This window comes from Cupriavidus basilensis, assembly GCF_008801925.2.
In the GTDB taxonomy this organism is placed as follows: Bacteria; Pseudomonadota; Gammaproteobacteria; order Burkholderiales; family Burkholderiaceae; genus Cupriavidus; species Cupriavidus basilensis.
On sequence record NZ_CP062806.1, the window covers coordinates 112,634 to 227,976 of the forward strand.

Consider the following 115,343-nt stretch of genomic DNA (forward strand, 5'->3'; position numbering starts at 1 on the left):
CTGATAGGGCTACCTTCGGCGGGTAGTTCACCAGCAGATGGACGTGGTCGTGCTCGCCGTTGAACTCTACCAACTCGGCCTCGAAATCCTTGCATACCCTGGCCAGGATGGCCTGCCTTGCGTCAAGGTGCTCCTTCTTGAACACGTTGCGCCGATATTTGGTCACGAAGACCAAGTGTACGTGCAGGGCAAAGACGCAGTGCCGTCCGTGCCGTAAATCCGTATCAGTCTTGCGTGGACGCGCCATCTTCTTCTCTTGCCGAATTTGGAAGACCAAGCGTACTATCCGGGAATGGAAACCGTAAAGACACTGAAGCTGCGCATCAAGGACAAGCACGCGAAGGCGATGCTTGCGATGGCGCGCGACGTGAACACGGTTGGAATTTCTGCAATGAAACCCAGTATCGCAGCCTGAAGCGTTACTGCAATCGCCCGAAGGTCTGGCTGTCAGGGTTCGACCTTCAGAAACTCACGGCGGGCTTCAGCAAATGCGAAGGCGTGCGCGTCGATTCCCGAACGGTTCAAGAAACGTGCAAGGAATTCGCGACGCGGCTTAAGGATTCTCTGCAAAACGTGTCAGCGAGTGGCGCTTCCCCTACGTTGCACTAGTCAGGAGGAAGCTGCCATGAAGCAAGGAGAATTGGGATTGAACCTGTCGACAAAGCGCACGCGTAAGCGCGAGTTCTTGGATGAGATGAGTCAGGTGGTCCCCTGGGCAGACCTGGTTGCCCTGATCGAACCCCATTGCCCCAAGAAGAAGACCGGACGCCCACCATTTCCGGTCGGGACGATGTTGCGCGTTCACTTCCTGCAGCAGTGGTTCGGCCTGTCAGATCCGGCCATGGAAGAAGCGCTTCATGATGTGCCGCTCTATCGCGAGTTCGCTGGCCTGGACGGCGCCATGGCGCGGTTGCCAGACGAAAGCACGATCTTGAGATTTCGTCACTTGCTGGAGCGGCACGACTTGGCTGCCCAGATATTGACGGTCGTGAACGGGATGCTGGCAGGCAAAGGCCTGATGTTGAAAGCGGGAACGGTGGTCGATGCCACATTGATCAGTGCACCGACCTCGACGAAGAACAGCAGTGGAGAGCGTGATCCTGAGATGCACTCCACGCGTAAGGGCAAGCAGTATTACTTCGGCATGAAGGCGCATATTGGCGTGGATGCGGATTCCGGACTGGTGCACACCGTGATCGGCACGGCTGCCCATGTGAGTGAGATCAGCCAAGCACACAGCTTGCTGCATGGCAATGAAACAGATGTCTTTGGCGATGCCGGCTTCGTTGGCGTGCACAAGCGGCCCGAGGCTGCACCGGGGGTGAGGTGGCACGTGAGCATGCTGCCCGGCAAGCGCCGCAGACTCGATCTCAGCGATCGTGCTCAAGCGATGCTCAATGAGATCGAATCGATCAAAGCGAAGATCCGGGGGAAGGTGGAACATCCATTCCGGGTGCTGAAGCAGCAGTTCGGCATGGCCAAGGTCCGTTACCGAGGTCTCGCGAAGAACACGGCACAACTGAAGACGCTGTTTGCACTAAGCAATCTCTGGATGGCTCGCAGAGCGCTGCTTGCGTACGGCGTGTGACGCCGATTGAGGGGCCGAATGGCCTCCCAACCGGGTAGAGAACGGGATTGCGCTGACGCAACCAGCCGGAGAGCCGCGGAGATCCAAACCGCGACGGTGTCGATAAGACGCCCGGGTCACGAAACTGAGTTTTTCAGGCGATCCTTAAACAGTTCAGGCGCCAGAAACTCAATTGGCGCGTGAGCAACCGCAAGTCGCCGAAGTATTCGCTCGGATGGGTTCCGTTCAAGGGCGAAGGCATCAAGTACAAGAACGGGCAACTGCACTTCAATGGTCTTCAGATCGGTCTGTGGGACTCGTATGGCCTGTCGAAGTATGAGCTTGGCGCGGGCAGCTTCAACGAGGACTCGCGCGGGCGTTGGTACGTCAACATCGCTGTCAAGGTGGAGGTCGAAGAAAAACGCGTGCCGGATGGCTCGGACGTGATCGGCATCGATCTTGGTCTGAAGACCTTGGCGACGTACAGCGACGGTGAGAAGTTCGAGCCTAAGCGCTTCTATCGCGAGTCTGAGCAAGCGCTCGGCATCGCTCAACGAGCGAACAAGAAGCGCCGCGTGAAGGCAATCCACGCCAAGATCGCAAACCAGCGCAAGGACGCCATCCATAAGGAAACATCGGCGCTGGTCAAAAAGACATGCGGGCATCTTCGTAGGCAACGTGAACGCGAAAGCGCTGGCAAAAACGCGTATGGCGAAGTCCGTACACGACGCCGCATGGACCGCGTTCCGGACACAACTCAAGTACAAGGCCATCAGGCAATGTGTGGTGTTCGCAGAGGTCAACGAAGCGTTTTCAACCCAAACGTGCTCGTGCTGCGGAGTCATATCCGCGAGCAGTAGGGCCGGCCTTGGAATAAGGCAGTGGACGTGCTGTTCGTGCGGGTCGGTCCACGACCGCGACACGAACGCGGCCCGGAACATTGCCCGCCTGGGACTTCAGGCGCTCGCTGGAGGAATCTCCGGGGTTTAGCCCGGAGAGGAAGTCAATCCGGAATCACGGTCGGCACATGTGTGGCCGGCATTGCGGCTGGGCCGGGACCCGTTGGCGGAGCATTTCCGCATCCGATCATGCGAAAAACCGGCGCAAAATGGACTCTTGCAAATAGATTATTTCAACGAAAGGACCCGTCGTCGGTTGGCTATTTCTCAGTAAGCCCTTTGGCGTGCAGCCAGGCTCGCCAGGCCTGATCCTCAATTTCATACGAGCCACGGGATTCCTTCCACACGATCTCCCTCTCGCGCAGTGCATCAATGGCGTTCTGCACCGTGCCAGCGCTGACCGAAACATCGCTGGCCACCAGTGCTTTGTAAGCCGTCATTGCGTTCTCGCCAAACGGCGAAAACTGCCCAGTTTTGGCACTCATCACCCGCACTACGGCTTGCTGCAAAGGCGTTAGGGATTCGTAGTCGCTTTCGACGTCCTGCCAAACCCGATCCTGGACTAGATGTGCATCATTCCGAAGCTGCTCACTAAGGTTCTGGGAGTTCTGCGCGAGCGCTATCTCACCGATCAGGCTGCGGAGCAATTCGGGACGATGCCCGAGCATTTCGAAGGCCTCGTAGACCGCGGCTGGGTCCAACTGATTATCGGCGGCGAGCGCACGGTTTACGCTCGCTGTGTATTCGTCAGTGAACTCACGATCCAGCAGGGGGAAGGGCGTCACGCGTGAGCCGTAGAACGGCATCCTCGCGTTCATCACAAGGTGAGCGAGTTTGTCGCGGCTGGAGCCCGTGAACGCGAGCATCAGATTCGGAGCCGCCCCGGACAGGTTCATAGCATCACGAGCGGCCTTCAGGCCAAACATGGCCTCCAGCCCCGGCGCGGTGGTGAGAGCGTGCTGCGCCTCATCCACGATCAGAAGGACCGGCTTCCTGGCTGTCTCGTGCAGCGCCTCGAGCGCCTGTGTCAGCGTGACCCCCGATGGTAGGCCTGTGACAGACAGGTCCAAACCGAGCGTCCCCAAGACGGTAACCTTTGTCAGCCCGATCGCTTTTGCCGCCTTCGTAACCAAGCCGTCATAGTCGGCAATGCGATGCTTGATCGCGTCGGCGATTAGCTCGGCGGGGTCATGGGCTTTGTTCGACCACAGGTCGACATAGACGGTCGTCCAGCCACGGTGTTCGGCGGCGGGGATGAGGTCTTCCCGCAGGAACGTAGACTTGCCCACGCGCCGTTGCGCAGCAAGAAATAGGCCCGAGCGCGCGTCCAACAGGCCCTCACCGGACAGGGCGGAGCAAAAGCTCGCCGCTAGCGCCGGGCGGCGGAATGTGTACCTTGCAGAGGCGGCGGAGGCTCTCATAAGTGCTCTATGATGCAATTATCGTAATTTATTTTCGCACGATAAATTATCGTTTGCAAATAAATAACGATAAATGCTGAAAAAGACACTCGCAGAATTGCGTTCGAGCGCCGGTAGCGTTCGACGGCCCGGCCATTCAGATATCACAACGTTTCGCTTAGGCCCTCTGTTCGAGGGGCGGCAAACTCGTTTGAACGAATGGGGAATGGTGCGGCAACTTGCTACACAGATGTGCTTGGCACCGCACGCGCGGTACCGACTCATTGCAACCGACTCTACTGCCAACCTCTGAAAACCTCGTGCTTCACGAAATGGGTACTAGATAGCTATCAGATACGCAAACTAGACCTTACGATCTCTATTCTTGATAAGAGAGACTATCAAGAAACGGGAAAAGTGATCCGTTTGTTATATTGTGTCGCATGAGCCGTGTAGTAGACTCGTCACCTCCAAACGGGGGATGTGGCCGATGGCTCGCCGCTGCTACGGTCGCGCGCAAGACGCCGCCGACGAGGCGCCCATCGCCTCCGGCTCAATAGGGCAAGTCGGCCCCTCTCTATATCAATGCGTTTTTGGGTCCATGTTCCCACACGCTCTCGCTGGCGCGACGCTGCTGGCCTCGCCTTGCTGGCCGCCGCGCTGCTTGCCGCTTGCGGTTCCGACGACAATTCCCAAATACTGACCGCCACGCCGGTGGCGCCGCGCCTGGTGATCGACACCGGCAGCGCCGCGCAGGTGACCGGCGGCACGCTGACGCTCAAGGCGACGCTGCTCGCGGCCGACGGCGGCGAGATCAAGGGCGCCAGCTTTGCCTGGGCGTCGTCCGACCCGACCATCGTCACCGTAGTGTCCGCCTCCGACAAGGCGCTGGCCGACGGCAGCCGGATCACAAGCGTCACGCACCTGTTGGTGCAGGCCGCGCCCGCTAGATCGTACACCCTCGTACTGACGCCGGCGACCGTGGTCGTGCGACGCTCAGTTGGTGTCGAAGGGGCAGGGGATCTGACCAACTGTTCGTGGACGAGCGACGAAGCGAGCTTCGTGGCGACGCCGGCCGCCGACGGTCATAGCGGCCAGGTGACGAGTCCCGCCTCGGCCTATGCCCCCGGCGCGGCCGTGCTGACCGCCTGTGCCGACGCTCCGGCGGGTGGCCGCCTGTGCGCCAATGCCGCACATCAGCGGCTACCTCTTGCGGCTACCTCTTGCGGCTGCCGACCTGCCACGCCGTGCCAACTTCATCACTGCAAGGAGGGGGCAATGTGCCGATAAGTCACAAGATGGCCATCGGCCATGTGTCGTCTCCATTAACCACTGGGAAATACTGCAGGCCTTTCACCGTCTACTACCCATTTGTGGGATGTTTGGGATTTGTGAACGAGACCCATGCTCGGCAGCAATAGCTGAGCCGGGACCTAAAATCATCTCAGGAATACGTGCTTTGAAAAGCATAATCAAGGTCGCAACAGTGATGTTCGTCACCCTTCCGGCGCAGGCTCATGCCGACGAATCTACGATGGAGAAGGTCGCTCGCACGAAGGCCGTCACGATTGGCTTTGCGAAGTCTAGCCCGCCACCGTCCTATGTTGACGACAAAGGGAATGCCGCTGGTTACATGGTTGCCCTTTGCAAGCGGCTTGCGCAGGCAATGCAGAGCAAGCTGGAACTCAAGAAGCTAGCGGTCAAAACGGTTCTCCAGACTCGCAGCCCGGGCCTGGTAGATGGCGAGACGGATCTCTATTGCGGTGCAATGGTCCAGTCGGCAGCGGCCCGCAAGGCGCTTACATTTTTGTATGTTACTTACGTTTCTGAGACCCGTTTCGTCACGCCCAGAGACTTAGGGGTGAGATTCGCTGTAGACCTGAATGGGAAAACCGTTGCGGTCGCAAGCAAGGACGACGCAAGACTTATCGAACGTTTTAACAAGGTCTATTCGGTGAACCTCCAGTCGTCCTCCTCCGAAACTCTGCCGGACGCGTTCCAGAAGCTTGCCGAGGGCCAAGCCGTGGGCATCTTGGCCGACGACTATTCACTGGCCAATCTGATTGCGCGATCTTCACAGCCGGACGGCTACGCGTACACCGGTGAAGCCATATTCCGCACGCCGATAGCGATTGCCATGCGCCAAGACGGCGAACTCGAAGCTTTCGGGAACCAGACGCTAGGCCAGATGATGGCTTCCGGTGTGATTGCTCAGATCTACTCGCGATGGTTCGAGAGCAAGATCCCGTCCGTTAAGGCGTCCATCAACTTGCCCGCAAGCGACGCCACAAAGGCGGCTTGGGCGCGACCCAATGACGACGGGCCAGCAGCGTACCGCGCGAGCCTGACGGACGGCCCGTTTAAGGGGTAATCGTCCTTTTGCAGCAGATTGATACGGTCAGGCTTAAAAAGACCTTATAGAACAATGACTTAGTAGTTTTCGTTTCGCGCTGCACCGTCCTTTCTTTGCGGATTGGTACGCGGTTAGCAGGCGCTGTCTCGCCAAAGTATGACTGGCCAGCCTGCGAAGCCTCCTGTCGGATTGTTGCGCCACGGCCTTGGATCAGCGCGTCAATGTAGCGCTCGACACCGAAGCTGAGAATCCCCCGGAAGTTGATGTGCCCGGAATGCCCCGGCCCCATGCGGCGCAGCCAAGCGTCCTCGATGTTCGTGCCCCCCTTGCGAAGTCGCTCGACGACATCGTTCATGCGGTTCGTATTGCTCTCCACGATTAACCTGCTGTACGGCAAGGGGCTGGCAGCCGAGCTTCAGGTCCGGCAGATCTAGGGCGCGCTCGCCCAGGTTCGCGCGTCGAGGCGGGCAGCCTGTTTGGCAGTGGTGCAACTGCTCGGCATCGAGCAGGCATTGGAACACGTGGGTCAAATTTCGATGAAAACTACGTACGGCAGTGGGTCAGTTTTTCGCGCACATCAACTACGTGAGGGCGCGACGGAACGCCTCTCCATATGCGGCAAGGTTAGGTCCTCTAGGTCTCGTTGCTCGCAGTTTGCGCGAATTGGATAGGAGCAGGACGGACGCCGGTCATAGAATGCGCATCGATTCATTCGACGCGCACTCTATTTTGATACAGTTATGAAATTAACCCTTCCCCTCTTCATGTTTTCCTTGACTCTACTGTCTGCGCAAACTGCGCTGGCCGGTCCCGATTGGGATGTCATTTACCGTGCTCGGCTGTCTGCCGCAAAGAGCCACCCGACCACCTCCCTCCAGGACGCACAGAAACCTGAGGTGGGCGCGTCCGCACCTGTCGCGATCAAGGCTAGCTCTGTGGAACACCCTCGATCACACTAACAGCCAGAGGCAGGGATGCATGCCCGATCTCGACAGGCGTCCGCCGGCTCAGACTGTCGACCAAGTTGGGATTCGGATCGGGGCCGAACTGCTGGAGGCGCTTGCGCGATTGGCGAAAGGCTGGCTGGCGTTTGGACGCGATTGCACGAGCTACTGCTGGTGAAATTAAGCGAGGTCGGCGAGTTCGAATTCTCCCAAGCAACCGTCGATTCGTCGTCGGTGCGAGCCGTAGGGGCAGGCGAAAAACTGGTCCGAACCCCACGGATCGCTCGCGACCAGGTTCCAAGCATCACATCCTCGTCGATGCAAATGGCGTCCCCATCAGTGCAATCCTAACCGGGGCGAACCGCAACGACGTCACCCAATTGCTGCCGCTCGTCGACGCGATCCCGCCAATTCGCGGCGTGCGCGGTCGCCCGCTTCAAAAGCCCAAAGTCATCTACGCAGACCGTGGCTACGACTCCGAGCCGCATCGTCAGCGGCTTCACGAGCGCGGCCTCAAACCGGTGCTCGCCAAGCGCCGGACAGAACACGGCAGTGGCTTGGGCAAATTCCGGTGGGTTGTCGAACGTACTCATGCGTGGCTTCACAACTTTCGTCGTCTTCGCATTCGCTTCGAACGTCGAGCCGACATTCACGAAGCGTTCTTCAAACTCGGCCGCTCTCTCGTCTGCTGGAACATCTTCAGGCGCGCTGAGCCGTTAGTCTCTAAGGAGTTCATTGCCTAGGGAACCAAGGCGCCGCTTCCCGGCGGAAAATTTGGGTGGCTTGCTCATGGGTTCCCCTGTTTCAAAACTTGAATCCTTCACTAAAACCTGGAACGATCCTCGCCTACGACTTTAGGGCTTTGACACACAACCGATTGGTGCATGAAGCCGATAGCCTGCTGTTTCTTGGGTACGGCTTTGGCGATCTGCATTTGAATGCTGCCTTCTCCGAGGTACGGGTCCGGCGCCGCCCCATCGTTGTGGTGGATTGGGCCAATGACGATCAAGACCCGCTTCCGTTCCGACAAGACGATTGGTCCTGCACCATGTTTGGGACCCCTTGCCCGGAGATGCGCACGACATGTGTTCAGCCGGCCATTCGGCGCCAGCCGGTCTGTGCGACCTCCGAGTGACGCACGATCTTGAGGTCTCTAACATGCATGCTCGAGGCCTGCCGGCATCCCTTGAAGATCTTGGAGCACCTTCGGTAGCGACGCTGGCAGTCGACTGTCATAACCCGCATGGCCATGCCCGCAGAACGGGCGTTGCCATGCGACGGCCAATCATCGGCATCGGGCCCAAAAAGAATGTGCCGCTCCGGGCGCACGGTGCACCGTTCAAGACAAAGCGCAACCGGCGATCAGAGGGCGCTCAGGGCCTCGGCAATGTTGCCAAAGAGCCAATGACACAGAAGCCCAAATGGATCGGTCGCGGCTCGCCAAGTGGGCCACAAAATTCCCGCTGGGCCGTGATGTGATCGACCGCGAAGTTAGACCGCTTCCGCTTGCATCAGATAGCACGGCGATCAGCCGTCGAGATGACGCATGGCAGCGAGCCGTCGTTGCAAACTAATTCAAAGCAGTTCGAATGCAGGCGCGGTTGGCTTCGGTCAACAGCGACGCCCGGGTCATGGCGAACGTTTCAGCCTATCGATGGACCTCCCTGGCGACCGAGAAGCCAGATGCAGGAGCTTTACACCATAAAAGCGGCACCGGACTATCGTATCGACAGTGGTACGCGTCATGCCACGAACTTCGTTCCCGGACTTTGAGTGCGGAAGGCGATCCCGGCTGGGATTAGAACGTGCCCGCGGGGGCCGTCGAACCGTGGCTGCGGTGCCATTGTTCCTGACAGATTACAGTTAGCTCGTGGGTCGAATTTCGCAGCCGATCGGTTTGATGATGGCATCGCGGCTCTCCGCTATCGCCTGGGCCTAAATGAGTCGCAACAGCCGCCGCGACTTCTGAGATCCAAGGGGACGCACCAATTGCAAGCGACTACGGCCTCAGTTATGTTTCCAAGCACGTGGTGGGAGGTGGTTCTGGCGATATGGTCTCGGCTCCTGGCGCGAGATCGCTTTCGAACTATCCGTTTTCGGCAAACTATCTTCGCTACCCTACAAAGAGGAACGGAAATTGCTGGTTGCGACTTGTTAGATCGCAGGTTGCGATGGGATCATAAAAGGTGCTTCAAATGCATAATATGGTAGACATTCCGGCGGAGAAGGCCTCTTATACATGGGGCTATCACCACACTGATGACGTAGAAGAGCATGCCAGTCACTTCCATCTTTGGGACGCGCGAATCGACCAACTTTCAAGCGGGAAATTCGTAGGGGAGGTCATGAGCTTGCAGATTGATGGGATGCATATGATGCGTGACCGCGCTAACCAATCTGTCAGTAAGAAGGGGCCCGGTGCACGTGGCAGGATCACATTCAGTCTGTCTTTAAAGGGCGCGGATGCTTTCCAGTGCGCCGGGCGACGCATTGACGATGCAAGCCATCTCATTGCCGAAAGCAGCCAGCATCCGGAGATACAGGCGCCAAAGCATTCAGACGTCCTCTACGTCGATCTCGATGAGGCGGAGCTATCCCAGGCGGTTGAACGTCAGGATAGGAGGTTCAAGGTGGAGGGCTTGCCGAAGTGCTATCGGAAATCCCAACCCGGAGATCCCGAAGGCCTCGCACAGCTTGCTCGAGGGCTGCTTGACAGCAAAATGCTGGGAAGCCCCATTTTGAATCATGCAGGTCTGCTCAGTGGCGTGCGCGATGCTGTGCTTCTTAACATTCTCGACCTCCTAGATGCGGATGTTGACTGCCCTCCACTCACCCCTACGACCAGGAAAAAAATGGTGGATCGGGCGCGAGCCTATGCGGAGGCGCCTCGCGATTCCCCACTTTCAATTCTTGAGCTGTGTAACTTTGTCGGCACGAGCCGGAGAAAGCTGCAATATTCATTTCAGGAAATTGTAGGTATTAACCCGGTAGCCTATCTCCGTACTATTCGACTTAATGCTGTGCATCGCGCACTTATTCAAAGCACCCCTTCGTGTTCGGTGCAAGATGTTGCCCTTAACTGGGGATTTATGCACCTAAGTCGATTTGCCATTGACTACGCAAATCTTTTTGGTGAAAAACCATCGGAAACATTGCGACGAGTACGCGGCTGTCTCGACAAGAACATTGCTAAAAATGGATAACGTTCATTGCAAGAAATCCGCCACCATTTGTGTTGCTTCGTTCAACACAATATTGGGGATTTGCGATGAGATTAATTTTTGTACTTTGCGTTTTCTACGTAGCGGCGCTCTTCACACCGGTGAGTGCGATAGCGACAGAAAATGGGTTGCCAACAACTGCATTTGGGGTATATGACTTTGGGGCGGGCTTCCTACCAGAAGCTACGCCTGTGGGTACAGTAGGACTGCGAGTTTCTCACTATACCACGACTACATTAAAAGACGCCCAGGGGAACACCAAAAATAGCGATATATCAGCCGACGCGACGTCTTTTGGTTTTTTCTATTTGAGGATGACGGAAACTGAGATCCTCGGTGCGAAGTATGGATTTGCCGCCATCGTGCCATTGATGAGGATGAGTGGACATTTAAACGTTTTTTACGGAGACAAAACGGTATTTTCCGAGAGAACGGATATTTTTCGCGTGGCCGATATGCAGGTTATACCGGTGCTACTCAAATGGAATCCGAGCAAGAATCTCGCCGTCAACGCACAAATGCAAATTCAAGCGCCAACTGGTGACTATGACAAAAACAGAGTGTTAAACATTGGCCTGAATCATTGGGCATTCTCTCCGATCTTTAATTTCAGCTACATTAGCGATGGAGGCCTAGAGGTTTCTTCGAGTTTTCAAATGGACTTCAGCACCAGAAATAAGGATACCGGCTATAGAAACGGTGTCGAATATCGCCACGAATTTGCCGTTGGCCAGCATTTTGGCCCATGGACTGCCGGCGTTGGTGGCTATTACTACACTCAACTGAGTAACGATAGTTCGCCAAGCCTGACGGACGGAAATCGCGCAAAAGTGATGGCGCTAGGCCCCGCACTAAGCTTCTATGCACCGGGCTTGCCGCCCGTTTTTATACATGCGTACAAAGAGTTCGGCGCGCGTAACCGTACCGAGGGCTATCAGATTTCCATGCGCGTTTCCTACAGCTTCTAGACAGTCACCAAATTGGGGGGGGCAATATCTTGTTGCCGTCGGAACTGAGCTGGCACCGGTATCCCGCCAGCACGCGAACGATCACGCGCAGCGTCTTGACTCAGTTCTCATCATAGAAGATCGCGGTAGGAATACCCATTGCTGAGCACCCCCCGCACAGATCCCTTGTCGACGAGATTCGCCATATACGACGCCGGTTGCACCGGTGGATGAGGCCCTGGCGCGCAAGCGTGAACTGGTCATTCTTCCCCAGTAAGGCGAAGTTGGTGTATCAGCCGTTGGGCGTGGTCGGCGTAATAGGCGCATGGAACTACCCGGCGTTGCTGACGCTATCGCCATTGGTAAACGCGTTGGCTGCAGGCAACCGGGTCATCGTTAAACCAAGCGAACTGGCACCCGCCACAGCGGAGGTCATTTGCGGGATGCTCACACAATGCTTCAGGGACGATCGTGTCGACGTCGTGACCGGAGGTGCTGAGCTCGCTGCCGAATTTGCTGCAATTCCCTTCGACCACATTCTCTTCACCGGATCAACACGGGTGGGAACTTTGAGCTTCCCCCGAAAATTCGCCTTCCAGTAGGTCGTGTGTAAACTCGACCCAAAGGAAGGAAAGAAAAGATGTTCATGACCATGCATGAAGGACCCGAGAATCGCATGGTCTCTGTCCTTGGTGGAGAAACTCGCAAGCGCCAGACCAAAATGATCCTCCAGGGCTGCCTCGCGGCTGGCCAAGTTTGGTTGTACCCACCAATTAGATACCGGAACCGGCCCCCAAAGTCATCACCGATACCTCTGCTTGAACGCTTTGCGCTTAACGCGGCGATTCGACGGCTTGCTTCAGGCGGGCCCAGCCCTCCTCGATGACTTCGAGGGAGGTGGCGAACGAGAAGCGGAGGTACGGGGACAGTCCGTAAGCCGTGCCGTCGAGCACTGCCACGCCGGCCTTGTTCAGAAAGAACATCACGACATCCAGGTCGGTCTCGAGAATCTTTCCGGTCTCGGTTTGCTTGCCAAGAAGCCCTTTGACGGACGCGTAGACATAGAAGGCGCCCGCGGACTGGGTGCACGCTATGCCGGGGTGATCGTGCTTTCGCTGCAAAATGATACGCTGGCGGCCAAAATCCGCTTCGAAATCAGGAATTTGCACACACCGACTTTTCCACGAAAATCTCTTTGCGCAACTCATTGATACAGAAGGGTTTTCTTGCTGAAACCGTGTCAATCAGCGCCGAAAGTACCATCACCCCTTTAAGGTGCAAGCGCCGCCACCCGTGGCGCAGCAACAGACCTACACAACGCCAGCGCCCCCGACGACGAGCCGGCCGAGAATTCCAGTGGGAAAGTCAATGGACTGCTGGGCGTGCTCGGCGCCGTGGCCAAAGGAATGGCGGGTGCGGGTACTAAGAACTCGGCAAACCTGGCGATGGTTGGGAATGCGCTGCAAGGCAATTCGTCAAGCACGATCCAGGGCTCGGGATCCGCCGTATTATCCAACCGCTCCACCGCGCAGGTCGCCGCTCGGAACCCAGCCGCTGCGACTCGGCAAGCGGGCTACGGCGGCCCTGCGGGCACGTCCAACGCCAACTTATCGACCAACGGCCTACGAAGCAATAGGAAAACACAGGGAAAACCAGCGGGAAACGGATCGGGAAAAAAGGGAAACACGCAGGAAAAGACGGAAACAGCAGGAAAACAGTGGACATCGTGAGGGATCGCGGAACGGGATCGCCCGCTTGGCATGTCGTGTTTCGAAGCATGAATCAGCGTCCTATACTGCTTACAATAATAACGAGGCGCGCCATGAACTCTCTCTTCTCACTCCCTCGCCTCGCACTGCTCTGCGCAGCCTTCGGCGTGCTGGGCGGCTGCTCGACCTTCGCGCCGATGCAGACCGGGCAAGCCGCGATCGGTCAGCCAGAATCCGCCGTGCAGGCCAGGCTCGGCAAGCCTGCCGAGCAGTATCCAACGGCTGATGGCGGCACCCGATGGCTATATCCGACCGGGCCGTTGGGCCAGTACACATACGCCGCGGATTTCGATGCGACTGGAAACTTGCGCTCTTTCCGGCAGATTCTGACGTCGACGGACTTCGCCCGCATCCAGCTTGGGCAATCGACGCAGGACTATGTACTGCGCACCTTCGGCAAGCCGGAGGCGATGACCTATTACCCGCTGAGCGATCGCAACGTATGGACGTATCGCTTCCGTGAAGCCGGCTGGTGGCCGTCGCTGATGAACGTTGCATTCGACCGTGACAACATCGCGCGGGTCACACAGGTCGTGCACGATCCGCTGTATGCGCCGTACGACTGAGGTCAGCGGTTAGCGGGCGGCGCCGGCCGCGTCCGGCACGCTCCCGGCGGCGTTGCCTTCGCGGCGTGTGGTCGATTCACGCACGATCAGGCGCGGCTCCAGCATCGCGTAGCCGTCGTCGGCATTGCCGTCGAGCACGTTCAGGAGCTTCTGCATCGCGAGCTCACCCATCCGCTCGCTCTGCAGGTCCATCGTCGTCAGCGCGGGTGACGCGTACTCGCCATAAGGCACGTTGTCGAAGCCGACGACGGAGACGTCCTCGGGCAGCCGGCATCCCAGCGCGCGTGCTTCTTTCATGAAGCCCAGCGCGATCAGGTCGTTGTAGCAGACCACCGCATCCGGACGGTTCGGCCCGAGCATGATGGCCGAGCAGGCCCGCTCGCCAGCCTGCGCCGATGGCGCGTGCGCGTCATGGACCTCGATGGGCAAGCCCGCTTCCTGCAGGCAGGTCGTGACGCCGCGCAGCCGCTCCGCGTTCCAGCGTGACTGGCCGAAACCCAGATAGGCGATGCGCCGGTGACCTTCGTTGAGCAGATGGCGGGCGGCCATGTAGGCCGCGAGGTAGCTGTCTGACCCGACGCTCGGGAAAGGCAGGTGCCGCGAGCGCCCGAACAGCACGACGGGCTTGTTCAGCTCCAGCATCCATTGCGCTGATTCTTCCTGCATCCGCGAGGTAACGATCAGGCCGTCCACCCGTTGGGAAAGGGCCTCGATGAGCTGCCTTTCGCGCGCCTGGTTCTCCTCCGTATCGACCAGCAGCAGCGTGTAGTCCTGCTGTAGCGCGATCCGGTTCGCGCCCTTGACGATGTTCGTGAAGTGGGGATTGCGGATATCGAGCACGGCAAGCCCGATGGCGCGGGTCTTGCCGGTGATCATCGACCGGGCCAGCGGATTGGAGCGGTATCCAAGCTGTTCGATCGCCGCCTTCAGCTTGGCCTCGACCGGCGCGGAGAAACGCTGGGTCCCATTCATGAATTTTGAAACGGTGGCGACCGAGACCCCCGCGGCTGCCGCAACGTCGCGAATGGTAGGAGAGTTTGTCTTCATCTATGAACTTGTGGTGCGCTTCGCGCGTGCGGCTACCGGTACTGGCGGCCACCGATGAATGGGGTCCGAACGAGCCTAGAGTTGCGAAATTATATGGTGGAAATCGTTTTCTTACCCGGATTCCGAGCGGAGGCGTCAGGCAAGCTCCAGTCGCATCGAGAGCCTGACGCGTTGTCCGGGCGGCACGGCGTTGGCCGTAGGGTCCAGCTGGCCCGCCAGGTGAGTGCACGGCTCCACACACAGGAACGACTCGCCGGCCCGGTGATGCACGACGACATGGCCGGCTTCCGGGCTCGATATCCCGACGTGGCGCCGGGTGCCCGGATAGTCGATCCGTGCTTGCGCCTGATCCGTCTCGCAGAACCACGTGAAGGTGTCGCGCGGCGGCACATGGCGGCGCAGCGCAAAGCGCAACGGGCCATCCAGCCGCCGTTGCAGCACGGGCAGGCCTTCCGACGCTGGGTTCCCATGCCAGATGCTGTCGGCCATCACGGTGGCCTCCGCGCCCTGGCCGATTGCAAAGTACGGATGGAAGCCCAGACCCGCCGGCATAGGCCGCGTCGACAGGTTGGTCACTTGCAGGACCATGTCGAGCCCGCCTGCATCGACGTTGTAGCGCAGATCCGCCCGCCACGTCCACGGCCACGCCTCGCTCTGTCCGACTACCAGGGACATGTGGCAATGCGTGGCGCTAGACTGCTCGATCGACCATGCCTTGCGGTGTCCCCATCCATGCAGCCAGGCGGGGGAGCCCGGCGGGGCGATGTCCAAACCACCACCATCCCATTTGAGCCGATTACCCCTGAACTTGTTGGTGAATGGGAGCATCGGAAAGCAGCCCGCACGCCGCCATTGCGCGGGATCGAAACGATCCGTGTCGAGCGGCACGAGATAGTCGAACGCGCCGTCCGCCGATGCGCGACGCAGGCGGCCGATCCGGCCACCGAGCGTCGGGTACAAGTCGACTGCGATAGCGCCGGCCGAAAGCGTCACGGGCGCCATCAGGGCCGGCAGTGCGCGTTCAGGCGACATTGCAGCCGGCCATGAGTTCGAGTGCGCGCACCATCGCCGAGTGATCCCACTTCGATAAAGCCAATCTTTGCCATAGTTGTATGCAGGGGATGATCAGTAGCGTGGTTTGACGCGCGTCCAGTCGGACCGGAACTTGCGCATCTGCGAGACATCGTCGCGATTGGTGATGCCGGAGCGCAGGTACTGCTCATGCAGTGCGGCCAGCGCGTCGCGATCGAGTTCGACGCCGAGGCCCGGCGCATCAGTCACGGTGACGCAGCCATCGACGATCGGAATCTTGCCGCCGCGAATCACTTCATCTTCCTGCCAGGGGTAGTGCGTGTCGCAGGCGTAGGTCAGGTTCGGCACCGCTGCGGCCAGGTGCGACATCGCCATCAGGCTGATGCCCACGTGCGAGTTCGAATGCATCGACAGGCCCAGGCCGAACGTGTCGCACATGGTCGCAAGCATCTGCGTTGCGCGCAGTCCGCCCCAGTAGTGGTGATCGGACAGCACGATCTGCGCGCCGTTGAGAGCGATGTTGCGGCGGAACTCCTTCATGTCGGTGACGACCATGTTGGTCGCCAGCGGCAGACCGGTCACGCGGTGCAGCTCGGACATGCCTTCCAGGCCCGGCGTCGGGTCCTCGTAGTACTCCAGATCGCCCTGCAGGCGCTTGGCCACGCGGATGGCCGTGTCGAGCGACCAGTTCGCATTCGGATCGATCCGCAGCGGATGGTTCGGGAACGCGCGCTTCAGCGCCTTCAGGCATTCCGCCTCCAGATCGGGATCGAGCGCGCCGGCCTTCAGCTTGATGCTGCCAAAGCCATAGCGGTCGATCATCGTGCGTGCCTGCGCCACGATCCCCTCCGCGTCCAGCGCCGGGCCCCAGGTGTCGGGTCGGTACGACGGATCGATGTCGCTGGCGAACTTGAAGAACAGGTAGGCGGAGAAGGGCACCTTGCGCCGTACCGCACCGCCGAGCAGCGCATGCACCGGCAGGTCGAGCGAGCGGGCTTGCAGGTCCAGGAACGCCACTTCGAACGCGCCGAACACTTTGTGCTCGGACTTGCTCGCCTGCGAGCCGGGCGCAACGTCGAGCTGCACGCCCTCGACGGGGGATGGGCCCACCGACAGCACGCGCTGCCTGAGCCCGTTCAGGTCGAACGGGCTCAGGCCGGCCAGCCGGTCCTTGACACGCAGCAGCCCGTCCAGCACGGGTTTGTCGCCATAGGTTTCACCCAGGCCGACCAGGCCATTGTCTGTTTCCACCTCGATGATTGAGCGCAATGCAAAGGGTTCGTGCACACCGCTGGCATTCAGGAGCGGCGGATCGCTGATGGCGATGGGGGTGACGCGGACGGCAGCAATCTTCATTCGTGGTTCCTTTCAAGGCGATATCGCTATGTCGTTATGCCGGCGTGCCTGCCGCCCCCTCCAGGAGCGCCGAGGCAAAGCCGGTTTGGTGGGATTCCGGTGCGCGTCCGCTCATCTGCTCTGCAGAACCAGCGGCGGTATTGAGGAACCATAAGGATAACGTTTTCCTATGCTAAGGCAAACTTGCATAAACCGCAAATCCCTTGTTTGAAAGATCATATATCGGCACTTTTTAAGTTCTGAATTTGTTAAAAAACGGCTTAATAATCAATGTATTGTCGAGGAAATTCGGCCGCCTGGAGATTGGCGAATCACAATCCATGACCATGCCTCCTGACGTACAATATTTGCTCCCATTGCCATAGGGTTTTCACTGGCGAGCATTTCTAGGAAAACGATTGACTTAGTCGGAGGCGGTGCATATAGTTAGGAAAACGTTTTCTCTTACCGGCATCCCAGCTCCCTTTTTCATATGCAGACCGAGTTCGATTTCCAAGACAAGTTGGTCGTAGTGACAGGCGCAAGCGGTGCCATCGGCGCCGCGATCGCGAAGCAGTTCCATCGCGCTGGCGCCCATGTGATCGCCACCGGCCGCAACCGGGAGGCGCTGGCTTCCCTGTGCGACGCGTTGGGTGACCGGTGCGAAGTCATTCAGGGGGACCTTGCCGACCAGGCGCATCTGGACGAGATCCTCGCCACCGCCGAACGGTTGGGCGGCGTCGATGTGCTGATCAACAACGCCGGGATGACGCTGACGAAGAAGCCCACGGACGAAACGAGCCTGGCCGATTTCGACCAGATCCTGTCGGTCAACCTCCGCGCGATGTATGCGCTGAGCCTGAGTGTGATTCGCGGCTGGGTCGCGCGTGAGCACAAGGGCGTGATGGTGAACGTCTCGTCGCCCGGCGCGCAGCGCGCCCACCGCAACAACGCGATCTATGACATCAGCAAGGGCGGCATCGACGCACTGACACGCTGCCTGGCGGTCGATTTCGGCAAGTACGGGATTCGCGTCAATGCCATCGCGCCGGCGCAGATTCCGCATTCGCATACGCCGAATGTGAATCCGGCGGCGGCGCATGGCCTGCCGTTGCCACGCCACGGACGTCCGGACGAGGCCGCCCTGCCGGTGCTGTTCCTGGCATCGAGCGCGGCGTCGTTCATCACCGGCCACGTATTGCCCGTAGACGGCGGCTTGCTGGCCCAGTTGCGCGTGCCGGCAGCCTGAGAGACGAAGCAACAGAACCTGCAGCAAGCGCCGAGGCCGGCATGCCGGCACCGCGCCGATAAGAAATAAAGGAGACAGACATGGGAAGGACGGAACACAACATGACGAAGCGACAGACGTTCGGCACGCGCGTACTGCCGGCCGTCGCGGCCTGCGCCGCGCTGACGGCCATCGTGCCGGCCGCGCACGCGGAAACACTGCGCGTCTGGACGCGTTCGAACGTCGATGCTCGTGCGACCTACGACAACATCGCGGCCGCATTCACGAAGAAGACCGGCATCAAGGTCGAGTACTTCAACGCCATGACCGACTACGAGCAGCGTCTGTCGCGTGCGATCGCGGGCAACGACTTGCCCGACGTGATCATCAACGACACGTCGTCGCTCGGACTGATGATGAAGTCGGGTGTCGCGCAGGAGATCGACCGCGCCAGCCTGCCCGGTGCAAACGAAATCCAGGACCGCGCATGGGACGGCGCACGCGGCTACAACGGCAAGTACTACGGCGTGCCCGTGTCGGTGCAGTCGTTCGTGTTCCTGATCCGCAAGGACTGGCGCGACAAGCTCGGTCTGCCGGTGCCGAAGTCGTGGGAAGACATCGCCGCTCTCGCGAAGGCCTTCACCACGAAGCAGCCTGCCGGCCCCGGCAAGCAGGTCTACGGTTTTGCCTTCCCGGGATCCGCCACACGCGGCTACACCACCTGGTTCATGAGCAGCTTCCTCTGGCAGGCCGGCGGCGACTTCATTCGTCCGGTATCGGGCGGCAAGTTCCGCGGCTCGCTCGACGAACCAGCCGCGGTGAAGACCGTTGGCTACTTCCGGCAGATGATGTGCACGGACAAGGTGATGCAGCCCGGCGCGATCAACGCCACCACGGCTGACGCCATCGCGAGCTTCCGCTCCGGCCAGACTGGCATCTTCTTCACGGGCCCGTATCACATCGCCGTGGCCGACCAGGAACCGGGCCGCGACAAGATCGAAGTCGTCGCCGCGCCTCCGGGTCCCGCTGGCAAGTCCGACTCGCTCGGCGAGGGCGAACTGGCCTACGTGACGCGCGCCGCCAACAAGCAGGCGGCGCTTTCCTTCATCGCGTTCCTGACATCAGGCGAAGGCCAGCGCATGGGCATGAATCCGGGCGGCTTCCCGGTGGTCCGCCTGCCGGTCAACAAGACGGTCAATTCTGGCCAGGTCTACAAGGACCAGCGCTGGGTGACCGTGGAAAACGTCTATCAGAAGGACGCCCACTACGTACCCGCGATTCCCGACTGGATGAGCATGCGCCAGCTTACCGCCGAAGGTCTGAACCGCATCCTGGCCAATTGCTCCAGCGACGTGGATGGCGGCCTCAAGGACCTGAACAAGCGGGTCAATCAGGAACTGGCACGTCAGCGCGTACTGGCCAACTGATTTGCGCGGCCAAGCATTCCGAGGTACCACAATGAGAAGTCAGAATTCCAGCCTGCGGCGGGCATGCGTGCCGTGGCTCTTCCTGCTGCCCGCGCTCGCGCTCTTCGTCCTGTTCAAGTTCGTGCCGATGGCGCGCGGGCTCGAAATGAGCTTCTACCAGGTCAACTTCGGCTCGGACTGGGAGTGGGTGGGACTGGAGAATTTCCAGCGCGCCTTTGCCGATAGCGACCTGCACACGGCTGTGATCCAGACCGCCTTGTATGTGTCGGTGTCGGTGATCGTGTCGGCCGTCATCGCCTTCGCGCTGGCACTGGCCCTTGAAGGCCCTGCCCGTCACCTGCGCATCATCCGCACGGCGATGTTTCTGCCCGCGGTAACCAGCGCGGCCGTGGTGGCGCAGATCTGGCAGATCATGCTGTCCCCGGCGCCAGATGGCATCGGTAACACGATCCTCGGCTTCCTTGGTGTGGGACACGCGGGCTTCTTCTCGGACCCGAACCAGGCGCTCGGCTCGCTGATCGTCATGCAGATCTGGAAAACCGTGCCGTACGACATGATGATTTTCGTCGCGGGCCTGACCGGCGTGAACCGCGAGCTGTATGACGCAGCGGCAGTGGACGGTGCACGCTGGCACCACCGGCTCTGGTACGTGACGCTGCCCGCCATGCGCCACACGGTGGTGATCGTCGGCGTGCTGGGCTTCATCCGCGGCGTGCGCGTGTTCACCGAGGTGTACTCCAGCACGGGCGGCGGCCCCGGCGGCTCCACCGAAGTGGTGATGACCTATGTCTACAAGGCCGGCTTCGTGCAGTTCGACTATGGCTATGCATCGGCCGTGTCCTGCCTGCTGTTCCTCTTCACCGCGGTGACCACCGTGACCTATCTGACCCTGCGTCAACGGAGCAATCGCCATGGAGCTTAACCAGAGCCTGCGCCAGAAGAGCGTGACGGGCGCCGTGAGCGCGCCCCGGTTCAACATCGCCAGGATCACGGCAGTCGCGGGGCGATGGATTCTTTACGCGGCGATCGTGCTGGTGTTCGCCGGCCCGTTCTGGGCGATGCTCGCCACCGCGTTCAGCGCGGAAACCGTGCAGCCGGGGCGCATGGTGGCGTGGCCGTCGCACCCGTCGCTCAAGCATCTGGTTTACGCTTGGGACAACGCTGGTGCCTGGCGCTACCTCCTGAACTCGTGCGTGGTGGTGGCCGGCGGGCTGGTCCTGCAGATGTCGGTCAGCGCGCTGGCTGCCTATGCGCTGGCCCGCAAGAAGTTTGTCGGCGCGGGCCTGGTGAGCCTGCTGTTCCTGTCGACCATGATGCTGCCCGAGGAAGTGATCGCGATCCCGCTGTATCTGGTGCTGGGCAAGCTGCCGGTGCTTCACGCCAGCCTGCTGAACTCCTATCTCGGCATGATCCTGCCGGTGGCAGGCTGGGCGTTCTCGATCTTCGTGCTCACTGAGTTCATGAAGGCGATTCCGATGGAGCTCGAAGAGGCGGCGCGCATCGACGGCGCCAGCGAATGGCAGATCTTCTGGCGGGTCGTGCTGCCGCTCGTGAAGCCGGCGCTCGGCACTACCGGCATCTTCGGCTTCCTGATGATCTGGGACCAGTACCTGCTGCCGCTCATCGTCGTGAATCGCGAATCGCTCTACACGCTTCCGGTGATTCTCGCGACGTTGCGCACCGACGAGCACATCTCTCCCAATGTGTTCATTGCGGTCACGCTCCTGGCGATGATTCCCAGCGTGCTGCTGTACCTCGGCCTTCAGAAGCAGTTCCAGCGCGGGTTGACCGCCGGCGCGGTGAAAGGCTGACCACGAAAACAAGAATCGGATATCAGGAGTGAGGCATATGGCTTCCGTATCGTTGCGCGGCGTCGACAAGGCATTCGGCGACCAGCACATCATCAGGAACGTATCGGTGGACATCCCGGACGGCGAGTTCTGCGTGCTCGTTGGTCCGAGCGGTTCGGGCAAGTCCACGTTGCTACGCATCATCGCCGGCCTCGAGGACGTCACCGGCGGCAGCGTCCACATCGGCGGACGCGATGTGACGCGACTGCAGCCGAAGGATCGCGACATCGCCATGGTGTTCCAGAGCTACGCGCTGTACCCGCAGCTCACTGTGCGCGAGAACATGGGCTTCAGTCTAAAACTGGCCAAGCGCCCGAAGGCCGAGATCGTACGCATCGTCAACGAGATCGCCCGTTCGCTGGCACTGGAGCCGCTGCTCGACCGCTATCCGCGCCAGCTGTCCGGGGGGCAGCGCCAGCGCGTCGCAATGGGCCGCGCCATCGTCAGGCAGCCATCGGTGTTCCTGTTCGACGAACCGCTGTCGAACCTCGACGCCGCGCTGCGTCACCACGTTCGCGGCGAGATCCGCGAGATGTACGAGCGCCTGCGCACGACCTGCGTCTACGTGACCCACGACCAGGTCGAGGCCATGACGCTGGCCGACCGCATCGTGGTCCTGCGCGACGGCAAGGTGGAGCAGGTGGGCACGCCCGTCGAGCTCTATGACAGGCCGGTGAACCGCTTCGTCGCCCAGTTCATCGGCGCGCCGGCGATCAACTTCTTCGCCGGCGTGGCAAAAGTTTGCGCTGGCCGGACGACGATCCGCTGCGCTGACGGCATCGAATTCGCGCTGCCAGGCCATCAGACGGTCGAGGACGGCCAGTCAGTGGAGTGCGGCGTGCGCCCGGAACACATCTGCGTGGGCGCGCCCGACCATTCGCGCACCGACGTGGTCTCCATGGGCGCCAGGGTGAAGACCGGGGAGTTCTACGGGGCCGACACGCTCCTGTCGTGCGACACGCCGGTCGGCATGCTCGCCACCACCGGACGCGACCGCACCGCCTACGGTGCGCGCCAGGGTGCACAGGTTCTTCTGCAGATTCCGTCGGCAAATGTGCATCTGTTCGATCGACGTACGGGGCTGCGCGTCAACTGACGACGCGGCTCCGGCATCGGCGGTACGGCGTGACCGAACACGCCGCGATAACTAGAAGTGCTACATGAGATGGAGGAGGAATTGAACGTGAAGAAGACTGTGTTGTGTGCAGCTGCGCTGATGTGCATGGCGGCGCAGGCCAACGCGCAAAGCTCGGTGACGTTGTACGGAGTGATCGACGGCACTATCGACTACATGCGCGCCAACAGCGCCAACAAGGCGGGCGGCAATGTTCCGGGCGTCGTCAGGGAGGACAGCAACAGCTCGCTGTGGGGCCTGCGCGGCAAGGAGGACCTGGGGCGAGGTCTGTCGGCCATCTTCCAGATCGAATACGGGTTCAACGTGGACACCGGCTCGGGCCCTAGCGCCCGCGACCAGTTCATTGGCCTGAGCAGTGACGTGGCGGGCACGATCCAGCTCGGCAACATCACGACGCCGATGCGCGGTCTGGGCGGAAAGACCAACTTCATTCCCGGCAGCACGTCGATCGCCAACAACATCGGCATCATGACGACGCTGAATGGCTCGCAGACCAACCTGAACGCGCGCCTGGCCAACTCGATCATGTACACGACGCCCGTGTACGGCAGCTTCAGCGCGCAGGCCGTGATTTCGCCGGGCGAGGGCAGCCAAGCACCGACCAACTCGAGCCTGGACAACAAGACGACCCCGGTGGGCCCGAACCTGCAGGGCATGTACGCGTACGGCTTTGGCGCACAATACGCGCAGAACCGGCTCTATGCGGCCTACGCGTACGAGTCACGCCGCGGCCAGGCGCTGCTCGGCGCGGGCTCCGGCCTGTCCGGCGCGGCAAGTGCCGGCATGGGTGTGGCGGCCGCAGGCTATTCGAATGACTGGGAGCACCGCGTCGCCGTGCGATATGAGGCAAGCCTTATCTCGGCTGGCTCCACGAGCTTCGCGCTTGGCTGGGATCGACTGGGCTCTACCGGTACCTTCGGCGCAGGTAAGGCTGCCGGAAACGGCGAAACCTATCGCGACTCGTACAGCGTCTCGGTCATGCAGAAGGTGGGCGTGCAGGAATTCATCCTGAACTATGCGTTCGCGCGTCCCCTGCATTGCTCGGGCGCGGCTATCAGCGGCCAGTGTTCCGCCGCACAGGCATCGCACACGGGTGCACAGCAGTTGGTCTTCGCGTACCACTACTGGCTCTCGCCGCGCACGATGCTGCAGGCTTACGTCAGCCGTATTCACAACAGTTCGTTCGGTACGTACGACTATGACGTGAATCCGGTGACGACCGCCGTGGCGAACCGCGCACCGGGCGCATCGCCGATTGGCGGCGGCATCGGCATCCGCCATTCGTTCTAACTACGGATAAGGGGCATTCCATGCAAGCCAACCGGTTCAAGGCGCAGTTGCTGGCGCGCAAGCAGCAAATCGGCATCTGGAGCATGCTTGCCTCCAGCAATGTGGTGGAAGTCCTCACGCAGAGCAGCTACGACTGGATTCTGCTTGACACGGAGCATGCCCCCAACGAAGTACCGATGGTGCTGGAGCGGTTGCGCACGGCCGCGCAATCATCGGTGTCCGCTATCGTATGTCCCAGCACGAACGATGCGGTGCAGATCAAGCGCCTGCTCGATATCGGCGCTCAGACGCTGCTGATTCCGATGGTGGACACCGCGGCCGACGCCAGCGTTCTGGTGGCCGCGGTGCACTACCCGCCGCGCGGCGGCGTATCCATGGCCACGCGCGCGAATCGCTACGGGCGGGATGAAGACTATGTCTGGCGCGCGAACGACGAGATCTGCCTGCTGGTGCAGATCGAAACGCCTACAGTGCTGGCCAACCTTGAGCGCATCGCCGAGGTCGACGGTGTTGACGCGATTTTCATCGGTCCGTCCGATCTGGCTGCGACGCTGGGCCACATCGGCGACGTGCGCCACAGGGAAGTTCAGGCCGCGATCGAGGATGCGCGACTGAGGGCGGAGCGAATCGGCAAGCCGATCGGCATCCTGATGACCGATCCGGTGCTTGCCGCACGCTATGTGGAGCAGGGTTTCGACTACGTCGCCGTGGCGACGGATATTGGTTTGCTGCGCGCCGGGGCCGAAGCACGGCTGAAGGATGCGCGCGGCGTAGTAAAGCAAGGCTGAGGTGATGATGTCAGAACGATCGATGAACCACGATGTAAAACCAGGCAAGCCGTTCCGCCGCCTGTTGCTAACCGGCGCTGCCGGCAACCTTGGCCGTCAGCTGCGCGGAGCGCTGGCGGCATGGGCGGAAGTCGTCCGCGTCAGCGATATCGCGCCGCTCGGTGAACTTGCCGAGCACGAGGAAGGGGTCGTTGCGGATCTGGCCGATCGCGATGCGGTGTACTGCATGCTGGAAGGTGTGGACGCCGTGATCCATCTTGGCGGTATCTCGGTGGAAGCACCGTTCGATGCACTGCTGGAGAGCAACATCAGGGGGCTGTACAACCTCTACTCGGCAGCGCAGAAACATGGCGTGAAGCGGGTACTGTATGCCAGCTCGAATCATGCGGTGGGCTTCCACCCGGTCACCGAAGTGGTGGACATCGATGCGCCGCTGCGGCCTGACTGCCTGTACGGCGTCACCAAGTGCTTTGGCGAGGCCCTGTCGCGCTACTACTACGACCGCTTCGGTCTCGAAACTGTATGCCTGCGCATCGGCTCGTCGTTCGAGGCGCCGAAGAACCCGCGCATGCTGGCGACTTACCTGAGTTATCGCGACTTCATCGAACTGGTGCGTTGCTCGCTGTTCACCAATCGCGTCGGGCATGCAATCGTCTATGGCGTGTCAGACAACCGCGTCAAGTGGATCGACAACACGAAGGCGGCATTCCTCGGATTCAGGCCGCGGGACAGTTCGATCGATTTCGAGCATCTGTTCCCGGCTTCCGCACCGGGCGCGGATTACGCCGATCCTACGCAACGCTTCCAGGGCGGCCCGTTCGTCCTGGCCGGACCGATGGAATCGGACGACTGATCATGTCAATGACTTGCAAGGTGGAGCGCATGGGCACCGCCGGACAGCCGCCGGCGGGCGTCGGCGAAAGTCCAGTCTGGCGCGCCGCCGAAGGTGCGCTGTACTGGGTCGATATCCCAGCGCGGAAGATCGTTCGCCAGCACGCCGAGTCCGGCACGTGCACCGAGTGGCTACTGCCGGAGAAGGTGGCATGCATTGCGTTCGATCGCAACGGCACGGCACTGGCCGGCATGGAGAGCGGCCTGTTCGCCGTGAGCCTGTTGGCATCGGCCACGGTCTCGGTGCGCAAGCTCGCCGCGCCGGCGTTCGCCGTGGAGGACATGCGTTTCAACGACGGAGGGTGTGATCGCCAGGGCCGGTTCTGGGCGGGCACGATGGTGCAGGACATGGCCGCCGCGAATCCGGCCGGCAGACTCTATCGCTTCGATGCGCAAGGCGTGCTGTCCGAGCCGATGGTCGATCAGCTCATCGTGCAGAACGGTCTGGCCTGGTCGCCGGATGGCCGCACCATGTACCTGTCCGATTCGCACCCGTCACGCCGGCTGATCTGGGCGTTCGACTACGACACCGAAGCCGGTGTGCCACGCAATCGGCGCGTCTTTGCAGACCTCCATCATCATGCGGGCCGCCCCGATGGCGCGACGGTGGATGCCGATGGCTGCTACTGGATCTGCGCCAACGATGCCGGCCTGCTGTTGCGCTTCACGCCGGCAGGCAAGCTCGATCGCAGCATTGCGGTGCCTGCGAAGAAGCCTGCCATGTGCGCGTTTGGTGGCGATGACCTGGGCACGCTGTTTGTCACATCGATCCGTCCGCCTGCGGACGCCAGCGAGCACGATGGCCACGTCTTCGCGCTGCGTCCGGGCGTGTGCGGCTTGCCCGAATCCGAGTACGCGGGGGTGCTGTGAGCTACGGTCGTGACTCCGGCGGGCGCCGCCGTTTGCTGCGCGGGCTCGTCGCCACGCCGGCCTTGTTGCTGATGGGCATGCACAAGGCCACGGCGAAGACGTCGGCGACGACGTTCGCATTGACGCCGCCGGTGCTCGCCGCGTCGCTGGCGGCGCACACCCCCGCCGATGTCGCCCGCCAACTAGCCGCCGATGCCGAGGCTCAACTGACGCGCGGCATGAACGTGCGCGCGTTGGTGCACACCCAGGGGTTGCTGCCTCATGAAGGCGAACGCGATGCGAGCCTGCTGGCCCAGAAAGACTGGCGGCAGACGCTGACGCAGGCGCTGGCGTTTCGGGTGAGCGGCGTCGCCGCGTATGGCGACAAGGCTGCTGCGTACATCGAAGCCTGGCTGCCGGCCTATCGGTCATCCGCCAATCCAGTCGACGAAACCGATCTGACGCGCTTCCTGTTCGGGCTGGATCTGGTGCGCGACCGTCTGCACCCGTCAGCCGCGGCACTGGTGCAGCCATTCGCCGAGGATCTGGCGCGGGCCTATCTCGATCCAGACCGTCGCGTAGGCGACGACTCGACGTTGCTGAACAACTGGCACAGCCACCGCGTGAAGCTGGCCACTGCCGGGGCATACCTGAGCGGAAAACCTGCGTTGATTGCCGAGGCACGGCGCGCATTCGTAGCCCACGTGGCCAGCAATGTACGCGACGACGGCAGTACATATGATTTCGCCCAGCGCGACGCCATGCACTATGTTGTCTATACCCTTGAGCCGCTGCTGATGGCGGCGTCGATGGCCAGGGCGCACGGCCAAGACTGGTATGGCGCCCAGGAGATCGCCGGCCGCCTGCCCATGGCGCTGCAGTGGCTGGGGCCGTACGCGCGAGGCGAGCGCGAGCATGAGGAGTTCGTGCGCAGCAGCGTCAAGTTCGATGCAAGACGGGCCGCCGCGAAGGTGAAGGGATATTCGGGGCTGTGGGAGCCCGCCGAGGCGGCGGACCTGTACTGGATTGCCGCCCATCTGGATGTGCTGTTCGCCCCGATGGTGGCCAGGTTCCAGGCCCGGCCGACCACTCGGGCGCTATTTGCAGGGTAGGAAGAAGGACATGCTATTGAAGGTCAAGGGAATCCGGTGGTGGATGATCGGCCTGCTTACGCTCGGCACGGTCATGAACTACCTGGCGCGCAGTTCGCTGAGCGTGGCGGCGCCCACCGTCATGCAGGCATTGCAGATCGACACGCATCACTACGGCTGGATCACGGGCGCATTCCTGCTCATGTATCCGATCGGCGCGCCGCTGACCGGCTACCTGATGGATCGTGTCGGGTTGCGCATCGGTTTTCTGATCTGCGGCGTGGCATGGTCGCTCATCTGCATGGCGCACGGCTTCGTGAGCGGCTGGATTGGTCTGGTGGTGCTGCGCGGCTTGCTGGGGCTGGCCGAGTCGGCATTCATTCCGGCCGGCATGCGTGCCACCGCATACTGGTTCCCGGCGCGCGAACGCGGCTTTGCCGCGGGCGTGTTCAACCTTGGCGCCTCGCTCGGGGCGATTGTCGCGCCGCCGCTGATCGCGTGGTCCATCTTCCACTTCAGCTGGGAGGCCGCCTTTTTCATCGCCGGTGGCCTGAGTCTGGGCTGGGCCCTGCTATGGCTGCTGTTCTACCAGCACCCGGATCGCCACAAGGCGCTGACGAAGGAAGAAGCCGCGTACATCGCCGATGGCCAGGATACGCAGCCTGAGCCGGAGGAGCACGAACGCACGTCGATCAAGAGCATCCTGAAGCAGCGCAATTTCTGGGGCATTGCGCTACCCCGCTTCTTTGCCGATCCAGTATGGGGCACGCTCAACTACTGGATGCCGCTGTACCTCTATCAGACACGCGGCTTCGATCTGAAAGCCATTGCGCTTACCGCGTGGCTGCCTTTCGTGGCGGCCGATCTCGGCTGCATGATGGGTGGCACGGTGTCGGCCTGGCTGCACAAGCGGTTCGGCACGCCATTCGTCAACGGCAAGCGCATTACGTACACGCTGGGCGCGCTGATGATGATTGGCATGGCCGGTGTCGGATATGTGGAGAATCCGGCCACAGCGATTTTCCTGCTGTGCCTGGGCGGATTCGCGCATCAGACGTTATCGATCAGCGTGATCTCGCTCTCTGCGGACCTGTTTCCGCGCCGACAGGTGGCCACCGTCACCGGCATGGCCAGCTTTGTCGCCGGACTGGGCAATCTCTGCTTTACGCTGACGATTGGTGCATTGGTCACCGTGATCGGCTACTCACCGTTCTTCGTCGCACTCGCCTGCGGCGACCTGATCGGCATGGCCCTGCTCTGGACGCTGGTGAAACCCGGCGCGCTGACACAGACGCGTCAGGCCACGACCGCGGCCCAGACCTGAAGCGCCACTGGAACTTCCCGATATGGACTCGGCTTCGTACTCGCTGGCGAATCGGGCGTCCAAGCGATCGCGGGCGATACGGATGGTGTCGACGGCCTGGAGGAAATCGCCGGGGCGCTGCTGGCACTGGACACGCTCGCCCGTGCGCGGGCCAGCGGCATCCACCCGATTGCCGCGCTCGAAAACAACGACGGCCACGGGGAGCGGCGAGACTTCGGTGACCGTGCGTGGCAATGGCCGTGGCGGACGCAATGTGGAGTTCCTGCTTGCTTCGGCGCGCTGGGCTATTCCGTGGTCACCGGTCCCACGCTGACCAACGTCAACGATTCTCGCGCGGTGCTGGTGGTCGGCGCAGACGCCACTTGAATCTCTCCGCTCAGTAAGCAATCACCTGTTTAACCGGTCACGGCGGTTTGCAGGCGAATCTAAGCGGTGACCATATTCATGTCTGGGCGTCAAGCATCTGCTCCTAGTCCGTCTCAGTCGAACACTTTACGTTGGACCCTGTATGTCTCTGACCGGATCCTAAGCATCTGTTCAAGGAAGCAATGGCGGGCGACAGCTTCTGGCCCGACAAGCGACATATGAAATCGGAGTTTGGCAGGCCATAGACCCTTAGCGGCCAAACCGCAACTTATATCGACGGCTGCATTCTGGCCCATACCGGTAAGCCTGTAGCTCGACTGCCTAGCCGGGGAGATCGCCGCGGATGTCAGCGAACGCTTTGTCCCGCGCCGAGGCCCAGCCGCATCGGCATTGGCGTCGTGCGAGTCGCGATTGCGACAGCCTTTTCCTCCGAATAGAAGTTTCGCAAGCTCTCGATGCCCTCGCGCCCGATACCCGATTCTTTGTAGCCGCCGAAAGGCATGCGCAGGTCCAGGACCATTGGCGAGTTCACCATCAGCGTGCCTGCGCGCAGACGCTGAGCCGCAGCCATGCTTTCGTCCAGCCGGTTGCTCCAGAGATAAGCCGCCAGGCCGTACCGTGTGCGGTTCGCGATGGCGAGGGCTTCGTCGAAGGTGTCGTAGACCATGAAGGTGGCTACCGGGCCGAAGATCTCCTCCTGGCAGGCGCGGGCATCTGCCGAGTGAGCCAGCAGTACGGTGGGCTCGATGTAGTAGCCTGGCCGTTCGATAGCGTGTCCCCCAGACAGGACCGTCATGTCGGAAGCGGGAGCGATGCTGTCCAGCACGCGCCGGAAATGGGCCTCGTACGCGACTGGTCCCATCTCCGTCCGGGGATCCAGCGGATCGCCGACGCGGATCTGCCGGGCGCGCGCGACGAACCGTTCGATGAAGACGTCGGCGATATTGCGCTGAACCAGGATGCGGGACCCGGCGAAGCACATTTGGCCGGCGTTGGCGAAGATGCCGAGTAGGGTGCCTTCGAGCGCGAGATCGAGGTCCGCGCTGTCCGAGACGATGCTCGCCGACTTTCCGCCGAGTTCGAGGTCGCAGCGCTTGAGGTTGGCACCCGTAGCCGCAGCGATTGCGCGCCCCGCCTGGCCGCCGCCGGAGCGGCAGTGCGTGCTGCGTGACGAGGAACATGCCGCGCAGGCAGCAGTCGTTGATGGCGTCCCACTCGGCGGTGGGCAAATCCTTGACCAGGATCTGTTCGCCGGTATAGCCGGCCAGGTTGACCAGCGTGTCGAGGCCTTGCCACTCAGTCCGCAGTGTGCCGAACGCGGCCGCGACGGAAGCCTCGTCGCTGACATCACACGGCAGTGCCAGCACGCCTTCAGGCAGCATGCAGTCGTCGATCGATCGCTGCAGGTCCAGGACCGCGACGCGCAGGCCGTGGTCGGATGCGGCATTGACCAATGCCTGGCCCATGCCTCCGCAGCCGCCAACGACGGCAATGCGACTCTTGGGGGGCGGAAGAAAGCTCAATGGAATAGCCATGGTAGGCTCCGGTCAGACGGCGTAGGGATTGATCGGCTTGCGGTAGCGATGCAGCAGGAACGCTGATATCACCGCGACGACGCAGAACAACGAGGGATACCAGGCCGCCCAGCCGGAATTGGCGCGCACCAGCATGGCCAAAAAAAGGGGGGTCGTACCACCGATCACCGCCGCGGCGAGGTTGTAGGTCACGGCGATGCCGGTGTAGCGCAATTGCGCCGGAAAGCTGCGGATCAGCAGGACAAACGACAGGCTGACCGTGCCGGAGATGAACCCCACGATGGCGTACCGGAGGGGCAGCGCCTCCGGCGAAATGTCACCGTACATCCATAGCAATCCGGCGATCAGGGAGAAGGCGCCGACCGTAAATGTTCTGCGCAGTCCGAAGTAGTCGCAGAGCCAGCCGGCCGCCACGTCTCCGGCAATCAACGCGAGTGCCGCATAGAATTGCGCGCGATAGACTAGGGCAGGCTCGAACTGTCGGCTCGTGATGAAGTAGCCGGCGGGGAACAGGTGCACGCCTGCCGTGACCACCGCGGTCATGCACGAGATGATCACGCAGAGCACGATCTCCGGCCGATGCCGTTCCATCAGGCCGCGCATCGGCACCTGGCGCGACAGTTCGTTGCGCGCGCGCATCTGCAGGAAGACCGGTGTCTCATGAGCATAGCGGCGCAACTGTGCGGACGCGAGACCGAGGATGCCGCCCACGATGAACGGGATGCGCCAGCCGTAGTCGGACATGGCCGCCTTGCCCAGCCATGCCGTCAGGCCCGCGACCGAGCCGGACCCCAGCACCGCGCCCACGCCGAGGCTGGCGGACAGGATGCCGCAGCAGAGCCCGAGACGCCGCTCCGGCACGTGCTCCGAGACGAAGCACAGCGCGCCGGGAAGCTCGCCGCCGATGGACAGTCCCTGCACCATGCGGCACAGGAGCAACAGCAGCGGTGCCCCGATGCCGATCTGCGCGTAGCCGGGCAGGCAGCCGATGGCGATGGTCGGGACGGCAAGCAGGATGAGCGTGAACGCAAACATCCGCTTGCGGCCGATGAAGTCGCCGACGTTGGCGAGGATGACGCCGCCAACCGGCCGGATCAGGTAGCCGGCCGCGAAGATGCCAAGCGTTTGCACCTGCCGCAGCCATGCGGGCATATCCGCGGGGAAGAAATGCTGGCCGATGATCGGCGCGAGGTAGATGAATATGATGAATTCATAGAATTCGAAAATGCCGCCCAGCGTGGCGATCCCAAGCACCTTGACCTGTGCGAGTGTCATGGTGGTGGGTTCGCGACTGCCCGCTGGAACGACGCCGGGATCGAGCGCCGCATCGGCGCGAGTTTCTGCCATGGTTTGTCTCCCTGTTGTCGGAGGCTCTTGACGGGTACGGGCATCGGCCCGCACCGGCTTCAGAACAGGTGCTTGATGCCCAGGTACGCCATGCGCACGCGCGCGCCCGCGTCGGCTGGCGAGAGTTGCGAGGAGCCGTTCAGTCCGCCCAGCCAGAAGTTGTATCGGCCGTTGCGGTCATTGCGCAGTTCCACCAGCGTGGCATCGAGCGTGGTGCGTCGGCTCATCTTGTACTGGTAGCTGATCGACAGCATCTTCGCGCCGGTGTCATCCACCGTGCTACCCCCTGCGTGCATCGAGAAGGCCTGTCCGTAGGTCAAGGACAGCAGATGCGGGCCGAAGTCGTAGTTGATGGGAATGGAGAACGCGTAGCGCTGCTGGCTCACGTTGGTGGTGCGGTCGGTGACCCGATTGCGGTCGACCACGGCGCCGAAGCGCAGGCCCTGCCACGTGTAGCCGATGGCAAATCGGTCGGCGGTCTGGTCCAGTGCGCCGACTGTCTGCGCCGGGAGCGTGCCCTGGCTGTCGCGCACCATGTGGAAGTACCCCAGCTTCAGCGCGCCGAGCGTATAGGTCGGGCCGAGGTACCACGTGTGGTTGCGGCCATTGCCTGGGGCCTCGGCATCGAACGAATACGTGGCGATGCCCGACAGCCCGTGGAAGTCGGGCGCCTCGTAGCGGATGGTGTTGTTGAGGAAGTTGCCGGCGAAGTAGGCGCCGTTGATGGTGCCAAGGACGTTCAGCGAGTTGGCCGCGTTGGGTGCGGCGTCAAAGGCGCCATGCGTGTCGTTGACGAACCAGTGGTGACTGAAGTACACGGACTGGCGCCCGAGCTGGAGCCGCCCGAAGTCGCTGTGGTCCAGCCCCACGTAGAACGCCCGCCCCGCGCCCTGCGCACCCGTATCGGCGGCGAAGTCCCACTCGAGGTGGAAGATTGCCCTCAGCTTGTCGTCGAGGCGCTCCTTGCCGTCGAAGAAGAAGAAGCTCGTGTTGTTGGTCAGCCGATAGTCGCGTGCGGCGGTAGCGCCCAGACGTCCGGAACCGCTGACCTGCGACGCATCCAGGCCGAGCTTTATCTGCCCGCCCAGAAGGAAGGTCATGCCGGGCGCCTGCTCCATGTTCTGGGCATACGCAACAATGGGCGCAAAGGCTAGGCTGGCCGTGAGGGCGCCTGCGGAGGCAAGAACTCTTGTCTTCATTGTGTTGTCTCTCTCTTTTCTTTTCGGTCTTGTACGGCGCATTCTGTGCGCGCCGGAATGCCGGCCCGCCATGGAATGACGGACCTGACTTCTCGCTGCCCAGGCGGTCAGGGTTGGCGGTTCTCCCCGTGGATGCGGTCGCCTTCCACCCAGCAGGCATGCGTGCCGATCGACATGCGCTCCGGCAACATGATCCGCGCGAGCGGTCCGCGGTCGATATTGGCGGCGTCGAGGATCAAGATTTCGGAGGTGTCGGCGTTCATGTCGGCCACCATGCTGATGACGTAGCCGTCGTCCTCCGCCACGGCACCGACCCGCCGCGCCATCTGCGGCTCGCTGCCGAAGCGGCCGGCACCATACTCGTGGCGGGCCGTGGCGCCCGATTGCAGGTCGAACCGCTTGAGGCCGCTGAACAGCCATTCGCCGGGCTGGTAGAGCACGTTGTAGCTGTAGCGGTAAGGCTGCCCCATGTAGTCGTTGCTGCAGACTGGGAACTCGGTCACTTCGTCGTCCAGATACTGCTCCGTGGTCTGGCCCGTGTGCAGGTTGAAGCGCCAGCGGTGCATGTGCGTCTTGTTGCGGTGCTTGTCGAGGTTGGCCTTGATGCGGTCGTAGATATTGCCGGCGGCGTTGACGGGGACGGGCTTGTGGTCGGGCATGATGCAGCCATCCATCACGACCTCGTCGCCATCCTCGTAGCAATTGGTGAGGTGCAGCACATAGCAGGGCGTACCCTCGAACCAGCGGATTTGCGAGTTGTTGCCGTGGCGGGGAATGATGCCGAAGCGTGCCGGCAGGTCGCGATTGAAGACGAGCTGGTGCTTGCCTTCCTTCAGGCCCTGGGGATCGAAGAATAGCGGCAGGTCGTGCAGGATGGTGTAGTTCTGCGTGATGCCCAGATCGTGCGGCCAGCGCGGACCGGGCAGCTCGATTGGAACGTAGTGCACGAGCTGGTTGTTGCGGTCGACTACGCCATAGTGCATGTACGGCCAGCGTTCCGGATAGTTGAAGAACATCATCTCGCCGGTGCGCGGATCGACCTTGTAGTGGGAGCTGACGCCATCCGGCACGCGGCGGGCCCAGTTTGCGTCTGGGCCGAGCGTGTCGAGGCTGAGCGGGTCGAGGCGCCACGGCTCGCTGCCCTGCGACATGCTTGCGAGCAGCTTGCCGGCGTGCGCGATGACGTCGGTGCCGGCGTTGTCCTTCATCGCGCCCATTGCGCCCCAGCCGCGATAGGTACCGAGGTCGGGCTGCAGCAGGCCCGGCCACAGCGAATGACCGGCCGCCCGTTCGGCGAGGAAGCCGGTGGTGCGGATGAAGCGGTTGCGATAGGTGGCACGCCCGTTCTCGAAGTGGATGGCATGCAGCATGCCGTCGCCGTCGAATGGGTGGTAGACCCCCATCGGCGCATGCACCTGATTATGGGTATTGCGCACGAAGATGCCGTGCAGGTCGCGCGGGATCTCGCCGATGACGCGCAGCGAATCTGTGTCGGCGGTGTATTCGCGACGGTTCGGCGTGAAAGGACCGAGCAAGAACGGGTTGTCGGTGTCCTGGTCGGCGGTGACGTCGTAGTGATGGATGGTTTCAAGCATTTGCTTTCTCCAATTATTGACTGAGGCAACGATTCGGGCGGAATGGCGCCATCTGGGCGAGACGCCGGGGAAGGTCAGTCCAGCGTCACCGCGCCCGACTGGACGAGCGGCCGGAAGCGCGCCTGGTCCTGCGCGATCGCCTTGCCCATGGCAAGCGCGCCGGCTTCGGCGGGGGCGTATCCCATCGTGGTGAAGGCCTGGCGCAAGGCGGGCGCCTGCAAGGCGGCGCGGAAGACGCTGTCGAACCTTGCGGTGACGTCGGCCGGCAAGTTGCGCGGGCCGACGTAGCCGATCCAGCCCCTGCTCACATAGTCGACGCCCTGTTCGCGGAAGGTTGGGACGTCCGGCAGCGCAGGCACGCGGCGCGGCGCGTCGACCGCGATCGGCACCAGCTTGCCGGCGTCGATGAAAGCCTTGGCCGAGTTCGTGGCCAGCATGAACTGGACATGGCCGGCCGCCACGTCGCTCATTGCGGGGCTTTCGCCCTTGTAGGCCACGTGTGTGGTGTCGATGCCGAGCTTTTGCGCCAGCAGTGCGGCGCCGAAATGGAAGCTGGTGCCGTTGCCGGCCGACGCATAGGTCATGCCGGCGTGGCTGCGGCCGTACTGGATGAACTCCGGCAGCGTCCGAACCTTCAGGCGAGGGTCGACGACCAGCACTGTGTAGGTCTCGCAGGCGAGCGAGATCGGCTGGAAGTCCTGGGGTCCGATGCCGAAGCGCGCATCTGCCAGCGGCAGCAGCACCATCGTGGCGGGGACGGCGAGCCCGATCGTGTAGCCATCGGGCGCGGCGCGCCTGACCATCTCCAGCCCGATCTTGCCGCTGGCACCGGGACGGTTTTCGATGACGACGGGCTGGCCAAGACGGTCGCCGACTTCTCGCGCGACGGCGCGGGAGATCGTGTCGGCCACGCCGCCGGCGGGATATGGCACGACGAGGGTGATCGGGCGCTCGGGCCAAGTGGCTTGAGCGTGGGTGGGGACAAGGGCGACGGTGCAAGTCACGAGGGCGGTCAGGCGTCGCAGGGCGTACAGACTCATGGGAAATCTCTCTTGGGAAATCGGTCAGCTCGTGGATCCCCGTGGTGTGCGGGGACATGCTGGGGCGGTTCCTCGATATTCAGGTCGACGATTTTCAGCCGCTGCGCACGGGGCACCGTCGATCCATGCCGACAAGATGGCCGCCAGCTGGACGGGTTGCTCCAGTGGAACCAGATGCCCCGCGGGCTCGATCACGTGCAACGGCCCTTGCCCAGCGGCCGCTCTCAGCGCCGCGATCGCCTGCGGCGGGTAGAGAGGGTCGGCGCTGCCGGCCACCCACAGCAGCGGCAGGTCGTCGTGCAGCAGCGTGCTTCGGTCGGGACGCATCAGGCTGGCGAGCGAATGGGCGACGAATGTCGATGCGCCATAGGCGGCCACCATCTCGCGGCGAATGCACAGCAGGTCGACGTCGTCCCGGTGAGCCGGGTGGAATGCGGCGATGCCCTGCTTGATCGCGCGCTCCACATAGTCGCCCGATCCGGCGGCCATGATGGCGGCGCGGCGGCCGAAGTTCTGCGCTGGCGTATCGGCCTGCGGCGTGGTGCAAAGCATCGCCAGGCCCAGCACGCGTTCGGGCGCCCGCGCGAGCATGGCCATTGCGACATACCCACCGAACGAGAATCCGGCCAGCCAGAAGCGCGCAGGTAACTGGGCCAGCAACGCCTCGGCGATGGCGTCGACGTCGGGCAAGGCCGGGAGCGTCGGCGCATGCGCCCGGATGTGCGCCGGCAGGGCGTCGAGCACGCCACGCCAGACGGCCGGCGTGTTGTTGAGCCCATGCAGCAGGACGAGATCGGCTGCGTCGACTGCGGCGTTCGCGGGAACGTTCATGACAGCCGGCGGACGCGAAGGTCGAGGAAGTCGAACAGCGCGGTATTGAATACCTCCGGCTGTTCCGCCCACGCGTAATGCGCGGCGCCGGGCACGCAGACGAACTCGCCGCCGACGTTCTGCGCCAGCTTGCGCATCTCCTCCGGGCGTCCCACGTTGTCGTACTCACCGGCGATAGCAAGGACCGGCATCCCGAGTTGCCTGAGGTGCTCCAGCGTCGGCTGCCCCTCATAGTCGACGATGGCGTTGATCGCGGCGACGAAGGTCTCGCTACGCGTTTGCATCGCCACCTCGAGCACCAGGTCCACGAGCGGCCCCGAGGACCCGGGGGCGAGCATGGTGCGCAGCAGCGGCTCTGCGGCTGCCGAAAGCGTTTCGCCTCGCGCAAGCGGCGCGACCCGCTCTTCCAGGAAGACGCGCTGGTCTTCCTTCGACTTGGCCGAGAACGAGCCAACCGTGGCCGAGATCACCAGGCCTTGCACGCGCTCCCTGCCGAGCTTGACGGCCGCCAGCGGCGCGATGATGCCGCCCATGCTGTGACCGATCAGAACATTCCTGGCGGCGCCTGTCGCGCGGACCAACGCGGCGCAGGCGTCGGCCGCCGTCTCGATTGAGTAAGGCGACGGCAGCGGGCTGAGGCCGTAGCCGGGCGCATCCCATGCGACAACCCGATAGCCGCGGGCGACGAGCGTCGCGATCTCATGGCGATAGTACTGGCGGGAACCATAGGCGCCATGAAGCAGGAACAGGGTCAGTTCGCCGTCGCCGGCGATTTCATGGTCGGGTATGCGGTCGGGCATGGGGGCGTCTCCTGAGAATGTTATTGCACGTCAATCATTGCCTGCTACAACGAATTGTAGTGAGCAATCATTGATATAGGCAAATGTTTTTGTGGGATAATCGGCCCGGTCAGGGTTTTCCATAGCGCAGCCCACGCAAGAGAGAAACAATGCCAACAAACAAGAGCCTCGACCTTCGATCGTGGCATTCCACCGTGCTGGGCCGCCTTGCGCGCGCGTATCACGCCTCGACCAACGGCTTCGAGCGGTATACCGGCATGCCCAGCACGCGCTGGCGCCTGCTGTTTCTCATCTACAGCAAGGGCGACTGTACGCAGAAGGATCTGACGCGGCAGATCGGTGTGGACGCCGGCGCAATTACGCGCCAGATCAAGCAGCTCGACTTGGAGGGGCTGGTCAAGCGCAATGCGCATCCCGAGGACAACCGCCTCACCGTCGTCAGGCTGACCGAGACCGGCGCCGCGGAAGTGGAGCGCGTTCTCGCCCGGCGTGCCGTGTTTCTGCAGGTCATGATGAAAGGCGCTTCCGCCGATGAAATCGATGCCTTCCTGATCATGCTGGATCGCATCGCCGACAACCTGGATCAGCCGGACGTCCTCCATATTCTCGACAAGACGTAGGACGTCTCCTCCGAAGCCGGAGGAGAGGCATGCAGGAACACGCTGCGCAACCGCCTGTTGCCCAGGCATGTGCCGGGACGGGAAGGCCCGGCGCATGGCACCTCCGATGGCGCGGCTCAGAACTGGTGCTTGATCCCCGCGTAGACCATCCGCGCGCGTGCGCCGGCGTCGGCGGGCGCCAGTTGCGAGCCGCCGCCGATGCCACCGAGCCAGAAGTTGTAGCGGCCATTGCGCTCGTTGCGCAGTTCGACGTAAGAGACGTCCAGCGTCGTGCGCTTGCTCATGCTGTATTGATAGCTCAGCGAGAGCATCTTCGCGCCGGTGTCGTCGAGTGTCCTGCCGTCCTGGTGGACGGAGAACGCCTGGCCCCAGGTCAACTGGACGAGATGCGGGCCAAAGCTGTAGCCGAGCGGCACTGCGTAGGCGAAGCGGTACTGCCGCGAGTCAGACGTCGTGTTCTTGACCTGGTTGCGGTCGACCACGACGCCGAGGCGCAGGCCATTCCACGTGTACCCGATGGCGAGCTTGTCGCCCATCTGGTCGAGACTGCCGACGGTTTGCAGCGGCAGCGTTCCCTGACTGCTGCGCTGCATGTGGAAATAGCCAGCCTTGAAGCCACCGTTCGTGTATGTGGGACTGAGGTACCACGTATGGTTGCGGCCGTTGCCGGGCTGCTCGGCGTCGAACGAATACGAGGCCATGCCCGAAAATCCGCCGAGATTTGGCAACTCGTAGCGCACCGTGTTGTTCAGGTAGTTGCCGGCGAAGTACGCGCCGTTGATGGTGCCCAGCACGTTGAGCGAATTCGCGGCGTTGGGCGCGGCATCGAAGGCGCCATGGGTATCGTTGATGAACCAGTGGTGGCTGAAGTAGACCGTCTGGCGGCCAAGCTGCAGGCGCCCGAAGCGTTCCTCGTCGAATCCGACATAGAAGGCGCGACCGGAACCCTGCACGCCGGTGTCGGCCGCAAAGTCCCATTCGAGGTGATACAGCGCCTTGAGTCCGGGCGCCAACTGCTCCTTCCCGTCGATGAACCAGAAGCTGGTGTTGTTGGATTCCCGATAGGCATGGGCGGCCGTACCGCCGGGCTGGGCGGCGCCGCTGATCGAGGTCATGTCGAGGCCGAGCTTCAGTTGGCCGCCGATCTGCATGGAGCCTTGGGCGGTGGCGATCGCGGGCGCGCCGCAAAGCGCTGCCAGCGCCGCGGCACGGGTCAGTTTGAACATACATGTCTCCGTCTTTTCCAGGTGAAATCCGCCGGGCCTCTGCGGGCCCTGGCTTGAGGGGTGCGTGATGCAGGGCGATGCGGCGCGCGCCGCTCGCCTGCGTGCTACCGCTGCAGGGCCGTTTCGAAGCCGGCTTCGAACCCGGGCAGCATGGCAGGGGTGGCCCAGAATGCATGGGCGCCAGTGGGTACCTGCTGCGGTAGCACGATCCGCGCCACCGGCCCCTTCGTGATGTCCCGCGCGTCGAAGATCGCGCACTCCCCCTTGCCGGTGTTGACGTTCGTGAGGAAGGTGACGAGGTAGCCGTCGTCCTCCTCCGTGGCGCCGCGGCGTTGGGCGAAAGGCGCCTCGCTCAGGTAGCAGCCCGGTGGCAGCATGTACGTCTGGGTCTTGCCGGTGACGAAATCGTATTTCTTCAACCCATTGAGCAGCCAGAAGCCCTTGGTCGGGATCGCGTTGTAGCTGTAGCGATAGGAGCGCCCGTTGTGCAGGCCATTGACCATCGGGAATTCCGTCACCTGGTCGTCGAGATCTTCTTCGCGCGTTTCGCCGGTGCGCAGGTTGAAGCGCCAGCGATGCATGCGCGCCTTCTGTGCGTGCAGGTCGAGCATGGCTTTCAGGCGTGCGTAGCCTTCGGATGGCAGACCGGACAAGTCGGGAATGGGGTTGCTTTGGATGCAGCCGTCCATCACGATCTCGTCGCCGTCCTCGTACGTGTTGGACAGGTGCAGCACGTAGCAGGGCTCGGCCTCGAACCAGCGCACGTCGGCATTGGTGCCGAAGCGGGGGATGACGCCGAAGCGCGCCGGCACGTCGCGCCAGAAACTGAGCCGGTGCGATCCCTGGCGCAGGCGATCGGGGTCAAAGAAAAGCGGCAAGTCATGCAGCACGCAGTAGTTCTCGGTCATGCCGAGGTCGTGCGGCCAGCGCGGGCCGGGCAGTTCGATGGGCTCGTAATGGATGAGATTGTTGTCGCGATCGATCACGCCGTAGTTCATATACGGCGGCGTTTCGCCGAAGTTGAAGAACGTCATATGGCCGGTGTGCTCGTCCACCTTGAAGTGCGAGCAGATGCCGAGTGGAAACAGCGTGCGTGCCCAGTTCGGCTCGACTCCGGTAGTTTCCAGGCTGAGCGGATCGAGTCGGTACGGCTCCGAGCATTGCGACATGGCCACGAGGATCTTGCCGCCGTGGACGATGATGTCGGTCCCGGCGTTGTCCTTCATCGCGCCGATCGAGCCCCAGCCGCGCAATGCCGCCCGGCGCGGCTCGATGATGCCAGGCCACAGGGACTTGCCCGCGGCCTGCTCGGCGAGGAAGCCGATGGTGCGGACCCAGCGGTTGCGGTACTGGACCTTGCCCCCGTGGAAAGCCATGGCGTGAATCATGCCGTCGCCGTCGTAGGGGTGGTAGCGGCCGATCGACTCGTGCACTGGGTTATGGCCGTTGCGCACGTAGAGGCCGCTCAGGTCGCGCGGGATCTCGCCGATGATCTCGAGGTCGGGCGAGGTGGCGGTCCACTCGGTATCCACTGGGCGCCAGGCGTCGTTGAGGTAAGGGTTCTCGTTCGGCCAGACGATGGTGGGCTTGGCCTGGAATGCGATGTTCTTCATGGCGAGATGGGGTTAGGCGCGCACGCGGCGCTGGAGGAAATCGAGCAGGTGGCGGTTGAAGACTTCGGGCCTTTCGGCCCAGGCGAAATGGCCGACGTCGGTCATGCAGACGAATTCTCCCCGGGGGAGCTTGCCGGCGAGCTTCTCCATCACAGCGGGCGGGGCGGCGGAAAGGTCGTGCTCGCCGGCGATGCACAGTACGGGCACCTGCATGCGCGGGAGAATGTGGCGGCCGTCGAAGCGCGAGATGGCATGGATGGCGGCGCGGAAGGTTTCCGGCCGCATGTTCGAGACCACTTCGATGACGCGCTCGACCCCCGGACCCGATGCGCCCGGGGCCATCATCCTGCGCAGCATGCCGGGGCCGAATTCGGCGATGGACTTTCCGGCATCCAGCGGCGCCACGCGATCGCTGACGAACTTCTGCTGCCATTCGCCTTCGGTCTTGCCGAAGGCCGCGCTGGTTGCGGAGAGCACGAGTCCGTGGACACGCTCGCGGCGCAGGTCGAAGGCAGCCTGGGCGATCATGCCGCCCATGCTGTGGCCAAGCAGCACGTTGCGGCTACCGCCCACCGCGTCAATCAGGCGGGCGAGGGCGGCGGCCGCGACGTCGACGTCGAAGGGGTCGGGAAGCGGGCTCATGCCATAGCCGGGGGCGTCCCATGCCACCACGCGGTAGCCATTCGCCACGAGGGCGGCGGTCTGGTCGCGCCAGTAGGCCTTCGCGCCGAAGGCGCCGTGGAGCAGGAAGACGGTCACGTCGCCGTCGCCGGTGACGCTGTAGTCGGGGAGTCTTGGCTCTGTCATAGTGGGGTGCGTGGAGAAAAGGTGGTCAGGTAGTTAGGGCGTGACGTCCGCACCTTGCCGCGCCAGTTCGCGCAGCGGCGCCTTGAGGATCTTGCCGGCGGGATTGCGGGGCAGTTCGGGCAGCACGAGCAGGCGCTGCGGCAGCTTGTAGATGGCGACCTGCCGCACATGCAGCAGGTAGTCGCACAGCGCTTCCAGGCTCGGCGGCTCGCTCGCGGCATCAGACGCGGGAACGATCACGGCGCACACCTTTTCTCCGAGCCTGTCGTCCGGATAGCCGACCACGGCCACGCAGTCGATCTCGGGATGGCCGATCAGCAGGGACTCCAGCTCCTCGGCGGAAATGTTGGTTCCCCCGCGCACGATGATGTCCTTGGCCCGCCCGACGAACTCCAGGTACTGTCCCCGTTCGCCGGCGATGCGAAACAGGTCGCCGGTCCGGTAGAAGCCGCTTTCCGTGAACGTGCGCGAGGTGATCTCCGGCATGCGGAAGTAGCCCGAGAACACGCCGGGGCCGCGAAAGCACAGTTCGCCGGTCTGGCCCGGCGTTTCGATCATCTCGCCGGTGGCCGGGTCGATCAGCTGGGTCTCGACGTATGCTGCCGAGCCTTGCGTTGAGACGCACTGGGTCACGCCATAGCGAGGGAAGTAGCGGCCGCGCTCAGCAGGGTCGGGCAGGTCCCGGGCGGTCGCAGCCAGCGAGGCGCCTTCGCTGGAACCATAGAAATTCAGAATCTCTACGCCGTGGCGGTCCAGGAAGGTACGCACGACCCACTCCGAAAGCGCGGCCGAACCGGAGCTGATGTGGCGCAGGCAGGAGAGATCGACGTCGCCCAGCATGGATTCATGCTTCAGGAGCTCGTGCAACACGGCCGGCGGGCCACTCGTGAATTCAATCCGCTCATCCTGGATCTGGCGCAGGAAGATCTCCAGCGACATTGGCTGGTGCAGGACCAGGCGGGCAGCGCGATCCAGCCAGGTGATCAGGCTTCCGGAGATCCCGCCCATCGTGCTGAGCAGGCGGGGCGAGAGGATACGGCAGCCCGGCTGCAGGCCCGCGGCATCGGTCATCAGTCGGCGCGACACTAGCCACTGGTTGTGCGTGCGCGGGACCGCCTTGGGCCGGGATTCGGTGCCGGATGTCCAGATGATCGTGGCGACGTCGTTCGCGTCCACGGGATGAAGCGTTTCGTGGCGGGCGAGCCGGGCGAGGTCTGCGGGCTGGCGCAGGGCGGCATCGAGGCTCACCATGCCGGCCGGCACGTCGTCGCCGAACAGCAGGACGTCCCGCAGCGTGGGATGCTCGTCCGCCAGCACGGCGGCCACGGAGGCGTGGCAGGTCTTGCCGAGCCGGCGCACGCCGAGATAAGCGCGTGCGCTGACGTGGCTGACGATGTGGCGCAGCTCGTGCTCGCGATACTGCATCGGCACGGGCGAAACGATGATGCCGAGCTGCCAGCAGGCGAGGTAGACGAGGGGAAACTCGTGCGTCGTCGGCAACTGGGCGATGATAACTTCGTCGCGGCGCAGGCCGGCGTCAAGCAGCACGGACGCTAGGCGGGCGACCTTGTCGGCCACTTCGCGCCACGTCAGCCGGACGGGCGTACCATCGGTGAAGTCCTGGCGGTTGGGCGGGTCGACCAGAGCGACGGCGTCAGGTGATAGCGCCGCCGCCTGGCGGAAGACGTCGAAGAGCGTTTCTCGGCCCCACCAGCCTGCGCGCGTGTACCGGTCGATATCTTGTCTGGAGGTGATGATCATGGTGCGGGGATCCCTCGGGTCACAGTTGGCCGGCGCGCGCACGGGCGGCCCAGGGGTCGGTGTTCAGACGGGCCACCGCGTGGCGGAACTCGGCGCGCAGGCGTGCGATGACGGCGGCGGCGGACTCGACGGCGCGGATCTGTCCGACGCCGTGCCCGGCCGACCACAGGTCCTTCCACGCCTTGGCATCTTCCTCGCGGTTGCTGAGGTCGAAGCGGTCGCGCGGCTTCAGGTTGTCGGGATTGAGTCCGGCGGCGACGAGGCTCGGCCGCAGCTTGTTTGCCCACGCACCGGTGATGGCGTTCGTGCATATGATGTCGGGGAAGGCGCAGTCCACCACCATCTGCTTGTAGGCCTGCACGGCATGACTCTCGTCGGTTGCGATGAAGCGCGTGCCCATGTAGCCGAAATCCGCACCCATCGCCTGCACGGCGCGCAGGGAAGCGCCGTCGCTCATGCCGCCGCCGACGACGATGTAGCCGTCGAAGAATTCCCGTACTGCGCTGACGAAGGCGGGCGCGGACATCGGTCCCGTATGTCCACCGGCACCCGAACAGACCAGCACCAGGCCATCCACGCCGCTGGCAGCGGCCTTGCGGGCGTACTCGGGCGTGTTGACGTCGGCGAAGACCAGACCGCCGTAGCTGTGCACGGCCTCGACCACCGCGCGCGGACCGCCCAGCGCGGTGATCACCAGCGGCGCCTTGTGCCGGACACAGAGCTCGAGGTCGGGCTGGAGCCGCCTATTGGACGTATGCGCGACCAGGTTGACGGCCCACGGCGCGCACCGCTGGCCGCTCGACAGGCGGGCGTTGCGCGCCCGGCCGATCTGGCCGAGCCAGTCGTCGAGGATCTCGGGCGTCCGGGCGTTGAGGGAAGGCAAGGCGCCAATTGCTCCATTGGCGCAGGCGGCCGTGACCAGTTCGACAGAAGACACCAGAAACATCGGGGCGACGATGAGGGGAAGGTCGAGATGCTCGAACAGTGAAGAGGAGGGGGCGGTTGTTGTCATGGGAAACCGGTGGCGATATTAGACTTCAATATATGAACTTACTCGGTGAAAAAGAAGCCGCATGAGCGGCAAGGGGCTAGGCGGTAAGGGCGTTTCATCCTCCGACGGCCCCATCCCCTGTTGAACAGGCTGGTGTATACTTCAATATGTGAACCAATATAGGACGCGATAGCGACAGTGGTCAAGAGCTGTCGAAATCAGGGTCTTCCCCATGTGCGACGCGCGCCGGCCTGCGTGCATGACGGCTGGTTACAATCTCCTTTTCATTCCCACCTGACTTCATGGCCCCTGCTGAACACCGCCAGATACCGAACAGCTCTGTTGTCCGCGCCCTTTCTATCGTCGGCGATGGATGGGTGCTGCGCCTGCTGCGCGAAGCCTTCCGCGGTGTGCGCCGCTTCTCCGATTTTCATGAACGGCTCGGCATCCCGAAGGCCGTGCTGTCCAAGCGGCTGACCCATCTCGTCGAATCGGGTATGTTCTCGCTGTATGAGTACCAGTCGGTGCCTCTGCGCCACGAGTACCGACTGACCGAGATGGGGCTGGATTTCTGGCGCGTGCTGCTGACCATGTGGGACTGGGAGATCCGCTGGGACCCTGATCCTGGCGACATGCGCCTCAGGCTGACGCACCTCGATTGCGGACACGAGAGCCGTCCCGTCTCGTCCTGCAGCCATTGCACGCAGCCGCTACAACTGGCCGATATCTCCCGTCGGCCGGGTCCGGGGCAGGGAAGCGAAACGATGTTGCCCCCGCGCTCGCGACGGCGCATGAACGCCGGTAGCGCGAAGAGCCCTGGAGAACCGACGCTGCGCTCGCAGATCATCCGGACGGTGGGCGACCGTTGGACGCCGATGGTGATGGGTTGTATCTTCCGGGGTAACAGGCGATTCAACGAACTCGAGGCAGAGCTGCGCATCCCGCCGTACATCCTGGGCCAGCGGCTGAATGAACTGCTTGAACTGGAACTGATCGAGCGTCGCCGCTACCAGGAAGCGCCGCCACGCGACGAATTCCTGCTCACCGCCAAGGGACTCGCCCAGCACCACTACACCCTCCAACTGATGCGCTGGGGCGACCGCTGGCTTGCCGGCGACAAGGGGCTGCCGCAGCTCATGATCCACAACCTCTGCGGACATGTCTTCCACGCCGACCTGCGGTGCAGTCACTGCGGCGAGGTCCTCGAACGCGAACGCGTCCGGCTCCTTTAGGGAAAACACGCAAACCAATTTCCTTTACATCGTCCTATATGGTTCGTATATTGAAGTCATTGGACTTAAGGACGACAGCGAAGGAGCGAGATTGGATGCCTTTATCGTGGATGCCGTGCGATCCCCGCGCGGCCAGGCACGCGCCGGCGGCGCGTTGGCCGGCGTCAAGCCGGTGCATCTGTTGGCGCAGGTGTACGAGGCGGTGGCAGCACGCGCCGGGGTCGACACCGGTGCGGTCGAGGATGCGATGATCGGCTGCGTCTCACAGACCGGCGAGCAAGGCTCGAACATCGGCAAGATTGCCGCCCTGTATGCGGGATGGAGCCCCGCGATGCCGGCGGCGACCATCAACCGGTTCTGCAGCTCGGGACTTTCGGCCGTCGGGCTGGCCGCGCTCCAGGCCGCCGCGTCGGATGGCCTGGCGGTCGGCGGCGGGGTGGAGATGATGTCGCGCGTACCGATGTTCAGCGACAACGGTGCATGGCGCAACGACCCCGAGATCGCCGAGGCCACGCATTTCATGTCGCCCGGGATCGGCGCGGACCTGGTGGCAACGCGCCACGGCATCAGCCGCGAGGCTTGCGACGCCTACGCGGCACTGTCGCAGCAGCGCGCCGCGTCGGCCAGGGAAACGGGCCGTTTCGCAGCGTCGCTGGTTCCCGTGCGTGACATGGCGGGGACTGTCGTGCTCGCGCAGGACGAGACGATCCGGGCTGGCACGACCGTCGGGACGCTTGCCGCCATGCAGCCCGCTTTCGCTGCCGAGGGCGACGCCGGCGGCGACGCGATGCTGTTGCGGCATTTTCCGGACCTCGATGCCGTGCAACACGTTCACCATGCCGGCAACTCTCCCTGCATGGCCGACGGTGCCGCACTGGTCCTGCTCGCCTCGCGCCAGGCCCTCCAACGCCACGGGCTGCGCGCCCGCGCCCGGATCCTGGCGGTGGCGGACGCCTGCGTTCCCTTCGTACAGACCGGCGCGGTGGAAGCCACGAGGAAGGTGCTAGACCGAGCCGGCCTGACGCTGTCGGATATCGATCTCTTCGAGGTGCGGGATTCGTTCGCGGCAGTTACGCTGCACTACGTGCGGACGCTCGGCATTGACATGGAGCGCTTCAACGTGAACGGCAGCTCGATCGCGCTCGGCCATCCCATGGGCGCCACCGGAGCGATGCTGGTCGGCGCGGCGCTGGATGAACTGGAACGCATCGACGGTAGGCGCGCAGTCGTGGCAATTCCCGGCGCTGCCGGCGTTGCCGTGGCCATGATCATCGAACGGGCACAGTGAGGCCGCGCACGTCGTCCGACATATCGCCCAGTAGGTTCATTTGTTGAAGTAAATGCCGTTCGGGATACATGATGCGCGCCCGCCGGCCGATAGAATTAAGACGCATCCGGTGGAGACAACAATGAAGCACCTCCCTTTCCGCCTGCGCCTCGTGGCGCTGGGCCTGTCGGCCGTCGCCGCCCTCGGCGCGCCTGCTTCCTCTCAGGCCGAGCCGCCATGGCCCGCCCGGCCCATTGCGGTGATCGTGCCGTTCCCGCCCGGACCGGTGGATGTCAACGTGCGCATTCTGACCACGAAGGTCTCGGCCATCCTGGGCCAGCCACTGGTGCTGGAGAACCGTCCCGGCGCCGGCCAGCGCATCGGCGGCGCGGCATTGACAAGGGCGCCGCGCGATGGCTACACGATCGGTGTCGTCACTCAGGCAGGACTGGTCGTCGCGCTGGTGCTGGACGCGACGACCCAATACGATGTCCACAAGGATTTCACCTATCTGACGATGGGCTATGAATCGCCTTTCGTGATCACCGCGCCGGCGTCGAGCGGCATTCGGACGTTGGGTCAACTTGTCGACCAGGCCAAGGCGAAACCGGGCATCGTGAAGTTCGGCTCGACCGGCGCCGGCACCGCCTTCCACATTTGGACCGAGGCATTCAACGGGGCGGCCGGCATCCAGCTGCTGCACGTGCCCTACAAGGGCGAGTCGCCCCTGCTGCAGGATCTCGCGGGCGGCCAAGTCGACATGGCCTTTTCCTCGCCGACCATGCGCAACCTTGTCGACGCCGGCAAGTTGGTGGCGCTCGCCACGACGGGTGAGAGGCGGGCCTCACTGTTCCCCGGCGTGCCCACCGTGCGCGAGCAGGGCATTCCCTATACCGCCGTGTCGTGGCTCGGATTCGGCGCGCCCGCGGGCATTCCGGATGCCGTGCGCGACCGGCTGGTGACGGCCTTCCACCAGGCCATGCGCGACCCGCAGGTACAGGCCACGTTCAAGGCCAACGGCCTGCAACTCCTGCCGACGAGTCCAGAGGCATTCCGTAAGCAGGTGGCCAGTGAAATATCGCGCATGAAGGAACTGGTCGCCGCGCAAGGCATCAGGCTGGACTGATCGACTCGCCGGCCCATTTGGCCGGCCCTTCTCTACCCGTCGTCGCCAGCGCGCGACCATGTACGGAGCACACCCATGAGCCAACCCACTACGCTGGCCAGCATCCAACCGGCCAGCGCGTCGGCCCCCGGCCGGCTCAATGCCGACCACTACCGCGTGCTTGGCCTGTCCACCCTGGGCGGCGCGCTCGAGTTCTACGAGTTCATCATCTTCATCTTCCTGGCGCCGATGCTGAGCGCCGTGATGTTCCCCGCCGAAGTGCCGGCCTGGCTGCGCCAGCTCCAGACGCTGGGCATCTTCGCCGCCGGCTACTTGGTCCGGCCGCTCGGCGGACTCGTACTGTCCATGCTGGGCGACAAACTCGGGCGCAAGCGCATGTTCGGCGTGACGCTGATCCTCATGGCCGCGCCCACGCTCTGCATCGGCCTGCTGCCGACCTACGCGCAGGCCGGCGCGGTAGCACCGCTGCTCTTGCTGCTGTGCCGGTTGTGCCAGGGGATCGCAATGGGCGGCGAGTTTCCGACCGCGGTGACTTTCATCGCGGAGCACGTGCCGGAGCGCCGCCTGGGATTGTCCATCGGCACGCTGGGAGCCGCGTTCACCCTCGGCACCATCCTCGGCATCTTCGCGGTGATGGCGACGGGCGCCATGTTCGACAAGTCCCAGATGGCAAGCATCGGCTGGCGCCTGCCCTTCATCGTGGGAGGCGTGTTCGGCTTGCTCTCGTCCTGGTTGCGGCGGCATGTGAAGGAAACGCCGGTGTTCGAGGAGATGCGCCGGCGCAAGGATGCGTCCGAAGCCATGCCCTTGCGCACGCTGTTCCGCCGCCAGCCGCGCGAGGTCCTGATCTGCCTCGCGGCAAGCGCCACCACAGCCGGCGTGCTGTCCGCCGCGCTGCTCTTCCCGGTGACCTACCTGCAGGTGGAGCTGGGATTCTCGCGCGACGTGGTGCATCACGCCCAACTATGGATGACGCTATCGCTGCTGGCCGGCACGCTGGTAGGCGGCGCGCTGCTCGACCGCTTTGGCTGGGTGCCCGTGATCACACTGTTCGGACTGGCGACTGCAGCCGGCATCGGCTGGACCTTCGCCGCGCCCGATCCGCACACCCTACGCTACGGCTGGGCCATGGTGGGCTTCGGCGCCGGCTTCACCACCATGATGCACAACATCCTTGTGCGCAGCTTCACGCCGGAAGTTCGCGTGACCGGCATTGCCCTGACCTACAACCTGTCGCAGGCGGTGGTGGGCGGGCTGCTGCCGGTGCTGATGGGTTCGGTGGTGCATTTCTGGCCGATGGGCCTGGTCTGGATTCCGGTTTCCTTCATTGCTCTCGCCATTCTCGTGACGCCGCTGTCGTTGCGATACCGCAAGCCCATGCACGTGGCGCAGGGGGCCTGAGCACGTTCTGACTTTCTGACCTTCTGACCTTTCCAAGGAGATGCTGATGGATGGATTCACCTTGCTTCCGCCACCCGGTACACGCGTGGCCGTGGTGGGCGGTTGCGGCGGTATCGGCCGCGCAGTGGTGGCGCGCGCCGTGGAGATCGGCCTGCGCGTGGTAGTGCTCGACCTGCCGCGTTCGATGGCGTTGTTCCCGCCACCGGAAGGCGCGCTGGCGGTGGCCTGCGATGCAATGGACGAAGCCAGCATGGGCGCCGCCTTCGACACCGTCGCGCGCGAGTTCGACGGCCTAGATGCGGTCATCAACCTGGTGGGCTTCACCAAGGAGCGCATGCGCCTGTCCGACGTGCCGCTCGCCGAATGGGACGAGATCACCCGCGGCACACTCACAAGCGCCTTCCTCGTCAGCCGCGCGGCATTGCCTCTGCTGCGGGCGGCCGGCGGCGGATCGATGGTCCATACGGCGTCGACGTTCGGCGTTGCCGTGTCGCTGCCAGGCTACGGTCCCTATGCAGCATCCAAGGCCGGCGTGATGAACCTGGTGCGTGCCCTCGCCACCGAATGCGGGCCCGAGATCCGCGTCAATGCCGTCGCGCCGGGACTGGTGCAGACCGCTTTCCTGCAAGGCGGTACCGGCCGCCCCGAGAAGAACGAGCGGATTGATGCGGACGCCGTGACACGCATGCTGCCCATGCGCCGCATCGCGCAGCCCGCCGACATGGTGGGGACCTACCTGTTCCTGATCGGGCCTGGCTCGGTCTACATCACGTCGCAAACCATCCATGTCAACGGAGGCCTGTGGTCATGAGCTTTCCCATTCCAGCCGAGGTCACCAGCTTTATCGACGGCGAGTTCGTCGCACTTGGTGCCGGCACCCGGCTGCCGGTCGTCAATCCCGCCGACGAGCAGCAGATCAGCCTGTTGCACGAAGCCGACGCCGGCGAAGTGGGTCGCGCGGTGGCGGCGGCGCGCAACGCCTTCGCACACGGTCCGTGGCCGCGCATGGCGCCCGGGGCGCGCAAGGCTGTGTTCGCGCGCATCATCGAACTGGTGGAGCGTAATCTCGACGAACTGGCGTGGCTCGAAACCGCCAACACCGGCCAGACGCTGCAGTACGCCCGCCGGTATCAGTTGCCGCGCATCCTGGGCAGCTTCGGCTTCTACGCCGAATGGCTGGGCCAAGCCACCGAACTCGCTACCAAGGACGGCGACGCCACGCTGCGCTACGTGCTGCGCGAGCCGCTGGGCGTGGTGGCGCTGATCTCGCCGTCGAATGCGCCAACCGCGCTCGCGTCGACAAAGATCGCGGCGGCACTGGCCTTCGGCAACACTTGCGTCGTCAAGACGTCGGAGTACACCCCCCTGGCGCTGGCCCGGCTGATGTCGCTGTTGACCGACGCCGGTGTACCGCCCGGGGTGGTCAACCTGGTCAATGGACGGGGTCACGTGACAGGCAACGCGCTGGTGCGGCATCCGGACGTGCGCGCCATCTCCTTCACCGGCGGCACGGCTACGGCGCGCCAAATTGCGGCAGCGGCGGGCGAGGCGCTCAAGCGCGTCGACCTCGAACTGGGCGGCAAGTCGGCCAACATTGTCATGCCGAGCGCTGACCTCGACTTGGCCGTCGATGCGGCGCTTCTCGGCATCTACACCAACAACGGGCAGCAATGCTTCGCGGGCTCGCGCATCGTGCTGCACCGGGACATCGCCGACGCGTTCATCGGTCGCTTTGTCGATCGCGCGGAACGCATTCGCGTGGGACATCCGCTCGACGCGTCCAGCGAGAACGGGCCGCTGGCGTTCCGCGGCAGCTACGAGCGCGTGGAGTCCTATGTCGACATCGCACGCAGCGAGGGCTGCAAGGTGCTGGCGGGCGGCACCCGCGAGCCGGGCTTCGATCGCGGCTATTACTTCCGTCCGACCGCCGTGCTGGCTCCATCCAATGCCGCGCGCGTTTGCCAGGAGGAGATCTTCGGGCCGTTCGCGTCGCTGCTGGTGGTGGATTCGCTCGACAAAGCCGTCGCTGTTGCCAACCACTCGCGCTACGGACTGGTGTCGTACCTGTGGACAGGCGAACTGGGCGAAGCGATGGATGCGACCCAACGCATCCAGGCCGGCAACGTCCTGGTCAATACGCCAATGCTGTCGCTCGACCCGCGACTTCCCTTCGGCGGCTACAAGGAGTCCGGCGTCGGCAGGGAAGGGGCGCTGCCGAGCCGGCATTTCTATACTGAGGAGAAGACGGTGACAATAGCTCTGACCCCGCCGGCATTGCCGAAGCTGGGTCTCTAGCCTCCGGCACGGTTGCGGCGAATCCCACTCCTACAGACGCTTTCGTATGCCTCATTATTGCGACTCCCCACAGTTGCCGATGATGTGGCACGGGATCGGGTGGTGCGCCGCCGCTCTGTTGGCTAAAGCGGCCCTTGGGGTGTCTGTGCCCTCGGGCAGGTGATCGGCGCTTTGTGGCCGATCTTTGCCGTTGTCGGGGGCCGGTGGCACACGCTGTCCCTTCGGCTCCATTGCCGGTGACAAATATACTTCACGGCCCGCAACCGCTTATGCAGTAGGGGCTCGAGTGCTGGCCGGCGATGAACTTTCGTGTACGGCCGTCTTCAGACCTTGGCCCATAGTTGCGCTGAGCCATCCGAACGGCAGCTCCGCCAGACAACGGACTTTCGCGCTGCGACCGCGAACGTTGCGTTGTCGGCCGTAAGCCATCCCACGCCGTATCAATACCAACTTTCCTCCACGCTCGCGCTGATTGTCCATCCTCTGCCATTCAGAAGAGATTAGTGGGCGCCCGCGCCAACCGTTCATCATCTTCCAGTACTCACATACGCTGGAAATCCGCCTTGCGGGCGAGTCGTTTCAACGCGCGTTTGGGTTGCGCGATCAGGAAACAGTGAGAACTGCTTTCAGCTCGAGAAAAGCCTCGAGCCAAAACGTGCCGTACTCGCGGTTAATACCAGATTGCTTGAAGCCCCCGAATGGCGCGGCCGGTTCGTGTGCCAGCGTGTTGACCAGTACTCGACCCGCTTCGATTCTCCGTGCGAGCTCGCGCGCACGCTGGTCATCCGCCGAAAACACATACGCTTGCAAGCCGTAATTGGTGTCGTTGGTCGCAGTTTCACTCAGACGCCCTTCGGTGCGAACGCCCGCCTTCAACGATAATGGCCATTCGAGCGTCGCAAACTTCATGGATTGTGTCTGGCGGGACCGAAGAGTCTGCGCCACGGGCCGAGGCGCCGGCTAAAGCTTGAGCGCGATCCGACAGAACAATAGACTGACAATGATCACAGGACACGTCTTTATTGCTACCAGCCTTGACGGCTATATCGCCCGACCCGATGGGGACATCGACTGGCTTCTGAACCGAGATGAGCCGACAGAAGACCATGGCTATCCGACCTTCATCGCCGACAAAGACGCGATCATTATGGGCCGAGGCTGCTACGAAAAAGTCCTCACGCTGGGCGAATGGGCTTACGACAAGCCCGTTCTGGTGCTGTCCCGGCAATTGGCTGGGAAGCCCGTGCCGGAGAGGCTGCAGGGAAAGGTGCGGTTCTCAGATAGCACGCCCACGGATGCGATGAGGCAACTGGAGGCTGAGGGCGCGCGTCGCGTGTACGTCGATGGCGGTCAGTTGCTTCAGTCGTTTCTGCGCGACGGATTGATTGCCGATTTGGTGGTCACCACCGTGCCAGTGTTGATCGGGGCTGGCAGACCATTGTTCGGCGCCCTGCCGCGTGACGTCAGTCTGGCGCTCGAATCAAGCCGGCACTTTCCGTCCGGCCTAGTGCAGTCGACCTATCGCGTGCTGTACTAATTTGTGAAGATGCGATGATGAGGCTTGTACATCTGGCGCCGTGATCGCCACTATCTCGGTAGACGAGGCCTTGTGCGTTGCTTCAACCCATTCTAAAGCAGGTCAGCGTGGCGAGTCCCCGCCGGAAATGGCGGCTTCTCGGCCATTGCGACCGTTCGGGCACGATCAACGTGCCGGCTGCGCGTTGAATCTCGATGTGGATTACCTCGGGCGTCGCCGGCGCTGGCGTCTCGCATCGGTCTGCATCAGCGAGTTGCCCGGCTGCGGGCGAGGGCAGCACCTGCAGCGGTACAAACGCGCCGCCGTTCTGCAGCGTTGCCGGCATCTGGCGCTGACGGTCTTCGCGCATCCATCGGTGCACCATGTTGGGGTCCACGCCGTGGCTGAGTGCCACTCCAGCCACCGATGCGTCCTCCTGTCGGATCTGCTCGAGCACCGTCATCTTGAATTTGGCGCTGTACTCGCGCCTGCGCGGCCGCGCAACTGTCGACACTTTATCGATCGTCTCCACGATCTCCTTCGTGGGGAAGATGCAGGATCGCTTCGATCAACTCAAGGTGGGAACGTAGGGCGCTTACGTAGTTGGCGTCGATACGGGCGCGAACAGCGTTCACGGGCCCCTGAGAACGGTCTTCATCCCCATTTTTTGGGCGCAAAGTAGGGAGGCGTTTAAATTGATCCACTGTGGATCGCCCTAGTTTTCTTGACCGACCGAGAACTCTAGGTAGAGGTTGGATCAAATTAAACATCTCCCTCCCGCTCAGGCCGTGCTGGGCCATCCGGCTGCGGACATCTACCTCTCAATCATCGGATTCAATCGCATCGCAGCAATGAACGACAGCAGGTTAGTGAGCATGATGTCCAACCCCATCAATCGTCCCATCGCTTGGTCGAGATTGGCCGACCTTGTGAAGGCTGCAAGCAACTCTTGCATGGCAGCGCGCCAGTTTAATACCCACTTTTCGACGTCTGCCGCGGGGAGGAGGATCTTGCCAATGCCTAGAGTCATTATCGCGGCTACCTTCTTGGGAAGACTCTCGTACATCCCCGCTTTGCTCGCATCGGAGGTCCAAGAACAGTGCATGATGTAGGTCGAGTCTTCCTCGTCCGGCTTGCTTTCGCTTCCGATGATGACAAGCACATCGTTTTCGATGTCATCTAGCAGAGATAGGATTGAGCGGTCGCGCGCATCCGACCACTCCGCAATCATGTCAACGATCTCTGCGATATAGTTGAGCCGAGACTGAAGAGCTGCGAGATGCGAGTCCGACAGCGCCATGGCCGGGGACCGGAGATATGCAATTAGCTCTGCGGGTGTGGGCAAAGTCGACATAGCAGCGTGCTTTAGTAAAGGATGGGGATTTCCATGTTCGCGGCGCGCTCCCATTCGGGGGAGCTCCAGCGGCCAGGCAACACAATAGAGTTTGACCTTCCGAATCGCTTTCTGCAGTGCGATCTGCTTGTCAGTAACCGATTTTCGACGTTTCGGGTCGGAACCTTTTGTACCACCGCTCAGGTACTGGGGCAGTCGCTTCGCGGTGAGGTTGTGGTACGCGCTTTGCAGCCTATCTGGGCGGCCATATCCGCGGCCTCCCTCCTCGCGACTGACAGCGAACCCGTGAAGACGACAATTTCGCCGAGCAGAGGTCCCTCCGGATTGCCGTCCATGTGCACCCTGCCGCCGGCGCCCCGCTGGTTCAACGGACGCTTCACCCGTTCAATCCATCCTGCGAGATCGAGTCCAGTCTCGGCGATCGCACGAACAAGAATCAGGCCCGCCGCCTTTGCGTCCTCCGCCGCGTCATGGTGGGCGAATCCGATGTCGAACCTTTCGGCCAGCGACGCGAGCCCATATCCACGCTGTGCAACGTCTGGCCAGGCACTTCGAGCGACGCAGGGCGTATCCAGCCAGCAGCAATAGGGAATGGGCATCCCATGGCGCGCCGACGCCTTAGCCACAAAGCTCCTGTCAAACTCGGTGTGCGTGGCGACCACATGACCACCGATCTTGCGAGCCAGTTCCGGGAAAATGGTCTTGAAGTTTGGCGAGCCTTTGACCTTCCGCTCGTCGATGCCATGAACGGACACGTTCATGTCGTCGAACCAGTCCTCAGGATCGACGAGAGTTGACCATGCCTCTACAGGGGAACCGTTCTCAAACAGAACTAACCCAATCTGGCAGATGCTGGACAGGTCGGGGTTCGCGGTTTCCACGTCCAGCGCCACGAATCTCATGCCAATGCCCCCTTTACAGTAGTGACACTGGATCAGCCTATGAAACTTTGATCGTGCGCACGTCGGCCAGATGAGTGAGCTAGGCGAACTACGACCTTTGGCCGAGGCGCACGGGTGGCCGACATGACTACGGAACGGCGGGTCAGGCGAGAAAAGTGACCTGAGCGGAGAGATTGAGATCCGGCACGGCGCTGCTCCACTGGTCATAGGCGGCCACCCACTGCAATCCTTAGCAGATATGCACCCAGCAAGATGCGCAGCCATACTTCGCTAGCGATTCCTGCACGAGCGGCCGCATCGCATCTTCACCACGCAGACTATCTCGGATCTTTGCGAAGTATTCGGTGCGATCCTGGATCAAGTGTTGATACGCGCTCTGGATTGCCTCATTGATCACGGGGTCAGCATGCAAAGCCGGCGCAGCGATCGGCTCGATATGAATCGTGGGCATCTCCTTATGCTCGAGGCGCATTTCTATGCGGTCGTAGGACTCCTGAAATTGCTTGCGATGTTCCTCGCTTTGCGCACAGAACGCCTCGACCTTCAGTCTGCGCTGCGCCGTTTGGACGGCGATGCCGATCACGGTCTTCTCTGACTCAAACTGTGCGCGAGCGTGCTCAGTCGCCGCCTGGACGGCCGATGCACGTTCCACATAATCAGTCACATCGGAGATAGCCTTACCTGCTGAGGAGAACATCGACTTCAGGGAGGTGCGGGGTGCTTGCTGGTCGGCTATCTCTTGACTAGCTTGCGCTTTACGGAGGCTGTTCAGTCCCGCTTGCACGCTTCGGATCGCTTGCTGTGGACTGGCGAATACGACCCTCGCCGGAATCCGCACGACTTGGTAGCCCTTCGCAACAAGAACGGCATCTCGGTCACCGTCTCGCTCAATCGCCTCCTGCGACGAATGATAGGCCGCCCCATCTACCTCGATGACCAGCTTCCCGTTCGCTACGAAGTCAGCTCGGTACGGCGGAATCTTGACCTGCAAATCGAGCGTGACTCCGGGCCCCTTCAATACACCCTTGTCCGGAACGAGAGCGAATGCAGTGATCATGGCCTCCAGAAAGGCTGTTTCCGCCGGCGATTCGCAGACAGGCGTGAAATAGCTCTTCCAGTTCGGATCATCGGGCCCGGCCGTGTGCCGAAGGACGTACCAGGCGTTGGGATCGGGTTCCGACGCCTTCGGGCCAGTCAGGTCTTGCCACAGTGTCCACGCCACAAAGGCCGCAAGTAGCAAGAGAAATGGGAAGGCAATTCCCCCCAGCAAGAGTACGGGAATGAGGACTGCGCGGACTACTATGGTGTTGTTCTTCATGAAGAAAGCGCTGAAAACGTTCGTTGCGGGGTGCGCCGAGCATAGCCGAACGGCCGAACTTCGCCCACCCCTCGGAAAGGCGGACGAAGATGTCGTGCGCGCGGCGGAAGGCGACCGATATCCATGCGTCGCCACAGAAGTGGTAAGAGATCGCCCCTTGGGCGTTGCTGATGGAGCGCTTGGCGATCCGCCTGGCGAAGATGGACTCCACCTCGCGTTCGGCGATCGCGTGCGCTTTGAATATGGCATGGACGTGCTTGGCCAACGTCGCCCGTCGCCGCGGCCGGGGCCGCCTTCAGCGAGCGGGACAAGAACTCGCGCGTGAGATCGGCGTTCGGTGTAGCTGCCGAAGCAACAGTGGAGGCGGGTGACCGTTGAACTCCGATTCTGTTGAAAAACTCGGCATCACGGAACGTCGGCACCTATCCTTGAGATCATCGTTCGACGAGGGTTTCGCCATGATGGGTCAACAAGTTGGATCGCAGGATAGGTCTTCTACTCGTTCAACCTTGATGACCATGTGCCCCGTAGCCACCTCTTGCGTGGCATTGATCGGTTCTTCGATCTTGGCGATCTTCGCCAACACCTCGCGCCTTACTACAGCCACACCGGGCGCCCCTCGATTGATCCCGAGTTGATGGTTCGCATGCTCATCGTGGGCTACTGCTTTGGCATTCGGTCAGAGCGCCGCCTCTGCGAAGAGATTCATCTGAACCTGGCTTATCGCTGGTTCTGTCGGCTTGGTCTCGAAGATCCAATTCCCGATCACTCAACGTTCTCCAAGAATCGCCATGGCCGCTTCCGCGAAAGCGGCGCGCTGCGTCACGTGTTCGAGATGGTCCTTCGCCGTTGTATGGCGGAAGGGCTGGTTCAAGGCGAAGGCTTTGCTGTCGACGCGAGCATCATCAAGGCAGACGCAAATCGCTCCCGAGGCGTGGCGGGAACGGAGATCATCGATTGGAACCAAGGCGAAGGCCCTAGCCGCGCCGTTCGCGAATACCTTGCTGCGCTGATGAGGTCAATAAAATCAAGGACGACGCAGCGTCCGAGGCAGAGCCTACGATCCCGCCGAAGAGCATCTCGTTGACTGATCCGGCATCGCGCTGGACCGCGGCACCCGGTGGCCCTGCCTTCTTTGCTTACTCGACCAACTACCTGATCGACCTGCACGCGGGAATCATCCTGGACGTCGAGGCCACCCCCGCGCATCGAACCGCAGAGGTGGAGTCAACGAAGACGATGATCAACAGAGTCGAAGAACGCTTTGCTCTTAAACCTCAGCGTCTTGCCGGCGATACCGCCTATGGGACCGCGCCAATGCTCGGGTGGATGGTCGAAGAGAAAGCGATCGCACCTCATGTTCCAGTTTGGGACAAGACCCGTCGCGACGATGGCACGTTTCCGAGAGAGGACTTCCGTTGGGACGAGCAAGCCAATGAGTACCGCTGCCCTGGAGACAAGGCTCTGCGCAGCGATTGGCGTGCATATACGAACCCACGCACTCACATCACGAAGGCCGACACCGTCATCTATCGATCCAGCCAGCATGACTGTGGTGGGTGCGTGATGAAGAATCAATGCTGCCCAAACATGCCATTCCGCAAGATCGCACGCAGCGTCCACGAGAACGCGCGTGACGCGGCACGGAAGCTCTCGGCGACACCGGAGTTCAAGCGGTCGCGCAGGGAGCGAAAGAAGGTCGAAATGCTATTTGCTCATCTAAAACGAATCCTGAAACTGGATCGCTTGCGGCTACGAGGGCTAACTGGGGCACAGGACGAGTTCCTACTAGCAGCAACAGCGCAAAATCTGCGACGAATGGCAAAGCGGCTGATGCCGTTCGGTGAAGATATGAATGCGATAGCGGCTTAGCCGCGATGCACTAGGTCGGAAGACCCTCGAAGCTCGGGCGCCGCAGATCAACGCGAGCCCCACCGGGAGCGAACGCCTATCCCGATCGATATCCAAACCGAGTTTTTCAACAGAATCAATCCACAGCAGACGTTCGGGCGGCACGCCCCAGCTGGCCAATGCGAGTGCCTGTGGCGTTTGCGGCGGCTGAATCAGGGCGATAGGCCGCTTACAGACCTCCGCCAGCGCGGGGCGCAATAGGCGCAATTCCCCCACACCCGGCTGGCGAACCAAAAGCTCGATCAGCGATGCCGTCGGCCAGCCGCCACCCGGCAGCTCGGCCGTCAGCACCGGATAGCCGGTGCTGACGGTGCGACCGTTCACCCGGGCGAGCTGGGAGGCTTTCCATAGGGCGGGATGGATGGATTCTGGATTGGGCGTCGGCATGGCTGTGGGATGAGTCCATGCGACCCAGTTTACTGTATATACATACAGTGGTCACGAATTTCTTTTATGGACATAAAAGTGCTTTAAGGGACGCTTTTCTGGAAACCGGCATTAGCTGGACTGGCGAGCCAGTCCCGCCGACGCTGAGCCAAGGACCCGACGGTCGGCACACAGGTTCACCCTCTGCTGACTAAAGCAGTGAGTGGGTCAAGATATTGGAGAGGCGGCCGTCAATACGGGGTAACTCCATTTCCTGTCTCCGCCATGCGCTACATACCGATCCAAGACCAGCACCTCGCTATCCTAGCCAGCGACCGCGATGGCTGGCCGGCACGGGTGGAAGGAAGATTTGACGTCGAAGGTCTCATCTGGCATCGCAAGATCGATAGAAAGGCCCGCACCGGGGGCTACCACACTTGGCCCGCCGCCGCGACCGAGACCGCCTGACTGCCGCCAGCGTCGCCGACCGGCCAGGTACGGTCAATCGACAGGGAGGGCTAGATCGTCGACAATCGGACCGACCGCTTGGCTATCGAAGGAATAAACGAATGGCGAATGATGACCGCACCAAAGTAATTCCTAGGAGAACGCCGGAATCAGCTGCCATGTCAGCAGACATCAAACGAGCGATGGCGATCACCGCCACTCTCAACCGGTTGACATTCAACGATGCGGATGCAGTCCGTGCCTTGTTCAGCGATCTCATCGGTAAGAAGGTGGACGACAGCTTTTTATTGATACCACCGTTCTACACGACCGGCGGGGTTGATATCAGTATCGGGCGCAATGTCTTCGTAAATCAGAATTGCACTTTCTATGACCTTGGCGGACTCGACATTGCCGATGATGTGATGATTGGGCCGAACGTGAGCATCATCACATCTGGCCATCCCATTGAACCTTCCAAGCGGCATAACGGCGTAATCGCAAGGCCCATCGCGATTGAGAGAAACGTCTGGATCGCAGCCGGCGCGACCATTATTGGCGGCGTAACCGTAGGCGAGAACTCGGTTGTCGCAGCAGGATCGGTAGTCACCAAGGACGTCCCCCCGAATACTCTTGTCGGTGGAAATCCGGCGAGGGTTATTCGTTCGATTGCTGAATAAGGGAACATCTGTAAGGGAGCGGCTACTCGCCGAAGCCGGGCTATGAAAGTCCGCTCTGGAGAAAGGCGACTGTCCCTTGTGGGTCCTTCGCAGAGGGGGCAGCGTCGAGGTTTTACTCGGGGGCGTCTCCGAAGACCCGGATGGCCAGGTCGTGCTCGAATTTGGTCGACCAAGAATCACGAGACCCTGCTGCATAGTGCATCAGAGTGCCTGTCTCAGGTCTCAGTACGCTGACCAGGCGAACCTGTTTCTCGGTCATGTCCCAGACGCTGAAGTCTGCCGCGATGAATCCGTATCGACGGCAAGCGCTGGTAAAGGCATCGCGCTCCGCGGTAGGAAACGCCTCAAGGGTTGCCATGACAAATTCCCCAATCGACTAGCCAGCCAGCTTGCGGATGGCCGTACCAATTTGTTGCACCTTTCTAGTATCGGCGTACTCCGCCCACGGATCGACGTAGCCGGCGGCGTCCACGCGCTGCAGGGCGGTCCGGATCGTCCAATGATCGCCCGCTGTCAGTTCCTCCAGTTCCTGCCAGGATACCGGCACCGAAACCCCGAGACCTGGCCGTGCGCGCGCAGAGAATGCGGACACCGTCGTCGCACCTTGGCCGTTGCGCAGGTAGTCGATGTAGACCTTACCCACGCGATTGCGCGACCCGCTCTTAGAAACGAAACGCTGCGGAATAGTCTGGGCGATATGAAGAACGACATCTTGCGAGAACGTCTTCACCGTGGACCACTGCAGTTTGGGCGCAATGGGCACAACGACATGCAGGCCTTTGCCACCGCTGGTCTTGAGAAAGCTCACCAGGCCAAGCTCATCCAGCATTGTCTTTGTCAGCATAGCGGCGTCAAGCATGTGCCGCCACGGCACGCCATCACCGGGGTCCAGATCGAAAATGACGCGATCCGGCTTGTCGATGGCACGCTTGGTCGCATTCCACGTATGGAACTCGATCACGTTCAGCTGCGCAGCAGCGACGATGGCCGTCTGGCTGGCGATTTCCAAGAGCGGCGGGTACCCGGCCCATAGGCTGGCATCGAGGACGTTGATCCCAGGGATCTTGATGGTCTCGGCGTGCTTCTGGAAGAACAGCTCGCCGTCGATGCCCGTTGGCCCGCGTACCAAGGACACAGGGCGCCCGCGCAGATGAGGCAGCAGGTGCGGCGCGATGGCTTCGTAGAACCCGACCAGGTCGCCTTTCGTCAGCCCGGTCGTTGGATCAATCACCCGATCCGCGTTGGATACCTTGACCGAGCGCGCTGGCCGAGGCCGGAGCTGTTCCACATCGACAGGCCGCTCCCTTGTCACGTTGCCCGCGGCCTTGTCAGCACGCAAGGCATGGAAGACGGGATGCCGGATTCGCCCTTCTTTGGTCCACTCGGCGAACGAGATCTCGGCCACCAGCTTCGGCTTGACCCATCGGGCGACTACGCGCGGTGGTAGCTTTCCCAACGGGCAGACTGGCACTTCCAGTTCCGTCAGCATGGCGAGCAACTTGGTCAGCATGCGCGAATCCAGACCGCTGCCAACGCTGCCCGCGTAGTGCAGTTTCCCGGTTTCGTCGTGTAGGCCAAGCAGGAGCGCGCCGAGGCCTTGTCGGCTACCCTTCGGGGCCGTGAATCCGCAGATGACGAATTCTTGCCGCTGTTTGCATTTGAGCTTGATCCAGCTGGGCGCTCGGGCGGAGACATAGGGCGCGTCGACGCGCTTGCCAATCAGACCTTCAAGGCCCATCTGGCACGCTGCGGCAAGAAGGTCGTCAGGGGTGCCCTCAAAGGCCTCGCTGTACCTGACTCGTGTCGCGGCTGGCACGGCTATCACCGCTTTGAGGAGCGCCCTGCGCTCGGCCAACGGAACCAGTCGTAGGTCGTGGCCTTGGAAGAAGGGGAAGTCAAAGACGAAGTACAGGATGTCCTCCACCTTCGAACTATCAAAAGCATTCTGCAGCGCTTGGAAGTCCGTGGTGCCGTTGGCGCTGAGTATCACGATCTCCCCATCCAACCAGGCGGAGCCGAGGCCAAGAGCGCGTATCTCCGCCGCAAGCGATTTGAGGCGCGATGTCCAGTCATGGCCATTCCTCGTGAAGAGACGGACGTCATCGCCGTCGATCCTTGCCAACAACCGAATGCCGTCGAACTTGATCTCATAGGCCCATTGCTTGGCGTTGCGCGGCACCGTTGAAGTGAGCGTTGCCAGTTGCGGGGCCAACGCAAGCGGAAGGGGGGCAGGGCGTGCTGCAGCGGGTAGTACCTGTCGGCCCTGGCCCGGGCGCGAGCGACGCTGCTTTGGCACGGCAGTCTTTGCGTTGCCGCCGGCAGCCGATTTGCTGTTGCCCTGGGCCAGTACGCTGTCCGGCAGGGCTTCGGTGACGTCGTACTCTGCGGCAGAGCGCGCGAACGCGTCCCGCTCCTTGATTAAGAGCCACGGATCCTGACGCTCGTCGCCGCGACCGCGCATCCTGACCAAGGTCCAATGGCCATGTAGCTTCTCACCTTGCAACTCGAACTTCAGCTTGCCGCTTTGGTAGCCGGCCACCGGATCGCCGACCGGCATCCATGTCCCTCGATCCCAAACGATGACCGTGCCGGCCCCGTATTCCTTGGGCGGGATCACGCCTTCGAAGCTCGCATAATCCAGCGGGTGATCCTCGACGTGCACGGCCATCCGCTTCTCTGTGGGATCCAAGCTGGGTCCCTTGGGGACCGCCCAACTCTTGAGGGTACCCTCCAGCTCGAGACGAAAGTCGTAGTGGAGCCGGCGAGCCGCATGCTTCTGCACGACAAAGCCCAGTGCGCCGCTGGCGGCGCCCGCAGCGGACACCTGGCCGATCGGCTCCGTCGTCGCAGCGAAATCACGCTTCTGACGGTATCGCTCCAGGGTTCGCGCGTTGGAAGAGGCCGACTTAGCCATGGACTGAGTTCACAGACCGGGCGGCGCGGGCTTTACGCTTTCACGCCGCGGGGATCCTCCCCGTAGCTGTTGCGCATGCGGATCTGCCCGTCTCGCCCATGGACCAGCAACTCGACCGTGTCCTGCTTTGCCTCTGCCGTGCCGGCCGCGATGGCGTCCTCCAGGTCGTCATGCGCGGAAGAGGGCTCGTGGGCGCCCTCGCGCAGGACATGCCATTGATCGCCGTGTGGAACGACGTGCACATTCTTGTTCGCCATGATCGTCTTCGCTTCCTCGTCTTCTGTAATCGCAGTATTTCCCCGACCCATGGAAGCGGCAATAGGCCTATGTCCGACACGTGGTATGGCACTGGCCGCCATGCAGGTCCGACAGAAATTACATGCACATGTTTCTCCAGGAAGTGCTCGCCTATCCGCAAAGTGACAGTGGAGCGCCGCCGATTCGGCGGGCACGATCTAAGCTAGATCGGTGTACTCCCCACCTGTACGGTGATCGCCATGGCTGCCCGTTCCATCGCTTCCCTCTCTCTCAGCTTCGGCCTCGTGTCGATCCCCGTGAAGATCTTCAGTGCCACGGAAAGCAACTCGGGGGTCGGCTTCAATCTGCTGCACAAAGGCTGCGGTTCCCGGCTCAAGCAGCAGTATGTGTGCATCCGAGAGGATGTGGTGGTCGAGCGCTCCGAGATGGTCAAGGGCTACGAGTTCGAGCCGGATCACTATGCTGTGTTTGAGTCGGACGAACTGAAGGCGTTGGAAGAGGAGGCGAAGCACACGATCGATATCGTCTCGTTCATGCCGGCCGGAGCCGTCGACCCCATCTATTTCGACAAGGCCTACTACCTGGGCCCGGACAAGCGCGGTGGCAAGCCATACAACCTGTTGGCCGAAGCCTTGCGTAAGACCGGGACCTGTGCGCTCGCGCAGTGGGTCTGGAAAGGCAAGCAGTACATGGTGCAGGTGCGGGCGAACGACGAGGGCTTGGTGCTCCAGCAACTGCTCTACGCTGACGAAGTCCGATCGATGCTGGATCTGCACGTGGAGAAAGCCGAGATTCAGCCAGCCGAGCTGGCTTTGGCTAAACAGCTGATCGAACAAAACTCGGTGGACGGGTACGACCCCACGGCCTACAAGGATGAGGAGAAAGACCGCATCTTGGCAGCGATCGACAAGAAGATCGCGGGCAAAAAGATCACCGTGAGCGAAGAGCGGCGGGAACCACGGGAGGGCGCCGAAGTGATCGACCTGATGGAGGCCCTGCGCGCAAGCATGGCCCGGGGAAAACAGGGCGGAACGAAGGCCGCGCCCACAGCGGCTGCAGCGCAGGGCAAGAGCAAAAAGACTGGGAAGCGTGCCACTGCGGCACCGGCGCCAGCTCCGGCCAAGCGAGCCTCATCGGCGAAAAAGTGACAGGCCAATGCCGACGTACACCCTGAAGGACGCCGAAACGATGCTGGGCATCCCGCGCTCGGTGGCCACCAGGTTGGTCACCGAGGGAATCATCACGCCCACACGCGGGCCGCGCCGCCAACTCCTGTTCACGTTTCAGGACATGGTACTTCTCCGGACAGCCAATTCATTGCATGGCGCCAAGATCCCAACGCGGCTGATTATCCGCGCGCTGGCGAGGGTGAAGGCCTCTCGTGGAACTGGCCAGCCGCTGACCGGTGTGCGGATACGTGCGATGGGCAACGAGGTGGCGACAAAAGACGAGGGGAGGGGATGGCAGGCCGTGTCGGGTCAGATGCTGATGGACTTTGAGCCTGGAGAGCCGGGCGCGGCAGTCGTGGAGTCTCTGCACGATGCGCGGGCGCCGGCGGCCGAGGCACAAGATTGGTTTCTCGTCGGCGCCGAACTGGAAACGGAGAAGCCGATCGAAGCCGAGGCAGCATACCGTCGGGCGCTGGAGGCCGAACCCACGTTTCTTGATCCCTACCTCAACCTGGGCTGCATGCTGTGCGACACCGGCCGGTTTGGCGACGCAGTGGAACTGTATCGTTTAGGAATCTCACATCTGCCGTACGAACCGCTGCTCCACTTCAATCTCGGCGTCGCCCTGGAGGATATGAGCCGAACAGGGGAGGCGCTCTCAAGCTACGAGCGGTGCATCACGCTTGCACCGGACTTTGCTGATGCCCACTTCAACGCAGCCAGAATTTACGAAACGATTGGCAACGAGACGCGAGCAATCCGGCATTTCAACACCTATCGCAGGCTACAACGCTAGCTGAAATTGAACTCTTTTCGTGAAGGTCTATGGAATCGAGTACTGGAACCCAGGTGCCAGAGGTTTTGCGAAGGGAAGGGGCGTTGTTCTCGACGTTCGTCGTGGGGCTTGGATATGGGCGGAGCTCACTTACCCGTGGCGGCCCTGGTGGGGTAACCCGTGTCTCGGAGTATGCACTATATGCGTATCCCTTTCGCGCCTGATGCTACTTGTCGTTCCCGCCAAATATCCTAAAATGCTTGCGCGCAGAAATAGCGCGGCGCCCGTCAGCGGGGTCTCGCCAGTATCGATAGTTATGTTTTGGAAACATGACAAGATCTGGAGGCAATTATGTACCGACATGAGCGCACCTTGGTGGTGTTCTATCCGCTAGCCACTGGTAAGTGGGTGTTCGCAGAATTGAACGGGTCAAGCGTCATTCACTTTGGGCCTTTCGATTCGAGAAAGGTCGTTGAAGAGCTTCTTCTTAACATGTATCCGGAAACGCCGTCGGTGGAGTTGTCGACGCAGCGCGCAATGCTCGACGACGACGCAGTATCAATCCTGGGGTACGCTGCAGCACGGCAGGTAGTTGGTCATGAGGAGACTGGCGAGTAGCCGAGCGCTGTCCGCTAGGCCACCGTCGAGCGGCTCTTCACGCCCCCGGAGCGCAAGCAGGATTTTTTGGGCAGAAAGCCATGGGTTTCTGTTGCACAGTGACCATCACTGCAAGCGCGTCAAGAGCGGCCGTTCTGAAAATAAACATGGCGCGCCGTAGCTTTTGCCAATGGCCGCAGAAGCCTCAACAGTATGACTGGGTAGGGCCGGAGGATGAGGGGAGATCACGACCAAGCCGTGTTCCCGCGTCTGGCGGCATACACAAACGCTGGACCCTGCGAGCCGCTATACCAAGCGCTCCGCATCGCTCGAAGCCCCCATGGCTGGACAAGTCGTTTCGGTGCATTTTTCGCTCTAGGCAAAACCGCCGGTTTTGCTGGCACGGACTTCCCTCAAAGATCAAGATCGGGGGGCAATCTGATCTTGATTTTGATTCGCCCCCAGAACGCACGGCATGGGGTGACTCCTCTCGAAGCTGCCAAGCGAGTCGTCGCTCCACTTCTACCCGCCGGCGTTGGAGGATCAGGAACGGCACGGGTAGCACTCACCTAGCTATGAGCGCTGCACCCGGTTGGCGTCGGATTTTACCGCCGCACATGGCAATTCGGCCGGAAGGTACTTGGAAACACTATGCGAGCTATCCAGTACCTTAATGAGATTGCAACATTAAGGGAGGGTTGCGTCCGTTCCGCTGGGGAACAGTCCACCAGGGTTCCCTCGGCGAGCTGCACCAACTGTGCGGAGATCTAGAGTCTGCCGCTGCTTTTCGGAGGCGCGCCGGAGCAAAGTGGCTAATCATCACAGGTCCGCAGCAGCAGGGCCACCGGCAGCATTTGCAGCACTTCCGCCAATGGCAGACTGCCTTCGCGCACATCCAGCGGGCGGCTGGTCAGTACATCCACCCAATGGCCGTTCTCCCCATGCCCGGCCTGCAGCGCGGTGTCTCGCCATTGCGCGGGCGCCAGCATCGGCCGGTCGAGCGCGACTAGTTGCGCGGCCAGCCGTGTACCGACTACCAGTGTCTGCACCTGCCCATCGCGGCGCCCGAATGCGAGCGCATGTTCCGCCAGCGGCCCTGCCAACGTGACCGGCAAATAGTCGCCACACGAAAACAAACCTGCGTGGGTGCGCCGCGCGGCCAGTATGCTGCGGATAAGTTGCAGCTTGAGGCGACCGTCCTGCCAGTTGGCAAGCCATTCGGGCCAGCCAGACGCGTCAGCCAACCGGGCGCGCAGAGATGCGAAATCCACCGGGCGCCGGTTGTCGGGGTCGACCAGGCTGAGATCCCAACCCTCGGTGCCCTGGTAGCGGTCGGGCACGCCGGGCGCAGTCAGTTGCACCAGAGTCTGCGTTAGGCTGTTGATGGCACCCGGCACGGCAATGCGGCGGGCAAAGCGCGCAATCTGGTCCAGCACGCTTCCGCCGGAAGACTCGGACCCCAGCGCGTTCAGGAAGGCGGCGCAGCCATGTTCGTAGTCAATGTCCGGGCTGGTCCAGTTGCCGTGACGCTTGGCCTCGCGGATCGATTTCACTTGCCAAGCTTGCACGCGGGCCAGCAACGACGCTACGCCTTGCGCGTCGTCCGACACGAGTCCAGCTGGCCAGACGCCGACTAGCGTCTGGTACAGCATCAGGCGGTCCCCGCCATCGGGGCTGCGCGGCAATCGTGCCAGCAACGGCCGGCACTGCGATTCCCACAGGCCCACGGCCTCCGACCACTCGCCCGGCAGCTCGCTTAGCACTGCCAAGCGCATGCGCGCATCCTCGCCGCGCTTGTGGTCGTGGGTGGCGGTCGCCAGCATGGCGTTTGGCCAGACCTGCGCGCGCTGTGCCATGCGGGCATGGAAATCCTCCTGGGATAGCGCCAGGGTAGCCGGATTGCTGCCTACGTCGTTGCGCGAGAGCAAACGCCCGTAGCGATAAAACACAGTGTCTTCCGTGGCCTTGGCAGCCAGTGGCGTCATCAATTGCTGCACGCGCGTGCGCGCCTCGCGCAGCCCCATGCTGTCGCCGGCCGGGTCGGACAGCCACGACACCAAGCGCGCCAGCGCCGGCAGGTCATTGGCGGCCAGCGTGGCACGAGCGGTGTCGGCGGCTTGCTGCAGCACTGCCTTGTCCTCGCGGGGCCGAACGCGCTCATTCAAGTAGGTGCGATACACGGACAGCGGCGCCAGCAAAGCCGCCAGCGCGCGGCGCAGGCTGGCCAGCGTCAGGTCGCGACTGGCGGGCTCGCTGCGGGCGCAGGCATGCAGGCAGCGGCAGGCGCCGTCGTACTCGGTAACGAGGTGATGGTTCAGAAGATGCCCGCGTGCCGATGCCACCTGCGCTTCGAAGCTGCGCGTCTCGCCGCTCATGTCCTCCCAGAGCGCCGTGAGGGCGCCGGCGCCGTCGCCGTCGTGCAGCACGGCGGCCACTTCATTCATGAAGTCGTAGCCGGTGGTGCCGTCCACCAGCCAGTCAGCGCGCAACGTCTCATGTTCCGCCAGGATCTTCTCGACAACCAGCCACGGACATGCGATCGCGCGCGCCGCCGGCCGCTCGGGCGCAAGCGCGACGAGGTGAGCACGCAGCCGCTGGCAGTAGGCGGCGGGATCGGCCAGGCCGTCCACGTGGTCCACCCGCACGCCGTCGATCCAGCCGTCGCGAAACAACTGGAACACCAGCCCGTGGACGGCCTCGAACACCGGCACTTGTTCCACCCGCAAGCCCACCAGATCGCTGACCTCGAAAAAGCGCCGCCAGTTCAGCTCGTCGGCGGCGGTGGCCCACCACGCCAGCCGGTAATGCTGCTGTTCCAGCAGTTCATGCAGGCGGACGCGGCCCGTTGCTTCGCGCCCGTCGAGCAGGGCCGGCAGGCTCGCAGCCGTGGCCGGGTCGAAGGTATCGTCCGCCAGCGGCAGCGCGTGTTCGCCGCAGCACACGACCGGCTGGCCGGCCTGGGCATCGAAATGCAGCGTCAACTCGCCGCCGCACAACGCTTCCCAGTACGGCTTGGCCAGAATGGGCAGCAGCACACGTCCGTGCAGGTCCGGGTCGGGAGAATGCCAATCGATATCGAAATGATGGGCATAGGCGCTTCGTGCGCCGCGCGCCAGCACGTCACGCCACCAGGGATTGTGGTTGGGGCTGGCGGCCATGTGGTTGGGCACGATGTCCAGCACCAGCCCTAGGCCGTGCTCGCGGGCGCGCTCGGCGAAGCGTTGGAAGCCGGCCTCCCCGCCTAGCTCGGGATTGATGGCGCGGAAATCGGTGACGTCGTAGCCGTGGGTCGAACCCGGGCGCGCGCAGAATATTGGCGAGAGATAGAGATGGCTGACGCCGAGCGCCGCGTAGTAGTCCACCTGCGCGGCGGCGTGCTCGAAGGTGAAGCCAGCGTGCAGTTGCAGGCGGGCCGTGGCGCGCGGCGGCAGGCGAGGCTGGGCCATTCAGCGTCTCTCCTTTGGTTTGCCGGGATGCGGGCAGGTAGGGGCCTCGCTATCGCTTTCCTTGTCGGTTTCGCCTGCGCGGACCAGCGCAGCAATGCGCTGGCGCACTGGCGAGTCGCCGAACAGGGTGCGCACGTCGGCGTCAAGCCGGCGTTGCCAGTTGGGGTGGCCCGACACCGTGCCGGGCAAGTTGGGTTGTTCGCCGATGCCCAGCAGGTCTTCCACCGGCACCAGCCGCAACGGCGTGCGGGCCCGGCCTAGCCACGTCAGCACGGCCTCCAGCGGCGCTTGATCAGGGCCCGGTTCCGCGCCGCTGACAAGGCCGGCCGTGCTCAGTGCCTGCCACAGCGCGCTGCGATCCCGGGCGCGGGCCGCCAGCGCGCCTGACTCGGTTTCCTCCGCGCCGAGCTGGTCCAGGCGCGCGCGCCAGACGATGTCGCGGCCGGCCCACCACCCTGCCACGGTGGGCAGGTCATGCGTGGTCGTAGTGGCCACGGCTTCGGCCGGCCATTGCTCGGGTGGCAGGAAGGCGGGCGCGGTGGCGGGCTGCTTACCGGCCGCATGCGCCGTGGCGTCCGCGGAATCTGCTGCCGTGTGCTCGCGTTCGAACCAAAGCACATCAATGCCGAGCATGCCTCGCGCCGCCAAACTGGCGTTGAAGCTGGCCGGCACGGTGCCAAGGTTCTCGCCAACCATGATTGCACGGTGCCGCCAGGATTCCAGCGCGATCAGCCGCAGCAGGTCGTCGAACGGGTAGCGCAGGTAGGCGCCGGCGGTAGGCGGCGCGCCATCGGGCACCAGCCACATGCGGGCCAGGCCGAGCGCATGGTCGATGCGCAGGCCGCCCACGTGGCCGAGGTTGGCGCGCAGCGTTTCGATAAAGGCGCCAAAGCCCCGCCGGCGCAGCGCGCGCGGCGAGAACACGGATACCCCCCAACTTTGGCCCCGTGGATTGTAGAGGTCGGGCGGGGCGCCGGCGCAGACACCTGGAAGGATTTCATCCTGGCGCGCCCACGCATGGCTCCCACCCGCCTCGGTGCCAACAGCGAGATCGGCCACCAGGCCGATCGCCATGCCGGCCCCGCGCGCGGCGCGCTGGGCTGCGGCCAGCCCGTCCGCCGCCAGCCACTGCACGAAGGCGTGGTAGCTAACCGCATCGACATTGGCCCTCGCGAAGGCCTCCACCGCGGCCGATTGCGGTGAGTGCTGCGTTACCGGCCAGTGTCGCCAGTCGGCTGCGGCCGCGGCTTCTGCCGGAGTGGCGGCTGCGCTCAGATGGTGGGACTGGAGCGCCTCGAAGCGTGCATGCGCTTCAAGCGCCGCGCCCTGATTCCGGCGGAAGGCCGCGAATGCTTGCGCTGCGCCAGCAGGCAGCAGGGCGCTGCGGCGCTCCCACAGCCAATGCAGCACGGCGTTGCGTGCGTGGGCCAGTGCGATCCAGTCGATTTCGGTGCGCGCTTCCAGCGCCGGCAACGTTGCCGGCGGGCCCAGTGCCTCGATTGCCTGGTCCACGGCACGCTGGCCAAAGGCGGTGGCGGGGTCGCCGTAGAGCGGGTTGAGGAACAGCCGGCTGGACGGCGCGTAAGGGCTGTAGCGTTGCGGCATGGCGGCGAAGCCTGCATGCAGCGGATTGATGGCCACCGCATCGGCACCTGCGCGCCCGGCGGCCTCGCAGCACTGTGCCAGCGCGGTGAGGTCGCCTAGACCCGCAGGCGCGCCGCGGCGCAGCGAGTACAACTGCAACGACAGACCCCAGGGCCGCTTGCGGCAAGCGTCCCGATCCTTGCGAGGAAGGTCGAGCAGTGCATCCTCCACGCCGAAGCACCGCGCCGGGGCCACCGCCAGCGTGACTTCTGCGTCGCCGAGCAACAGCCGGTGATAACCGCTGGCCGCGACGGCCGGCACGCACAAATTGCCGTCGGTATCGCGCTCGGCCATGCCGTTTACCACGCTGCCTTCCTCCAATTCGAGGCGGTAGGCCTGTCGCGACAGGTTGTGCACCGTCGGGATCGGCACAGATTTGTCCTGGTCCGCGGTAATCAGCGGCGACAGGTCTTGCGCGGAGTCCTCGGCCGCGAGGTGGGCGCGCGCTGCCTCGCACTGGCCCACGGTGGCGCTCGGCAGCCCGAACTCACTGAGTAAGGCGCGCAGCACTTCGGGCTCGACCTCGCGTGCGCGGCCCTGGGCGTCTTCCCAATGGACTATCAGGCCGGCCCGGCTGGCCAGGGTATGCAGCGCCTGCAAGAGGGGATCGGACGGGCTATCAGGTAAGGCGGGGGGTTCCATGCTGGCCTCGTTACGGGTGGGCTGGCGAATCCAGGCAGGCGATCGCGGTAGCGGCCTGGAGCACGCCGCTGTCGAGCGCCTGCCTGGCGCCTTCGCGGCTCTCGGCAAGGAGCCGCCCGCCGATGACGGGCGGTACGTCCGGCAATGGCTCGCTACCGAAGTTGATCCCGATCGTCAGCAGCGCGCCGTCGCCCAGCCGCCAACTCGCCGCCAGTGAGGCTTCGCCAAGGATACGCACGCCAGCGCTGCTGCAGCCGACGAGGCCGGGCACCAACTCGCGCCGCCGAATGGCGAGCAGCGCGCGATAGTACTGGCTCCACGCATTGTCGCTATCGAGCGGGGGACGCGAAGCCTCGAAAGTGGCAGCGTCATTGGGATCGGGGATCTGCAGCGCGCGCGCCGGATCGCCGAAGGCGGCCATGCTGCCGAACTCGAGGCGACGCCCGGCCCGCACGGCCTCGGCTAGTTCGGGCGGGTGGCTGGTGAAGTAAAGGAAGGGCGTTTGCGCCCCGTACTCCTCGCCCATGAAGACCAGCGGGATCTGGGGACACAATAGTTGTAGCAGGACCGCCGCACGCAGCGCGACGGGAGGCGCAAGCCGGGTCAGGCGCTCGCCGAAGGCGCGATTGCCGGTCTGGTCGTGGTTTTGCAGGAAAAGCACGAAGGCAGTGGGCGCCAGTGCGGCGCTGGGCTGGCCGCGCCGCGTGCCGCGCGTCGGCGAGACCTCGCCCTGGTAGGCAAAGCCTTCGGCCAGCACGCGGGCGAGATGCGCGAGGGCAGGGCTGGCCGAAGCATTGCTCTGCGGCCACGCAGGGTTGCCAGAGTAGTCACGGTAATAGCCATCGTGTTCGCCGGTCAGGAGCACATGCAAGGCGTGGTGGCCGTCGTCGTTCCATTGCGCATCGAAGCCCGCCGCGAGCAGCGAGGCATCGTTGTCGTCGTTCTCCAGCACAAGGTGAATATGCCGTCCGGGATGCCGCGCGCGTACCTCGCGCGCCAATGCCCGCAGCCAGCCATCGTCAACGATGGCATGCACTGCGTCCAGCCGCAGCCCGTCGAAGCGGAAATCCTCCAGCCAATAGAGGGCGTTCTCGGTAAAGAAGCGGCGCACCTCGGGCTGGCGGAAATCGATGGCCGGCCCCCATGGCGTGCGCACGTCGTCGCGGAAGAATGCGCTGGCGTACCGATGTAGATAATTGCCCGCCGGCCCGAAGTGGTTGTAGACCACGTCGAGCAGCACCATCATGCCCAGGCCGTGCGCGCAGTCCACCAGCGAGCGGAGTTCGTCGGGCTTGCCATAGCTGCATTCCGGCGCGAACGGCAGCACGCCGTCATAGCCCCAGTTGCGCCCCCCGGGAAACTCGGCCAGCGGCATCAGTTCGACCGCGGTGAAGCCGAGCGCTGCCAGGCGCGGAAGTTGCCGAGTGGCGCCGGCAAAGCCGCCGCACAGGCCGACATGCATCTCATAGACCACAGCCTCATGCCAGGGGCGGCCGCGCCAGTAAGGGTGGCACCAGGTATAGGCGTGTGGGTCACAGACCATGCTGGCGCCATGGACATCGATGGCCTGGGCGCGCGAGGCGGGATCGGGCACGGTGCTGCCGTCGTCAAGCCGGAACCAGTAGCGCGCCCCCGGGCAACAGGGCGCGATGGCTTCCAGCCAGCCCGAGCTTTCGTGCGGACCTGGCGCAGCGGCGCACATTGGCAATGGCCCTATGCCCGCGATCTCCAGCCGGATGGGCTGTCCGCGGGCGGCGGCATCCGGCGCCCACAGCCGAAAGCGCATGCGTCCGTCCTCAAGCCTGCTGGGGCCGAATGACTGCAACGGCGGCGGCGCCAGCAGCGACGATAAGGCATTCATGATGTGGCCTCCTCCAACGGACTGGGGATAAGGGGGGTCAACTCCATTGCGAGTCCACCTTGCTGGGCGACACGGCCAGGAGCAGAACGACCGCGTGCGCGTGCACGGTCACGGACGCGGCATCGACATCCGCCTCCGGCGCGTCGGGCTCGCTGCTGTCGAGCAGCAAGCGCCAGTGCTGCATTGGCTCGGGAAAGCGAAAGGTGGCGTCGTCGCCGCCAGCGTTGAGCAGCAGCAGGGTCACCTGGATCCGGCCGTCCGGGCCGGTGGCGGCACGCCGCATAGCCAGGGTGCGGCCGTCCGGGTTGGACCATTGCTCGGGGCTGAGCGCGTGGCCGTCGGTATCGAACCACGCAATGTCGGGCAGTCCCGGTTCCAGTTCGCGGCGCCCGTGGGCAAAGCGGGCTTCGGTGAATGCATGCAGGCGCCCGCGCAGCGCCAGCAGGCGGCTGGCAAAGGCGGTAATGGTGCGGCCTGCGGCGCTTTCGGCGGCGTCCCAGTCCAGCCAGGAGAGCTCGTTGTCCTGGCAATAGGCATTGTTGTTGCCGCCCTGGCTGCGGCTCCATTCGTCGCCTGCGGTGAGCATGGGCGTACCGTGGGAGAGCAAAAGCGTGGCCAGCAGCGCGCGTGCCACGTGTCCGCGCGTTTCCAGGATGAGGGGGTCCTCTGTGGGGCCTTCCACGCTGCCGTCCTGACTCCAGTTGGCGCTGGCGTTGTCGTCGGTTCCATCCCGGTTGTCCTCGTGGTTGGCTTCGTTGTGCTTGCTGCTGTAGCTGACCAGATCGGCCAGCGTGAAGCCGTCGTGCGCGGTGATGAAGTTCACCGAGGCCCAGGGCTTGCGGTGGCGGCGGTCGAACAGGTCGGCGGATCCGGTTAGGCGCGCGGCCAGATCGCCGCGCTGGCCGGCGTCGCCGCGCCAATAGCGTCGCGCGGTGTCGCGGAACTTATCGTTCCACTCGGCGAATCCGGGCGGGTGATTGCCCACCTGGTAGCCGCCGGGGCCAAGGTCCCAGGGCTCCGAGATCAGCTTGACCCGCGATAGCACGGGGTCCTGCAGGATGGCGTCGAAGAAGCCCGCGCCGGGATCGAAGCCGGTGCCTTCGCGGCCCAGCGTGCTGCCGAGGTCGAAGCGGAAACCGTCCACATGGAAGCACTCGACCCAGTAGCGTAGCGAATCCATTACCATCTGCAAGACGCGCGGATGCGACACGTTGAGCGTGTTGCCGCACCCGGTGTCGTTGATATAGTGGCGCTCGTCGCCTGGCATGAGCCGGTAGTAGCTGGCATTGTCCAGGCCGCGCCATGAAACGGTAGGGCCGAGCTCGTTGCCCTCGCAGGTGTGGTTGTAGACGACATCGAGGATGACTTCGAGACCTGCCGCGTGTAGCCGGCGCACCGCCACCTTGAACTCGTTGAGCTGTCCGTTGCTGAGATAGGTCGGCTCCGGCGCAAAGAACGCCAGCGTGTTGTAGCCCCAGTAATTGCGCAAGCCGCGCTCCACGAGGAAGCGGTCTTGCAAGAAAGCATGCACCGGCAGCAGTTCCACGGACGTCACGCCGAGTTTGCGCAGGTGATCGATAAAGTGTGGGTCGCACAGCGCGGCGAAGGTGCCGCGCGTGTGTGGCAGCAGGTCCTGGCGCAGCATTGAGAGGCCGCGCGGATGCACTTCATAGATGACAGTCTTCTCCCACGGCACGTCCGGCGCGCGGTCGTCGCCCCAGTGGAAGCTCTCATCCACGACCACCGCCTTGGGCATGGTCGGGGCGTTGTCGCGACGATCGGGAGTCAGGTCGGCGCGCGGGCTTTGGAGACGGTAGCCGAACAGTGCATCGGACCAGCGCACCGGGCCGCTCAATTGCCTCGCATAGGGATCGAGCAGCAGCTTGTGCGCGTTGAAACGGTGCCCGTGGGCCGGTTCGTAGGGGCCGAGAGCGCGGTATCCGTAGACGGTGCCGATTGCCGCGTGTGGCAAGTAGCCATGCCAGACCTCGTCGGTGCATTCGGGCAGCGTGATTCGCGCTAGTTCCTTGCGGCCGTTATCCGAGAATAGGCACAGGTCGATGCGAGCGGCGTTGGCAGAGAACACGGCGAAGTTCACGCCAAGCCCGTCCCAGTGCGCGCCCAGCGGGTATGGTTTGCCGGGAAGCATGCGAGTGGCGGGGACCAGTGGCAAATCAGGCTCCTTCGGGTACGAGCCGCAGGACTAGCGTGGCCAGCGGCGGGATCGTGAGCGTGGCGCAAGCGGGCAGGCCGTGCGACGGCGTGGCGGTGGCTTGGACTTCGCCACCATTGCCCACATTGCTGCCGCCATAGCAGGCGGCGTCGGTGTTGATGCATTCCTGCCAGCGGCCCGCGAACGGCACTCCCAAGCGGTAGCCCGGGCGCACCACCGGGGTCATGTTGACCACCGCCAGCACCACGTCGCGGCTGCCGGGAGCGGCGCGGCGCAGATAGGCGAAGACGCTGTTGCGGCTGTCGTCGCCGACCACCCAGCTAAAGCCCTCTGGTCGATGATCGAGCGCATGCAGCGCAGGCAGGGCGCTGTGCAGGCGGTTCAGATCGCGCACTAGCGTCAGCATGCCGCGGTGCTCGGGCTGCTCTAGCAGCCACCAGTCCAATTCGGTGTCATGGTTCCACTCGCGCCATTGGGCGAACTCGGCACCCATGTAGAGCAGCTTCTTGCCGGGGTGCGTCCACATGAAGCCGTAGTAGGCGCGCAGGTTCGCAAAGCGCTGCCAGTTGTCGCCAAGCGTCTTGCCGATCATCGAGCCCTTGCCATGCACCATTTCGTCATGGGAGATTGGCAGCACGAACGCCTCGGACCAAGCATAGACCGTGCCGAAGGTCAGGTCCTGATGGTGCCAGGCGCGGTGCACGGAATCACGGGAGAGATAGCGCAGCGTGTCGTGCATCCACCCCATGTTCCACTTGAAGGTGAATCCCAAGCCGCCGTTCTCTACCGGCGCGGTCACGCCGGGCCAGGAGGTGGATTCTTCTGCAATGGTCATGGCGCCCCGGCAACGCTCGCGCACCACGGTATTGAGTTCGCGCAGGAAGGCCACGGCTTCCAGGTTCTCGCGCCCGCCGAAGCGGTTGGGCAGCCACTGGCCAGGCTGGCGGCTGTAGTCGCGGTAGAGCATCGACGCCACCGCATCCACACGCAGTCCGTCGATATGGTAGTGCTCCAGCCAGTGCAGGGCGCTGGCCAGCATGAAGCCGCGCACTTCATTGCGGCCCAGGTTGTAGATCAGCGTGTTCCAGTCCTGGTGGAAGCCCTCGCGCGGGTCCTGGTACTCGTAAAGTGCGGTGCCGTCGAACTCGGCCAGCCCGTGCGGATCGGTGGGGAAGTGCGCCGGCACCCAGTCCAGGATCACGCCGATGCCGGCGGCGTGGCAGCGGTCGACGAAGGCGGCAAACGCCTGCGGCGGGCCCAGCCGCGCGGTGGGCGCGAACAGCGACAGCGGCTGGTAACCCCAGGAGCCGCCGAAGGGATGCTCCATCACGGGCAGCAGTTCGATATGGGTGAAGCCCAGTTCGCGCACATACGGGATCAACCGATCCGCGAGCCGTGCCCAGCCATGCATGGGATCGTTAATCTCGGCCAGCCACGAGGTGACGTGCATCTCGTAGATAGACAGGGGCGCGGCGCGCGCATCGGTGCTGGCGCGCCGGCGCATCCAGGCCTGGTCGGTCCAGCTATACGGCGGCGCCGACGTGCCCGGCCGCGCTACCACCGAGGCGGTGGCCGGCGGAGCTTCTGTGGCCAGCGCCACCGGATCGGCCTTGTCGGGCAACGGCTCGCCGAGCGCACCGAGCAGGTCGAACTTGTAGCGGCAGTCCGGCGCCGCGCCCATTGCCCCGGGAATGAACAGCTCCCAGATGCCCGCGCCGTGGCGCAGTCGCATCGGGTGGCGCACGGGATTCCAGCCGTTGAAATCACCGATCACTGAGACGCGCCGGGCATTGGGCGCCCATACGGCAAAGCGTACGCCATCGATGCCTTCCAGGGTCTGCACCTGCGCCCCCAGGCAACTGCCAAGCTCGAAGTGGCGGCCCTCGGCGATCAGGTGCAGGTCGAGGTCGCCCAACAAGATGCCAAAGGCGTATGGATCGGCACTGAGTTGCTCGCTGCCATCAGGCCAGCGCATCCCGATCCGGTAGTCGCGCGCGCCAGCGGTGCCGGCCAGGGTCCCGGCGAAGATGCCCCCGGGATGAAGCCGCTCCAGTTCGGCCAGGCGCGTGCCATCGGCGGCGGCCAGCCACGCCGACAGCGCGCCCGGCAGGCAGGCACGTACCACGGTATGGTCACACGAAGGATGGGGCCCGAGCACGGCAAAGGGATCGACATGGCGCCCCGCCAGCAGGGCCTCCAGGTCGGGAATCGCCAGGGACAGAGGCGAGGCTGCGCGGGGCATGTGCTGGTCCTTCTGGCTGTCCCGGGGCTGGGCGGTTTCAGCTTTGTTCATTGCCGTTCTCCCCAGGGCCGGTGAGTTTGCGGATCAGCCGCGCCAGTCCGTTGACCGGCAGGTCAATCCACGCCACGCGGTTGGCGGCCTCGTAGCCCACCTCGTAGGCGGCCCGCTCGAGCAGGAAGAGATCGAGCAAGGCATCCATTTTCTCCGCCGGCGCCCACGGCTGGGCGGCGCCCTCGGCCACCTGGCGATAGCCGGCAAGGAAGGCGCTGCAGGCGGCGTCGCGGAAACTGTCGAGCAGCGCCTCACGGCGCTGGGTGAGCGCCGGCGGCAGCGTGGCGTGGGTGCGCTCGTGCCGGTCCGTGCCGACCGTGGCGGCAGCGTAGTCAAACGAGCGCAGAAGGCCCGCGACGTCTCGTAGCGGCGAGGTCTTGCGCCGGCGCCAGTCCAGTGGCAGGCCCGGTTCGCCTTCGAAGTCGACGAGGTAGGTATCGTTCTGTGCGATTAGCACCTGCCCCAGATGGAAGTCGCCGTGAATGCGCGTCTGCAGGCTGCCGGGCGCCGCCGCGGCAAGCCTGGCCACCAGTCGGGGCAAATGCTCGCGTGCCGCTAGCAAGGTGTCGATATCGGCGGCGAAGCGGTCGTTGCGGGCCCGGCGGGCAAGTTCGCCGGCGCGCGTTGTCAGCAGGGACATGGCGCCCTCGAGCTCGGCCAAGGCTTCGTCGGCCCAGTGCTGCGCCTGCGCCTGGCCGGCCGCTTCCGGCGCAAAGGCGGAATCGCCGGACGGCTGTGCCAGCACCGTGTGCAATTCCGCCAAGCGCTGGCCCAGCGTGCAGGCGACCGTGGAATATCCCTTCAAGGCTTCGGCGAACTCTTCCTCGCTATTGTCCGACGGCAGCGCGTCGTCAATGGCCCGGCCGAGATAGTCCAGGGTCCAGCCCCAGGCATCGCCCTGGTTGAGGATGTAGCCCTGCAGCAGCATCAATGTGCGCGGCAGGCCGTCGGCGCCGGTACGCGTCACCTCGCCCAGCAGCGGCGCCGAGTTGCGGAAGCCCTGGGCCGTCAGGTAGCGTGTCATCTCGGCCTCGGGGTGGATGCCAGCGGCGATGCGGCGCACCAGCTTGAGCACCGCCGAGTTGTCATAGGACAGCGAGCTGTTGGATTGCTCGGCCGACATCCACTGGATCTCGTCCATATCCAGCGCCAGGCCGGCCAGGCCGGGTTCCCCACGGAAACGGATCGGACCTCGCGGACTGCCCAGCTCTGCCCCGGCGCGCATTGCGCGCACCACCTCACGGGCAAAGCACTCTACGGCAAAGCCATCGGTTACCAGCCCCACCCGGCTGCCCTTGCGCACGCGCGCCATGGATAGCGAATGCGCCAGTTGCGAGGCTCCTTCGCCGCTGTCTTCGCGGTCCCACAGCAGCCCCACCGGCAACTGGTAGCACTCGGCACGGCTGTCCAGAGTCAGTTCCATTTCGCACAGGTAGGTTTCCTCGCCGGCCGTGCCGCGGCCAAACGGAATGGCGTAGGCTATGTCGACGCTGCCGATGCGCTCGCCCTTGGCGCCATACCAGCGGCGCCGCCCGATGTAATGCGGCAGGACCTCATGGGCCAGCGTACGGCGTGAAGCTTCGGTCAGCTCCGCCTGAGCGGTGTTGTGCATCACCAGCGTGATTTGATCGGGCATTTGCTCGGGAGCATCGACGTGCCAGGAAGGCGGATGGGCTTCTTCGCTCAGCACGAACCAGTAAAACCCGTAGGGCGGCAGCGTCAGCAGATAGGTGAGTTGGCCGATCGCGGGGAAGGGCGTGGCTCCTATCATTTCCACCGGCACGCGGCCGGCGAAGGCGGAGAGGTCGAGTTCCACGGCCTGCGGCGCCCGCGCCAGGTTGGCCACGCACAGGATGTGTTCGCCTTCGAACTCGCGTAAGTAGGCCAGGATCTTGCGATTGCCCGGAAACAGGAAACGCAGCGTGCCGCGCCCGAAGGCGCGGTGCTGGCGGCGCAGAGCCAGCATGCGGCGCATCCAGTTGAGCAGCGAATGCGGATCGCGGGCCTGGGCTTCCACGTTGACGGCTTCATAGCCGTACAGCGGCCCTTGCAACGGAGGCAGCACCAGGCGCTCCGGATCGGCGTGGGAGAAGCCGCCGTTCCGGTCGGGCGACCATTGCATGGGCGTGCGCACGCCGTCGCGGTCGCCCAGGTGGATGTTGTCGCCCATGCCAATCTCGTCGCCGTAATAGATCACGGGCGTGCCAGGCATCGAAAAAAGCAGGCTGTTCATCAGTTCGATGCGGCGGCGGTCGCGCTCCATCAACGGAGCCAGCCGGCGCCGGATACCGAGGTTGATACGGGCGCGGCGATCGGAAGCGTAGACCTCCCACAGGTAATCGCGCTCGGCGCTGGTGACCATTTCCAGAGTCAGTTCGTCATGGTTGCGCAGGAAGATCGCCCACTGGCAGTTGGGCGGGATCTCCGGCGTCTGCCGCATGATGTCTGTGATGGGAAAGCGATCCTCCCGTGCAATGGCCATGTACATGCGGGGCATCAGCGGGAAGTGGAACGACATATGGCATTCGTCGCCCAGTATCGTGGTTCCCTCGTTGCTCAGTTCGCCGGCGTTGTTCATGGCGGGAACGCTGGCGTGCGGCTGGCCCGTCAGTGCACGCGAGAGTGGCGCCGTGGACGTGGCTGTTGTGGCTTGGCCGCCGAAATACTGCTGGGCGTCCTCGGGCCACATATTGGCCTCGGCCAGTAGCAGGCGGCCGCTGTATTCGGCGTCCAGGTACGCGCGGATTCGTTTGATGACAGTGTGAGTCTCTGGCAGGTTCTCGTTGCTGGTGCCTTCGCGCTCGACCAGGTAGGGTACGGCATCGAGCCGCAGGCCGTCGACGCCGATATCGAGCCAGTAGCGCATCACCGACATGACCTCGCGCAACACCTGCGGATTGTCGAAATTCAGGTCCGGTTGATGCGAATAGAAGCGGTGCCAAAAATATGCGCCGGCCACCGGGTCCCAGCTCCAGTTGGACTTCTCAGTGTCGCAAAAGATGATCCGTGTGCCGGCATAGGTCTGGTCGGTGTCGGACCACACATAGTAGTTGCGCGCCGCCGAGCCCGGTTTGGCGCGGCGCGCACGCTGAAACCAGGGGTGTTGGTCCGAGGTGTGGTTGATCACCAGTTCGGTGATCACGCGCAGGCCGCGCGCGTGTGCCGCCGCGATAAAGCGGCGCGCCTCACCCAACGTGCCGTAATCAGGGTGGACATTGCGGTAGTCCGCGATGTCGTAGCCGTCATCGCGGCGCGGCGAGGGATAGAACGGCAGCAGCCAGATGGTGTCGACGCCCAGGTTGACAAGGTAGTCGAGCTTCGCAGACAAGCCGGCAAAGTCGCCCACGCCATCGCCGTTGCCATCATAGAAGGACTTGATATGCAACTGGTAGATGACCGCGTCCTTGTACCAGAGCGGGTCAGCGTGGAGGAGGGCGGCATGGCCCGGATCGGTCAGGCGTTTCATGCCCGCCTCTCGCGCAGCGGCCGGACGTGCCACAGGGCAAACGGCAGCGAATACGGGTCCAGCCGGATATGCTGGTTCTTGCCCTGCCAGGTAAAGCAGCGTCCATGCATCAGGTCTTCAACGTCAAGCGCGCCGTGGTCGGGGAGTCCCCATTCCCACAGGGGGAGTTCGATTGCCGACTCGCGCGCCGCGCGCGGGTCCAGGCTGATCGCCGCCAGCAGCACGTCATCGCCGAAGCTGGTGGCGCGCTCGGCACTGCCTGCGGGGCCCGTTATTCGCGGCACGAAGCGGGCGAAGTACAGCACCGCGTCGTCGCTGGCGTGGTAGAAGCGCAAGCCGAGGTGGTTCTGAAGCGCCGGGTGGCTGGCGCGGATCGCGTTCAGCCGCGATATCTCCGCAACGATGTTGCCGGGTTGCTGCCAGTCCCGCACGCGCAGTTGGTACTTCTCGGAGTCGAGATACTCTTCCTTGGGCACGCCGTCTTTCAGCATTGGCGTGCCTTCGCATAGTTCAAAGCCGCTGTACATGCCCCATAGCCCCGAGAGCAGGGTCGCCAGTGCGGCCCGGATCAGGAAGCCCGGCCGACCGCTGTCGTGCAGGAAGTAGGGGTTGATGTCTGGCGTGTTAACGAAGAAATGCGGACGGAAAAACTCGCGCAGCGGCCCTTGCGTGAGTTCGGTCATGTACTCGGTCAACTCGCGCTTGTGGTTCCGCCAGGTAAAGTACGTATAGGACTGGTTGAAGCCCAGCTTGGCCAGGCGCCCCATCATCTTGGGTCGTGTAAATGCCTCCGCCAGGAACAGTGCATCGGGAAAGCGCGAGCGCACGTCTTCGATCATCCACTCCCAGAACGGCAGCGGCTTGGTATGTGGATTGTCTACGCGGAAGATGCGTACGCCTTGCTCGGCCCAGAACACCACGACGTCCCGCAATGCCAGCCACAGCGCGGCAGCTGCAGGGGGCTTGCAGTAGAAATCGACGTTGACGATGTCCTCGTACTTCTTCGGCGGGTTCTCCGCATAGCGCAACGAGCCGTCGGGCCGGTACGCGAACCACTCCGGATGCTCGCGCAGCCACGGATGGTCCGGCGAGCACTGGATGGCGAAGTCCAGCGCCAGTTCTAGCCCTTCGGCGGCGGCGGCCTCGCGCAAGCGACGGAAATCATCGAACGTGCCCAGTTCCGCGTGGATGGCATCGTGGCCACCTTCCGCCGCGCCGATGGCATAGGGGCTGCCCGGGTCGCCCGCCTGGGCCCGCAGGCTGTTGTTGCGGCCCTTGCGATGGGTGCGACCGATGGGATGGATGGGTGGGAAGTACAGCACGTCGAAGCCCATGGCGCGGATGGCCGGCAGCCGCGCGATTACGTCGTCGAAGGTACCGTGTCGGCCTGGGTCGCCACTCTGCGAGCGCGGGAACAGTTCGTACCAGCTAGCAAAGCGCGCCGTAAGCCGGTCCGCCTCTACTGGCAGCACTACCGGGTGGCGCGTTGCAAAGGCGCGCGGGTCGGCAGCCTGCATGGCGGCGCGGGTGCGCGGCGATAACAGCAGCTCCAGCCGACGCGCATCGCCGCCGGGGTTGTCGCGCAAGGCCTCCAGGTCGGTCGCGATGGCGTGCATCTCGGCATTGTCGGACGACGCCGTGTCCGCCGCCACGGCTACTAGGCGCGCGCCTTCCTCGATCTCCAGCGTCACGTCCACGCCCGCCTGCTTCTTCTTGCCGACCTCGTCGCACCAGCTGGCGAATGTATCCCGCCAGGCTTCCAATGTGAATTCGTGCCTGCCCAGCCCGCGCAGTGGGAAGCTGCCGCTCCAGCGATCGTTGACGCCCGGCTCCAGCGCGGATTGCTGCCAATCCTGCTCGCCTGGGCCGCGCCATAGCAGCACTGCGGCGAGCTTGTCATGGCCGTCCATCCAGATATCGGCTTCCACCTCCACCCGCTCCCCGAGCACGCGGCGTACCGCGAAGCGGCCACCCTCGCAAGCCGGCGTCACATTTTCTATGGCGATGCGCGGTGCGTTCAAGGCGGCGGCCACGCTTTTCTCCAGCGTGGCCCGTACCGCCGCCGCGATGCGCTTGCCGTTGCGTCGCGCAGGCGTGGTCTGCGCGGCGTTAGGCACCGGGTGGTAAAGCTGGATGCCAGCCGGCGCCAGCGCGATGGTCGCCATCGCGTCGAGTATTGCATCTGCAGGGTCCGCCCCACCGGGGCCTCCCTCGGCCGGCAGCAGCGCGCCCGCGCCCTGGGGCAGCGCGGCAAGGATGCGGTCGGCACCGAGCGTGGCCGCCTCCTGAGTATCGGGGTTGATCACAATGGCTAGCGCCGTGGGGTCCTCGCCCACGGTGCCGCCTGTGCGCGCCAGCACAGTCAATGGTGTGCTGCCGCCGCTCACCCGCCGAAGGCTGCGCACCGGGGCACAGCCACGCGCCGCCAGCCAAGCATTGGCGTGGATCAGTTCGTGGGAGAGATCGTAGGGCGGCGCGGCTTCGCCGTCGCCGCCGGTCTCGAATCCGGCGGGCACCATCAAACCGTCGCCAATCGCGGCGGCGGCCCACAGAGCGCGCCGCGCCACCAGCGCGTCGGTGCCGGCTGCATTCAGCGCCGGTGCAGCGAGCACGGCGCCGAAGGGCCGCAGGCGTGCAATTTCATCGGTAAGCCAGGCGCTGCGGTAATCCCACCACGGTAGCGAGCAGAAGGCACCGTCGAAGCCACAGGGCGTAAGGTCCTCGAGTTGCGCTGGCGCGAGCCCCGGGGCCCAGGCCAGGAAAGCCAGGCTACGGCCAGGCGCGGCGCGGCGGGCGCTAGCTATCAGTACCGCCCAGTGCCGCCCCGGCACGCGTGCCGGCGCACGGCAGACGAAGCCGGCAATGCCAGCCGCGACTGGCGTGCGCAGGCGCTCGCTCCACCATGGCACCAGTGCGGCGGCGCAATGCGAATCGTGCCACCGCAGGCGCACACCCGGTAGGTGGTTATCCGTGTCGCGCGGGTCAGCACCCAGGCCTGCGGGTTCGCGCCAGCACGGCTCCAGATTCGCGCTGCCGTCAGGGTAGCGGTCAAGTGCAAGCTCCAGCAGGCACGACAAGCCATGCGCGCTGCAGGCGGCCACGGCCTGAGCCAGGGCCTCCGCTTGCGGATGCAGGACCGGCCAGCCCGCTAGCAGGACATGATCGAAGCCAAGTGCCGCCGCGCGGGCCAGCGCATCGTTGCTGGGGGCGCCGTCAGGCTGGGTGAGTGTCAGGTCTATTTGGCAGATTCGCACGTCTCATTCCCGCTTGTTGCCATCACGCCGGCGTGGGTGCTCACAGCTAAGCCGCGAACGGATCCGCCGGCACCTCGAAGCGCCGCTGCAGCGCGCCCTTGCAGGCGGGCTCGCTAGCCAGTGCGCTGGCGCGGCAGATCGGGGGCAAGAAAGCATCAGAAGCCGTGTGCCGCGCCTGGGTGCCTAAGCCATCGGGCACTGCGATAAATAGGGGGCTTGAACTCAAGGTGCACCTCCTTCGGAATCCGTTGCCAGATTACCGGGTGATGGAAAATGAGGATCTTGTGCCGCATCGATGGCACGGGACCGCGCGTCATCAGAGTGGCCCGCGTTGGCGAAGCGCTTTCTAATGCTGCTCAAGCCCTTTGCGGGAATGCGGCTGGACTCGTGCCTCAGGGATATGCGAAGCGTGTGCCAGGCATTGAACTGAAATTGAAGAAAAACCTGGATAGCAAGGCAGGCAAAGGGCGTGCGGCGAAAAACCGGCGGGCGCGTGGAGTGCGGCTTACGGCGCCGGGCGGGCAGACTGTGTAAAATCTATCGTTCTGGGGGTGGCAGAGCAGGCAGAAATGCGCACGCACCCGCCGTGCGGTGGCACTTGCGGCCCGCGAGTTCCACCGCCGGCATCGCGGCCCGCTTGCAAGGAGTCTGACCATATGGCTCATCAGGTGCGGTTATGCAGCCCCTTGAGACTGATGCCCACCGATGGCGCTGCCTGCCGCGCGCCGACGTCAACCGGGCCGGGCGTGGCCACCGAAATACGAAAGGAGGCCAAACAGGTGCTGTAGGCCGGTGAGAGAATTTCCCGGGTGTGGGGGCGCGAGATGTCCGTCAGCACGCCACGCACGCGCTTTCATTCCGGGAACGTACCGCAATCGTCCCGACGCCCTAGCGCGCGCTTTCGTCCGCAGTGAACAAAGCCACCATCTCCCGGTTGAAGGCGGGAATGTCGTCTGGTTTGCGGCTGCTGACCCAGTTGCCGTCCCGAGCGACCTCGCGGTCCACCCATTCGCCACCAGCATTTCGGATATCGTCGGCCAGCGACGGCCAGCTGGTCAGGGTGCGTCCCTTGACCAGGCCAGCGGACACCAACAGCCATGCACCGTGGCAGATCACCGCGATCGGTTTGCCGTCAGCCTGGATTTTCTTGATGAAGCGCTGCGCCTCTGGCCTGGTACGCAAGCTATCCGCGTTTATGACACCGCCTGGCAGCACCACCGCATCGAAATCGTCGGGCTGTGCCTCGGCGAGCACGGCCTGCACGCTGAAACGGTCGGCCTTGGCCGCGTGATGCGCACCCTGGACTTCGCCGTCTTGCGGCGCCACGATCACGGTGGTGGCGCCGGCTTGCTGCAAGGCCTGGCGCGGGCCGGTGAGTTCGACCTGTTCGAACATGTCAGTGACAAGCAGCGCAACGCGCTTGCCGGCGAGCGCAGTCGAGGAATCATCCGCATGCGGGGTCGGGAAGCGTTCGTGGTTCTTGTGCATATCTGGCTCCTTGGATCGAAGGCATTGAAATTGAGGGAGGGACGGCAATCGCCAGGGCGCCGTGTAGCTTTGGCGAACAGCGTGTAGAACAGTCATGCTTGCGCGACGCATCGCCACTGTGGGCCTCGGCGCTTGGCGACGTGCCGCCGCTAGGGCCTGCGCTGCCAGGAGCTTCCACGGCCTTCTGCGGCAACTGGGTCGACGCGGATTGCGCCGCCGACCCGCCGCCCTTGCCAAAGCGAGCGGCCAGGTTGTCCTGGATTCGCGCCAGGACGTCGGCTTGGCGCTTCCTCGGCTTCCTTGGCCTTGCGGGCATCGGCAGTCTGTTGCTGCTCCGGCGTCGGCCGGGGCCGTCGTGCATGAAGCGCTCCGCAGGCGGGCCGGGCAGATTGACGTTAATTTGGCGGACCTCCATAGACACGGCATCGCACGCAAAAATGGCTTGGTCAATCCCCAGTGGCAATATCCATGCCTCCGCTGGCGGCGGTCTATCGTTGCGCGGCGATCCCTTCGCCGCCGCATTCCAGCCGCGCCTGGGCCGAGCCGAGCATATGTCCGGCACGGTGCACGCTCAGGCGCACGCCGTGGTGACAGATGCTCTCGCCGTAGCCCAATGTCTGCGCTCCCACTGCCAGTAGCGCTCGGGCGCTGTCAGGTCGGCCAGTTGTTCCCCACCGAAAAGCGGATACTGGCTGGCGTAGGCGGCCACGGCGCGGGCTTTGCGCAGCTTCGTCACAGGAAGCGAACGCAAGCCGGACGGTGCCGCAAGCGTAGCCACGATCCCTGCGTCGTTCCACGTCGCCAGTTGGCGGTCAAGGGCGCCTGGCGTGCGGCGGTGAATTGCATCCTCATAGAAAAACCAAGGCCGTGCCGAATCCCGTTCCCAGACCACCGCGCATGCGGCGTGGACAATGCCGTGATCGCTATGATGCAGGCCGGCCGGTGCCAGTACGAGCGAATCGGTGAGTGTAAGCAGTACCGCCGACAGCGCCTCGGCCAATGCTGCCTGCGATGGAGACGTGCCATATTGTCCATCGAGGTAATCGAGCCAAAGTGGTTGCGCCTCCAGCATGGCGAGTCCAATGCGGTCTTCCTCCCGCCGGGCCAGTACCGCCTGGCGGGCGCTGGCAAAGCCTGCGGTGGCATCCCAGGGCGGCGCTGACATGGCGACGGGCGGCAGGCCCGCCAGCGCCGTGATCACGAGCGCGCCGGGTAATGCCGCCATCAGCTCGCCGCAGCTGAACACGGCATCGTCAAGGTGCGGCGAGATGACCAGTGCGCTCGGCTTCCGCATCACGCCTGCCTCAGGCTATGATGCGCGCGGCGTCTGGACGCGCCCACCAACGATGCTCGCCCACGGCTTCGAGGAACGCGTCATGCTGCGCCCTCGCGTCCTTCTTGCCCAGCACCACGCCCGGCCCGGCAAAACCGCCTTCGATTCCAGCGGCCCGCGCGGCTGCCGCAACTAGCACGGCACCGGAGCCGTCCGCGCCGACCGGCTTGTAGTGCTTGTACGCCTCACAGATAAAGAGCAGAGCGGCGGGATCGGCCTGCAGCGCGCTGACATCGCCATCGGGCACGTACACAGCGTCGAACAGCACCGAACCCACGGACGGCAGCGCGTGATCCACCGGCACCGCTTCGCCTTCGGCGGAGGTCACACCATTGGCGCGCGGACCGATCACTTTGGCGGATGCCCCGGCCGCTCCGGCGCGCGCCTTAAGCGAGGCGAGCGCCGCGCCGCTGACGCCATCTGCCACCAACACGGCGATCTTGCGGCCACGGATGTCCCCTTTAGGCTGGGATGCCAGGCTTAACGCCGGCGAAGCCTCGATGCCATAGTCATCAATCTCGGCTGGCCGGCCCACTGGCGCTACCTCAATGCCAAGCTTGCTCGCCACGCCGCTGGCCAGCTCGGGCGCAACGTGGGCCAACTGGCCGACCACGCGGGCACGGATGCCGGGGATCTCCACCTTGGAGAGTTCGAATGTGTAGGCATCCACGATCTGGGCCTTCTCGATGTCTGACTGGCTGCGCCAGAACAGGTTGGCCTGAGAAAAATGATCAGAGAAAGTCTCACTGCGCTGGCGCACCTTGGCCGCGCCGTCCGCTGCAGCCTCGGCATAGCCCAAGTGGGCGTCGGTCTCGCCCGCCAGGAATGAGCAGCCGCCACCCACGGCGTTGGGCTGGTAACTGGAGCGACCCTTCACCACGGTCTGGCGCATAAAGCCGTCGCGCTGGTTATTGTGCACCGGGCAAAGCGGCCGGTTGATCGGCAACTCGTGGAAGTTGGGTCCGCCCAGCCGTGTGAGCTGTGTATCCAGGTAGGAGAAGAGCCGGCCCTGCAGCAGCGGATCGTTGGTGAAATCCAGGCCTGGCACCAAATGCCCCGGGTGGAACGCCACCTGCTCGGTCTCCGCGAAGAAGTTGTCCGGGTTGCGGTTCAGCACCATCGTGCCCACGCGGCGCACTGGCACCAGTTCCTCTGGGATCAACTTGGTCGGGTCGAGCAGATCGAAGCCGAACCGGTGCTCATCTTCTTCAGGCACCAGTTGCACGCCCAGTTCGTACTCGGGGAAGGCGCCGTTCTCGATTGATTCCCACAGGTCGCGCCGGTGGAAGTCTGGGTCCTTGCCGTTGATCTTGAGCGCCTCGTCCCAAACCAGGGAATGGGCGCCCAACACCGGCTTCCAGTGGAACTTGACGAAGGTGGCGCGGCCCTGCGCGTTGATCAGCCGGAAGGTATGCACGCCGAAGCCTTCCATGGTGCGGAAACTGCGCGGAAGCGCGCGCCCGGACATGGTCCACAGCACCATGTGCATCGATTCCGGCTGCAGCGACACAAAATCCCAAAAGGTATCGTGCGCCGAGGCGGCTTGCGGAATCTCATTATGTGGCTCGGGCTTGACCGCGTGGACAAAGTCCGGGAACTTGATGGCATCCTGGATGAAGAACACCGGCATATTGTTGCCAACCAGGTCGTAGTTGCCTTGCCGCGTGTAGAACTTGACGGCAAAGCCGCGCACATCACGTGCCAGGTCCGCGGAGCCGCGGGAGCCCGCTACGGTGGAGAAGCGAGCGAACACGGGCGTCTGCGCACCCGTGCGTTGCAGAAAATCCGCCGTTGTGTAGTCGGCCAGCGATTCGTGCAGCTCAAAGTAGCCGTGGGCGGCGGCACCGCGCGCATGGACCACTCGCTCGGGAATGCGCTCATGGTCGAAGTGAGTAATCTTCTCGCGCAGCAGGAAATCCTCCAGCAGCGTCGGGCCGCGCATGCCCTGCCGTAGCGAGTTGTCATCTTCGCCGGTCGGCATCCCCTGGTTGGTGGTCAACACGCGGTCTTCATTGGAAACCACATTGCCGACCGTGTCGGATCCAAGCGCCTTCGGCTGGGGAGACAGCCGCTCCTTCACGGCACGGTCATATGCGGCATCCGCGCCGGTAGCCGCGCGGCTTGCGATCCGCGTCACATCGCTGGTCGGGGCACCCGTAACCTTGTCCGGCGCGGCACCGCTGTCGACGCGCGTGGGCATCCTTGCACCGTTGCCGCCCGATTTGATGTTGGACGGCTTGGCGGCCGAGGTCTTTTTTGAAGCAGGCGTCTTCTTTGCCATGGCCAATCCTCGAAAAGGGAAGTCGACAGATAAACAGGAAGGCTTCATCCACGGCAATTAGCGTGCCAGCGCGACTGCGTTATCCCCAAATGCCCCAGACGGTGGCCTGTGCCGCGCACTTGCGCTTTTGCGTGCCAACGGTTGCTCCGCTTTCCCCGCCTGGCAGGAAACGCCCATTGTTCATGGAGATGTAATTTTTGCAGCAAGGTGTGCCGATCCTGTAGGCACGCGCCGACAAGCATTCGCGCAACCTTCCTACAGCATACGAACGCGCGCATTCGTACTGTCGAGGGGTGGCCCGTGCAAGGTTCACAGGAGTGTCCGGTACCGGGTCCGCTTCACCGATACGTCGTCTTCACGGCGCCCTTCCATTCTGAATCTCTAAATCGCCTCACTTTGCTAGGAGCTGACATGGCTGAGAAAAATATTTCCGTACTAAACGACCTGATCGAAGTTTCCCGTGACGGCCAGCAAGGGTTTCTCAAGGCAGCCGAAGACGCACAGAACCCCGAATTGAAGTCGCTATTCTCCAGCCGCGCTGCCGAGATTGCCGCGGCAGTGTCGGAACTTCAGGCGCAGGTGGCAGCGCTCGGCGGCAAGCCGGAGGAACACGGCAGCGTGGCCGGCGCCCTGCATCGCGGCTGGGTCAGCCTGCGCACCGCGGTGGCCGATCGCAACGACCTGGCCATCCTGGAGGAAACCGAGAAGGGAGAGGACCTAGCCAAGAAGAAGTACGCCGATGCGCTGCAGGAAACGGAACTGAGCTCCGACATTCTGGCGCTAGTGGAACGCCAGTACCAAGGGGTGCTACGCAACCACGACCTGATCCGCGACCTGCGCAACCGTTATCGCGCGGTCTGAGGACTGACGCCGCGCCGGACGAGATAAACACGCCATGGCAAACCGCATCTATGGGGAAGCCCACGTGGCCCGCCTGTTTCGGCTTTTGACGGAACAGGCGGGCGCACGCATTCACGGCGGCATACCGCTGCCCGGCCGCGGCAACACTTGGCAACGGTGGATGCTGCTTGCACAAGTAGCGGCTAGGGATGTCTCCCTGGTCAAGTTGTTCGAAGCCCACACGGATGCGCTCGCCATCCTCGCCGAACTCGGCGCCTCTGCGCCGCAGGCCGGTTCGCGCTGGGCGGTGTGGGCCGCGGAGCCACCGGATGCGCGCGTGGCGCTGCACGTGGACGAGCACGCCGAATGCGGCGTTAGTCTGAGTGGCCGCAAGGCTTGGTGCTCGGGCGCGCCCCTGGTTACCCATGCCTTGCTCACTTGCTGGAACGCGCAGGGGCAAGCGTGCCTCGCCATCCTTGCGCTCGATGCGCCTGGCATCGCGATCGATGAAAGCGCCTGGCGCTCGCCAGCGATGGTGGCGGCACGCACAGCAGACCTAGTGTTCGACGGCACGCCGGTGCGGTCGCTGGGGGAACCCGGCGCTTACCTGGACCGCCCCGGCTTCTGGCACGGCGGCGCCGGCATCGCCGCTTGCTGGTTAGGTGCAGTGGTGCCGTTTGTCCTTGCGCTGCGCGCGCAGGTGGCCCGCCGCGCCGACCCCCATGACGCCGTCCAACTGGGCGCGGCGGATGTTGCCTTGCGGGGTGCGTGGGCCATGCTGCGCGAGGCCGCGGCTTGGGTCGACGCGCATCCCGCAGGCGATGCGGTGCATGTCGTGCGGCGCGCGCGCCTTGCCGCGGAAACGGCGGCTACGCAGGTCATGGCGTATGCAAGCCGCGCCCTTGGCGCCGGACCCTTGTGCCACGATGCCGCCCTGGCCACACGCTTCTGCGATATGCAGGTCTTCTTGCGCCAGAGCCATGGCGAGCGCGACCTAGCCGCCCTCGGCACCGGACTCGCGGGTCAAGCGCAGGGCCGGGGCGCCGACCAAGGCTGGGCGCCCTGGTTGCCGCTCGGGCCGGACGACATGCAGGACAGGCAAGATGACTTCCTCACACACCTATTTAGTCATGACTCGTCGCACTGTATCGGCAATTGAGCCGGCCGGCTCGCAGGCGCCTGGCAGTTCCGTGGCAGCAGCGGCCATTCCAGCCCATTTCGACGCCCTATATGCACGCAGCGACGATCCGTGGTCCTATCGCAACAGCTGGTATGAGGCCCGCAAACGCAATCTCGTGCTGGCGCTGCTGGATCGGCCACGTTTTCGCTCCGCTTTCGAGCCAGGCTGCGGCAACGGCGAACTCAGCGCGGTGCTGGCGCTGCGCTGCGACAGCCTGCTCGCGGCAGATATGCATCCCCGCGCAGTCGACGTCGCGCGGCAGTGTCTGGCTAGGATGGCAAACGTGCACGTGATGCCATTGAGCGTACCAGCGGGGTGGCCAAGGGGCATTTTCGAATTGATTGTCATCAGCGAGCTTGCTTACTACTTGTCCGACGCCGGCGTCGAGCACATGGCGCATCGCGTGCGCCGTACGCTCGCACCGGGCGGCCTGCTGCTGGCCTGCCACTGGAGGCGCCCATTTGGCGAACGTATGATTTCGTCCGAGCGGGCCCACGAATTGCTGGGGCAGCATGCCGGGCTGGACTGCATTGCCACGCATGTGGAAGCGGACTTCCTGATGCAGGCCTGGACGCGGGGAGGACGCTCAGTGGCAGCACGGGAGGGTATCGCATGATTGGCGTAATCGTGCCAGTGCATAACGAAGAAGGCTGCCTTGCGGCCTGCCTGCACGCGGTCGCGCGAGCGGCCACTTGCCCAGGCTTGCGCGGCGAAGCGGTTCTGGCCATCGTGGTGCTGGATGCCTGCCAGGATCGCTCGGCGGCTATCGCAACCGAGCAGGGCGTGCTGACCCTGTGCATCGCAGCACGCAATGTCGGCATGGCGCGCGCGGTGGGTGCAGCGCACGCGCTGTCGCTCGGCATGCGCTGGCTGGCGTTTACCGATGCGGATACGATTGTCTCGCCGGACTGGCTCAGCACGCAGTTGCAGTTAGGCACCGACGCCGTCTGTGGTTGCGTGCGTATTGAGGACTGGCAAGACAACGCGGAGTCGGTGCGACGTCGCTACCTGGAACGGTATTACGAACAGGATGGTCACCGTCACATCCACGGCGCAAACCTGGGCGTGGCCGCGGATGCGTACGTGCGTTGCGGCGGGTTTCTTCCACTGCAACGTTGCGAGGATGTCGCCTTGGTACGTGCCCTGCAGGCCAGCGGCGCCAGCATCGCCTGGAGTGCGGCACCGCGCGTGGTAACCAGCGCACGCCGGCATGCTCGGGTGCGCGATGGCTTCGCGGGATACTTGCGCGCACTTGCCGATGAACCGCACTCGGGTCTCACCGGCCCGTCGGCATAGGAGCTGACAACGTTGGGCTTCATTCCACGACGCCCGATTGGCATCGCGCTGGCAATGCCTTCCAAGATCTTATCGCCAGTCCAACTTCCGACAAAGCCCGCAGTGCTCCAACTAGCTGGTGGCGCCGCGATCGGATGCCTCGGCCGCTTGGGGTTGACGCACGAAACTGATCTTCCCGTGGCGCTCGACCACGATCCGCTCGGCGCCAGATAGAGACTCTTTCTGCAGCGACTGACGCATGCTGGTCGGTCGGAAAGAGCAGCGCCGGCTCACCGGTAAAAATCTAAGGGGCGCGAGCGGCAGTAGCTAGGAGTTGCCCTGGGTGCGCTCCAGGTCCGCCGAGAAGAGGTCGTACAGGCACGCCGGCTGCTGGGGGCGGCAGGTGGGGTGCCGACGATAATGCCGGCAAAGCTGCCGTCGGCGTGCGACAGCCTGCGGCTAAGGCCGATCGACTAGCCAGCATCCGACAGGCGCGGCTGGAATGGCTGGCTGATATACAGCCCGACGGTGGCCGAATCGCGGTGTACCTTGAAGTAATCGCGGTCAGCGAGATTGACGGGACGGGGAGGGGTTGAGCGGGAGTCGAGCACGAGGTTGCCTTGCTCGTCCGTCACCAGCAGGGTACCCACGTCCGTCGCGGTCGTGAAGCGGTCAAACAACACTAGCTGGCGGATGGCAGGAGACAACCGGAGAATCTTGGTGTCCTTGACGCCGTCGATCACGGCGTACATCGACAGTTCGTAGATTTCCAGATTGCGAGAGATATCGCGCTCCAGGATCAGCGAGAGATTGGCGGCCCCCCTCTTGTGCGCGTGCCAACGCGTCCTGACGCATTTTGAACAGTGCACAACCCCCTATCGCGCGATGGCGACAGCGAGCGCAATGCTGCTGGCCACGAAAATACGGCGTGCCTTTAGAGTAACGTCTTTGACGCGGGCCAAGGCTATCCGGATGTTCGTTTTAGGTTGTTACTCTACCCAAGCGCGAGCGCGCCGATTGTACTCACTCAACACCTGGCAACCGCGCGACCAGCGGCCTGAGGCCACCACTGGGCGGCCTACGAGGGTAGCCTGCGTTGTAGGACAGCGCCCGCTGAACCACTTGCGGCGTGCTCTATACAATGAAAGGAGAGCGTAGTTGGCGGCCAGGATTGAAAATGAGCAAGCCAGCATACACACTGCTTCGGTTCGACAGCTCGCCCGCAATGCGCAGGTGGCGTGGGCTAAAACGGGCCCCCTCTTCGGCGCTTCTCCGAAACGTGGCATCTGGTGATCAACACCAGCACCAACATAATCATCTTCCTAATGGTGTTCCTGATCCAGCAAAGCCAGAACAAGGGCGCTGTAGCTGTCGATCTGAAGCTCAACGAGCTGCTGGTCTTGCACAAGGAAGCAAGGAACATGCTGATCTCGAGCGAAGAGCGGGCACGGCAGTGTGCCGGGCCGAGCGGCGACGGCCCCGTAGCACAGCTGTGTCGCTCTCGGCCTCCCGTGCGCACCACTCTCGAAAAGGGAGGCGCCTTTCGTGGACAGTAACCTGCCCCCGTCCGGTATCGACGAAGCCATGCGCACGGGGCTGCGCGAGGCCGGATTGCGCTATGTCGATGATAATACGCCGGGCATCACGCGCCGCCGCTACGGCGCCGGCTTTGCGTATCTCGATGCAAACGGCAAGCCGGTGCGCGACGCCGCGACGCTGGCGCGCGTTGCGGCGCTGGCGATTCCTCCGGCGTATGAAGCGGTCTGGATTTGCGCTGACCCGGCGGGGCACCTCCAAGCCACCGGACGCGACGCGCGGGGCCGCAAGCAGTACGTCTACCATCCTGACTGGGGTGCACTCCGGGATTCCGACAAGTACGCACGCCTGGCGACCTTCGGCACCGCGCTGCCGCGGCTGCGCGCGCGCGTCGCGCGCGACCTTGGGCGCAACGGCATGCCACGCGAGAAAGTGGTTGCGGCGGTGGTGCTGCTGCTCGATGCCACGCTCGTGCGTGTTGGCAGCCCGCGCTACGCGCAGCAGAACCGTACCTACGGTCTCACCACGCTGCGCCGCCGCCACGTCACCGTGCGTGGCAGCCGCCTGCGCTTCCAGTTCACCGGCAAGAGCGGCATCAGCCACGACGTGTCGGTCAACGATCGTCGTCTGGCCCGCGTCGTGCGCAGCTGCGCCGACCTGCCCGGCCAGCTTCTGTTCAAGTACCGCGACAGCGACGGGCAGATCCGCGAAATCGGCTCGGCTGACGTCAACGGCTATTTGCAGGCGGCAACCGGCGGAGACTTCACTGCCAAGGACTTTCGCACCTGGGCCGGCAGCGTGCATGCGTTGACGATGCTGCGCACGGCCGGCGCGGACAGCAACGAGACCGCGCGCAAGAAGCAAGTCGCGGAGGTCATCAAGGGCGTGGCGCAGCGCCTGCGCAATACAGCCGAGGTTTGCCGCAAGTGCTATGTCCACCCCGACGTCATTGAGGCGTTCATGAAGGACGAGTTGTCCGGCTGTGCGCGCGTTGCCAACATCAGCCGGCTGCGCGTAGACGAAGCGCGGCTCTTGAAACTCCTCTCGCAACGGGCGGCGGCACATTAACTGAACGGACCGCGTGGTCGCCCGGCCCGCTCGACGCCACAGGGGGGAAGGCGACCCACGTAGCTCGGCAGCGTTGGCAATGTGCGCAAGGCGGAATCCATGGGTAACCGACCGCGAAGTTGCGACGGGGCTCCGAGCGGGCCGTTGATGTGGCGGATTCCGGGGCTGAAGTGGGGGTTGTGGGTCTGGCCCCGATCAGCGGGCAAGCACATGTAGATTCGCCGTCGGGTGTGCAGATTTCGCACGCGACGGCACCGTCGCGTTTGTGATTCGCTGTGGGCGCAATGATAGCAAGCCTGGAACGGCATTTGCATCAGACGTCTTGAGCCCGCCGGCAGATGGTGGGCCCGATCAATGCCGCGGACATCGCATCTGCTATGGCACAAGCCGGATGACCGCTGGCAGTCATGGAGACGACCATGCCAAGAGCATCGAGCATAGCGCAAGCCAGGGCAGATAAGCGGGCTGGCAAGGCGCCGACCACCCAGGCCGGCCATTTCGTTCACGACGAGATCGAAGCAGTGCGCCGGGGTAAGCACGGCGTGCGCTCGGCCAAGCAGGCCATAGCGATCGGCTTGTCGGAGGCGCGCCGAGCAGGCGTTGATGTGCCGACGAAGAAGGACGCTACAAAGGTGGGGACCAAGTCCGCGAACACCACGACATTGCCCGCCAAGTCCGCCGCTATGGGTGGCGACGACAAAACGACGCCGCGACGGGTTAGTTCAGAAAGCAAGGCTACGCGCGCCCGCGTTGCCCTTGAGGCTCTCAAGCGGGAGGGCACAGCTGGTGCTTCGCATCAGGCGCTGTCTGCTCAGGCCAAGCGCGCGGCAAGCACACGTACTGCGGCCGATCGTTCCGCTTCCGCAAAGAAGGCCGCCGCAACCAAGGGGCCGACTGGCCGCTCCCAAGCGGCCCGCAAGGCCGCACGCACGCGTGCAACGAGACAGCAGGCAGGGCGCTAACATCCCGTCAGCAGCCGGCCGGCAGGCGAGGGGACGGCGCCTCTCCGGCTGCGGGTTTCTGGCACAACTCAATGTACGGGGATGACACCTTCTTTGCCACAGTACCGTTGCGCGCGTGATCGGCGAGCCGCCCGAAGGCAACCTAGCTCGACACGGTTTCACCAAGATGCTGCTATCAGGTCGTCCAGATCGGTGCTCAGCATAAGACGGCCAAGGCCGAGGCGACGCAGGCCTTCTACACCGACCTTTCTTTTGACGGCTCTGCCAGTGCCGGGTGTTCCAGCTGCATGACCTGGCGCAAGTCAGCTTGACGGACTCTGTGCGGCGCGTGGGCCTGCACGCAAGGCGTGCTCCCACCAGTTTCTCACTCGTGAGTTCGGTCGGAATCGTCCGACATTAAATTCGGAGCCGGGCACCTGCTTGCGGTCGTGGTTACTATCTATCGTTGGTTCAGGGCGATTTGCAGGTACAGCACTTGCAAGCATGCACCGCCACCTTTGCACTCTGGCCCCGCAGCATGCCTCTGCGGGGCGCGGCAGCACGCCCAAGTTCCAACGAATAGAGGTGACACATGTTCCGATCCTAGACCAATCTTATCCTTGGCCTAGCACTCGCCGCAACGGCAGTCCTCTCAGCGTGCGGTGGCGGGGATGACAGCATCGGTGCCCGCGTCGGCGTCAGTGAGCCGACTGTGCGCGTGATTTATGCTACTACCGGCGGCCCTAATCTAGATGTGCTACAGAACGGCTCCAAAACCAACCTGCTGAACGAATTCGTTTCGAAGTACTTCGACGTGGATGAGGGAAATCAGACGTTCTCGTTCAATGTTACCAACACGGATACGGAACTCGGTCGGACCACAGTGAGCACGCACACCGGCCACAAATACACGGTGGTTGCTCTGCCCGGTGCCACTGCAGCGGACGTACTGCAGATCGACGACCCGTTTGAGAAGGACCTGTTCTCCGACAAGGCTCCTGTTCGCAGCCTGAACGCATCGTTCAATGCACAGAATGTCGATATCTACCTGACCGTCCCGGCGGCTGACCTAGCAGCGGCAACGCCCACATTTGCAGCCGTCGCCTACAAGTCGGCTGTACCTGCATCGGGCAGCGATTCGATCAACCTGAATGGCGGCACCTATCGCCTGCGCATCACCACGGCCGGCACCAAGACCGTGATCTTTGACTCGGGTGCGCTGACGCTGGCGAACAACGCAGACTGGCTGATCACCACAATCCCGGTCGACGGCATCGGTGCGACAGTACCGAACAAGATCAAGGTTCTCGTCGCCCGCGGCGATGACGAATCGCAAGCTGGGCTTGAGTTGGTTACCCAGTAAGAGGCTTCATCTTTCGCGAGAGCCTGGACCTGCGGATCGGCCTTCTCTTGGGGACTTCGCCGATCTGCGGCAACAACTAAGGTCGCTTGCCGGACCTTAGCTTGACGCTCAACTATCCGCGTGAGCGACCAGCCAACGCAGCCATGGATCGCCTGCGCTGTCAGCCGGATGTGCTTGAGGCCGTCGGGGGGAAAGGTGCCGCCGGAAGCGACAGCTTACGGCCACCGCGTCGTCATCGAAGCCCTGCAGCCGGTAGGCGCAGATGGCGATGAGATGGGTCTAGCGGACCGAATAGCCGTGCACCTGCCGGGCGCCGTCGAACAGCGATTTCCCGTAGGCGACCCACTTGGCCTGTGCCGCAAAGGCATCGTCTTCATCTCCATGAAGTTTCCCGCCACGCCGTCCTAGCGTGGCGCCTCGCGGCCGGTTCGTGTCCGCCAGAAGCATTCCTCCCCTTACGCCGTCCTGTAGTTTTTACCGATTCGCGCACAAAGTGCGCACCGCTCCCGGCGCAACGGGCAAGCGTTTCGGAGGTCGCGGCGCCCGCGCAGCCGTGACTATGCCGTCTGCACGCACTGTTGGACGCCTCAACATGCAAACTGGCCCGCCAATTGCACTAGTTGTGGTAATCCCATCCAGGAGGACCCCGCGATGCAAGACGCCCGCAAATCACCCAAGGCCGCGCCGGCAACTCACAAGCCGGCGAAGGCGGGCAAGTCACACGCAACGCCCGCCGCGCGCCCAGCCACCGGCGAGGAGGATCGCACGAAGACCTACCAGGCCGCCGTCGACGACGCGCTGGAAATGAGCTTCCCAGCCAGCGATCCGATCTCACCCAGTGCAGCCATGCATGCCGAAAAGAGGACGCAGACTGCGCGCGACAATGTGGACTGGAAGCTCAAGCGCGGTAGCGAACACCAGCCAGTCGGCGCCAAGCCCGCCGGCCGTCGTACGGGCACCACTGACCGCAAGTGACCGCCACCGCTAACCTGAAAGGAGCAAGCATGCCGTCGATCATTGCAGTGCGCTTCGATAGCTTCGCCGAGGCGAGACCACCGCCAGCCGCCTGCAGGTTCCGGGCCTCACCGAATAAGACCCCAGCCATTTCTATGTCAACCCTCCAAGGTAGTACGGGGAAAATCCGGTCGGTGGCAACCATGGCATCAAGGGGCACGAAAATCGGGAATCGGAGCGCTCGGCGGCGTACTGATCAGCACGGCGAACGGCGCCTACGTGAGATCCAGGTCGGTGCGCAGGCGCGCGACGGCCGGCGCAATCCGCGTGCCGGTCTGCCGTCGGTTCGCAATGCAGGCGTAATGTTTGCCGTAATGTTTGCCGCGCATGCCAGACGCAAGAACGACGAGCGGTTGCGGACCCCGCTGCACACGGGCGAAGCGGAGGACGTGGAGCGGGCAGATCGCGATCAGAGTCGACGCTCGTGAGCAGCAACATTGGGTCCAGGACTTTCTACAAGCAAGGAGTTATCCATGACGTCAGTCGAATCACACAATCCTGGCCTCGAGTCAGGCGCCTCCATTGTTGGCTGGGTTGACCAGAATTCTCCGGGCCCGGGCCCGTTCGTGATGGCGGCCGACACGCTGGAAGGCAACAAGGTGGTGGATCCCGCTGGTGAAAACATCGGCACCATCGACCATATCATGATCGACGTGCCAGGCGGGCGCGTAGCCTATGCCGTGATGACCATGAGCGGCTTTCTCGGCATCGGCGAAAAGCTGTTCGCGCTGCCGTGGTCCGCTCTCACGCTGGACACTCGGCGCAAGTGCTTCGTGCTCGGGGTCGAGAAAGACCGCCTAAAGGCCGCACCAGGCTTTGACAAGGACCATTGGCCGAGCATGGCGGACTCGCGGTGGGCCACCAGCATCCATGAGTACTACGGAATATCGCCGTACTGGGAATCCGAGAATTACGACGCAAGGGGCTGACACCCGGGGAGCGAGAAGCAGTGAACAGGGGGGAGTGAGGGTGAAAGTCGGTGGAGTGTCCGCCGACTTTCTTGCGCTGTGGTTCTGCGGCATGAAGGGAAGGGGCTTCGCCGGATTGCGGGGAAGGTCTTTTTGAGATGCCGCTGGTTCGCCTTTGAGGTTGGGGCCTGCGGCTGGCTTCTATCGTCGCTCTGCGGCCCCGGCTTCGCTTTGAAGGGCGAGTCGCTTTTGTCCGAGCGAGCCGGTTATTCGGCGGAAAGCGGTATCTATTCTCCTCCTCCGAGGATTTCCCAGTAACGGTCCCGGCTTGCGGGTCCACCATCGAGCAATCGGAGACGTCCACCGACGAATTGACGGCTTCCAATGAGGCGTTGCAAGCCATCAACGAAGAATTGTGGTCGGCCACCGAGGAGCTCGAGGCGAGCAAGGAGAAATTCCAATCCATCAATGAAGAGTTGGTTACGGTAAATACGGAACTGAAAGCCAAGGTAGACGAGACCGCCAAGATGAATGACGACCTGCAGAACCTGATCACGGCCAATGATATTGGCACCATCTGCGTTGAGCGGGACATGCGCATCAAGCGCTTCACTCCCCGTGCGGTGGATGTGTTCAGCATCATCCTTTCGGATGTTGGCCGGCCACCGTTCGACATCACGCACCGGCTTGAATATGACGGGCTTGCCTGGGATACGGCAGAAGCATTCAGCTAACTGCGCAGGATCGAGCGAGAAGTGAGGAGTACCCACGGACATTGGTACATTGTTCGCATCATGCCTTACCGGACGGCGGAAGATCGCATCGACGGTGCCGTGCTTACCTATATTGACATCACCGCGCGATGGGAAGCCGAAGAGCGCTTGCACGAGGGCGGAAGGCGCATGCGCGTCGTGGCGGAAAACACCAAAGAGTACGCCATCATTACGCTTGATGAGAACGGCTTGATCGTGACCTGGAACGCGGGCACATCGCGCATGTTTGGCTTCGATGAAAGCGAGGCCATCGGGCAGCCCTTCGAATCTCTCTATTCCCAAGACGACCGCGAACTGATCGAGCCGCAGAACGATTTGCAGCGGGCCCGCGATGAAGGCCGAGTCGATCAAGAGCGTTGGCATGTGCGCAAGGATGGTTCGCGTTTCTATTGCAGCGGCGTAGCCAAATTGCTGACGCGCGCGCCAGAGGCGCATAGAAGCCCGCAGGTGTCGTGCGCGGCCGAAAGGCATCGGCCGAATGCCGGTTCGATGCGAATGATACCGACAAAGCGAGCGTAGTTCATTCCACACGACCCGCAAGGCCTGGACTTGGGCACGGATGTTGCATTTCGACCAAGTCGCATCTGACGATGCAAGCCGTGACGAAAAAGGGGAAATCATGGGATCTCACACAACGGTGGCGCTGATAAAAGCGCTTCATCCGACCCAACTCACCTTGGGCATGGATCATGTGCGACAAAAAATGGACGCGAGCCGGGCTCACATGGCAACGTTCCAGGCGTTCATGGAGCGACATCCCATCAAGGCCGTTCTGGGTCCCAATGGTCAACTCTATATTATTGACCATCATCATTGGGCCCGCGCATGGCTGGAGCTCGGTAAGGAACGGACACCGATTGTTGTCGTGCGTGACCTGCACAAGCTTGGCAAGAGCGCATTCTGGCGACGAATGTCGGAGCTGGGCGACGTCCATCCCTACGACGAGCAAGGCGTTCACCGAGCCATCTCAGCGTTGCCGCCAACGGTGGAAGGAATGATAGATGACCCATACCGCAGCCTCGCGGCATTCGCGCGGAACGCAGGTGGGTACAGGAAGCCGAAATGCGCCTACGCAGATTTTCAATGGGCGGCATTCTTCCGCAAACATGTGAAGGGCGATCTGCATACCATTCACGGCTTCGCCCAGGCGCTAGCTAACGCCACGCGTCTTGCGCGCAGCCGCACGGCCCGCAAGCTTCCCGGCTATCTGGGCGCCTAGCTATCTGACGACTCCGGCACATTGGCTCGACGCACGAAGCTGATTTTTCCGTCGCGTTCCACGACAATCCGATCCACCCCAGATAGCGACTCTGTCTGCAAGGACTCGCGGAGATTGGCGGCGAGATCGCGTTCGCTAATCTCGGTGCGTGCAAGTGCGTCGCGATCCAGCGTCCCCTTCGAAAGCAGCTCAATCGGATTGCCCCCGACGATGCGGTCGAACGCAGAGAATCGCGTGGCGAGCCAGCCGACAGACCGATGCATAAGCACGAGGACAGCCGATGCACCCGTTGCGGTGCCCATGGAGGTCGCGCCCACCACGGCACGCGACAGAACTGCGCCCAGCAACAGCATGATGCACAGATCAAACGAGGTCTTTTGGGCAAAAGAACGACGCCCAGCCAACCGCAATAGCGCCCAGGCGATCACGAAGACGACTGCGGCGCGCAGCATCGCCTGCCACCAAATAGGATGCTGCGTGGCGGCGAACAGAGTCTCGAGAACATTTGCAGCGGTCATCTGTGTGGGGTGTTTTGAGTTGCTCTACAGTCTCGCTAGTGAGTGCCATGGTCCAATTTTTTTCCCTTCGGGTGCGCTCGCAAGTCGTTTGGACCGCCTGCTTTTACGGGATGCCGGTTCCTCCTGATGAGCCAAAGACCTGGCCGGTCACGTAGCTCGAATCCAACGCCGAGAGCTGCACGTAAAGCGGCGCGAACTCTGCCGGTTGGCCTGGTCTGCCCATGGGGGTGTCCGATCCGAATTTCTTCAGCTTCTCTACCGTTTGTCCTCCGGTGACTTGCAACACCGTCCAGAATGGGCCGGGCGCGACAGCATTGACCCGGATTCCGCGACTCGCCATCTGTTTGGCTTGTCCCTTGGTAAAATTGGTAATCGTAGCCTTAGTCGCGGCGTAGTCGAGGAGGTTCTCAGATGGATCGGTGGCATTTACCGAGCTGGTGTTGATGATGGTGACGCCCGGCGGCAGGTGCGGGATCGCCGCCTTGGTTATCCAGAAAATGGCGTAGACGTTTGTCTTGAATGTCCATCAAATTGTTCCGTTGTGATATCAAGGATAGAGTCTGCACTGTGTTGCCGGCCGGCGTTATTGACCAGAATATCCAACCCTCCCAGGCCGCGCACAGCAGACTCCACGAGTGAACGGCAGAATGCCTCGTCCCGGATATCGCCGGGCAGTGCGACTGCCTTACGCCCTGCCTCCTGGATCAACTGCACGACCTCCCTGGCATCCGGCTCTTCCGCGGGCAAATAGTTGATGGCGACATCTGCTCCTTCGCGCGCGAATGCGATCGCGGCCGCACGGCCGATACCGGCATGACCACCAGTGATAAGTGCCTTGCGTCCCGCGAGTCGCCCAGAACCCCGATAGCTTTCTTCGCCATGGTCGGGCCGTGGCGTCATTTTCTTCGCAAGTCCAGCCATTGTTGGGTCTGTTCGGAAAAGGGTGGAGCGGTATAGTCGCGCCTGGGATCGCGCAGACGCAGCGTACTTGCAGGGCCTTCGCCCACTGCGGCACTCGGCGCCTCGCCTTGCCTTGCCTTGCCTTGCCCCGCAGCATGCGCTATCGAGACCATCAGCGTGGCGCCCGCTCCCCGACGCAGCCGTCGCCGGGCCGGTGAGATATCGTCATTGGCCATGATAGTTCCTCCGTTAACGTCGGATAGCTGCAACCTGCTTGCAGCCATACCTAGTTACCTAGTCGATGATTGACGACGTGCAATACCCAGGCCAGGTACATTCGACAGCAGGCAAAATCGTCCCATCTAAAAGTCGCTCGCTCGTAGCGATGGCCACTACGGATGGGATCATGCGTGTAGAAACTACGCGCCTAGGGAATCCTTGCAGGTAAAGGAGCGTGAATGGGCCGGACTAGAGGGGAGGGTGATCCGGCTTCGGCTCGTGGCGTTCGAGTTTACGGAGGGCGTCTTCATGCGCGAATGGCCTCAAGCTGGCGCGGAAGAAAGCTGCCGCAGACTTTCGGAGAGCTCGCAAGGCGGGGGAAAGTGCTTTCGGTATGGCCAGAAGAGAAACTCGCCGAAACCGGTCTCCCCTGCCGCACATGCAGAGACCGCACACCCGCAATCAGCGCATAGGAAAAACAAGAAAAAGCCGGCACCCCGTAACCCGAAGTCTCGGCTCGCCAATCTCCGTAATGCATCAGGGCAGCACCACATGTTGCTGCTACACGCCCCGGATAGAGCTGGCGCTTACGTTGGCGCTGGCCCCCTTGATAGCCCTGTTGACCGCCCCGTTGCGCGCCGCTGCGGTCCTGCTGTAACTACTGGCCCTGGCACTACTGGCCCTGGCCCTTGTCCTGATTGTCCATCTGGCCGCCACCTCTCCGCTTCTTGTCCTGGTCGCTACCTTGCTGGCCGGCGCGTTGGCCAGATTGCAACTGGTCTTTCTGCTTCTGGCCCGATTGCGGTTAACTTGATCGCTGTTGCTGCTGTCCCATGATCGTCTCCATGACGCGGCGGACTTGCCGCATCACCATAGCTGCAATCGGCGCGCCTGCCTGGTTGCCTCTAATAGCACAGCCGGCGTGCAGAGGCGGTGTTGGCTTCGATCGTGCGCTGGTCGGAATTACAAATTACTGCTCCGAATTACACATGTCGCAGCATAGCGGGGTGTGACATGCATGGCAGTTTGCCGCTGCGTCGCTCCGTGTCGGGGAGGTACGCTTCTTGCGATTCGCGTTCATGCGGTTCACGAGGACTCATGGATTCAACTCGTGTGGCTGCTCATGCCGAACCTGACCACGCCATAAGGAGAGAGCGATGAAAATTCCTGCACTTACCCTGCGCATGACCTGTGCCGCTGCTGCGCTGACGGTCGCGACTGCCAGCGCCTTTGCGATCGATACAGGCGGCTTCATGCGCGTCGCCGCCGACACCACAACGGCTGTGCTACCCAACTCGGGCCCTGGCATGCCGGCGCGCGCCGAAGGTGACCGCGACCAGCGGCCCGCGGCCACCACTGACGTGAGCGCAAACAAGGTCGAGCAATCCGTCGGCGACAGCGCCATTACAACCAAAGTGAAGACCAAGCTGCTTGCTACCAAGGACCTGAAGTCCACGGGCATTCACGTGAAAACCGAGGACGGCACGGTCAACCTGAGCGGCTCGGTGCCGACAAAGGCCCAGCACCAACTCGCAGTCGATGCCACGCGTAGCGTTGAGGGCGTGAGCTCGGTAAACGACAAACTGAAGGTGCTATCGCGCTAGTCCGCAACCGACTTGCTCGGGGGATACCCCGCAGGACAGACTCACCTGAGCAGCGCGGAGCCTCAGTCTACGATCCGGGCCCCCAGGTTCTCGTGCCGCGCTTCCGTTTCCGCGGCCGCCCGCCTGGCTGAGGCGCTTCACGCACAACTCGTACTCGAGCGGCGCGCACCAGTGCGGTGGTCTACCATGGCGAGTGCCTGCTGCGGCCCGATCACGAGGTGTACGCGATGCCGGTCAAGAAAGGCGCGCGCCGGTACGGCGGGACGCAACATGTGATATGAGTCTCCTGCGCAACGTGATAACGCCGATGGTGAGCCGGGCGCAAAGCAGGGCGCCAAGTGGCACCGTCCGCTTGGCGCCCTCACGCAAGGTGATCGCGCGGGCGAAAACGCGCGGCGGCAGTTGTTGTTTAAGGGGTCCGGTCAGGCGAGACCGTGCCCGAACCCGCCGCCCAGCCGGAGCCAGAGGGGCGTGGCACGCGCAGACGGTTCTCCACTTCCAACACGCCACCAAGGCTGGCCGGCGGTCTGCAATGAGTCAGTGGTGCGCCACTGCGCCAGCTGGCTGCCGACACCCGCGATGTGATGGCGCCGGGCGCGCACACTTCCATCGGGCCGACGGTCGGCCGGGATTCCGGCCTTGTGCAGAGCTTCCAATTGCTCCGCGGCGCGCCCGTAACCGGTCGCCGCGATGATTTTTTCTCTGCTCAGGGTCAGTGATCCTATGCGCTTCTCCCAGTCCTGCCGGGTTGTCTCAAGCATACATTCCGCTGCTGCTTCCACTTCTGCCATGTTTTACGCATCACACGGGCGAATGCGATTTCCGTATGTGGCCGGTAAACGCACGGACTAATCGGCACTTTTTCGGAGCGCATCGTGCTACGATGCGGCAAAAAAAAAGAAGCCCCCTGTATGCCCGCCAAATTTTTCGACTATCGCGACTTCGAGGTAACTGTCTTTGCTGAGCAAAGCTTCACGGGCCTTTGGGTCGCCACGTACCACGCATTTCCCTTCGTTGGGAGCGCGTCGGAAAGCCCCGAGGAGGTCATGTCCTTCAGATTCCTCTGCGATGGCCGGGAGCACAGGCTGGTCCGGAACGCGCAGGAGGCGATCCACGAAGCCGAGAATTTCGCACGGGCTGCCATCGACACCAAGTTGTTGTGCGCTTCGCTGCGCACCTAGGTGTTTGCTCCCAGCCTTGTTATCCGCCGCCCCAACATGACGCAAATGGAAAAGTATTTCAGCAAGGAAGTCGCCGGCGCCATTGGCATTGGTGCCGCTCTCCAGGTCGCTGATCTCGCCAGGCTGATGCGTGAGACGATGGATCGGTCCAACGCTAGGCTGATCGCTGCCGGACACCCCACCCTTCAGGAGCAGTGGGCCAAAGTTGAACAAAAGATCGCGTCCAGCAAACGGGGGCGCGAGAAGCCGCACGCGCTGCCATGCTAGGATTTCCCTTGACTTGGGAGGGAGACGATGGAAGAGCAACGAAAAGGTGTTTATCGAGGCTTTGAAATGTCCTCGACAGTCCATGGGGATCCCGCTGCCGGTTTTCACGTCATTGCCCAGCGAGTCCAACTCACGGCTCCAGGGACGTCGGTTCACGTGCCCATTGACGATATCGCGGCCGCGCGATTCGTGGACATTGACAGCGCCCTTGTCGCCTCCTTCGCGTGCATTCAAGCCGCAATTGACAGGCACATCCAAGGATTGGAAGCACGCTAGAGGGTTGTTACGATGACTAAGGAAAAATCCTTCGACAAAGAGCTTGCTGACAAGGTTGGCGTAGACAAGGTGCACCATGTGGCTGTGCTGAGGGCAGGAGACACGCGAATGCCTTGAGAGGATCAATGTCGAGCGCGCATTGCTTGGCCTGGGCCCTGTTCAGGACCCGATAGACGCGCTTGTGGACTTCGATAAAATCCTGAGTCTTCGTGGCGACCTGACCAAGTGATTCAGTGGTATGGCGCGTCATGCCGCGTTCCGAGGGAATCCATCATGCTGCACGCCGTCGAGCAGGCGCCCGGCAGCCTTCTTACCCACCCGGGCGGCGCCGATGCCATCGCCAAACTCGTGCACTTCGCGCCAGTTCAGCGCAATGCTTGCCGGGTCGGCCTTCCAGCTGGATAGGCGCACTGGATCGCGTAGACCAGTTCGTCGTCCAGCTGCCAGAGATTGGTCAGATCGAAGCCGCTGCACTCGCCGGCGTTCCACCAGGCGAGCAGGAAGTCCGCGACGCGGCGGGCCCGTTTGTACACACGCTGGACCACATCTTCCACTCGAGAACCAGGAAGGAAGGTTCAGGATAGACGCCGGCCGGCAATCGAAAGTAGCTGCGGTCGCTGCACGACTTCCGCCGGGTTATGACTCTATTCCGAATACATCATTGTGGTCCTGGTTTCCCTCCTTCAACATGGGCGCCCGCGGCCTGAACCGTGCAGGGTCGCACCCCATGCACATAAGGCGGCGCAGCGCTGTGCAGCCGCTTCGACAAGAAGGGAGACACCATGCAAGCGCAATCTGCATCGCGCAGGACGGAAACCGTACGCAGTTGAGCGTGGTTAGCCGTGGCGCTGCTGGTGATGCCGAGGAGCGTATCGATGGCGCAAGGTACCGGCCAGCCTTCGGTTGTTGCCGAGGACGAAGTCATGCAGGGCTTTCCGCCGCCACCCGACACGCAAATCAGCCGCGGCAACGGCCTGCGCCCGCCGTATATGCGCTGGGTGTTCCCGCATGCGCGCGAGATGTCGTCAACTGTGGGCATCCAACATGCCAATTAGCCGCTGGTCCTGTCGGGTCAACCAGGCACGGAGCTGGACGCCACCACGCTTGCCATAGCGGGCAATACCGTCCGGCTGGCCGACTACCTGCGCGATACGCATACCGATGGCTTTATCGTGCTGCATCAGGGCAAGGTCGTGTATGAGCGCCACTTTGCGGGCTTCTGTGTGCTTCGTAGAGTGCCTCAGCAGGTGGGTCGTCTCCGAGGCCGTTGTTGGCTACCCAGAAGGATGCCGCACAGGGTTGGAATAGAAACCCGCGAGCGGGGTATCGCCGCCTCCAGAAAGTCTGGCTGGCAGGCAGGCGGATCTATCGGCCGGAATGGTTCTGTGTGGGATTTATCACCGTACCCTCCAGTTTCTCCACGAGAAATTCAGCGAGGACTGCTACCGCAGGCGGCACTGGCGGGCGGCTCGTGTAGACGAGTTGAAGCCCGAGGCCCGTGCTAGCGCGTCGATAGGTTGGTAGCACGCGCACCAATTTTCCCTGTGCGATGATGGGCTCAACCATCAGTTGCGGCAGTAGTGCAATACCCAGGCCAGCCGTACAAGCCTGCACCAGGACTCGCATGTCGTTGACCGTGAACCGGCCGTTGATCGACACCTCCTGAGTGCCGCGTGGGCCCTGCAGGCGCCACGTGCTGCGACCTTGGCGACTGGAAATCGTCAGGCAGTCGTGCTCGGATAGTTCACGCAGCATGCGTGGTGCAGGGTGTATTTCCAGATAGGCCGGACTCGCCGCGAGGATCATTGAACTTGGCGCCAGCCGACGTACCTTGAAGCCACTACCGGTCTCGATGCCCATGCGCAACGCCAGATCCACGCGCTCGGCGATCAGGTCGGTTGGCGTATCGTCGAGCAGAAACTCGATGCTGATGTGTGGATAGCGCACGTAGAACTCGGCCAACCATTCCAGTCGAAAGAATTCGAACAGGCCAGCCATCGCGGTAACGCGAACCACGCCGGACGGTGCCTGCGCATCTTCATGGAGCCGCCCGATCTCGAGGATCTGGTCAAGCGCTGGGGCATAGCGTTCGAACAGGGCCTGACCTTCCGTGCTTGGCGCGAGCTTGCGTGTTGAGCGATGCAGCAGACGTGTGCCCAGTTGGCCTTCGAGTTGATCGATGCGCCGGCTCAGCGTATTGGCCGGCATGCGCAGACGCCTCGCCGCCTCGGAGAAGCTGCCGGCACGTACCACCTGGACGAACATAGTAAGGTCATTCAGGTCGAGCATTGGATTGCTCCAAAAATGGATGAATCAAATCCAATCCTACCATCTAGTGTGAAGCGGATCTATTACCCATACTTGAGTCACCAGATAGCAAGCGGCCGTGAGACCAAGCTCGATTTCGGCCGAAGCGCTCAATCAGTCACCCCGTTCGGAGAAAACATTATGAAACTGCTACACGTAGATTCCAGCATCCTCGGCCAAGGCTCTGTCAGCCGTGATTTGTCGGCAGATGTCGTCGTGACTTTTCTCGGCCGTGATCCCGGCCTTGCAGTCACGCACCTTGACCTTGCCGCCACACCAATCGGCCATCTGACGGCAGCACACCTCGCGGCCGCGCAAGGTGCTCCGGTCGACGACGCGTTGAAGTCCGATGTTGCCATGGGGGAAATCGCACTCGAGGAGTTTCTGGCAGCCGATATCGTGGTCATCGGCGCGCCCATGTACAACCTTGGCATTCCCTCTCAACTGAAGGCCTGGATCGACCGTATCTCCGTCGCCGGGAAGACGTTCCGATATGGCGAGCATGGCCCGGTCGGTTTGTGCGGCGGCAAGAAGCTCGTCATTGCCTCGTCGCGCGGTGGCGTCTACAGCGAGGGCTCGCCCGCCGCCGCCTTCGATCATCAGGAAACCTATCTGAAGGTCGCCTTCGGTTTCCTTGGCATCACCGATATCACCTTCATTCGTGCGGAAGGTGTAGCAATGGGGCCGGACGCGCGCAGTGGCGCCATCGCCTCGGCGAAGCAAGGGACTGCCGCGCTCGCCGCGTGAGGTGGCACCGCACGGGAGAATCCCCATGCGGAACAGGCAAGCGTGAGGCGATCCTGGAGGCGGCGGCAGTCCGGCTTCGTCCCATCCTCATGACGACCGCGGCCATGGTGCTGGGTAGCGCCATTGGTGTGGGCGACCGGTGCCGGAGCGGCAGGTCGCCACGACATGGGGCTGGTGATCTTCGCTGGTCTTGGTATCGGCACGCTGCCGACCTTGTTTCTGGTGCCGGCCATGTACATGTTTGCGGGAAGCACGGACATGCGTGAAGCGATAGCGAAAGCACCGGGCCCGGAAATCGCGAGCGGCGCTCTCCAATTCCTGAGAGGAGGTACCCAACCATGCCCGCCAATGCCAACTGCCTGACAACGCGCGTCACAGTGCCGCGCCAATAACAAGTCAATCACCTGGAGAACATCCCATGAATGCCGTCATCCAGAATTCGCCCACAGCCTTCGGCGGTGTTGGCCGCAACGTTATCTTCCGCACGCGCGGCCTCGCGCATGGTCCGGTCGCCCGCATGGTCAGTCCCGGCGACGTTGGCAAGATGATCAAGCCGTTCGTATTTCTTGATCTCATCGATACGCAGGAGGCGATCGGGGAACAGGGTTTCGGTTGGCATCCGCATTCTGGCATCGCCACGTTGACACTGGCGATCGAGGGGGAAGGTCGATATGCCGAATCGACCGGCCACGAAGGAAAGATCGTTGCTGGCGACATCGAATGGATGTGCGCCGGCCGTGGCGTCTGGCACTCCGGCTTCGCCGTGCCCCCAATCAAGGCTTTCCAGTTGTGGGTCGCCCTGCCGCCAGAGCGGGAACTGGCTCCCGCTTTCAGCCAACATCTTTCGGTCCGCGACATCCCGTCGGACGGACCGGCGCGTGTGCTGCTCGGCCGCAGTGGCGAGGCAGTCAGCCCGATCGATGCACCCTCGGGTGTCAACTATTTCGTTGTACATCTCGAGGCTGGCCAGCGCTGGACTTACCAGCCTCCGCAGGGCTACCGGGTCGGTTGGGTCGCAGTGATGGACGGCGCCGTACTCACGCCAGACCGAGTCGAAAGAGGGGAGCTGGCCGTATTCGACCAGTCGGACGCGGCGCTCGAATTCGAAGCGTTGACCAGTACGCGCTTCGTGCTTGGTACCGCAATTCCACACCCACATGATCTCCACCTTGGCTACTACTCGGTGCATACCACCCCCTCGGCGCTAATCGAGGGCGAGCGCGAGATCAAGCGTATTGGTCACGAGCTGCGCGCCAAGGGCGTGCTGGGCTGATCGATCGCCCTCGTGGCGCGATGCGACTCCACTCAATTTCGCCTCGCGGTTCTAAGCCGTATAGCTTCAGCTAGGAGCAATTCCATGACACATGGCATCGACGCGCACAAGCGCTGGCTTGCCCTTATTGTGCTCTGCCTGGGCATGTTGATGATCGTTCTGGATACGACCATCGTCAATGTCGCACTGCCGTCCATCCGTGCAGACTTGGGCTTCAACGAAACTTCGCTCGTGTGGGTGGTCAACGCCTACATGCTGACCTTCGGCGGCTTCCTGCTGCTGGGCGGGCGGCTGGGTGATCTGTTCGGGCATCGCAAGCTGTTCCTGTTCGGCATTGCGCTGTTCACGTTGGCTTCTGCTGCGTGTGGAATGGCGAACTCACAGGGGTTGCTGATTGCGGCGCGGGCCGTTCAGGGGCTAGGTGGCGCGTTGGTGTCGGCGGTGTCGCTGTCGCTCATCATGAACCTGTTCACCTCGCCGGCAGACCGCGCCACGGCGATGGGCATCTACGGGTTCGTGGGTGCAGGCGGTGGCAGTATCGGCGTGTTGCTGGGTGGTTTGCTGACCAGCGCATGGAGCTGGCACTGGATCTTTCTGGTGAATTTGCCGATCGGCGTGGCGGTGTATGGCGCGTGTGTGGCGCTCCTGCCCGTGGGGAAGGCGCCGGCCAATCGCGGCAAGCTGGATGTGGCGGGTGCCATAACGGTTACCGCATCGCTGATGCTGGCTGTGTACGCCGTCGTGCACGGCAACGAAGCCGGCTGGACGTCAGCGCAAACGATTCTCCAACTGGGCATTGCCATCGTGATCGTGATGGCGTTCCTTGTTATCGAATCGCGCGTATCGCATCCGCTCGTGCCTCTGCGCATGCTGACGCTGCGCAATGTGGCTACGGCCAACGTCGTGGGATTGTTGTGGGCGGCTGCGCTGTTCGCGTGGTCCTTCATCTCGGCGCTGTATATGCAGCGCGTGCTGAACTACAGCGCAATGCAAGTGGGGCTGGCCTTCCTGCCGGCCAGCATCATCATGGCGACGTTCTCATTGGGGGTGTCCGCCAGGCTGGTGATGCGCTTCGGGATCCGCACGCCGTTGTCGTTGGGCTTGCTGGTGGCGGCAGCCGGGCTGGCGCTGTTTGCGCGTGCGCCGACCGATGGCAGCTTCCTGCTGGACGTGCTGCCGGCCATGGTGCTGCTTGGCCTCGGCGCGGGGTTTGCCTTCAACCCGGTGTTGCTGGCCGCAATGAGCGGTGTGGCGCCCGAGGAGTCAGGCCTGGCGTCGGGGGTGGTCAACACCTCGTTCATGATGGGCGGCGCGCTGGGCCTGGCCATCCTGGCGAGTCTGGCGGCCGCGCGTACCGATGGCTTGGCCGCTATGGGTGCCGATGCCATGACGGCGCTCAATGGTGGCTACCACGTCGCTTTCCTGCTCGGGGCCGTTGCGGCGGCAATGGCCTCTGTGCTAGCCGGGACCTTTGTGCGTACACACTCGCACGGCCAGGCGCGGGGTGCGACGTCCCCCGCTAGTCCCTCCTAGCCAGGCCTGTGGACTTTGCTTAGGATGAAGGCCGGAACGGGGTTGCCTTCTCCGGAAAATCTTCTATGATCTTCCTCGTAAGATGTTTTTGAGTGTATCGGGCCAGCAAACGCTGACACCGAACCTGGCAACCCACGTCACACAGAAGGAAACCTGAATGAAACCTGTTCGTTTCGAGCGTCACGATTCCGTTGGGCACATCGTGTTGGGGAACCCGCCGCTCAACCTTATTGCCACCGATTTCTCCGAAAGCCTGAGCGAGGCCATTCAAGAGGCCAGTGAATCGGAGATCCGGGTTCTTCTTATCCGTGCGGAAGGCCCGAACTTCAGTCAAGGCGGCGACATCCTCGACTTTATCGACAAGGAATTCAATGCCTGGCGCACCTTCATCAGCGATATGCATCACTCGTATCGCAAGATCGAGGCGCTTCAGATCCCAACCGTGTGTGCCGTGCGTGGCCGGGCGTGGGGCGGTGCGTTCGAACTCACACTCGCGTGCGACTTTATCGTGACCGCAGACAACGCTTCATTCTGCTGCATTGAGCCTTCAGTCGGTACTGCACCTGTCTGCGGAGGCGTGCAGCGGATAGCGGAACGAGCGGGACCCGCGCGCGCTGCACGCTACGTCATGCTAAGCGAGGTGATGTCAGGCACTACAGCCGGCGAGCTAGGCATCGCCGCATTTGTGGTGTCCGAGGACGACGTGGAAAGAACGGCGTTGGATCTTTCGATCCGGCTTTCGAACGGCCCTACGCGTTCATATGCAGCCATCCGTGCGCTCCTTAAGGCTTGGGCGGCGGGTGGTGTGCCAGGCGCGGACCAGGTGGTGCTCGATCTCACGATGCCCCTGCACAATACCGAAGATGCGCGACGCGGGCGGACCGCGCGTGTCGAGGCGATGAAGCGGGGCGTGGAACCTGAACCTGTCACATTCCTCGGGCGCTGATTCTGGTCTGGATTCCCCGTATACCGAGAGCTTCTGCCAAGCACCCCGGAAAGGATCGGGGTGCTTTTGGTTCAACGATGATTAGGTGAGCGAGACCGATACGTGCTCAACGACTGCGCGCGGATCGCCGGCCCGAGGGCGTCGATGCAGCGCGTGATGCCCCGTCTTCCTCATCGTCTTCCAACCCGGGAAGCACCATCTCTTCCATCAATGCCAGCGTCCGAAGGCAGAAGTCATTGCCAGCAGCACGCTCTTCCTCCGAGAAGCGCGCCATTGCCGGCGCAATGGACGATTCGTTGGCCAGCTTCTCCACGGCTTGCTCTACCGTCTCAAGTCCCTTCTTCGTAAGATGAACGATGAAGCCGCCCGCGTGGCCAGGATCGATCCTGCGCTCGACCATGCCGTGGCCAGCCAGTCGATCGATTTTCTTGGTGATTGCACCCGAAGTCACGATCAGCGCGCGATAAAGATCCGTTGGGCGCTTGGCATAAGGTGGGCCTCCCCGGCGCAACGCCAACAGCACGCGCATGTCCGACCCCTTGATGCCCCAGGTGCGCTGACACATGCGGTCAAATGACCGCTCGACGAGCGTGCCCAATCGCATGAAGTAGATCGCAAGCAGGAAGTTCGAGAGGTCGAGATCGGTTCGCTCGTGCTGCCACTGGAGGGAAATGAGGTCGATGTGACTGCTGCCGGGCGCGCGCGGCTTGCGAGCCGATTCCACCGGTGTGGCGGACGCAGGTTTTTTTCGGGCCCGGCTGGAGGTAGTTTGCTTCGCGGCTGCGGAACTCATCGTATTATCTTCCTTGGAAGAATGCAGTTTTCTTGCTGGCCCCTGATCCGTCAAGTCCAGCCGCGCTCCATTGTACGTGAATTCAAACACGTGAAAATTGCTTCCGGCGTGCCAGGCCGAAGGAAAGAACCGGCCGTTGGCTCAGTATCAGGTAGGCGGGTCGGTTTCCGCGGCATCGAGTCGACGCAGGTTTCCGAGCCCGCGCATTTCACTCGGCATGCCGGGGTTGCTCCACCCATACTCCAACTCCACCAGCCCGGTGTACCCGCGATCGACGAGCGTTCGCAGAACGCTCTCGAAGTTGATTTCTCCGCTCCCTTGTTCGAGGCTGCCCGAATTGTCGGCAAGCTGGACAACCTCTATGAAATTCCATGCCCGCTCCAGGTTGAATAGCAGGTCGCCGTCCATGCTCTGGACGTGCGCCGTATCGAAGATCAGTCGAACCGACGGGTGGTCGACGGCCCTGGCCATGGCGCAGGCGTCGTCAATATGCTCGAGCAGCATGCTGGGGGCGCTGCAGCGACTCAGCGTTTGCAGGCAGAGGACGACGCTGCTCTCAAATGCAGGTC

General features: G+C 63.1%; 93 protein-coding genes and 12 pseudogenes (2 of these 105 running past the window's edge). 55 read left to right on the forward strand and 50 right to left on the reverse strand.

All coding sequences use genetic code 11. From position 1 onward, the window contains the following. Positions 1-247 carry the 5' portion of an IS200/IS605 family transposase gene (tnpA, locus tag F7R26_RS38125; protein WP_150993524.1) on the reverse strand. 182 nt of this gene lie to the left of the window's left edge, so 247 of the gene's 429 nt are visible here — the first part of the coding sequence; its start codon is at positions 245-247; the stop codon falls past the left edge of the window. A gap of 45 nt (positions 248-292) precedes the next feature. On the opposite strand from tnpA, the gene F7R26_RS41560 reads away from it, so the two are divergent. The 4 genes from F7R26_RS41560 to F7R26_RS41330 all read left to right on the forward strand — a co-directional run bounded on the left by F7R26_RS41560 (position 293) and on the right by F7R26_RS41330 (position 2,557). After that, positions 293-415, forward strand: a complete 123-nt coding sequence (locus F7R26_RS41560; RefSeq protein WP_277820382.1) for a hypothetical protein — start codon at positions 293-295, stop codon at positions 413-415. 210 nt (positions 416-625) lie between these two features. Beyond that, entirely contained in the window at positions 626-1,588 is a 963-nt protein-coding gene (locus tag F7R26_RS38130; RefSeq protein WP_150993652.1) for an IS5 family transposase, read from the forward strand. Positions 1,589-1,767: 179 nt separating this feature from the next. After that, on the forward strand, positions 1,768-2,427 hold the full coding sequence (locus F7R26_RS41325; RefSeq protein WP_150984704.1) for a transposase: 660 nt from the start codon (positions 1,768-1,770) through the stop codon (positions 2,425-2,427). Continuing rightward, positions 2,354-2,557 (forward strand): transposase, encoded by a 204-nt coding sequence (locus F7R26_RS41330; RefSeq protein WP_241754849.1) that lies wholly within the window; start codon positions 2,354-2,356, stop codon positions 2,555-2,557. Before F7R26_RS41325 ends, F7R26_RS41330 begins: the two co-directional genes overlap by 74 nt. Before the next feature lie 169 nt (positions 2,558-2,726). Here F7R26_RS41330 and F7R26_RS38140 read toward each other — a convergent pair whose 3' ends face one another. After that, a complete protein-coding gene (locus F7R26_RS38140; protein WP_170301779.1) occupies positions 2,727-3,887 on the reverse strand; it encodes a hypothetical protein in 1,161 nt (386 codons plus the stop codon). A 564-nt stretch (positions 3,888-4,451) separates the two neighbouring features. Between F7R26_RS38140 and F7R26_RS38145 the strand changes: the two genes are divergently transcribed. Together F7R26_RS38145 and F7R26_RS38150 are read left to right on the forward strand one after the other, a co-directional pair. Continuing rightward, on the forward strand, positions 4,452-5,156 hold the full coding sequence (locus F7R26_RS38145; protein ID WP_150984706.1) for a hypothetical protein: 705 nt from the start codon (positions 4,452-4,454) through the stop codon (positions 5,154-5,156). A gap of 169 nt (positions 5,157-5,325) precedes the next feature. Continuing rightward, positions 5,326-6,237 (forward strand): transporter substrate-binding domain-containing protein, encoded by a 912-nt coding sequence (locus F7R26_RS38150; RefSeq protein ID WP_170301780.1) that lies wholly within the window; start codon positions 5,326-5,328, stop codon positions 6,235-6,237. A 163-nt stretch (positions 6,238-6,400) separates the two neighbouring features. Here F7R26_RS38150 and F7R26_RS38155 read toward each other — a convergent pair. Next, positions 6,401-6,586: pseudogene (locus F7R26_RS38155) on the reverse strand (Tn3 family transposase); the annotation flags it as partial. A gap of 693 nt (positions 6,587-7,279) precedes the next feature. Here F7R26_RS38155 and F7R26_RS38160 point away from each other — a divergent pair. The 4 genes from F7R26_RS38160 (at position 7,280) to F7R26_RS38175 (ending at position 11,933) form a co-directional block, all read left to right on the forward strand. After that, positions 7,280-7,906 carry an IS5 family transposase gene (locus F7R26_RS38160; RefSeq protein WP_416351390.1) on the forward strand — a complete coding sequence of 209 codons (627 nt, stop codon included), beginning with the start codon at positions 7,280-7,282 and terminating at the stop codon, positions 7,904-7,906. 1,452 nt (positions 7,907-9,358) lie between these two features. After that, complete coding sequence (locus F7R26_RS38165; protein WP_150984708.1) at positions 9,359-10,366, forward strand: helix-turn-helix domain-containing protein; 1,008 nt, start codon at positions 9,359-9,361, stop codon at positions 10,364-10,366. Between the two features lie 65 nt (positions 10,367-10,431). Continuing rightward, on the forward strand, positions 10,432-11,352 hold the full coding sequence (locus F7R26_RS38170) for a SphA family protein (protein WP_150984709.1): 921 nt from the start codon (positions 10,432-10,434) through the stop codon (positions 11,350-11,352). A gap of 230 nt (positions 11,353-11,582) precedes the next feature. Continuing rightward, entirely contained in the window at positions 11,583-11,933 is a 351-nt protein-coding gene (locus F7R26_RS38175) for an aldehyde dehydrogenase family protein (RefSeq protein WP_170301781.1), read from the forward strand. A gap of 231 nt (positions 11,934-12,164) precedes the next feature. Here F7R26_RS38175 and F7R26_RS38180 read toward each other — a convergent pair whose 3' ends face one another. After that, positions 12,165-12,500, reverse strand: coding sequence for an aminotransferase class I/II-fold pyridoxal phosphate-dependent enzyme (locus F7R26_RS38180; protein ID WP_193692292.1), 336 nt, complete (start codon positions 12,498-12,500; stop codon positions 12,165-12,167). A 737-nt stretch (positions 12,501-13,237) separates the two neighbouring features. Here F7R26_RS38180 and F7R26_RS38185 point away from each other — a divergent pair. Continuing rightward, the gene (locus F7R26_RS38185) at positions 13,238-13,666 is read left to right on the forward strand and encodes a hypothetical protein (RefSeq protein WP_241754857.1); all 429 of its coding nucleotides are present in this window, start codon (positions 13,238-13,240) and stop codon (positions 13,664-13,666) included. A gap of 9 nt (positions 13,667-13,675) precedes the next feature. Here the strand turns inward: F7R26_RS38185 and F7R26_RS38190 are convergent, their stop codons facing one another. From F7R26_RS38190 to F7R26_RS38200, 3 genes are all read right to left on the reverse strand, one after another. Next, positions 13,676-14,713, reverse strand: coding sequence for a LacI family DNA-binding transcriptional regulator (locus F7R26_RS38190; protein ID WP_150984711.1), 1,038 nt, complete (start codon positions 14,711-14,713; stop codon positions 13,676-13,678). 135 nt (positions 14,714-14,848) lie between these two features. Continuing rightward, complete coding sequence (locus F7R26_RS38195; RefSeq protein ID WP_170301782.1) at positions 14,849-15,673, reverse strand: aldose epimerase family protein; 825 nt, start codon at positions 15,671-15,673, stop codon at positions 14,849-14,851. A 165-nt stretch (positions 15,674-15,838) separates the two neighbouring features. Then, positions 15,839-17,101, reverse strand: coding sequence for a glucarate dehydratase family protein (locus F7R26_RS38200; RefSeq protein WP_150984713.1), 1,263 nt, complete (start codon positions 17,099-17,101; stop codon positions 15,839-15,841). A 472-nt stretch (positions 17,102-17,573) separates the two neighbouring features. Between F7R26_RS38200 and F7R26_RS38205 the strand changes: the two genes are divergently transcribed. The 13 genes and pseudogenes from F7R26_RS38205 to F7R26_RS41905 all read left to right on the forward strand — a co-directional run. Beyond that, positions 17,574-18,329: an SDR family NAD(P)-dependent oxidoreductase gene (locus F7R26_RS38205; RefSeq protein WP_150984714.1), complete on the forward strand. Its 756-nt coding sequence runs from the start codon at positions 17,574-17,576 to the stop codon at positions 18,327-18,329. 101 nt (positions 18,330-18,430) lie between these two features. Further along, a complete protein-coding gene (locus F7R26_RS38210; protein ID WP_150984715.1) occupies positions 18,431-19,735 on the forward strand; it encodes an ABC transporter substrate-binding protein in 1,305 nt (434 codons plus the stop codon). Between the two features lie 31 nt (positions 19,736-19,766). Then, positions 19,767-20,657: a carbohydrate ABC transporter permease gene (locus F7R26_RS38215; protein WP_150984716.1), complete on the forward strand. Its 891-nt coding sequence runs from the start codon at positions 19,767-19,769 to the stop codon at positions 20,655-20,657. Next, positions 20,647-21,546, forward strand: coding sequence for a carbohydrate ABC transporter permease (locus F7R26_RS38220; RefSeq protein ID WP_150984717.1), 900 nt, complete (start codon positions 20,647-20,649; stop codon positions 21,544-21,546). The genes F7R26_RS38215 and F7R26_RS38220 overlap by 11 nt, the downstream gene beginning before the upstream one ends. Positions 21,547-21,583: 37 nt before the next feature. Further along, a complete protein-coding gene (locus F7R26_RS38225) occupies positions 21,584-22,681 on the forward strand; it encodes an ABC transporter ATP-binding protein (RefSeq protein ID WP_150984718.1) in 1,098 nt (365 codons plus the stop codon). 120 nt (positions 22,682-22,801) lie between these two features. Beyond that, positions 22,802-24,010, forward strand: a complete 1,209-nt coding sequence (locus F7R26_RS38230) for a porin (protein WP_277820384.1) — start codon at positions 22,802-22,804, stop codon at positions 24,008-24,010. A 20-nt stretch (positions 24,011-24,030) separates the two neighbouring features. Continuing rightward, positions 24,031-24,798, forward strand: coding sequence for an HpcH/HpaI aldolase family protein (locus F7R26_RS38235; RefSeq protein WP_150984720.1), 768 nt, complete (start codon positions 24,031-24,033; stop codon positions 24,796-24,798). A 22-nt stretch (positions 24,799-24,820) separates the two neighbouring features. Continuing rightward, the gene (locus F7R26_RS38240) at positions 24,821-25,651 is read left to right on the forward strand and encodes an NAD-dependent epimerase/dehydratase family protein (protein ID WP_150984722.1); all 831 of its coding nucleotides are present in this window, start codon (positions 24,821-24,823) and stop codon (positions 25,649-25,651) included. Positions 25,652-25,653: 2 nt separating this feature from the next. Then, positions 25,654-26,559 (forward strand): SMP-30/gluconolactonase/LRE family protein, encoded by a 906-nt coding sequence (locus F7R26_RS38245; RefSeq protein ID WP_150984724.1) that lies wholly within the window; start codon positions 25,654-25,656, stop codon positions 26,557-26,559. Between the two features lie 32 nt (positions 26,560-26,591). Next, positions 26,592-27,650: an alginate lyase family protein gene (locus tag F7R26_RS38250; RefSeq protein WP_150984726.1), complete on the forward strand. Its 1,059-nt coding sequence runs from the start codon at positions 26,592-26,594 to the stop codon at positions 27,648-27,650. 10 nt (positions 27,651-27,660) lie between these two features. Then, positions 27,661-28,953 (forward strand): MFS transporter, encoded by a 1,293-nt coding sequence (locus F7R26_RS38255; protein ID WP_150984727.1) that lies wholly within the window; start codon positions 27,661-27,663, stop codon positions 28,951-28,953. 96 nt (positions 28,954-29,049) lie between these two features. Continuing rightward, positions 29,050-29,220, forward strand: a pseudogene (locus F7R26_RS41900) (hypothetical protein); the annotation flags it as partial. Then, positions 29,189-29,266 (forward strand): annotated as a pseudogene (locus F7R26_RS41905) (hypothetical protein); the annotation flags it as partial. The pseudogenes F7R26_RS41900 and F7R26_RS41905, both read left to right, overlap by 32 nt. 399 nt (positions 29,267-29,665) lie before the next feature. Here F7R26_RS41905 and F7R26_RS38265 read toward each other — a convergent pair. From F7R26_RS38265 to F7R26_RS38295, 8 genes and pseudogenes are all read right to left on the reverse strand, one after another. Beyond that, positions 29,666-30,619 carry an aldehyde dehydrogenase family protein gene (locus F7R26_RS38265; protein WP_416351391.1) on the reverse strand — a complete coding sequence of 318 codons (954 nt, stop codon included), beginning with the start codon at positions 30,617-30,619 and terminating at the stop codon, positions 29,666-29,668. Continuing rightward, positions 30,513-30,854: pseudogene (locus F7R26_RS41910) on the reverse strand (SDR family oxidoreductase); the annotation flags it as partial. The gene F7R26_RS38265 and the pseudogene F7R26_RS41910, both read right to left, overlap by 107 nt. Positions 30,855-30,866: 12 nt before the next feature. Next, complete coding sequence (locus F7R26_RS38270) at positions 30,867-32,255, reverse strand: MFS transporter (protein ID WP_150984731.1); 1,389 nt, start codon at positions 32,253-32,255, stop codon at positions 30,867-30,869. A gap of 5 nt (positions 32,256-32,260) precedes the next feature. Then, positions 32,261-33,400: a porin gene (locus F7R26_RS38275; RefSeq protein WP_150984732.1), complete on the reverse strand. Its 1,140-nt coding sequence runs from the start codon at positions 33,398-33,400 to the stop codon at positions 32,261-32,263. A 107-nt stretch (positions 33,401-33,507) separates the two neighbouring features. Next, positions 33,508-34,995: a carotenoid oxygenase family protein gene (locus F7R26_RS38280; protein ID WP_150984733.1), complete on the reverse strand. Its 1,488-nt coding sequence runs from the start codon at positions 34,993-34,995 to the stop codon at positions 33,508-33,510. Positions 34,996-35,069: 74 nt separating this feature from the next. Next, entirely contained in the window at positions 35,070-36,035 is a 966-nt protein-coding gene (locus tag F7R26_RS38285; protein ID WP_150984735.1) for a Bug family tripartite tricarboxylate transporter substrate binding protein, read from the reverse strand. A 24-nt stretch (positions 36,036-36,059) separates the two neighbouring features. Then, positions 36,060-36,866: an alpha/beta fold hydrolase gene (locus F7R26_RS38290; protein WP_150984736.1), complete on the reverse strand. Its 807-nt coding sequence runs from the start codon at positions 36,864-36,866 to the stop codon at positions 36,060-36,062. Then, positions 36,863-37,666: an alpha/beta fold hydrolase gene (locus F7R26_RS38295; RefSeq protein ID WP_150984737.1), complete on the reverse strand. Its 804-nt coding sequence runs from the start codon at positions 37,664-37,666 to the stop codon at positions 36,863-36,865. Before F7R26_RS38295 ends, F7R26_RS38290 begins: the two co-directional genes overlap by 4 nt. Before the next feature lie 149 nt (positions 37,667-37,815). On the opposite strand from F7R26_RS38295, the gene F7R26_RS38300 reads away from it, so the two are divergent. After that, complete coding sequence (locus F7R26_RS38300; protein WP_150984739.1) at positions 37,816-38,286, forward strand: MarR family winged helix-turn-helix transcriptional regulator; 471 nt, start codon at positions 37,816-37,818, stop codon at positions 38,284-38,286. A gap of 116 nt (positions 38,287-38,402) precedes the next feature. Here F7R26_RS38300 and F7R26_RS38305 read toward each other — a convergent pair whose 3' ends face one another. The 5 genes from F7R26_RS38305 to F7R26_RS38325 all read right to left on the reverse strand — a co-directional run bounded on the left by F7R26_RS38305 (position 38,403) and on the right by F7R26_RS38325 (position 44,705). Further along, positions 38,403-39,512, reverse strand: coding sequence for a porin (locus F7R26_RS38305; protein WP_150984741.1), 1,110 nt, complete (start codon positions 39,510-39,512; stop codon positions 38,403-38,405). A 104-nt stretch (positions 39,513-39,616) separates the two neighbouring features. Further along, on the reverse strand, positions 39,617-41,125 hold the full coding sequence (locus F7R26_RS38310) for a carotenoid oxygenase family protein (RefSeq protein WP_150984742.1): 1,509 nt from the start codon (positions 41,123-41,125) through the stop codon (positions 39,617-39,619). A 12-nt stretch (positions 41,126-41,137) separates the two neighbouring features. Continuing rightward, positions 41,138-41,884 carry an alpha/beta fold hydrolase gene (locus F7R26_RS38315; RefSeq protein WP_241754851.1) on the reverse strand — a complete coding sequence of 249 codons (747 nt, stop codon included), beginning with the start codon at positions 41,882-41,884 and terminating at the stop codon, positions 41,138-41,140. Between the two features lie 81 nt (positions 41,885-41,965). Then, a complete protein-coding gene (locus F7R26_RS38320) occupies positions 41,966-43,693 on the reverse strand; it encodes a class I adenylate-forming enzyme family protein (RefSeq protein WP_150984745.1) in 1,728 nt (575 codons plus the stop codon). Positions 43,694-43,712: 19 nt separating this feature from the next. Continuing rightward, positions 43,713-44,705 (reverse strand): NAD(P)H-dependent flavin oxidoreductase, encoded by a 993-nt coding sequence (locus F7R26_RS38325; RefSeq protein ID WP_150984746.1) that lies wholly within the window; start codon positions 44,703-44,705, stop codon positions 43,713-43,715. 281 nt (positions 44,706-44,986) lie between these two features. Here F7R26_RS38325 and F7R26_RS38330 point away from each other — a divergent pair, with 281 nt between their 5' ends. The 6 genes from F7R26_RS38330 to F7R26_RS38355 all read left to right on the forward strand — a co-directional run bounded on the left by F7R26_RS38330 (position 44,987) and on the right by F7R26_RS38355 (position 52,005). Continuing rightward, positions 44,987-45,916, forward strand: coding sequence for a winged helix-turn-helix transcriptional regulator (locus tag F7R26_RS38330; protein WP_150984747.1), 930 nt, complete (start codon positions 44,987-44,989; stop codon positions 45,914-45,916). Positions 45,917-46,007: 91 nt separating this feature from the next. Next, positions 46,008-47,204, forward strand: a complete 1,197-nt coding sequence (locus tag F7R26_RS38335; protein WP_150984748.1) for an acetyl-CoA C-acyltransferase — start codon at positions 46,008-46,010, stop codon at positions 47,202-47,204. A 121-nt stretch (positions 47,205-47,325) separates the two neighbouring features. Beyond that, positions 47,326-48,309 carry a Bug family tripartite tricarboxylate transporter substrate binding protein gene (locus tag F7R26_RS38340; protein WP_170301784.1) on the forward strand — a complete coding sequence of 328 codons (984 nt, stop codon included), beginning with the start codon at positions 47,326-47,328 and terminating at the stop codon, positions 48,307-48,309. A 75-nt stretch (positions 48,310-48,384) separates the two neighbouring features. Then, the gene (locus F7R26_RS38345; RefSeq protein WP_150984750.1) at positions 48,385-49,710 is read left to right on the forward strand and encodes an MFS transporter; all 1,326 of its coding nucleotides are present in this window, start codon (positions 48,385-48,387) and stop codon (positions 49,708-49,710) included. A gap of 46 nt (positions 49,711-49,756) precedes the next feature. After that, entirely contained in the window at positions 49,757-50,521 is a 765-nt protein-coding gene (locus F7R26_RS38350; protein WP_241754852.1) for an SDR family NAD(P)-dependent oxidoreductase, read from the forward strand. After that, positions 50,518-52,005 (forward strand): aldehyde dehydrogenase family protein, encoded by a 1,488-nt coding sequence (locus F7R26_RS38355; RefSeq protein ID WP_150984752.1) that lies wholly within the window; start codon positions 50,518-50,520, stop codon positions 52,003-52,005. The genes F7R26_RS38350 and F7R26_RS38355 overlap by 4 nt, the downstream gene beginning before the upstream one ends. A 603-nt stretch (positions 52,006-52,608) precedes the next feature. On the opposite strand, the pseudogene F7R26_RS38360 reads toward F7R26_RS38355, so the two are convergent. Then, positions 52,609-52,833, reverse strand: a pseudogene (locus F7R26_RS38360) (aldehyde dehydrogenase family protein); the annotation flags it as partial. A gap of 172 nt (positions 52,834-53,005) precedes the next feature. On the opposite strand from F7R26_RS38360, the gene F7R26_RS38365 reads away from it, so the two are divergent. Further along, the gene (locus F7R26_RS38365) at positions 53,006-53,542 is read left to right on the forward strand and encodes a dihydrofolate reductase family protein (protein ID WP_150984753.1); all 537 of its coding nucleotides are present in this window, start codon (positions 53,006-53,008) and stop codon (positions 53,540-53,542) included. 82 nt (positions 53,543-53,624) lie between these two features. Here F7R26_RS38365 and F7R26_RS38370 read toward each other — a convergent pair whose 3' ends face one another. The 4 genes from F7R26_RS38370 to F7R26_RS38385 form a co-directional block, all read right to left on the reverse strand. Then, a complete protein-coding gene (locus tag F7R26_RS38370) occupies positions 53,625-54,053 on the reverse strand; it encodes a transposase (RefSeq protein ID WP_241754853.1) in 429 nt (142 codons plus the stop codon). Positions 54,054-54,335: 282 nt separating this feature from the next. Beyond that, on the reverse strand, positions 54,336-54,821 hold the full coding sequence (locus F7R26_RS38375; RefSeq protein ID WP_150984754.1) for a hypothetical protein: 486 nt from the start codon (positions 54,819-54,821) through the stop codon (positions 54,336-54,338). Positions 54,822-55,054: 233 nt separating this feature from the next. Beyond that, positions 55,055-55,768: an exonuclease domain-containing protein gene (locus F7R26_RS38380; RefSeq protein ID WP_170301785.1), complete on the reverse strand. Its 714-nt coding sequence runs from the start codon at positions 55,766-55,768 to the stop codon at positions 55,055-55,057. Positions 55,769-56,006: 238 nt separating this feature from the next. Further along, complete coding sequence (locus F7R26_RS38385) at positions 56,007-57,095, reverse strand: endonuclease domain-containing protein (protein WP_170301786.1); 1,089 nt, start codon at positions 57,093-57,095, stop codon at positions 56,007-56,009. Between the two features lie 458 nt (positions 57,096-57,553). Between F7R26_RS38385 and F7R26_RS38390 the strand changes: the two are divergent. After that, positions 57,554-58,967, forward strand: a pseudogene (locus F7R26_RS38390) (transposase). A gap of 117 nt (positions 58,968-59,084) precedes the next feature. On the opposite strand, the pseudogene F7R26_RS41335 reads toward F7R26_RS38390, so the two are convergent. Next, positions 59,085-59,393: pseudogene (locus F7R26_RS41335) on the reverse strand (translesion DNA synthesis-associated protein ImuA); the annotation flags it as partial. 548 nt (positions 59,394-59,941) lie between these two features. On the opposite strand from F7R26_RS41335, the gene F7R26_RS38400 reads away from it, so the two are divergent. After that, complete coding sequence (locus F7R26_RS38400; protein ID WP_150984758.1) at positions 59,942-60,499, forward strand: sugar O-acetyltransferase; 558 nt, start codon at positions 59,942-59,944, stop codon at positions 60,497-60,499. Positions 60,500-60,611: 112 nt separating this feature from the next. Here the strand turns inward: F7R26_RS38400 and F7R26_RS38405 are convergent, their stop codons facing one another. Genes F7R26_RS38405 through F7R26_RS38415 form a run of 3 tightly spaced genes read right to left on the reverse strand, consistent with a single transcriptional unit; the run spans position 60,612 to position 63,670 of the window. After that, complete coding sequence (locus F7R26_RS38405; RefSeq protein ID WP_150984759.1) at positions 60,612-60,857, reverse strand: hypothetical protein; 246 nt, start codon at positions 60,855-60,857, stop codon at positions 60,612-60,614. Positions 60,858-60,875: 18 nt separating this feature from the next. After that, on the reverse strand, positions 60,876-63,413 hold the full coding sequence (gene ligD / locus F7R26_RS38410; RefSeq protein ID WP_150984760.1) for a DNA ligase D: 2,538 nt from the start codon (positions 63,411-63,413) through the stop codon (positions 60,876-60,878). 32 nt (positions 63,414-63,445) lie between these two features. After that, positions 63,446-63,670, reverse strand: a complete 225-nt coding sequence (locus F7R26_RS38415; protein ID WP_150984761.1) for a DUF2188 domain-containing protein — start codon at positions 63,668-63,670, stop codon at positions 63,446-63,448. Between the two features lie 240 nt (positions 63,671-63,910). Between F7R26_RS38415 and ku the strand changes: the two genes are divergently transcribed. Both ku and F7R26_RS38425 read left to right on the forward strand, forming a co-directional pair. Next, the gene (ku, locus tag F7R26_RS38420) at positions 63,911-64,819 is read left to right on the forward strand and encodes a non-homologous end joining protein Ku (protein WP_150984762.1); all 909 of its coding nucleotides are present in this window, start codon (positions 63,911-63,913) and stop codon (positions 64,817-64,819) included. Positions 64,820-64,826: 7 nt separating this feature from the next. Continuing rightward, positions 64,827-65,636: a tetratricopeptide repeat protein gene (locus F7R26_RS38425; protein WP_150984763.1), complete on the forward strand. Its 810-nt coding sequence runs from the start codon at positions 64,827-64,829 to the stop codon at positions 65,634-65,636. A gap of 1,388 nt (positions 65,637-67,024) precedes the next feature. On the opposite strand, the gene treY is transcribed toward F7R26_RS38425, so the two are convergent. From treY to F7R26_RS38475, 10 genes are all read right to left on the reverse strand, one after another. After that, the gene (treY, locus tag F7R26_RS38430) at positions 67,025-69,658 is read right to left on the reverse strand and encodes a malto-oligosyltrehalose synthase (protein WP_150984764.1); all 2,634 of its coding nucleotides are present in this window, start codon (positions 69,656-69,658) and stop codon (positions 67,025-67,027) included. Beyond that, entirely contained in the window at positions 69,659-71,944 is a 2,286-nt protein-coding gene (gene malQ, locus F7R26_RS38435; protein ID WP_150984765.1) for a 4-alpha-glucanotransferase, read from the reverse strand. A 10-nt stretch (positions 71,945-71,954) separates the two neighbouring features. Further along, positions 71,955-73,805, reverse strand: a complete 1,851-nt coding sequence (treZ, locus tag F7R26_RS38440) for a malto-oligosyltrehalose trehalohydrolase (protein WP_150984766.1) — start codon at positions 73,803-73,805, stop codon at positions 71,955-71,957. A gap of 37 nt (positions 73,806-73,842) precedes the next feature. After that, positions 73,843-75,954, reverse strand: coding sequence for a glycogen debranching protein GlgX (gene glgX, locus F7R26_RS38445; protein WP_150984893.1), 2,112 nt, complete (start codon positions 75,952-75,954; stop codon positions 73,843-73,845). A gap of 25 nt (positions 75,955-75,979) precedes the next feature. Further along, a complete protein-coding gene (gene glgB, locus F7R26_RS38450; protein ID WP_150984894.1) occupies positions 75,980-78,220 on the reverse strand; it encodes a 1,4-alpha-glucan branching protein GlgB in 2,241 nt (746 codons plus the stop codon). A 37-nt stretch (positions 78,221-78,257) separates the two neighbouring features. Next, entirely contained in the window at positions 78,258-81,737 is a 3,480-nt protein-coding gene (locus F7R26_RS38455) for a putative maltokinase (protein WP_150984767.1), read from the reverse strand. After that, positions 81,734-84,991: an alpha-1,4-glucan--maltose-1-phosphate maltosyltransferase gene (locus tag F7R26_RS38460; protein ID WP_150984768.1), complete on the reverse strand. Its 3,258-nt coding sequence runs from the start codon at positions 84,989-84,991 to the stop codon at positions 81,734-81,736. The genes F7R26_RS38455 and F7R26_RS38460 overlap by 4 nt, the downstream gene beginning before the upstream one ends. An 888-nt stretch (positions 84,992-85,879) precedes the next feature. Continuing rightward, positions 85,880-86,479 (reverse strand): type 1 glutamine amidotransferase domain-containing protein, encoded by a 600-nt coding sequence (locus F7R26_RS38465; RefSeq protein WP_150984769.1) that lies wholly within the window; start codon positions 86,477-86,479, stop codon positions 85,880-85,882. A 571-nt stretch (positions 86,480-87,050) separates the two neighbouring features. After that, positions 87,051-87,773, reverse strand: coding sequence for a PIG-L deacetylase family protein (locus F7R26_RS38470; protein WP_150984770.1), 723 nt, complete (start codon positions 87,771-87,773; stop codon positions 87,051-87,053). A 10-nt stretch (positions 87,774-87,783) separates the two neighbouring features. Next, positions 87,784-90,141, reverse strand: coding sequence for a catalase (locus tag F7R26_RS38475; RefSeq protein WP_241754858.1), 2,358 nt, complete (start codon positions 90,139-90,141; stop codon positions 87,784-87,786). A 363-nt stretch (positions 90,142-90,504) separates the two neighbouring features. On the opposite strand from F7R26_RS38475, the gene F7R26_RS38480 reads away from it, so the two are divergent. Genes F7R26_RS38480 through F7R26_RS38495 form a run of 4 tightly spaced genes read left to right on the forward strand, consistent with a single transcriptional unit; the run spans position 90,505 to position 93,409 of the window. Further along, entirely contained in the window at positions 90,505-90,954 is a 450-nt protein-coding gene (locus F7R26_RS38480) for a PA2169 family four-helix-bundle protein (protein ID WP_150984771.1), read from the forward strand. A 34-nt stretch (positions 90,955-90,988) separates the two neighbouring features. Beyond that, on the forward strand, positions 90,989-92,092 hold the full coding sequence (locus F7R26_RS38485) for an acyl-CoA/acyl-ACP dehydrogenase (protein ID WP_150984772.1): 1,104 nt from the start codon (positions 90,989-90,991) through the stop codon (positions 92,090-92,092). Beyond that, complete coding sequence (locus F7R26_RS38490) at positions 92,037-92,729, forward strand: class I SAM-dependent methyltransferase (protein WP_241754820.1); 693 nt, start codon at positions 92,037-92,039, stop codon at positions 92,727-92,729. Before F7R26_RS38485 ends, F7R26_RS38490 begins: the two co-directional genes overlap by 56 nt. Next, positions 92,726-93,409, forward strand: coding sequence for a glycosyltransferase family 2 protein (locus tag F7R26_RS38495; RefSeq protein ID WP_150984773.1), 684 nt, complete (start codon positions 92,726-92,728; stop codon positions 93,407-93,409). The genes F7R26_RS38490 and F7R26_RS38495 overlap by 4 nt, the downstream gene beginning before the upstream one ends. 111 nt (positions 93,410-93,520) lie before the next feature. Here the strand turns inward: F7R26_RS38495 and F7R26_RS41565 are convergent, their stop codons facing one another. Next, entirely contained in the window at positions 93,521-93,649 is a 129-nt protein-coding gene (locus F7R26_RS41565; RefSeq protein WP_277820380.1) for a hypothetical protein, read from the reverse strand. Between the two features lie 212 nt (positions 93,650-93,861). Then, entirely contained in the window at positions 93,862-94,257 is a 396-nt protein-coding gene (locus F7R26_RS38500) for a PDC sensor domain-containing protein (RefSeq protein ID WP_150984774.1), read from the reverse strand. Positions 94,258-94,579: 322 nt separating this feature from the next. Here F7R26_RS38500 and F7R26_RS41345 point away from each other — a divergent pair. From F7R26_RS41345 to F7R26_RS38540, 8 genes and pseudogenes are all read left to right on the forward strand, one after another. Beyond that, positions 94,580-94,830 (forward strand): annotated as a pseudogene (locus F7R26_RS41345) (low affinity iron permease family protein); the annotation flags it as partial. A gap of 142 nt (positions 94,831-94,972) precedes the next feature. Further along, entirely contained in the window at positions 94,973-95,992 is a 1,020-nt protein-coding gene (locus tag F7R26_RS38510; RefSeq protein ID WP_150984897.1) for a DNA topoisomerase IB, read from the forward strand. Positions 95,993-96,411: 419 nt separating this feature from the next. Further along, entirely contained in the window at positions 96,412-96,954 is a 543-nt protein-coding gene (locus F7R26_RS38515) for a DUF6496 domain-containing protein (protein ID WP_150984775.1), read from the forward strand. A gap of 595 nt (positions 96,955-97,549) precedes the next feature. After that, positions 97,550-98,296 carry a DUF4397 domain-containing protein gene (locus F7R26_RS38520; protein ID WP_170301800.1) on the forward strand — a complete coding sequence of 249 codons (747 nt, stop codon included), beginning with the start codon at positions 97,550-97,552 and terminating at the stop codon, positions 98,294-98,296. Between the two features lie 651 nt (positions 98,297-98,947). Then, positions 98,948-99,271: a hypothetical protein gene (locus tag F7R26_RS38525; protein ID WP_150984776.1), complete on the forward strand. Its 324-nt coding sequence runs from the start codon at positions 98,948-98,950 to the stop codon at positions 99,269-99,271. 512 nt (positions 99,272-99,783) lie between these two features. Beyond that, positions 99,784-100,239, forward strand: coding sequence for a PRC-barrel domain-containing protein (locus F7R26_RS38530; protein WP_150984777.1), 456 nt, complete (start codon positions 99,784-99,786; stop codon positions 100,237-100,239). 314 nt (positions 100,240-100,553) lie between these two features. Beyond that, positions 100,554-101,405: pseudogene (locus F7R26_RS38535) on the forward strand (PAS domain-containing protein); the annotation flags it as partial. Positions 101,406-101,550: 145 nt separating this feature from the next. Then, entirely contained in the window at positions 101,551-102,210 is a 660-nt protein-coding gene (locus tag F7R26_RS38540) for a ParB/Srx family N-terminal domain-containing protein (protein WP_241754822.1), read from the forward strand. Here F7R26_RS38540 and F7R26_RS38545 read toward each other — a convergent pair. Both F7R26_RS38545 and F7R26_RS38550 read right to left on the reverse strand, forming a co-directional pair. Next, on the reverse strand, positions 102,207-102,728 hold the full coding sequence (locus F7R26_RS38545; RefSeq protein ID WP_150984778.1) for a DUF421 domain-containing protein: 522 nt from the start codon (positions 102,726-102,728) through the stop codon (positions 102,207-102,209). The two genes, F7R26_RS38540 and F7R26_RS38545, sit on opposite strands and share 4 nt — an antisense overlap. A gap of 103 nt (positions 102,729-102,831) precedes the next feature. After that, positions 102,832-103,864 (reverse strand): annotated as a pseudogene (locus tag F7R26_RS38550) (SDR family oxidoreductase). 1,140 nt (positions 103,865-105,004) lie between these two features. Here F7R26_RS38550 and F7R26_RS38560 point away from each other — a divergent pair. Further along, positions 105,005-105,451: a BON domain-containing protein gene (locus F7R26_RS38560; protein ID WP_241754823.1), complete on the forward strand. Its 447-nt coding sequence runs from the start codon at positions 105,005-105,007 to the stop codon at positions 105,449-105,451. 422 nt (positions 105,452-105,873) lie between these two features. Here the strand turns inward: F7R26_RS38560 and F7R26_RS38565 are convergent, their stop codons facing one another. The 3 genes and pseudogenes from F7R26_RS38565 to F7R26_RS38575 form a co-directional block, all read right to left on the reverse strand. Then, positions 105,874-106,212 (reverse strand): DUF4224 domain-containing protein, encoded by a 339-nt coding sequence (locus tag F7R26_RS38565; protein ID WP_150984780.1) that lies wholly within the window; start codon positions 106,210-106,212, stop codon positions 105,874-105,876. Positions 106,213-106,329: 117 nt separating this feature from the next. Continuing rightward, complete coding sequence (locus tag F7R26_RS38570) at positions 106,330-107,253, reverse strand: hypothetical protein (protein ID WP_150984781.1); 924 nt, start codon at positions 107,251-107,253, stop codon at positions 106,330-106,332. Positions 107,254-107,597: 344 nt separating this feature from the next. Then, positions 107,598-107,729, reverse strand: a pseudogene (locus tag F7R26_RS38575) (DUF7673 family protein); the annotation flags it as partial. A gap of 321 nt (positions 107,730-108,050) precedes the next feature. Between F7R26_RS38575 and F7R26_RS41350 the strand changes: the two are divergent. Beyond that, complete coding sequence (locus tag F7R26_RS41350; RefSeq protein ID WP_241754824.1) at positions 108,051-108,230, forward strand: hypothetical protein; 180 nt, start codon at positions 108,051-108,053, stop codon at positions 108,228-108,230. Positions 108,231-108,540: 310 nt separating this feature from the next. Here the strand turns inward: F7R26_RS41350 and F7R26_RS38585 are convergent, their stop codons facing one another. Further along, positions 108,541-109,464 carry a LysR family transcriptional regulator gene (locus F7R26_RS38585; RefSeq protein WP_150984783.1) on the reverse strand — a complete coding sequence of 308 codons (924 nt, stop codon included), beginning with the start codon at positions 109,462-109,464 and terminating at the stop codon, positions 108,541-108,543. 159 nt (positions 109,465-109,623) lie between these two features. Between F7R26_RS38585 and F7R26_RS38590 the strand changes: the two genes are divergently transcribed. The 5 genes and pseudogenes from F7R26_RS38590 (at position 109,624) to F7R26_RS38610 (ending at position 113,981) form a co-directional block, all read left to right on the forward strand. Then, positions 109,624-110,229: an FMN-dependent NADH-azoreductase gene (locus F7R26_RS38590; protein WP_150984784.1), complete on the forward strand. Its 606-nt coding sequence runs from the start codon at positions 109,624-109,626 to the stop codon at positions 110,227-110,229. 29 nt (positions 110,230-110,258) lie between these two features. Beyond that, positions 110,259-110,592, forward strand: a pseudogene (locus F7R26_RS38595) (efflux RND transporter permease subunit); the annotation flags it as partial. Positions 110,593-110,647: 55 nt separating this feature from the next. After that, complete coding sequence (locus F7R26_RS38600; protein ID WP_150984785.1) at positions 110,648-111,502, forward strand: pirin family protein; 855 nt, start codon at positions 110,648-110,650, stop codon at positions 111,500-111,502. 84 nt (positions 111,503-111,586) lie between these two features. Beyond that, positions 111,587-113,035 carry a DHA2 family efflux MFS transporter permease subunit gene (locus F7R26_RS38605; protein WP_150984786.1) on the forward strand — a complete coding sequence of 483 codons (1,449 nt, stop codon included), beginning with the start codon at positions 111,587-111,589 and terminating at the stop codon, positions 113,033-113,035. 157 nt (positions 113,036-113,192) lie between these two features. Further along, complete coding sequence (locus tag F7R26_RS38610) at positions 113,193-113,981, forward strand: enoyl-CoA hydratase/isomerase family protein (RefSeq protein WP_150984787.1); 789 nt, start codon at positions 113,193-113,195, stop codon at positions 113,979-113,981. A gap of 106 nt (positions 113,982-114,087) precedes the next feature. Here the strand turns inward: F7R26_RS38610 and F7R26_RS38615 are convergent, their stop codons facing one another. The 3 genes in view from F7R26_RS38615 to F7R26_RS38625 are tightly spaced (at most 57 nt apart) and all read right to left on the reverse strand, a layout consistent with a single transcriptional unit that may run on beyond the window. Then, complete coding sequence (locus tag F7R26_RS38615; protein ID WP_241754825.1) at positions 114,088-114,864, reverse strand: MarR family winged helix-turn-helix transcriptional regulator; 777 nt, start codon at positions 114,862-114,864, stop codon at positions 114,088-114,090. Positions 114,865-114,921: 57 nt separating this feature from the next. After that, a complete protein-coding gene (locus tag F7R26_RS38620) occupies positions 114,922-115,278 on the reverse strand; it encodes a TIM barrel protein (RefSeq protein WP_241754826.1) in 357 nt (118 codons plus the stop codon). Between the two features lie 20 nt (positions 115,279-115,298). Further along, a protein-coding gene (locus F7R26_RS38625) for an apurinic/apyrimidinic endonuclease family protein (RefSeq protein ID WP_150984789.1) crosses the window boundary here: on the reverse strand, positions 115,299-115,343 show its 3' portion. The gene runs 435 nt beyond the window's last position; the window shows 45 of its 480 coding nt (coding positions 436-480); the start codon falls outside the window, past its right edge — the gene reads right to left on this strand; its stop codon occupies positions 115,299-115,301.

Excerpts from the sequence above, each read along its gene's own strand:
- F7R26_RS38280 (WP_150984733.1), bottom strand. The coding sequence starts at position 34,995 with ATGCTTGAAACCATCCATCACTACGACGTCACCGCCGACCAGGACACC.
- F7R26_RS41350 (WP_241754824.1), top strand. The coding sequence starts at position 108,051 with ATGGCGCAAGGTACCGGCCAGCCTTCGGTTGTTGCCGAGGACGAAGTC.
- F7R26_RS38490 (WP_241754820.1), top strand. The coding sequence starts at position 92,037 with ATGACTTCCTCACACACCTATTTAGTCATGACTCGTCGCACTGTATCG.
- F7R26_RS38290 (WP_150984736.1), bottom strand. The coding sequence starts at position 36,866 with ATGAACGTTCCCGCGAACGCCGCAGTCGACGCAGCCGATCTCGTCCTG.
- F7R26_RS38200 (WP_150984713.1), bottom strand. The coding sequence starts at position 17,101 with ATGAAGATTGCTGCCGTCCGCGTCACCCCCATCGCCATCAGCGATCCG.
- F7R26_RS38285 (WP_150984735.1), bottom strand. The coding sequence starts at position 36,035 with ATGAGTCTGTACGCCCTGCGACGCCTGACCGCCCTCGTGACTTGCACC.
- F7R26_RS38585 (WP_150984783.1), bottom strand. The coding sequence starts at position 109,464 with ATGCTCGACCTGAATGACCTTACTATGTTCGTCCAGGTGGTACGTGCC.
- treZ (WP_150984766.1), bottom strand. The coding sequence starts at position 73,805 with ATGAATGCCTTATCGTCGCTGCTGGCGCCGCCGCCGTTGCAGTCATTC.
- F7R26_RS38400 (WP_150984758.1), top strand. The coding sequence starts at position 59,942 with ATGGCGAATGATGACCGCACCAAAGTAATTCCTAGGAGAACGCCGGAA.
- F7R26_RS41565 (WP_277820380.1), bottom strand. The coding sequence starts at position 93,649 with ATGCGTCAGTCGCTGCAGAAAGAGTCTCTATCTGGCGCCGAGCGGATC.
- F7R26_RS38605 (WP_150984786.1), top strand. The coding sequence starts at position 111,587 with ATGACACATGGCATCGACGCGCACAAGCGCTGGCTTGCCCTTATTGTG.
- F7R26_RS38310 (WP_150984742.1), bottom strand. The coding sequence starts at position 41,125 with ATGAAGAACATCGCATTCCAGGCCAAGCCCACCATCGTCTGGCCGAAC.
- F7R26_RS38560 (WP_241754823.1), top strand. The coding sequence starts at position 105,005 with ATGAAAATTCCTGCACTTACCCTGCGCATGACCTGTGCCGCTGCTGCG.
- F7R26_RS38355 (WP_150984752.1), top strand. The coding sequence starts at position 50,518 with ATGAGCTTTCCCATTCCAGCCGAGGTCACCAGCTTTATCGACGGCGAG.
- F7R26_RS38515 (WP_150984775.1), top strand. The coding sequence starts at position 96,412 with ATGCCAAGAGCATCGAGCATAGCGCAAGCCAGGGCAGATAAGCGGGCT.
- F7R26_RS38345 (WP_150984750.1), top strand. The coding sequence starts at position 48,385 with ATGAGCCAACCCACTACGCTGGCCAGCATCCAACCGGCCAGCGCGTCG.
- F7R26_RS38130 (WP_150993652.1), top strand. The coding sequence starts at position 626 with ATGAAGCAAGGAGAATTGGGATTGAACCTGTCGACAAAGCGCACGCGT.
- F7R26_RS38425 (WP_150984763.1), top strand. The coding sequence starts at position 64,827 with ATGCCGACGTACACCCTGAAGGACGCCGAAACGATGCTGGGCATCCCG.
- F7R26_RS38190 (WP_150984711.1), bottom strand. The coding sequence starts at position 14,713 with ATGAAGACAAACTCTCCTACCATTCGCGACGTTGCGGCAGCCGCGGGG.
- ligD (WP_150984760.1), bottom strand. The coding sequence starts at position 63,413 with ATGGCTAAGTCGGCCTCTTCCAACGCGCGAACCCTGGAGCGATACCGT.
- F7R26_RS38215 (WP_150984716.1), top strand. The coding sequence starts at position 19,767 with ATGAGAAGTCAGAATTCCAGCCTGCGGCGGGCATGCGTGCCGTGGCTC.
- F7R26_RS38230 (WP_277820384.1), top strand. The coding sequence starts at position 22,802 with ATGTGCATGGCGGCGCAGGCCAACGCGCAAAGCTCGGTGACGTTGTAC.
- F7R26_RS38295 (WP_150984737.1), bottom strand. The coding sequence starts at position 37,666 with ATGCCCGACCGCATACCCGACCATGAAATCGCCGGCGACGGCGAACTG.
- F7R26_RS38455 (WP_150984767.1), bottom strand. The coding sequence starts at position 81,737 with ATGAAACGCCTGACCGATCCGGGCCATGCCGCCCTCCTCCACGCTGAC.
- F7R26_RS38320 (WP_150984745.1), bottom strand. The coding sequence starts at position 43,693 with ATGATCATCACCTCCAGACAAGATATCGACCGGTACACGCGCGCAGGC.
- F7R26_RS38365 (WP_150984753.1), top strand. The coding sequence starts at position 53,006 with ATGATCACAGGACACGTCTTTATTGCTACCAGCCTTGACGGCTATATC.
- F7R26_RS38185 (WP_241754857.1), top strand. The coding sequence starts at position 13,238 with ATGCAGACCGGGCAAGCCGCGATCGGTCAGCCAGAATCCGCCGTGCAG.
- F7R26_RS38330 (WP_150984747.1), top strand. The coding sequence starts at position 44,987 with ATGGCCCCTGCTGAACACCGCCAGATACCGAACAGCTCTGTTGTCCGC.
- F7R26_RS38570 (WP_150984781.1), bottom strand. The coding sequence starts at position 107,253 with ATGGTGCACCTTGTCTACGCCAACCTTGTCAGCAAGCTCTTTGTCGAA.
- F7R26_RS38220 (WP_150984717.1), top strand. The coding sequence starts at position 20,647 with ATGGAGCTTAACCAGAGCCTGCGCCAGAAGAGCGTGACGGGCGCCGTG.
- F7R26_RS38205 (WP_150984714.1), top strand. The coding sequence starts at position 17,574 with ATGCAGACCGAGTTCGATTTCCAAGACAAGTTGGTCGTAGTGACAGGC.
- F7R26_RS38590 (WP_150984784.1), top strand. The coding sequence starts at position 109,624 with ATGAAACTGCTACACGTAGATTCCAGCATCCTCGGCCAAGGCTCTGTC.
- glgX (WP_150984893.1), bottom strand. The coding sequence starts at position 75,954 with ATGCTTCCCGGCAAACCATACCCGCTGGGCGCGCACTGGGACGGGCTT.
- F7R26_RS38600 (WP_150984785.1), top strand. The coding sequence starts at position 110,648 with ATGAATGCCGTCATCCAGAATTCGCCCACAGCCTTCGGCGGTGTTGGC.
- F7R26_RS38255 (WP_150984727.1), top strand. The coding sequence starts at position 27,661 with ATGCTATTGAAGGTCAAGGGAATCCGGTGGTGGATGATCGGCCTGCTT.
- F7R26_RS38225 (WP_150984718.1), top strand. The coding sequence starts at position 21,584 with ATGGCTTCCGTATCGTTGCGCGGCGTCGACAAGGCATTCGGCGACCAG.
- F7R26_RS38170 (WP_150984709.1), top strand. The coding sequence starts at position 10,432 with ATGAGATTAATTTTTGTACTTTGCGTTTTCTACGTAGCGGCGCTCTTC.
- F7R26_RS38340 (WP_170301784.1), top strand. The coding sequence starts at position 47,326 with ATGAAGCACCTCCCTTTCCGCCTGCGCCTCGTGGCGCTGGGCCTGTCG.
- F7R26_RS38465 (WP_150984769.1), bottom strand. The coding sequence starts at position 86,479 with ATGCACAAGAACCACGAACGCTTCCCGACCCCGCATGCGGATGATTCC.
- F7R26_RS38530 (WP_150984777.1), top strand. The coding sequence starts at position 99,784 with ATGACGTCAGTCGAATCACACAATCCTGGCCTCGAGTCAGGCGCCTCC.
- F7R26_RS38470 (WP_150984770.1), bottom strand. The coding sequence starts at position 87,773 with ATGCGGAAGCCGAGCGCACTGGTCATCTCGCCGCACCTTGACGATGCC.
- F7R26_RS38415 (WP_150984761.1), bottom strand. The coding sequence starts at position 63,670 with ATGGCGAACAAGAATGTGCACGTCGTTCCACACGGCGATCAATGGCAT.
- F7R26_RS38495 (WP_150984773.1), top strand. The coding sequence starts at position 92,726 with ATGATTGGCGTAATCGTGCCAGTGCATAACGAAGAAGGCTGCCTTGCG.
- F7R26_RS38275 (WP_150984732.1), bottom strand. The coding sequence starts at position 33,400 with ATGAAGACAAGAGTTCTTGCCTCCGCAGGCGCCCTCACGGCCAGCCTA.
- glgB (WP_150984894.1), bottom strand. The coding sequence starts at position 78,220 with ATGCCCCGCGCAGCCTCGCCTCTGTCCCTGGCGATTCCCGACCTGGAG.
- F7R26_RS38210 (WP_150984715.1), top strand. The coding sequence starts at position 18,431 with ATGACGAAGCGACAGACGTTCGGCACGCGCGTACTGCCGGCCGTCGCG.
- F7R26_RS38325 (WP_150984746.1), bottom strand. The coding sequence starts at position 44,705 with ATGACAACAACCGCCCCCTCCTCTTCACTGTTCGAGCATCTCGACCTT.
- F7R26_RS38510 (WP_150984897.1), top strand. The coding sequence starts at position 94,973 with ATGCGCACGGGGCTGCGCGAGGCCGGATTGCGCTATGTCGATGATAAT.
- F7R26_RS38300 (WP_150984739.1), top strand. The coding sequence starts at position 37,816 with ATGCCAACAAACAAGAGCCTCGACCTTCGATCGTGGCATTCCACCGTG.
- F7R26_RS38485 (WP_150984772.1), top strand. The coding sequence starts at position 90,989 with ATGGCAAACCGCATCTATGGGGAAGCCCACGTGGCCCGCCTGTTTCGG.
- F7R26_RS38480 (WP_150984771.1), top strand. The coding sequence starts at position 90,505 with ATGGCTGAGAAAAATATTTCCGTACTAAACGACCTGATCGAAGTTTCC.
- F7R26_RS38475 (WP_241754858.1), bottom strand. The coding sequence starts at position 90,141 with ATGAAGCCTTCCTGTTTATCTGTCGACTTCCCTTTTCGAGGATTGGCC.
- F7R26_RS38620 (WP_241754826.1), bottom strand. The coding sequence starts at position 115,278 with ATGCTGCTCGAGCATATTGACGACGCCTGCGCCATGGCCAGGGCCGTC.
- F7R26_RS38140 (WP_170301779.1), bottom strand. The coding sequence starts at position 3,887 with ATGAGAGCCTCCGCCGCCTCTGCAAGGTACACATTCCGCCGCCCGGCG.
- F7R26_RS38385 (WP_170301786.1), bottom strand. The coding sequence starts at position 57,095 with ATGAAGAACAACACCATAGTAGTCCGCGCAGTCCTCATTCCCGTACTC.
- F7R26_RS38245 (WP_150984724.1), top strand. The coding sequence starts at position 25,654 with ATGTCAATGACTTGCAAGGTGGAGCGCATGGGCACCGCCGGACAGCCG.
- F7R26_RS38305 (WP_150984741.1), bottom strand. The coding sequence starts at position 39,512 with ATGTTCAAACTGACCCGTGCCGCGGCGCTGGCAGCGCTTTGCGGCGCG.
- F7R26_RS38405 (WP_150984759.1), bottom strand. The coding sequence starts at position 60,857 with ATGGCAACCCTTGAGGCGTTTCCTACCGCGGAGCGCGATGCCTTTACC.
- F7R26_RS38565 (WP_150984780.1), bottom strand. The coding sequence starts at position 106,212 with ATGCTTGAGACAACCCGGCAGGACTGGGAGAAGCGCATAGGATCACTG.
- F7R26_RS38375 (WP_150984754.1), bottom strand. The coding sequence starts at position 54,821 with ATGGCGCTGTCGGACTCGCATCTCGCAGCTCTTCAGTCTCGGCTCAAC.
- F7R26_RS41560 (WP_277820382.1), top strand. The coding sequence starts at position 293 with ATGGAAACCGTAAAGACACTGAAGCTGCGCATCAAGGACAAGCACGCG.
- ku (WP_150984762.1), top strand. The coding sequence starts at position 63,911 with ATGGCTGCCCGTTCCATCGCTTCCCTCTCTCTCAGCTTCGGCCTCGTG.
- F7R26_RS38235 (WP_150984720.1), top strand. The coding sequence starts at position 24,031 with ATGCAAGCCAACCGGTTCAAGGCGCAGTTGCTGGCGCGCAAGCAGCAA.
- F7R26_RS38145 (WP_150984706.1), top strand. The coding sequence starts at position 4,452 with ATGCGTTTTTGGGTCCATGTTCCCACACGCTCTCGCTGGCGCGACGCT.
- malQ (WP_150984765.1), bottom strand. The coding sequence starts at position 71,944 with ATGGAACCCCCCGCCTTACCTGATAGCCCGTCCGATCCCCTCTTGCAG.
- F7R26_RS38610 (WP_150984787.1), top strand. The coding sequence starts at position 113,193 with ATGAAACCTGTTCGTTTCGAGCGTCACGATTCCGTTGGGCACATCGTG.
- F7R26_RS38165 (WP_150984708.1), top strand. The coding sequence starts at position 9,359 with ATGCATAATATGGTAGACATTCCGGCGGAGAAGGCCTCTTATACATGG.
- F7R26_RS38350 (WP_241754852.1), top strand. The coding sequence starts at position 49,757 with ATGGATGGATTCACCTTGCTTCCGCCACCCGGTACACGCGTGGCCGTG.
- F7R26_RS38240 (WP_150984722.1), top strand. The coding sequence starts at position 24,821 with ATGAACCACGATGTAAAACCAGGCAAGCCGTTCCGCCGCCTGTTGCTA.
- F7R26_RS38540 (WP_241754822.1), top strand. The coding sequence starts at position 101,551 with ATGTTGCATTTCGACCAAGTCGCATCTGACGATGCAAGCCGTGACGAA.
- F7R26_RS38525 (WP_150984776.1), top strand. The coding sequence starts at position 98,948 with ATGCAAGACGCCCGCAAATCACCCAAGGCCGCGCCGGCAACTCACAAG.
- F7R26_RS38545 (WP_150984778.1), bottom strand. The coding sequence starts at position 102,728 with ATGACCGCTGCAAATGTTCTCGAGACTCTGTTCGCCGCCACGCAGCAT.
- treY (WP_150984764.1), bottom strand. The coding sequence starts at position 69,658 with ATGGCCCAGCCTCGCCTGCCGCCGCGCGCCACGGCCCGCCTGCAACTG.